Origin of the sequence: Pseudarthrobacter chlorophenolicus, assembly GCF_000962805.1 — a bacterium.
In the GTDB taxonomy this organism is placed as follows: domain Bacteria; phylum Actinomycetota; class Actinomycetes; order Actinomycetales; family Micrococcaceae; genus Arthrobacter; species Arthrobacter chlorophenolicus_A.
Genome location: NZ_JZTW01000020.1, coordinates 1 through 80,828 on the forward strand (window position 1 = coordinate 1; position 80,828 = coordinate 80,828).

Here is an 80,828-nt window from a genome sequence, read left to right on the forward strand (position 1 = left end):
GTTGGCTGTGTGTGGTAACCACCAACCTAAGAGGTCTTCACCTATTCACGATGTAACCAACGTCCTGACCCAGTACACCTAGGCGTCCAGGCAGGCGGGGCCCAGGAGGACTTTCAGGTCACCGAACAGCGAGGGGCTCGGGTTGACCCGCAGGTGCACGGGCAGGCCCATGACCTCGGTACGGGTGTCGCCCTGAAGATGCAGCCGGACCTCGGAATTTCCCCGGTGGGTACGGAGCACATCGCCGAGTTCAGTCACCACGGCCTCGGTGGCCTTGTGCGTCTGCATGGTGATGACCAGGGGGCCGTTCAAGCCTTCACTGAGGTCCGGGACGGACAGTTCCATGCAGTTCAGGGTGATTGCGCCGTCGTCGCGTTTCTGGAGGCGGCCCTTCACCACCACGATCAGGTCCTCGGCGAGCACGGACGCGATGGGTCCGTAGACCTGGCCGAAGAACATGACCTCGATGGAACCGCCCAGGTCCTCCACCTCGGCGCGTGCGTAGGCGTTGCCGCTGGCCTTGGCGATCCTGCGGCTGAGCGAGGTGATCATGCCCGCAATGGTGAGGATGGCGCCGTCCTGCGGCCCGTCTTCGCCCAGGATGGTGGTGATGCTCATTTCCGCGTGCTGGCTCAGGACCCCTTCCAGGCCCTGGAGCGGGTGGTCCGAGACGTACAGCCCCAGCATGTCGCGCTCGAACGAGAGCTTGTCCTTCTTCTCCCACTCCGGCAGGTCCGGGATCTCGATGCTCAACGACGCTTCGGACTCGGCCTCCTCGAAGCCTGCGAAGAGGTCGAACTGGCCGATCGCTTCGTTGCGCTTGAGCGTGATGACGGAGTCGATGGCTTCTTCGTGGATCATCGCAAGTGCGCGGCGGTGGTGGCCCAGGGAGTCGAAGGCGCCGGACTTGATCAGCGACTCGATGGTCCGCTTGTTGCAGACCACCGCCGGCACCTTCATCAGGTAGTCCTTGAAGGACGTGAAGGCGCCCTCACTCTCGCGCGCGGCAACCATGGCCTCCACCGCGTTGACGCCGACGTTGCGGATGGCGCCCATGCCGAAGCGGATATCCTGCCCCACAGGGGTGAAGTTCAGGGCGGACTCGTTGACGTCCGGCGGCAGGACGGTGATCCCCATCCTGCGGCACTCGTTGAGGTAGATGGCCGACTTGTCCTTGTCGTCACCCACCGACGTCAGGAGGGCAGCCATGTACTCGGGTGCGTAGTGCGCCTTCAGGTAAGCGGTCCAGTACGAAATAACGCCGTAGGCGGCCGAGTGCGCTTTGTTGAACGCGTAGTCGGAGAACGGGAGCAGGATGTCCCAGAGGGTCTTCACGGCGGCCATGGAGTAGCCGTTGTCCTGCATGCCCTGGGAGAAACCGGCGAACTGCTTGTCCAGTTCGGATTTCTTCTTCTTGCCCATGGCACGGCGGAGGATGTCTGCCTGTCCCAGCGAGTAGCCGGCCAGCTTCTGCGCCACGGCCATGACCTGCTCCTGGTACACGATCAGGCCGTAGGTGCCACCGAGGATCTCCTTGAGGGGTTCCTCAAGTTCCGGGTGGATGGGGATGACTTCCTGGATGCCGTTCTTGCGCAGCGCGTAGTCGGTGTGGGCGTTGGCACCCATGGGACCCGGCCGGTACAGCGCAAGGACAGCGGAAATGTCTTCGAAGTTGTCAGGCTTCATCAGCTTGAGCAGGGACCGCATGGGTCCGCCGTCGAGCTGGAAAACGCCCAGGGTGTCGCCGCGGGCCAGGAGCTCGTAGGACGGCGCGTCGTCGAGTTCCAGGTTTTCGAGGTCCAGGTCGATGCCGCGGTTCATCTTGATGTTCTCGAGGGCGTCGGAGATGATCGTCAGGTTCCGCAGCCCCAGGAAGTCCATCTTGATCAGGCCCAGGCCCTCGGACGTGGGGTAGTCGAACTGGGTGATCACCTGGCCGTCCTGGAAGCGGCGCATGATGGGGATGACGTCGATGATCGGGTCCGAGGACATGATGACGCCGGCGGCGTGCACACCCCATTGGCGTTTCAGGCCCTCGATGCCCAGGGCCGTCTCGAAGACCTTGGCGGCCTCCGGATCCGTGCTGACAAGCTGCCGGAAGTCCCCTGCTTCGCTGTACCGCTTGGATTCCGGGTTCTGGATGTCCGCCAGCGGAATGTCCTTGGCCATGACGGCCGGGGGCAGGGCCTTGGTGAGCTGCTCCCCCATGCTGAACGGGTAGCCCAGCACGCGCGAGGAGTCCTTGAGCGCCTGCTTGGTCTTGATGGTGCCGTAGGTCACGATCATTGCCACGCGCTCGTCGCCGTACTTGCGCGTCACGTAGTCGATGACCTCGGAGCGGCGCCGGTCATCGAAGTCGACGTCGAAGTCAGGCATGGAAACGCGGTCCGGGTTGAGGAAGCGTTCGAAGATCAGGCCGTGCCGCAGCGGATCGAGGTCCGTAATCCGCATGGCGTACGCCACCATGGAACCGGCACCGGAGCCACGGCCCGGGCCCACGCGGATGCCGTTATTCTTGGCCCAGTTAATGAAGTCGGCCACCACCAGGAAGTAGCCGGGGAAGCCCATCGAGGTGATGACGCCCAGCTCGTAGTCCGCCTGCTTGCGGACCTCATCCGGAATGCCCTTGGGGTACCGGTACTGCAGGCCCTTGTCCACCTCCTTGACCAGCCAGGAGGTTTCGTCCTCACCCGGCGGACAGGGGAACCGCGGCATGAAGTTGGCGTTCGTGTTGAACGACACTTCGCAGCGCTCGGCGATGAGGAGGGTGTTGTCGCACGCTTCGGGGTGGTCGCGGAAGAGCTCGCGCATTTCCTGCGGGGACTTCAGGTAGTAGCCGCTGCCGGAGAACGCGAACCGGGAGCCGCCGTTGTCGTAGGTGGGCTCCAGCAGGGTCGAGCCGGACTGGATGGCCAGCAGCGCCTCGTGCGCCTTGGCGTCATGCTCATGGGTGTAGTGGAGGTCGTTTGTGGCTACCAGCGGCAGGTTCAGTTCCTTGGCCAGGCGCAGCAGGTCGCCGGTGACGCGGCGTTCGATATCCAGGCCGTGGTCCATCAGCTCGCAGAAGTAGTTCTCGGCACCGAAAATGTCCCGGAACTCCGCCGCGGCTTCCACTGCTTCGCGGTACTGGCCCAGGCGCAGGCGGGTCTGTACCTCGCCGGAGGGGCAGCCGGTGGTGGCGATCAGGCCTTCGGAGTAGGTGTTGAGCAGTTCCCGGTCGAGCCGCGGCCATTTTCCGAAGACGGAATCCAGGGATGCGATGGAGGATGCGCGGAACAGGTTCCGCATGCCAACGTTGTTGTAGCTGAGCAGCGTCATGTGGGTATACGAACCGCCGCCGGAGATATCGTCCTTGCGCTGGTTCTCCTCACCCCACCGGACACGGGTCTTATCCCCGCGCGCGGTTCCGGGCGTCACATAGGCTTCGACGCCGATGATGGGCTTGATGCCCTTGGCCTGGGCTTTTTGCCAAAAGTCGAAGGCACCGAACAGGTAGCCGTGGTCCGTCGTGGCCAGCGCAGGCATGCCCAGCCGTTCGGTTTCGTCGAACAGCTCCCCCAACCGGGCGGCTCCATCCAGCATGGAATATTCGGTGTGGGTGTGCAGGTGGACAAACGAATCATTGCTGGAAGTCACCGCACTATTCTATGCGCTGGCCGGTTACAGCCCTGCCAAGACGATGCCGCTCACGCCTGTCCCGAGGCGAGCACGTCGAGGGCGAAGGCAAGGTCCTGGGGATAATCGCTGGTCACACGCACCCGCTCACCCGTCACGGGGTGGTCGAAGCCGAGTTCCCGGGCATGGAGCCACTGCCGGGTGAGCCCCAGGGTCGCAGCCAGGCGCGGATCGGCGCCGTACGTGAGGTCGCCCGCGCAGGGGTGGCGGAGTGCGGAGAAATGGACGCGGATCTGGTGCGTGCGGCCGGTCTCGAGGTGCACTTCCACGAGGGAAGCCTTGCCAAAGGCTTCCAGTACCTCATAGTGGGTCACGGATGGCCGGCCCTCTTCCGTCACGGCAAAGCGCCAGTCGTGCCCCGGGTGGCGGCCAATGGGTGCATCAATGGTGCCGGTCAGCGGATCCGGCAGGCCCTGCACTACGGCGTGGTACACCTTGTCCACCGTGCGTTCCTTAAACGCCCGCTTGAGGGCTGTGTAGGCCCGCTCGGACTTGGCCACCACCATCACGCCTGACGTCCCGACGTCGAGCCGGTGGACAATCCCGGCCCGTTCCGGCGAACCGGATGTGGAGATGCGGTAGCCGGCACCGGCGAGCCCACCCACCACGGTGGGCCCCACCCAGCCGGGAGAAGGGTGCGCGGCGACCCCCACCGGTTTATCGACGACGACGAAATCATCGTCGTCCAGCAGGATCTTCAGGCCTTCCACAATTTCCTCCACGACTTCCAGCGGATCACGCCGCTCCGGAATGGTGACCTCCAGCGTGTCGCCGGCCGCCAGTTTCGCTGACTTGCCAAGGGCTTTACCCCGGCTGAGCACATGTCCTTCCGCGATCAGGGCTGCAGCGGCAGAGCGCGAAATCCCCATCATGGCTGCGAGGCCAGCATCCGCGCGGGTGCCACCGTATTCTTCCGTGACGATGATCTGCTCAGGCATCGGCGTCCGTGCCTTTCCGCTCGCCATGTACCCGGCTTCCATCCAGGGAAATGCCGCGAAGGGTCAGGATGCAGATGATGGCTACGGCGGAGACCACCGCGGAATCGGCAATGTTGAAGATGGCAAAGTTGGGCAGCTGGATGAAGTCCACCACGTGGCCCATGCCGAAGGAGGGTTCCCGGAAGAGCCGGTCCGTCAGGTTCCCCAATGCCCCGCCCAACAGGAGGCCCAGCGCAAGGGCCCACCAAACAGACCCCAGTTTCCGGACCTGGAAGAGGATGGCGATGGCGACGGCGGCCATGATGATGGAAAACACCCAGGTGACGTTCTCGCCAATGGAGAAGGCTGCGCCGGAATTTCGGATGAAATACCAGTGCAGGAGGGGAGGCAGGACCGGGATGCGTTCGCCCTCCACCATGGAGGACGTCACCCACATTTTGGTCAGCTGGTCGAAGACGTAGGCAAATACTGCGAATCCGGCGAAGAAGGACAGCAGCACCCCGCGTCGTGGGCGGGGTGACGGCGGGACAGGGCGTGCAGCGCCGGCGGCAAGTTCGTCAGTCATGGTGCTTTCATTCGTAAAACCTGGGTCAATGCCAAAAGCCGGTGGCCGAGGAATCCTCAGCCACCGGCTTTCAGAATACGTGCTGTACGTGTTAGTTGGCTTCGCTGACTTCCGGCGTGGCCACGGAGCCGCGGGCATCCAGATCACGCAGCTGGCCTTCGATGTAGGCCTTCAGGCGTGAGCGGTAGTCGCGCTCGAAGCCACGAAGCTGCTCCACCTTGCGTTCCAGGACGGAGCGCTGCTGCTCCAGTGCACCGAGGATCTTGCGGGACTTTTCCTGGGCATCGTTGACGAGGCTGCTGGCTTCGATCTGCGCCTCGGCGATGATCTTGTCCTTCTGCGACTGGCCGTCTGCGACGTGGCGGTCGTGCATCTGCTGCGCCATGGCCAGCAGGCCCGCAGCGGATTCAGCGGAGGGCGTGGACGTGGACGCCGCTGCGGGAGCAGGGGCTGCGGCGACGGGGGCGGCCTGCTGGACGTCCTTCTTCTTCGCTTCGGCGGCCTTGGCCTCAGCCTCGGCCTTTTCGCGGGCTTCGTCCTTGTCAGCCTTGACGGGCGCGGGAACCTTTTCCACCACAGGGGCGGCAGCGGCAGTTGCCGGAACGCTGGATCCAGCCTCGGCGAGCTTCTTGCGGAGCTCGTCGTTCTCCTGGTTCAGGCGGCGAAGTTCAACGACGATCTCGTCCAGGAAGTCATCAACTTCGTCCTGGTCGTAGCCCTCGCGGAACTTGGTCGGCTGAAAGCGCTTGTTGACAACGTCTTCTGGCGTCAAAGCCATCTGGTCACCTCACTGGTCTGGTTAGTCAGTAGGCCTTCCGGCCGTCAAAACTACGGTACCTAAATTTGGTCTGCTATCTCTAATTCAACACTGCAGTGTCAAACTCGAGTTTCCCTGCTTCACACTATCCGGTCCCGGTGGCACGGTCCTGCGTTGCATGGGTTTAAATCTCTGAATCAGGCGAAGCTTCTGGTGATTCCCATCGCAATGCTGACCGCGATGAAGAGGATCAGGAATCCGAGGTCCAGCGAGATGCCGCCCAGGCGCAGCGGCGGGATCAACCGGCGCAGCACTTTCAGGGGCGGGTCCGTGATGGAGTACACGGCGTGCGCCACCACCAGGGCGATGCCGCGCGGCCGCCATTCCCGGGCGAACATCTGCACCCAGTCGAATACCAGGCGGATGATCAGGGCAACAAAAAACAGCAGGAGCGCGAGGTAGACAAGTCCGAAAACAATTCCCATGCCTTAACTCATATCTCCATGTTCAAAAAGCCGATGCCGCGGTGGCGCCGATGTGTTGTGTCTATTTCAGCACAGATGCCAGACAGGTGTCCCTGCCTGGCATCCGTTCAACGTTTGCGGGTCAGCTCTGGTTGAAGAAGCTGGCCTGGGTGTCGCTGGCCTTCTTGTCGTCACCGATGACCTCAACGTAGGACGGCGACAGGAGGAACACCTTGTTGGTGACCCGTTCGATGCTGCCCCGGAGGCCGAAGACCAGCCCGGCGGAGAAGTCCACCAACCGCTTGGCGTCCGACTCGCCCATGTCGGTGACATTCATGATCACCGGAATGCCGTCCCGGAAGCTCTCACCGATGAGCTTGGCATCGTTGTAGGAGCGCGGGTGGATGGTGGTGATCTGGCGGAGGCCTGAGGTCTCTTCGCGGCTGGAGGCCGCACGCTTGATGGGGGTCACAGGGGCGCGGTATTCCTCTTCGGGGGTGTAGGACGTTTCACGGCTGACCTCGCGGACGGGTGCAGGTGCACGGCGTTCCTCGCGGTCTGCTTCCATTGTTTCGTCCTCCTCCTTACGTGTGTTCAATTGCTCGGACTCGTAATGCTCATCGCCGTCGGCGAGCCCAAGATAGATCATTGTCTTGCGCAGAGCGCCGGCCATGGTCGACTCCTAATCGTGTCCCGTAAGCGGGCCGCCCAATGACTTGACAGCACTGGAGTCCCCCGCCCATCACTTCCAACAGTCCCGACGCTACCCCACGGCCGGACGCGATCCGAGAATATCGGAACCGATCCGCAGGTGTGTCGCCCCAAATTTGATCGCTGCTTCAAGGTCCTGGCTCATACCGGCCGAAATGCCGGATGCCGCGGGGTGGGCCTGCACCAGCAGTTCCGAGACCCGGGCGAGCTTTTCAAAGGCCGGTTCGGGCGCGGCACCGAGCGGAGCCACCGCCATGACACCTGCCAGGCGCAAGCCTTCCGAGGCGGCGATCCGGTCGGCAAGCGCCGGAACGTCGGCGGGCAATGCGCCGCCCCGGTGCGCTCCGGCGTCTTCCTCAAGACTGACCTGGATGTAGCAGTCCAGTGGGTCCCGGCCCGTGGCCTCCTGTTCGTTGAGCACCGCTTTGGCCAGCGCATCAACAAGCTGGGGCCGGTCCACCGAATGGACGGCAGCCGCATAGCGCACCACTGACTTGGCCTTTTTGGTCTGCAACTGGCCGACGAAGTGCCAGGCCAGGCCAGCCCCAGCCAGCTCGGCCGCCTTGGCCGCGGCCTCCTGGTCCCGGTTCTCGCCGACGTCCGTCACGCCCAGCGCGGCCAGGCGGCGGACGTCATCCGCCGGATGGAACTTGGTAACCACGATCAGCCTGGGCGGTTGCCCCTCGCGCCCCGCCGACTCGACGGCCTTGGCGATGCGCTCCCGTACCGCGTCCAGCCGCCGGGAGAGTTCGCGGAAGCGGGGATCAGCGGCAGCTGCGGAGTCAGTCATGGCACCACACCAACCCTGCAAAGCGGCCGGTGTGGCGGTCACGGCGGTAGGAATACTGGGACGGCGTCTCAAGGGTGCAGGGACCGCTGTATTCGACAGTCACGCCGGCGTTTTCGAGCTGGCTCCGCGCACCGGCCGGCAAGTCGAGGCCGGGAGTGCCCCAGGACGTTGTGCTCCGGGCTGCCGGCACCGCGGCAACTACCTCGTCCTGCATGGCCCCGGGGACTTCGTAGCAGCGCCCGCAGACTGAGGGTCCAAGCCAGGCCCGGATGCCGGTGGCCCCTAACGAGGCCATGCGCTCAACGGCTGCGGGGATGACTCCGTGCTCAACGCCGGGACGGCCTGCGTGGGCCACTGCAAGAACGGGGCCCTCAGCTGACACACCCGCCAGGATCACGGGGATGCAGTCCGCCACCATGACGGCCAGCGGAGTGCCGCGTGACACCATCGCGTCCGCCTCAGGCGCGGGACTGGCGGCATCCACCAGAGCTACGTCCGTTCCGTGGACCTGGTTCATGAACCGGAGGCTGCCGGCACTGACGCCAATCTCCTCTTCGAGCCGTGAACGGCGTTGCCGGACCGCTTCGGGATCGTCTCCGACGTGGAGCGCCAGATTGCCGGCGTCGCTGGTCGTAAAAGCGGCCGACACCCCCGGAAGGATGCCGGCCCGCCAGTGGAACAAGCCGCTGCCTACTTCAGGAAGTCGGGGACATCCAGGTCGTCCTGGTGGTTGCCGGTAAGGTCCGGCTCCACTACGGACGGCAGGTCCACGTCAAAACCGGAATCTGCGGGTACCGCAGTGGGGCGCTGCTGGCCCCAGTTGCTCAGGCCGGCCGCACCGACTCCTGCGTGGACCGGCTGGACGTTGGGCTGGTGGCTGCCACCCTGGTGGTTACCGGCGGCCGGCGCCTGCGACGGCGCAGGTGCTGCGGGCCGCTGCGGCGCAGCCTGTGCCTGCGGCTGTGACTGGTCCATGGACGGCGAAGTTGCCTTGACGTCGTCGAAGCCCGCAGCAATGACGGTGACCCTCGCCTCGTCGCCGAGGGCATCGTCGATCACGGCACCGAAGATGATGTTCGCTTCCGGGTGGGCAACTTCCTGGACCAGGCGCGCGGCCTCGTTGATCTCGAACAGGCCGAGGTCCGAGCCGCCCTGGATGGACAGCAGCACACCGTGGGCGCCGTCGATGGAAGCCTCCAGCAGCGGCGAGGCGATGGCAAGCTCGGCCGCCTTGACGGCGCGGTCTTCGCCCCGCGCGGAGCCGATGCCCATGAGCGCGGAGCCGGCGCCCTGCATGACCGACTTGACGTCGGCGAAGTCGAGGTTGATCAGGCCGGGTGTGGTGATGAGGTCAGTGATGCCCTGGACGCCGGACAGCAGCACCTGGTCGGCTGAGCGGAAGGCGTCGAGGACCGAGACGTTGCGGTCGCTGATGGAAAGAAGGCGATCGTTGGGGATCACAATCAGGGTGTCCACTTCGTCGCGCAGGGCGTCGATGCCGGATTCGGCGGAGCCAGCGCGGCGGCGGCCTTCAAACGTGAAGGGACGGGTAACGACACCGATGGTCAGGGCGCCAAGGGAGCGCGCAATGCGGGCGACGACGGGAGCGCCGCCGGTGCCGGTTCCGCCGCCTTCGCCAGCGGTCACGAAGACCATGTCGGCTCCGCGCAGCACTTCCTCGATTTCGTCGGCGTGGTCCTCGGCAGCCTGCTTGCCCACCTCCGGGTTGGCGCCGGCTCCAAGGCCGCGGGTCAGTTCCCGGCCTACATCGAGCTTGACGTCGGCGTCGCTCATCAGCAGTGCCTGGGCGTCGGTGTTGATGGCGATGAATTCAACACCTCGGAGGCCGACCTCGATCATGCGGTTGACTGCGTTCACGCCACCGCCGCCGATGCCGACGACTTTGATGACGGCCAAGTAATTCTGCGGAGCTGCCACGTTACGTGTCCCTTGTTCGTGTCTTATTGCGAAAACTGATGGTGAGCTTGAAGCCTGCAACCTTAACCTTCGAGTTGAAGGTTATAGTTATGTCAAGTAACTCATGTCTGTGACGGTATTTCCTCTGGTTCCCACATTCAATAACCGGGTCCGCGTGTCGGATTAATACCGGGAAGAAAGCCGCTCACCGTGTCACCGGATGCCGCGGAACACTGACGTCGTAGACCTGCACGGGGTTCTTCGGATCAGCCGGAACCTTCAGCAGCGCGGCAAGGACCTTGGCTTTGAGTTCCTTCTCGGAGGCGTTGCCCCACACGATGGTCTGGCCGTCCACCAGTTTGAGCTCCACCGCATCAACGGACTTAGCGGAGGCGTTCGACAACTTCGCCAGGACATCCGCGGGCAGAGCGCCCAGCACAGCAGCGGTGGCTTTGAAAAGGTCCTGTCCAATGGCACCGGCGCCGCCGTCGATCAGGGGCAGGGACACCGAGGCCGGGTCCGCGGTGGTGGCCAACTGCACGCCGTCCACGTCCACCAACTGGTACTGCTCCCCCTGTTTGACCAGGGCCACGGGCACACGCTCGTGCACGGTGACAGCCAGTCCGGAGGGCGGCCTGGCCTCGGCCGACACGGACTTGACCTGGACCAGCGGCTCCAGGAGCCGGCTGACGTCGTCGTCACCGATCTGCGGCAAGGGCTTCCCCTGCAGGGGTTCCAGCGCCGCCTGAACCTGGGCAGGCGTCAGCAGCGACGTGCCGGACACAGAAATGGTGCGCAGGGCAAGCACCGGTGAGTACACGGCACCGGCCAAAAGGGCAGCCACCAGTGCACACACGGTGCACAAAACCACAAGCAACCTCCGCCTGCGCCGCTTTCCCCTGGGTTCCGGGAAGGCGACGACGTTGGCGGCCGGGCCGGAATCAGATGCGGCCGATTTCCTGCCGCCTGCCCCGCCCGGGCGGGCGGCAGGTTTTTCTGTCCCCTGCACCGGTACGCTCCGCGACGCCGAGATCACCTCGTCCGCATCCGGGGAGCCTGCGGCATCCGCCTGGCCCCGCCCGCCGGGCGCCGTGCCTTTACGGCCCGTCGGAGTGTAAGTGGGACGGCGCGTGCTAGCCACGCAAAGCCTCCACGATCCGCGGGCCGTACCCGGTCACGTCGCCGGCGCCGGCGGTCAGCACGATGTCACCGTCCGCGGCAGCGTCCGCCACGGCAGCCACAGCCTCTTCCCCACTCACCAGGCGTCCCCGGCCCGCCATATGGTCGGCAATGAGCTTGCTGGTGACGCCGGGGATGGGATCCTCGCGGGCAGGGTAGATGTCCAGGACCAGTGCGGTATCCGCCAGGTCCAAAGCTGCAGCGAACTCCCGGGCAAATTCCCGGGTACGGGAGAACAGGTGCGGCTGGAACAGCACATGCACCTTGTGCTCCCCCGCAACCGAGCGCGCGGCGGTCAGCGCAGCGCGCACCTCGGTGGGATGGTGTGCGTAGTCATCGAACACGCGCACGCCACGGGCTTCGCCCTTTAATTCGAACCGGCGGGACGCGCCGGAGAAGGAGGCAAGTGCTGACGCGGCGGCGCCGGGCGCAACCCCGAGTTCAAGCGCGACGGCGAACGCGGCCGCCGCGTTCAGCGCATTGTGCCGGCCGGGTACCTGCAGCGCGAGGTCGAACCGCCCCTCCGCGGTGGACACCGAGACATTGCCGGGGCCGTCGTCGTGAAGCGTCAGGTCCGCGTCGCCGGCGGTGCCGTACAGCAGGACGCGGGTGTTCCCCGCTTGGCGGGTGCGGTCGGCCAGCGCGCGGGCGCCGGGGTCGTCAGCACAGGCCACAAGGAGTCCGTCGGCGGGCAGCAGGGCAGCGAACTTGTCGAACGATTCATACACCGCTTCGGCTGTGCCGTAGTGGTCCAGGTGGTCGGCTTCGACGTTGGTCACGACGGCGATCCGGGGCCGGTAGTTCAGGAACGAACCATCCGATTCGTCGGCTTCCGCCACAAAGATTCCTGACGTGCCGTGCGCGGCATTAACCCCCAGGGAAGGGACGTTGGCGCCGATGGCAAACGAAGGGTCCAGTCCTGCGCCTTGGAGCAAAACCGTCACCATGGACGTGGTGGTGGACTTGCCGTGGGTACCCGCGATGGTCACCACAGTGTCCTCACCCATAGTGGCCGCCAGCGCTTCGGACCGGTGCAGCACTGGCAGCCCGGCTTGCCGGGCCGCGGCCAGCTCGGGGTTGTCGGCCCTGATCGCCGACCCCGCAACGACGGTCTGGGCATCGCCCAGGTTGCCGGCGCCGTAACCGACGGCAATCCTGGCACCCTTTGCTGCAAGGTCGCGCATGACGGGAAGGTCCTTGGCATCGGATCCGCTGACGGGGACGCCGCGCGCCACCATGATCCTGGCCACGGCGGACATGCCGACTCCGCCCACCCCGATGAAGTGGACCCGGCCAAGGGATGCCAGGGAACCCCGGGCTTCGCTGCCGGAAAGGTTCTGGTTGCTCATGCGGACACCGCTTCCAGGATGAGGGCAGCCATCCGCCGGTCGGCATCACGTACACCCAGCCGGTAGGAGTTGGCTTCCATCGTGGCCAGCCGCGCCTTGTCGGTGACCAGCGGGACGAGTTCCTTGGCCAGCCATTCGTCGGTAAAGTCGCGGTCCTGGACCAGCAGGGCGCCGCCGGCGGCCACGAGGCCTGCTGCATTCAGTGCCTGTTCCCCGTTCCCGATCGGCAACGGCACCAGGACAGCGGGCACGCCCACAGCGGCCACCTCGCAGACGGTGGCCGCGCCGGAGCGGGCAAGCAGCACGTCTGCCGCAGCGTAGACGAGTTCCATCCCGTCCACGTACTCCACTTGGCGGTAGCCCGGTGCGGCCAGCGGCTGGCCGGTCCCGTCCAGGACCGACTTGCCGCGCCCGGTGATGTGCAGGGTTTGGATCCCCGCGGCAGCCAGCTGCCCCAACGACGCAGCAATGGTGCGGTTGATGCTCTGGGCACCGGAGGATCCGCCGGTGACGATGAGGGTGGGCTGCCGGGGATCAAGGCCGAGGGCCTCCCGGGCGGCTGCCCGCGCAGCGTTCCGGTCCAGGCCCGAAATTTCCGTCCGCATGGGCATCCCGACGTGGACGGCGTGCCGCAGCGGTGTCCCTTCGAAAGCGACAGCCACCCGCGAAGTCATCCGCGCACCCACCCTGTTTGCGAGCCCGGGGCGGGCGTTCGCCTCGTGGATGACGATGGGAATCCGGCGCTTCCGGGCCGCGAGGTACATCGGCGTGCACACGTACCCGCCCACACCTACCAGCACATCGGCATCAGCCCGCTCCAGGATTTCTCCGGCCTGGCGGACTGCCCCGGCGAGCCTGGCGGGAAGACGCAGCAGGTCGGCCGACGGTTTGCGCGGGAACGGAACCCGGTCGATCGTCGCCAGTTCAACCCCTGCTGCCGGCACGAGGCGGGTTTCCATCCCGGACAGCGTGCCGACGGCGAGGATGGCGGCGTCCGGCGAGGCGTTCTTCACCGCCGCGGCGATGGCAAGGAGGGGACTGATATGGCCGGCTGTGCCGCCGCCGGCCAGGACGATGGAAGGGTTCTTCGGGTTCATGTGGGATCAGGCACGCTTTCTTGCAGTCTTCTTGTTCCGGGGGGCTTTCTCCCGCCCCGTGGCCTTGAACTTCAGCATCCGCTTGGGACGGATGGCAGGCGCCATCTGTTCCCTGGCCAGGGAAAGCACCACGCCAATGGCGCAGAGGGACATCAGCAGCGCGGAGCCGCCATAGGAGATGAAGGGCAGGGGGACGCCAATCACGGGCATAAGGCCGGTCACCACGGACATGTTCACGGTGGCCTGGCCCAGCAGCCACACCATGATGGTGCCCGCCAGGACGCGGTGGAAGGTGTCTTCCTGGGCCACCACAACGCGGTAGATGGCCGCACCGAGGATTGCGAAAAGGATGAGTACGACGACGGTGCCCACCAGGCCCAGTTCCTCGCCAATGATGGCGAAGATGAAGTCGTTGTGGGCTTCGGGGATCCAGCTGTACTTTTGCCGGCTTTGTCCCAGGCCCACACCGAACCAACCGCCCGAAGCCAGCCCGTAGAGCCCGTTGGTGGCCTGGTAGTTGGCGTCGATGCCGTCAGCGCAGGATTCACCCGTCCACCAGGACGTGATGCGGCACATGCGGTTGGAGCTGGTGATGGCCATGACTGCCGCACCGGCGGCACCCAGGAGCCCGGCGATGCCGAAGAAGTAGAGGGGTACTCCTGCAAAGAACAGCGCGGCAGCGGCAATCATCATGATGATCATGGCCGTACCGAGGTCGTTGCCGATCAGGACCAGCCCGATAACGATCACCGCTACCGGGATGGCCGGGACGAAGACATGCTGCCAGCGCCGCAGCAGCTTGCCCTTCATCGCCAGTACGGTGGCCATCCAGAGTGCCAGGGCGAGCTTCGACGCCTCGGAGGGCTGGAAGGTAATGCCGCCGAGGTCGATCCAGTTCTTGTTGCCGTTGACTTCGGCACCCACCACCTGCACCAGGGCCAGCAGGACCATGGCTGCGATGATTGCGGGCCAGGCGAGGCGCTTGAGCCACACCACGTTGATCCGCGACAGGACGAACATGGTGAAGATGCCGATACCCGCGAACATGCCCTGCTTCAGGGCATCTCCATAGGGCGATTTTCCGGCGGCAATGGATTCCACGCTGGAGGCGGACAGGACCATCATGATCCCGATGGCCGTCAGTGCCAGGGTTGAACCGAGGATGAGGTAGTACGTGGAACCGTTCCGGGACGTTCCGTTGCCCTCAAGGACTGACCAGAACCTGCGGTAGCCCTTCCTGAGCCGGACCATCACCGGCGCCGGACGCTGCGCCTTCGTGGCGGTGGAGCCGGCGCCGGCCGGACGGCCTGGCCGCCCGGCAGGTTGCCGGCGCGTTGGCGTGCTGACCATTCTTACTCCTCGCCGGTCTTGGCCTGCCCTTCCACCAGCCCACGGACAGCTTCGATGAATGCGTTGCCGCGGTGTGCGTAGGAAGAGAACTGATCCATGGAGGCAGCTGCCGGAGCCATCAGCACAGTATCGCCGGATCCGGCCAGCTGGGCTGCTGTCGCAACGGCCAGGTCCATGACCTGTTCCCCGGTAAAGGAGGAACGGGTACCGGTGGCGCCTTCCGCTGCAGCAGTCTGCACCCCTTCAGTGTCACCCGGCACCGCCGCGATCACGCGGACATCCGGCGCGTGTCGCTGGAGGGCGCCGGCAAGCTCGGAGGAGTCGGTACCGATCAGCACCACGGCCTTGAGCCGGTGGGCCTGCTCGCGGACCAGGTCGTCGTAGGTGACTCCCTTTGAGAGTCCGCCGGCAATCCAGACGACGTTCGTGAAGGCCGCCAGTGAAGCTGCGGCGGCGTGGGGGTTGGTGGCCTTGGAATCGTTGACCCACAGAACGCCTTCGTGGCGGGCTACCGGCTGGATGCGGTGGTCACCGGGAACGTAGTCCCGGATCCCCTGCCGGACAGCTGCGGCGTCGACCCCATAGGCACGGACCAGGCCCGCGGCGGCAAGCGCGTTGGCCACCATATGCCGGGGCGCGATCGGACCGAGGTCGGCCATGGCCGCGAGTTCCGCGGCGCTGTCCCGCCGCTCTTCGATGAAGGCACGGTCCACCAGGAGTCCCTCCACTACTCCGAGCATGCTGACTGAAGGAGTGACGGTGGTGAAACCGATGGCGCGGCACCCTTCCACGACGTCGGCGTTCTCCACCATGCGTTCGGTTTCGAACTGCTCGGCGTTGTAGATGCAGGCTTTCTGGGTCTGTTCGTAGACCTTTGCCTTGTCCGCCAGGTAGGAGTCGTAGGAGCCGTGCCAGTCCACGTGGTCCTCGGCAACGTTGAGGCATACGCTGGCCAGCGGCGACAGGGATTCCGCCCAATGCAGCTGGAAGCTGGAGAGTTCCACGGCGAAGACGTCATACTCGACGGGTTCCCGGATGGCGTCAAGGATGGGCTTGCCGACGTTGCCCACAGCGATGGCCTTCAGCCCTGCGGCCCGCAGCATTGATTCGGTAAGGCCCACGGTGGTCGTCTTGCCGTTGGTGCCGGTAATGGCCAGCCAGTCCGCCGTCTTGCGTCCCTCCCGCTGGCGTACCCGCCAGGCGAGTTCGACGTCGCCCCAGACCGGGATGTGTGCGCGGGCTGCCGCGGCCAGCAGGGCCTGGTCCGGACGCCAGCCCGGCGACGTGACGATCAGTTCCGGCAGTTCGCCGTCGATCCGCGGAATGCGGGTCACAGCTTCTTCACCGAGAAGGACATCGGCGGCACCGACGATTTTCAGGGTGTCGGCCGAGGCCGTGGCGGTGTCGCTGGTGGCGGCGTCGACCACCACCACCCGGGCGCCCAGTTCGATCAGCGTGTCCGCTGCGGCAAAGCCGGATACACCAATGCCGGTAACAGCCACGCGCAGCCCGGACCAGTCAGAGTCCCAGGTAACGAGGTTTTCCAAGCGGGGGGAAACGGTCACAGCAGCACAACCCATTCAGCGTAGAAGATACCCAGCCCGACGGCGACGAAGAGGCCGCCAAGGATCCAGAACCTGACCACCACCGTGACTTCGGCCCAGCCCTTGAGTTCGAAGTGGTGCTGCAGGGGAGCCATCTTGAAGACCCGCTTGCCGCCGGTGGCCTTGAAGTAGCCAACCTGGATAATGACGGAGAGGGTGATCAGGACGAAGAGGCCGCCGATGATGCCCAGCAGGAGTTCGGTGCGCGAGAGGATCGCAAACCCGGCGATGGCACCACCGATCGCCAGGGAACCTGTGTCGCCCATAAAGATCTTGGCCGGCGAAGTATTCCACCAGAGGAATCCCACCAGCGCTGCGCTCATGATGGCCGCGAGCAGGGCGAGGTCCAGGGGGTCGCGTACGGAGTAGCAGCCGCTGCCGGCTTCCCGCGGCGAACCGCAGGCCTGGTTGCTCTGCCAGATTCCCATCAGGGTGTAGGCCCCGAAGACCATCACGGAGGCGCCCGCGGCCAGCCCGTCCAGGCCGTCGGTGAGGTTGACGCCGTTGGTGGCGGCGGTGACGATCAGGTTGGACCAGACCACGAAGAGGATGGCCCCGAGGACGGTACCGCCGAAGGCAAGGTCCAGCCACGGCAGGTCACGGACCAGCGAAATCTTGGTGGACGCGGGTGCAAGCCCGGATTCGTCCGGAAAGTTCAGGGCGAGGACGGCGAAGATGACGCCGACGGCGGCCTGCAGGATCAGCTTGGCCTTGGCATTCAGGCCCAGGCTCCGCTGCCGCGAGATCTTGATGAAGTCATCGAGGAACCCGACAAGGCCCATGCCCACCATGAGGAACAGCAGGATCAGGGCTGAGGCGGACGGCCCCGGTGAATCCGGGTTCATGAGGAACATGATGAGGTGCGTGAGCCCATAGCTCAGCAGCACGGCGGCCACCACCACAGTGCCGCCCATGGTGGGCGTCCCGCGCTTGGTGTGGTGGGACGTGGGTCCGTCATCGCGGATGAACTGGCCGTAGCCTCGGCGGACCAGCAGCCTGATGAACAGAGGCGTACCGACGAGGGCGCAGAGCAGGGCCAGCCCGGCGCCGATCAAAAGTGCAATCACAGCTGTGTGCTCCTTTCATCGGCGTTCAGGGGGGTTTGTGGGGGTAATGCTATCCGATCGCCCAGATGGCGCAGGCCCACGCTGTTGGAGGACTTGAAGAGGACCAGGTCGCCCGGCTCGAGTTCGGCGTTAAGGAGTTCGTAGGCCTCGTCAGGGGTTTCGGCGAACAGGCATTCGTCACCCCAGGAGCCTTCCTGGACAGCTGAGACGTACAGGGCCCGCGCTTCCCGGCCCACCACAACCAGCCTGGAGATGTTGAGCCGGACCACTTGCGTCCCCACAGCGGTGTGCTCCCGGATGGAGTCGTCCCCGAGTTCAAGCATCGCGCCAAGGACCGCCCAGGTCCGCCTGCCGCGCCCAAGATCGGCGAGCGTGCGCAAAGCTGCCCGCATGGATTCCGGATTGGCATTGTAGGCATCGTTGATCACCGTGACGCCGTCCGCGCGTTCAGTGCGTTCCATCCGCCAGCGGCTTGCCGCGCTTTGGCTGCTCAGGCCGGCGGCGATGTCCGCACCGGACATCCCGGCTGCGAAGGCCGCAGCCGCCGCAGCGAGCAGGTTGCCGGTGTGGTGGGCCCCGATGAGCTTACTGGCCACGTGGTGCGGGCCGTCGCCGCCGGGCAGCTGAAGGTCGAATTCCGGGTTGCCTTGTTCGTTGGTATCGGCGCCGAGGGCCTCCACCGCGGCTCCCCCGCGTCCTTCGGCGCTGAAGCCGAGCACGGTGGCCGTGGTGCGGCTGCGCATGGCGGCCACCCTGTCGTCGTCGAGGTTGATGATCGCGGTCCCGCCGTCGGAGAGGCCTTCAACCATCTCCCCCTTGGCGAGGGCGATGTTGGCTACTCCCCCGAATTCGCCGGCGTGGGCGGTGCCCACCGCGAGAACCACTCCGATGTCCGGCTTCACCATGTCGGCGAGGTACCGGATGTGGCCGATTCCGGTGGCGCCCATTTCGATCACGAGATAGCGGGTGCCTTCGTCCGCCTGAAAGACGGTCAGGGGGACGCCCACCTCGCCGTTGTAGGAGCCTTTCGGTGCCACCGTTGCGCCCTGTGAGCCGAACAGCCCGGCCAGGAGGTCCTTGGTGGTGGTTTTGCCGGCTGAGCCCGTGATGCCGACGACGGTGAGCTCCTGGCCTGCTGCGGCGCGGGCGGCACGGATCCGCCGGACGGCCTCCGCGGCCAGGGCCCCCATGGCGAGGACGGCGTCATCCACCAGTACCGCTGGGTAGGAACTGCCGTCGGGCCGGGCAGCCGGGCGTTCTACGATTGCCAGGACGGCACCGGAGTCGAAGGCTGCGCCGATGAAATCATGCCCGTCAGCGTGTTCTCCGGGCTTGGCAACGTACAGCGAACCGGGTGTGGCTTCGCGGGAGTCCGTCACTACCGATGTAGGCGTGATTCCTGGATCGGCGTCCAGGCGCCCCTTGGTGATGTCGGCGATTTCGGCCGCAGTAAAAGCAATCATCTCGGTCTAGGACTCTATCCGGTCGTCTTGGAGAACGTTGAATCCCCTGGCTGTCAAGGCGCTGCGCAATTCCACGCGGTCGTCGAGGGCAAGATTGACGCCTTTGACTTCCTGCCAGACCTCGTGGCCACGGCCGGCCACGAGGATGCTGTCCAGCGGGCCTGCGAGCTCCACTGCGCGTCGGATGGCCTCATCCCGGGGGAACACCTCAAGGATCTCGCAGGGCAGCGATTCGCTGTTCCGGGCCTCTTCTGCACCCACCAGGACGTCGGCGCGGATGGCGGCTGCGTCCTCGTCGTGGGGATCGTCGTCAGTGATGATGACCGTATCCGCCAGCCGGGCAGCCACGGCGCCCATGGCAGGGCGTTTGCCCTGGTCGCGTTGGCCGGTGGCACCGAAAACGACGATCAGCCGGGAGTCCGGAGACGGCGGGCGGACGGCTTCGAGGGCACGGGCCAGGGCATCGGTGTTGTGGGCGAAATCGACGACGGCGGCGGGCTGCTCGGCCACGAGTTGCATGCGTCCCGGCACTGCGACGGTAAACGGGTCGGCAATGTCCAGGGCTTCCTGAAGCACTGCGTGGTCCACACCCCCGGCGAGGACCATGATCGCCGCCAGGGCCGCGTTGGCGACGTTGAAGCTGCCGGGCAGTCCGGTGTGCAGGCGCAGTTCTGCGCCGTCGGGACCCTTGAGCGTGAACGCCGTACCGAGTCCACGGGGTGCGGTGGAGGCCACAGTCCAGTCCGCGGCCGCCTGCCCGTCCGTGCTGAGGGTGGTGACCGGGATACCGGCGGTGCCGGCAAGGCGGCGGCCCCACTCGTCGTCGACCGTCACTACCGCCCTGCGGGCGCGGGCGGGCGTAAAAAGGTCGGCTTTGGTGGCGAAGTAGTCATCCATGGTGCCGTGCAGGTCCAGGTGGTCCTGCGTCAGGTTGGTGAAGCCGGCCACGTCAAACAGCACGCCGTCCACGCGCTGGTACGAGATGGCGTGTGAGGACACCTCCATGGCTGCCGCCCCCAGTCCCCGTTCGCGCATGAGCGCAAGCAGCCCGTGCACTTCGGTGGACTCCGGTGTGGTCAGCAGGCTTGGAATGGGCTCCGTGCCGGCAAGGATCTCAATGGTGCCGATCAGTCCGGACCGGGTGCCGAGGGCGCGCAGCAATGAGTTGATGAAGTACGTGGTGGTGGTCTTGCCGTTGGTGCCGGTTACGCCAAACAGCGTGAAATCATCCTCGGCGCCATCGGTGCTGCCGTAGATGGCTGCGGACAGCGGGCCCACCACGTTGCGGGGCTTGTCCACCACGAGGACCGGAACCGGGGTGTCATTTCCCAGCGCCAGCAGGCGTGCACCGGCATCGTCTGTCAGGACAGCAACCGCACCGGCGCCCACGGCCTGCGCCACGAAATCAGCACCGTGGCGGGAAGCCCCTGGGAGGGCGACGTAGAGGTCTCCGGCTTCGACGGACCGGGAGTTCAGGGTGATTCCCGTTACCGTAACCTCGGCTGCATGCCCTGGAACCGCGACACCTACGGCGGCGCCAATGCTCTCCAACCGGACCGGTTCGACGGCGGTGGGCCGGAACCTGGCTTTGCTGGCAGGCGCGGCCGGAACGGCGCTGCTGTGGGACGGCGTGAACTCTGACAAGGAATCTCCGATGGTGCTAGTGGACCGTGCCCGGCGGTGGCCGCAGCGGGCGTTGCTGCAGCGCGGTGGCGCCGGGATGCTACTTGGCGAACTGGGGCAGCCTGGCCGGTTCGCCGGTGGAAGGCTGGACGTTGTAGGTCCGCAGTGCCTGGCTCATGACCGACCGGAAGACCGGCCCGTTGGTAATCCCGTAGATGCTGCCCTTGGGCCGCTGGAGTACCACCTCAACAATAAACCGCGGATCATCCATCGGCGCCATGCCCACCATGGAGGCGGTGTAGCCGCAGAAGCCGGACTTGCCGTCGTCGCAGGGCGATTCCGAGGTACCTGTTTTGGCCCCCACCCGGTAGCCGTCAATCGAGGCGTCCTTGATCTGGCCTTCGGTGACGGCGCTTTCCAGGATGTCCTGGACCTGCTGGGCGGTGCTGTCCGACACAACCTGGGTGGGGGGTGCTGCCGGCACCTTTTCCTCTGTTCCGTCTGCGGAAACATACGAGTCGATCAGGCGCGGCTGGAGCATCACCCCGTTGTTGGCCACTGACTGGAACGCACGGACGGTCTGGAGCGTGGACTGTGACACGCCCTGCCCGAAGAGGACGGTGAATTCCTGCCGGCCATCCCACTGGTCCGCGGGGGTGAGGATTCCGGAGGCGGTGGCGGGGAGCCCGATGTCCGGAGCCTGGCCGATGCCAAACTTCTGCAACCAGTCGTAGCGCTGTTCCTTGCTCAGGGCCTGCCCGGCCATCACGGTGCCCGTGTTCATGGAGTAGCCCAGGATGCCTGCAAGGGTGCGCTTCTCGGTTCCGTGCGAGAAAGAATCCGTGAAAGTCTGGCCATTGACCGTGTAGGAGGGCGGCAGCGTGTATTCGCTGAGCGGGTTGGCTTTGCCTTCCTCGATCAGGGCCGCCGCGGTCAGCATCTTCTCCACAGAACCCGGCTCGTAGGCCGCGGTAACAGCCCTGACACCGCGGTCCTTGGCGGCCACCAGGCCCGGGTTATTCGGGTCCGGGGAGTTGGTGTCCGCCATGGCCACCAGGTTGCCGGTCTTGACGTCCATGACGATGATGACGCCCCATTCGGCGCTGAGCTTGTCCGCCTGGCTTTGGATGGCCTGCTGCGCGAAGTACTGGAGGTCGGAGTTAATGGTGAGCTTGACGCTCTTGCCGTCCTGCGGTGCCGTCAGCTCGTCCACGCCCACCGGAATCCGGAGACCGTCCGCCCCGATTTCGAACAGGCGCTTGCCATCCGCCCCTTTGAGGAGATCGTCCTGGGTCTGTTCGATGCCGGCTTGTCCGCTGCCGCCCTCCTGCAGAAAGCCGATGATGCCGCCCGCCACTGAGCCGTTGGGGTAGACGCGCTTGCTGACGCCTTCGGTGACGATGCCGGGCACCTGGAGTTTGGAAATGCGGTCCTCGACGTCCGGCTTCACGTCCTTGGCCACGATGTAGTAGCGCGACTCGCCGGTGACAGCTTTGACGATGGCATCCTTGTCCATGCCCAGGACCGCCGCCAGCTCGGTGAGGCCCTGGTCCCGGCTGACCTCGACGAGCTTTTCCTTGCCGTCGACGTTATCCAGGCGCCGGTAGGACTCAGTCTTGGTATTGAGCTGCTGGTCCACTACCACGTTGTAGCGGATCACACTGTTGGCCAGCACCGTACCGTTGGCGTCCAGGATGCTGCCGCGCTCTGCGGGCAGGACTGTTTCGGTCATCCGCTTGTTGAGGGCCGCTTCAGCCATGCCGCCGACGTCCAGGCCCTGGACCAGGAACAGCTTTCCCCCAACCACCAGCAGGAGGGAGAGCATGATGCCCAGGCCCAGGCGCAACCGCCTGGTGGGGTTGGGCGCTTTGCCGTTCACTGCCTTACCGGTCCTCTGCGCCACTGATCTTCCTTGCTGTTCGTCCCTCGTGCCTGCCAGTCCCGCTCTTACTGTCCGGGCACCTTCTGCTGCGGTGCAGGAACTGTGCCGCCGTTCAGCTCGGCCGCGGAGGCCTGGCGGGCCGGTGCTGCCGCTGCAGGCGCCTCAGCGGCAGGAGCTGCTGCGGCGGGCGGGGTTTCTGCTGCCGGTTTGCGGCTTGCCAGGGGTTCACCCGTTGAAGCCGGCGGCACGACGATCAGCTGCCCGGGGACTGCCGGGGCAGGAATGACAGCACCTTCCGTGGCACCCTTCACTGCCGGCGTGGCCTTGCCGGTGACGGACAGCGTGGAGAGGTCGATCTGGCCCTTGACGGTTGAGGCCACCATCCCCAGGTCCTTGGCCTTGGCAGCAAGGTTCTGCGGGGCCTCGAAGTTCTGTACCTGCTGGGTGAGGTCCTGGTTCTGCTTGGTCAGCGTGCTCTGCTTGGCGCGCAGTTCCACCAGCTGGTACTGCGCAGTGGATACCGAGATATTCAGGACCAGGACTGCCACCAGGGCAACAGCGAGCATAGCGAAGCAGAGGACGACGAAAGGGGCACGCCGCTTGCGGGGCATGCTGCGCACTACGGACAGCGGGGTACGGCTCTTCCGTTCCTCGCGCTGCGCCGGATTGCCGGGAGCGGCGGGAAAGTTCTTGACGGCAGCGGTGCTCATGCAGCTCTCCTGGCTCTGATTCGTTCCGCCGCGCGAAGCCTGGCTGAGGCGGCACGGGGGTTCTCGGCGATTTCGACGGCGGTGGGCACCTCGGTGCCCTTGGTCAGGATTTTGAGTTCGGGTTTATGTTCTTCCAGTTCCACCGGAAAGCCCAGCGGCGCGGAGGACTTGGAGCGGCCCTGGAGAACTCCCTTGACGATCTTGTCCTCCAGGGAGTGGTAAGACATGACCACGATTCGTCCGCCCATGGCCAGCGCATCCACAGCGGCTGGGACGGCGCGCTCCAGGACGTCAAGCTCCTCGTTGACTTCAATCCGCAATGCCTGGAAGGTCCGCTTCGCCGGATGTCCTCCGGACTTGGCTGCTCCGGCGGGGACGACGGACCGGATCTGTTCCACCAACTCTCCGGTGGTAGTGAATGGCTTCACGCCACGGGCCGCGACGATCCGGTTCGCGATGCGGCCCGCGAACTTCTCCTCGCCCCACTTCCGGATGATCCGGACCAGCTCTTCCTCGCTGTAGGTGTTAACGACGTCAGCAGCAGTCTGGCCACGGCTTGTGTCCATCCGCATGTCCAGCGGAGCGTCGAAGGAGTAGGCAAAGCCGCGCTCCCGCTCGTCAAGCTGGAGCGACGAAACGCCGAGGTCCATCAGGATGCCGGAGATTTCGGTGACGCCGAGGTCCGCGAGAACTTCGGGGATTTCGTCGTAAACAGCGTGGACCAGATCCGTCCGTGCGCTGAACGGTGCGAGCCGTTCCCCCGCAAGGGCGAGTGCTTCCTCGTCACGGTCAATGCCGATCAGGTGAAGGTCCGGGAAACGCTGGAGCATGGCTTCGGAGTGCCCGCCCATCCCCAGCGTGGCGTCGATGACGATCGGGGCCTTGCCCTGCTGCCGCGCGGCATCAAAGCCGGGGGCCAACAAATTGATGCACCGGTCCCGCAGGACCGGCACATGGCGTTCGGACGTTGGCTTCGGTTGTTCGTTCATGCCTCGTCCCTTCTCGCCGTCGTGGTAGCTGCTTCCGCTTCCGGGATCAGATCCCCATCCGTACCTACCGTCCCGCCCGCCTGGCTCCGGGGAAGTGAGTCAGGTTGGCTGGCCGATCGGCCGGCTGGAGATCTCATCCAGGAAACTTCCTGCGTGAAACTCCTGCTTACCGCTCCGGGATTCAGAGAATGCCCGGAATGGGATCGTCCGTTTCAGAGAAGGCTGTTTCCTTCTCCGCGAGGTATTCATTCCAAGCCTGGGCGTCCCAGATCTCGGCGCGGGAGCCTGCGCCGATGACGGCCAGTTCCCTTCCGAGCCCTGCGTACTCCCGGAGCGCGGGAGGAATAGTCACGCGCCCCTGCTTGTCAGGTACCTCGTCAGAGGCCCCAGAGAGAAAGACACGGATGTAGTCACGTGCCTGCTTGGAGGAGATTGGCGCCTCCCGCATCTGCTCGTGGACCCGTGCAAATTCCTTCTCGCTGAAGACGTAGATGCAACGTTCCTGGCCCCTTGTGAGCACCAGGCCGCTTGCCAGTTCCTCACGAAACTTGGCGGGGAGAATGATCCGTCCCTTTTCGTCCAGGCGCGGCGAGTGAGTGCCCAGAAACACTGGCCCACCGCCTGTCCGATATCAGGAAATGCACATCCCCTATGTTGCAACCACCCTCTTATGCCCTCCACATTACTCCACTTTCCCCCACAGTCAACGCAAAATCGGGCGTGGTGAGCCCCTAAATTGGGATACCCGCCGCGGAATGGCGCTATTTTCAGCGGGTGGTGGGAAGTGGAGCGGATTTCCAGCGCGCGACGGAAATCCGGCGGGAGCCGTCGCGTGAGATGCGGTCAAACGCCGTTAAACAGGAAAAGACCCGCGTCAGCGGGTCTTTCTGCTGTTCCTTCCCCTGCCGGGGAGCTAAATGGAGGCTCCGAGTGGGACCCCGATTACCGGAAAGCCCTAGGGCTCACCGCGCCGGCGCTCATCCCAGCGCTCCTCGAGATTGCTCATGAAGGAACTCCGTGGCTTGCCTGGTTTGCCGGCACTGCCCTTGGCGCCATTCTTGGCTGCCGCGGAACTGCGCATCGTGGCAAAGTACACGCCGCCGCCCATGACAATAAACCCGAGGACGCCAACGAAGATGCTTTGCAGCGTCACGCCAACCAATAGCAGGAACACTCCTGCCAGGGCACCAAGGACACCGATCACCACATGCCTGGTTGACCACGAACGCCCGGGGTCCGACCCCATGGAGTTCGCAAACTTCGGGTCGTCCTCGTGAAGCTGCTTCTCCAACTGCTCAAGCAGCTTCTGTTCGTGCTCCGACAGCGGCATCACGACCTCCTTCGTAGGCCAACGTCCGGGCTGGTCCCAGAGATTACTCCTGCACCCTTAACGGCTGGTGCGCCCATTAGGTTCCCGTCTTCCCGCCTGGGCAGGAGGTTGAACCGGGCGCACAGCCGCCGGAGCGGAAGCATGTCCAAAACGGTCCGGCAGTAGTCCAATCACTCAAAAACTATGTATCTCTAAGGATAGTTTGTTGTGGTCCGTTCTGAAAGACGGCGATTTCTTTCGAGGCACGGGGACAGCCGCCTTTTGGTCCGTTTCTAACCCGCCTTTAACTGGCACCGCTCCCGGGCTCCATAAGACGGGCCGGAAGAACCGATTTGGAACCGAATTTTCGGGTGACCTCGTCCAGGACCTGCTCAGCGGCGCGCCAGTTCTCATCCCGCCGGTCGATGGTGAGCTGCACTGATGTTGTTGCTGTGTCCTCAAGCTGCTCGGCACGCACTCCCACCAGCCGGACCGGCATGGCCCGGTGCCCCACCGACTCCAGCAACTGGACCGCCACCGCATAGATCAGCTGTGCACTGTCAACGGGAGCCTGCAGCGTGCGGCTGCGGGTGATGGTGGAAAAGTCTGCGAAACGCAGTTTCAAGGCCACAGTCCTTGCCACCATGCCGGAGCTTCGCAGGCGTCCGGCCGTGCGGTGGGACAACCGAAGGAGTTCCCGGTGGAGGAGGGCGTCATCGGATGTGTCGACCGCGAAAGTCTCCTCCGCTCCGATGCTCTTTTCCAGCCGCACGGGCGTAACCGGCCTGGGGTCGATGCCCCAGGAGAGCCGGTGTACGTGCTCACCACCGGCGCCGAGCAACCGCCGGAGGGTGGAGACGGGAGTGGCAGCCACATCCGCCACCGTCCGGATTCCCATCCGTGCCAGGACTTCAGCTGTCTTTGCTCCCACGCCCCACAGCGCACCCACGGGCAGGCTGTGCAAGTAGGGCACGGTTTGTTCGGGGCCAATAAGCAGCAGGCCGTCCGGTTTGCAGCGGGTGGAGGCGATCTTTGCCACGAACTTCGATTCGGCGATGCCCACAGATGCCGTAATGCCAAGCTCGGCGGCAACCCGGCGCCGAATGAGTTCACCAATGCCCCTGGGAGGGCCAAGCCTGCGGATCGCTCCGGTGACGTCAAGGAAGGCTTCATCCACGCTGAGTGGCTCCACCAGTTCAGTCACCGATTCGAAGATTGCCATCAGCTGGGCCGAGACTTCGTAGTACAGCTTGTGCCGCGGTTCGATGATGACGGCCTGCGGGCACATCCGGGCGGCGACGGCCATGGGCATGGCTGATTTGACGCCGAAAGCACGTGCCTCATAGGAGCCGGACAAGACCACTGAGCGCTCCCCCGGAAAGCCGACGATCACTGGCTTGCCGCGAAGTTCGGGGCGTGTCCGCAGTTCGACTGAGACGAAGAAAGCGTCCATGTCCACGTGCATGATGCACTTCCGCCTGCCGCCCGGAAGGCGTGCTGCGGCTGGCTGGTTTCTTGCGTCGGGCCCCACGGCTGCAATCCTATCCGTAGGTACTGACTAAACTGGAGGCTGAATCCGGCATCAACACCAGGAGGAAAGTCCCTGTGACGGTCATTGGAAACTTCAAACCGGCCGGCCTGGCCGTTCTTGCCGCAGGTGCGGCACTGGCCCTGGCAGCCTGCAGCCCGGCCCCGTCACCGGCCCAGCCGTCACCGTCCTCCCCCGCCACTGCGCCGGCCACTGCGCAGGCAACCACTACTGCGTCGGCCAGCCCCAGCGCCTCCCCCAGCACTTCGGCCACCGTGGGGGCGCTTGTTGAAGGCTTCCCGCAGCAACTCCTCCCCCTGATGCCGAACGCGACGGTTGTCTCCAGCAGCTTTGACAAGTCGTCTGCGCCCGCAACCGCCGCGCTGGTGGCGACGGTCGCCGGTCCCACGTCCGCCGTCGTCGACTTCTACACGAAGGCGCTGGAAGCGCAGGGCTTCAAGGCGGTACCCGGGGACTCCGTGGGTGCGGTGGCCTCCAAGGACTTTGTCCGAGGCGACAGTGAGACGGTCAACCTGTCGGTAGTTGAGGCATCCGGAGTGGCTACCTTCACCATTGGCGCCAACGTGGCTGCTGAGTCCGCCAAGTGACCGGCGCCGAGCAGCTAAGGAACGAACAGGCCGACTTTGTGGCCTCGGTGGCCGGGGAATTGACCGGTTTCCTCACCTCCCGCCAAGGGATCATGTCCGGCATCTCGCCCGACATCGACCCCATCATGGGTTCAATATCGAATCTCGTCACCGGCGGAAAGCGGCTGCGCGCCCTGATGTGCTACTGGGGCTGGCGCGGGGCGGGCGGAGACGCCGGCGCCGCTGAGGTGGTGACGGCAGGTGCCGCGCTCGAACTCTTCCAGGCCGCCGCCCTGATCCATGACGACATCATCGACCGCTCGGATACCCGCCGGGGCGGACCCAGCGTCCACCGCAGGTTCAGCCAACTCCACGAGGCCCAGGGCTGGGCCCTGGACAGCGGGCGGTTCGGGCAGGCAGCAGCCATCCTCGCCGGCGACCTGTGCCTTTCCTTCAGCGAAGAGGCATTTACGGATATCGGAGAACGGGCGGCGTCGGGCAGCCGGGCACGGCTGATCTTTAATCTCATGCGGGCCGAAGTCATGGCGGGGCAGTACCTGGACATCCTGGAAGAGGTGGCCGGGCCGGTCCGCGACCGCGCAGGCGCCGTCAGCCGGGCCCAGTCGATCATCAGGTTCAAGAGCGCCAAGTACTCCACGGAGCACCCCCTGGCGCTGGGCGGTGCCCTGGCCGGTGCCACGAACGACCTGCTGCGGGGGTATTCAGCGTTCGCCCTCCCGCTGGGCGAGGCCTTCCAGCTCCGCGATGACGTCCTCGGCGTTTTCGGCGACCCCCTCACCACGGGGAAACCGGCCGGAGATGACTTGCGCGAAGGCAAGCGCACCGTGCTCGTGGCATTGGCCTTGGACCAGGCATCTCCGGCCGAGTCCGCTTTCATCGACTCCAGGCTGGGGAGCCCGGAGCTGGACGACGGGGACGTCCAGGAGATCCGCCGCATCATCGAAGAATCGGGGGCGCTCCAGGCCACTGAGGTGCTGATTGGGGAGTACGGCAACGCGGCCTACGAGGCCCTGGAGGCGCTGCAGCTGGATGAACTGCCAAAGACCGCGCTCAGGAGGCTGGCCGAAGCTACCGTCAGCCGGGCCTCCTGAGGACAGCAGTTACCAGGCCAGGGTCTGGGCCCTGCGCCGGATCTCGGTCTTCCGTCCCTCACGCAGGGCGTCAATCGGCCGGCCGCGGAGTGACTCATCCGGGGTGAACAACCACGCGATCAGGTCTTCGTCGGAGTAGCCGGCGTCGGCCAGGACCACAATGGTGCCTTTAAGGCTCTCCACTACCTGGCCGTCCTGGAGGAATTCAGCAGGGACTGAGCGGATATTCCGTTCGCCCACACGCGCGGCCACGAGGGCGCGCTCATCAATCAGGCCATGGACCCTGGTAATGGAAACATTCAGTAATTGGGCGACATCGGGGAGGGGCAACCATTCGCCCACGAGGTTTTCTACGTTACTCACGGAATCAAGGTTGCCACGGTGCGTGTCCCGGCGCCTAGTCGCTTCACCCACCCAATACTCCTGACCTGCGGACACTCCGAAATTCTTCCTTACGGCAAAAGTGCGAATTCTTGTGCTAACTGCGAATTCATGAGAGATTCTCACTGTTCACTCTAGTAACAAACATCACTCGAGTAACAGTAGTATCAAGCATTAACGCGGCACCCCGTCCGCTCCCCGCAGTTGAGAAGAGGATTCCTTACATGACGATGTCCCGCTCGCCGAAGCAACCCCCCAGGCCGAGCTTGCCGATGATTGCTGCGACGACGGCGGCACTGCCGGCGGTTGTCCTGTCGTCCCTGGCCCTCGCACAGCCGGCCACCGCCCAACAGCCGGCCAAACCGCTCCCCGCGACCCTGGCCGCAGCTATTAATGCGCAGGCAGCCGCCAAGGCTTCTGCCACGATCGTTCCGGCCTCATCTGTTTCCACCACTATTCCGGCGGCCTTCAGGCCCGCGCAGAATTCCGCGCCTGCCGAATATACAGTCGCCCGCGGCGACACCATCAGCGCCATCGCAGGAAAATTCAACCTGAACACCGGGGAAGTGCTCAGGCTGAACAATCTGCAGGCGAACACCATCATTTACCCGGGTCAGAAGATCAAGCTGTCCGGCAGTCCTGCCCCGGCAGCCCCGGCCCCCGCCGCACCGGCCGCTGCCCCGGCTCCTGCCGCTGGCGCAACCTACACCGTGAAGCCAGGGGACACGCTGGGCGCTATCGCCGCCCGGCACAACGTCAGCCTGGGAGATGTCTTCAGCTGGAACAACCTCAACATGAGGTCCATCATCTATCCGGGCCAAAAGATCAAGGTGGGCGCCGGCTCGCAGGCACCTGCGGCCGCAACGGCACCGGCGGCCTCACTCGCCAACACGTCAGCCCCGCAGGCACCGGCGGCCGGCTCCTACACCGTAAAGGTGGGCGACACCCTGTCAGCCATCGCATCGCGCCATGGGGTGAAGCTGCCCGAGCTCCTGTCCGCAAACGGGCTGAACCTCGGCTCCATCATCTACCCGGGCAATAAACTGAAAGTCCCCGGCTCCGGCTCGCAACCTGCTGCTGCGCAGCCGTCAGCGCCCGCCGCTCCGCTGGTACCGAGTTCCTTCCTCGGGTTCACCTATCCGCCGGCGGTGGTGAGCTCCGCCAACGAGAACAAGGCACTGCTGAATGCTTCCCCGGTCCCCTCCCGGGCCGAGATGCAGAACATCGTGGCGGACACCGCCCGCCGCATGGGTGTTGAGCCTTCACTGGCTCTGGCGTTCGCCTACCAGGAGTCCGGTTTCAACCAGCGCGCGGTCTCCCCCGCCAACGCCATCGGGACCATGCAGGTCATTCCCAGCTCCGGCCAGTGGGCCTCGGACCTGGTGGGCCGCAAACTGAACCTGCTTGATCCGTACGACAACGCCACGGCAGGTGTTGCCATCATCCGCCAGCTCCTTGCTACCAGCAAGGATCGGGACACGGCCATCGCAGGCTACTACCAGGGCCAGTATTCGGTCAGCAAGTACGGGATGTACGACGACACCAAAGCCTACGTGGCGGCCATCAAGGCACACCAGAAGAACTTCGGCTAAAGCCTTGGCCGGCCCGTATGACGGTGCCGGCAACTGCTGATGGAACGGGTTCGGGCCGGTTGAAGGCCCGGACCCGTTCCATTGCAACTAGGATCGGAGGGTGCAGGAAAACGTGTCTGACCCCCTTGTAGGAACGCTGGTGGATAACCGCTACGCCATCAGGTCCAAGCTGGCGCGGGGCGGCATGTCCACTGTGTACCTTGCCGAGGACCAGCGGCTGGAACGTGACGTAGCCCTGAAAGTGCTGCATCCCCACTTCTCCGCCGACGAAAGCTTTTTGGGCAGGCTGGGCCGTGAAGCCAAGGCCGCCGCGAAGCTGTCCCATCCCCACGTGGTGGGTGTCCTCGACCAGGGCAATGACGGCCACACGACGTACCTGGTCATGGAGTACATCAAGGGACACACCCTGCGGGACGTCATGACTGACAAGGGCGCACTGCCGCCACGATTGGCGCTGGCCCTGATAGATCCGGTGGTGGAAGGCCTGGCGGCTGCGCACGCCGCCGGTTTCATCCACCGGGACGTCAAACCCGAGAACGTCCTGATCGCCGACGACGGCCGGATCAAGGTGGGCGACTTTGGCCTTGCCCGGGCCGTGACGACGTCCACCAGCAGCGGAGCGCTGATTGGAACGGTTGCCTACCTCTCCCCCGAGTTGGTGCTGGGCCGGCCCGCAGATGCCCGCAGTGACGTGTACTCCGTTGGCATCATGCTTTATGAAATGCTGACCGGTAAACAGCCCTTTGGCGGCGACGTACCCATCCAGGTGGCCTACCAGCACGTCAACAGCACGGTGGGTCCCCCATCCGTGCTCGTTCCGGGCCTCGCAGCTGAAGTGGATGAACTGGTGCAGTGGTGCACTGCGAACGATCCCGAGAACCGCCCGGTTGACGGTAGCGCACTGCTGCAGGAACTGCGCCACATCCGCACCAACCTGACAGATGCCGAACTCGACCTGCAGCCACCGGCAGCACTGGGAGCCCCACTTCACGGCCTGCCCGGGCCCACGGGGCGGCCGGGCGCAGCTGATTCCGCCAGCGGGCCCAGCCACACCGAGTTCATCCCGCACATCAGCAACCAAACATCCGTCATGCCCGCCGGCCGTCCGGTGCAGCCTCCCTACCAGCCCGCAGGCCACGCCACGGCCGCCCGCAACCCGACGGCGGCACCCCGCACCGGCCACACCCTCACCCCACCGGGCGAGGACGACAGTCCCGCCTGGGCCCCGGCTCCCCCCGCACTGAGCAAGCGAGCCCAGCGCAAGGCAGACAAAGACGAGGAGAAGGAACGGGCACGGGCTGCCGCAACACCGGCCCGGAGCCTGCGTGAGGGCAGCCCCCGGCGGAGGGGTATTCTGTGGATTATCGTCCTGGTCATTGCTGCGCTGCTTGCCACTGGAGCGGGCTGGTTCTTCGGGATGGGTCCGGGCGCGGCGGCAGCCATCCCGGCGGTGGCCAACAGGACCGTAGCGGAGGCCCAGCAACTGCTGAGCGATGCAGGATTCCGTTCGACCACCAGCGACGTCTTCGATGATGCCGTCCCCAGCGGCCGGGTAGTAGGAAGCGACCCACAGGCAGGGGCGGAGATCCGCAAGTTCCAGCCGGTTTCGCTGCTCGTATCGAAGGGCCCACAGCTTTTCCCCCTGCCGCAACTGACGGCCGGCTCCCTCGACGAGGCCAAAAGCGCCCTCAACGCCGCTGGGATGGCGCTCGGCAAAGTAACCGAACAGTTTGATGAAGGGGCGCCGGCAGGGACTGTGCTCTCCCAGGATCCCGCCGCGGGCACTCCTGCCCGCCGGGGCACCGCTGTGGCCATGGTTGTCTCGAAGGGACCCGAGCCCATTGCCGTTCCCTCGGTGGTGGGGAAGGCTGAAAACCAGGCCGTTGACGCCATCGAGGCCGCAGGCCTGAAGGCGGAGGTCGCCAAGGACGAGGTCTTCGACCGGAAGGTCCCTGAAGGGGCCGTCGTCAGTCAAAGTCCTGCCAACGGAACGCTGACCCGCGGCGGAACGGTAACCCTGACCATTTCGAAGGGGCCCCGGATGGTGGAGGTCCCAAGCTTCATCGGCAAGCAGGCCGGGGATGCCGAACAAGCACTGCGGAAGCTCGGATTCGAAGTCCGGCTCAACAAGGTCCTTGGCGGATTCTTCGGCACCGTCAGGGATCAGGATCCCGTGGACACGGAAGTTCCCGAAGGGTCCGTCATCACCCTGACAGTGGTGTAGAACGCCTCGGAAGTGCAAGAGGCGCGGCCCGGATGACCCGGGCCGCGCCTTCTGGCACGGTCTTTTGAAGCTGCCGTCAGTTCTTGGCGAGTGCCCCGGCCACCAGGAAGGCCATTTCGAGTGACTGCATGTGGTTCAGGCGGGGATCGCAGACGGACTCGTAACGGTCCAGGAACGCGTCCTGGTCGATCGGGTCCGCACCGCCCAGGCACTCCGCAACGTCGTCGCCGGTCATCTCGGCGTGCAGGCCGCCCGGTACGGTGCCCAGGGCGTGGTGCACCTCGAAGAAGCCGCGCACCTCGTCGATGACGTCGTCGAAATTGCGGGTCTTGTAACCGTTCGGTGAGGTGACGGTGTTGCCGTGCATGGGGTCGGTGACCCACAGGACCTGGGCGCCGGATGCCGTGACCTTTTCGACGACGGCGGGCAGCTTTTCACGGATGTTGCCGGCTCCCATGCGGGTGATGAAGGTCAGGCGGCCCGGTTCGCGTTCCGGGTCCAGCTTGTCGATGAGCCGCAGGGCGTCATCGCCGGTGGTGGACGGTCCAAGTTTCACACCGATGGGGTTGCGCACGCGCGACAGGAAGTCGACGTGGGCGTGGTCGAGCTCGCGGGTCCGCTCCCCGATCCACAGGAAGTGTGCCGACGTGTCGTAGGGGAAGCCCGTCCGCGAGTCGATCCGGGTCAGAGCGCGTTCGTAGTCAAGCAGCAGGGCTTCGTGGCTGGCGAAGAACTCCACGCGCTTGAGGGCCTCGAAGTCCGCGCCGCAGGAATCCATGAACTTGATGGCGCGGTCGATGTCCCTCGCCAGGGATTCGTAGCGGGCGTGCGCGGGGTTCTCGGTGAAGCCCTTGTTCCACTGGTGGACGGACCGGAGGTCGGCAAAACCACCCTGTGTGAAGGCGCGGATGAGGTTCAGGGTGGACGCGGAAGTGTGGTAGGCCCGCAGCATCCGGGACGCGTCGTGGCCCCGGGACTCGGGGGTGAATTCGTATCCGTTGACGATGTCACCCCGGTAAGCCGGAAGAGTCACGCCGTCCCGGGTTTCGTCATTGGAGGAACGGGGCTTGGCGAACTGCCCTGCCATCCGGCCCATCTTGATCACAGGCATGGCCGCGCCGTAGGTCAGTACCACCGCCATCTGGAGGATGGTCTTCACCCGGGCGCTGATCTTGTCCGCAGTGGCGGCCTCAAAGGTCTCCGCGCAGTCGCCGCCCTGAAGGAGGAATGCCTTGCCCTGCGCTGCTGCGGCCAGGCGCTCCCGGAGCACGTCCACTTCGCCGGCGAACACCAGCGGCGGCAGCACCGAAAGCTCCTTCACGGAGGCATCGAACACCTCCCTGTCCTGCCAGCTGGGCTGCTGGGAAATGGGCAGCTCGCGCCAGTCGTCAAGTCCGGGATAGGTGGCGGCGCCGCTCTGGGAGTTGCCGGACAGCGGAAAGGCGGGGTTTGCAGATAGCTGAGTCACCATCTAAGACTATCGTCCGCGCAGGTCGGCTGGACACCGTGCCGTCACGGTTCCCGGCCCTTGCGTCACAACGGACGGACGGCACCGGGCGGCCATCAGCCAGGCACACGATCAGCGTGCCACGGGCTCCCCGCCGGAGTCGTCTCCGCGGGCTGGCGGCGAGGCCAGGGGCTCCGCTGAGGCGGCAGCCTCGCCGGGCTTGCCGGCGAGGCGCAGCTTAACCACGGCAGCGTATTCGTCCACGTATTCCTGCCCGGACAGCCGCTGCAGTTCCAGCATGATGCGGTCCGCCACAATCCGCTGGGTGCCACGGTCCTCGGCCTGGACCTCGTAGCTGCTGAAGTCAAGCGGTTCACCGAAGATCATGCCGATCCGCCGGATGTTGGGGAGCCGCTTTCCGATGGGTTGCACCTTGTCCGTGCCGATCATCGCTACGGGAATGACAGGGACCCCGGCCTGGAGGGCCAGCCTGGCGACACCCACCTTGCCCCGGTACAGCTTGGAATCGGGACTCCTGGTTCCTTCCGGGTAAATCCCCAAGAGCCCACCGTGGGTCAGTACGTCCATGCCGGCGCTGAGGGAGGCGGCAGAGGCTGCGCCGCCGGACCTGTCCATGGGCAACTGGTTGGTGAGCCGAAAGAAGAGCGCTGTCAGGCGGCCCTTGATTCCGGTGCCGGTGAAGTATTCGGACTTGGCCAGGAAAACCACCGGGCGGCGGACCATTAATGGCATGAAGATCGAGTCGGAAAAGGACAGGTGGTTCGAAGCGATAATCGCGGCGCCCTCGGCCGGAATGTTGTCCAGGCCCTTCACCCAGGGGCGGAAAAGAAGCTTCAGAACAGGACCGAGGAAGATCCTCTTCATGACCCAATAAAACACGCGGTGAACCTCTCGGAAGGTCGGCCCCAGGCTCCGCTCCGGGCCTGTCTCAGCAGTTCAGATGCAACCCTACTCTAGTGAGATTTATCCGGAACAGTGACACGATGTAGGCATGACTGAAAGCAGCACGCCGCCCCGCCCCGCCGCCTACAGTTATCCCGGCCATGGTCCCAATGCGGACATCGGCATCGCCATTTGCCACGGCTTCACGGGCAGCCCGCTCAGCGTACTGCCGTGGGCGGAGCATCTCGCCGCCCAGGGCTACGCGGTGACCGTGCCCTTGCTGCCTGGCCACGGAACGGACTGGCGGCAACTTGCGCAGACGGGGTGGCGCGACTGGTTCGGCAGTTTCGAGGCCGCCTACCTCGATCTGTCCGCCAGGACATCCACCTGTTTCGTGGCCGGCCTGTCCATGGGCGGCGCAGTGGCCCTGCTGACCGCCGCCAGGCACAAGACCGCCGGCGTGAGCATCGTCAACCCCGGCCTGAGCTTCTATGACCGGCGCGTCCGGGTCATCGGGCTGCTGAAGTACTTCCAGCGCACCACCATCCCCATTCCGGAAGAACACTCGACGGCGCCGGCCACGGAGGACGGCGACTACTCGCGGACACCCCTGGCAGCCGTGCACGAACTCAAGAAGCTGTTCAACGCAACGCTCCGGGAGCTGCCCGCGGTCACTGCACCGGTGCAGGTCTTCAAATCCGTGACCGATGAGGTGGTACCGCCCACCTCCCTGGAACTGCTGAGGGCACGGCTGCGTGACAGGGTGTCGGAGGTGGTTGAACTTGCGGGCAGCGGCCACGTGGCTACGCTGGACGTGGACGCGCCGGAAATCTTCGCCCGATCCAGCGAGTTCTTCCGCGACCATTCCCGCCAATCCAGCCCCTCGGAGACCCCATGACTGCCGGCCCGGACCACAGTCCCTTCAGCAGTGCCACCAGCGGCACCGGGCCGCGCGCCGGTGTCGTGCTCTCGCATGGGTTCACGGGCAGCCCGCACAGCCTGCGCGGCTGGGCGCAGGCGCTTGCAGGGGCCGGCTTCGCGGTCCGGATGCCGCTCCTGCCCGGCCATGGCACCAGCTGGCAGGAACTGTCCCGCACGCGGTGGCAACAATGGCACGGCGCCCTGGATGATGCGTTCCTGGAACTCGATGCCGAATGCGAGCACGTTTTTGCTGCCGGGCTAAGCATGGGCGGCGCCCTTGCGCTGCGGGTCGCCGCCACGCGGCCGGTAGCCGGCGTGGTCCTGGTGAACCCCGGGCTGGTGATTGATGACCCGCGCGCTCCGTTGGCGGGCATCCTGAAGCTGGTCATGAAAAGCACCCCCGCCATCGCCAACGACATCCTGAAGGCTGGTATCGATGAAGGTGCCTATCCACGCACGCCCGTCGCCGCAGCCCACGAACTGAACAAGATGTTCAAGGACACCGCCCGACTGCTTCCCCGAATAACGGCACCGGTGCAGGTCTACCGGTCCACCGTGGACCACGTGGTGTCGGATACGAGTATTTCCGTCCTGCGCCGCGGCCTGACTCATGCGCCGCTGGAGCTGGTCCGGCTGGAGAACAGCTACCACGTGGCCACCATGGACAATGACGCCGAACAGATATTCCAGGGTTCGGTGGATTTCATCCGGGGCGTGCTTGCTGCGTTGGCGCCCGGCGCAGCGGCCCCAGTACCCGGGTCCGGGGAGGCCGGAAATGAACAGGCCTGATTCCGGATCCGCGGACCAGGGCGCCAACCAGGACGACGCCGTCTGGCTCGACCTGGTGGCACGGCTGGAGTCGGACACTCCGCCGCCGGAACGCAACGTGCCGGATACTGTTGCCAGACCGGCCCCGCCGGCCACCTTCCGCGACTTTGATCCCCTCAACTTGTCCGGCGCCGCACCCGTGGAACGTTCGGCCGCCGAGCGCAAGGACAGCCAACGCGGAGAGCCCGGCGATGACGGTACGCCGGAGGCTCCACCGGCCGGCCCGCGCGACTATGGCGTTGAGGACGAGGGAGACGACTTCGTGCCGGAAGAGCCACCCAGCCTTTCGGGGACAGACCCCCTGACCATGCTGGCCTGGCTGGCCGCGGTGGGCGGGCCCATTGCGCTGCTGCTGTCCACGATGTTCTGGCGGTCGGCGCCCGTGCTGGCCATATGGGGCATCGTCGCTGCATTCGTTGCCGGCACGGTGTACCTCATCATGAAGCTTCCGCAGGAGAAGGACGAGGACGACGACGGCGCCCGGGTCTGAGCGGTCAGCTGCGGACCCGGCTGCTGACGCGGGAGAGGTCGGCGGCACCGATCAGGCCGGCGTTGGGTCCAAGGTGGGCCAACTGGATACCGGCGGCCGGCCGGAACCCACGGCCAGTCAGGTTCCTGGCGAATGCCTTCCTGGCGGGCTCCACCAGGAGATCGCCTGCTGAACACAGCCCTCCGCCGATAACGAAGAGTCCCGGATCGAGGGCGGCGGCCAGGTTGGCAAGCCCCAGGCCGAGCCACTCCCCCACCTCTTCGATCAGTTCGCGCGATGCTGTATCTCCGGCGAGGGCGAGTTCGGTGACGATGGCACCGGTAATGGTCTCAGCACGGCCACCGACGGCAGCCAGCAGGTCCTGGGCCACGGGCGAATTGCTGCTGGCAAGGATCCTCGCTTCGCGGCCGAGGGCGTTGCCGGAGGCATACTGCTCCCAGCAGCCACGGTTGCCGCATTCGCAGCGGTGGCCTCCGGGCATGATGACCTGGTGGCCAAACTCGCCGGCCACGCCGAAGCGGCCACGTTCCACCCTGCCGTCCATCACCATGGCCCCACCGATTCCGGTGCCGAGGGTGATGCATACGAGGCGGCTTTCCCCTTGGCCGGCGCCGAACCGCCACTCGGCCCACGCGGCGGCATCGGCGTCGTTGGCCAGCAGTACCGGACGCCGAAGGAGCTGCTGGAGGTTTGCGCGCAGGGGCTCGTTCCGCCAGGCGAGGTGGGGGCTGAAAAGGACGGTGCCGCCGTCGAGGTCCATCCAGCCGGCGGCGCCGATGCCCACCGAACGGATCCGCCGCCCGTTGCCGAGCTCTTCGACCAGCTCCACGATGACCCGTTCCACAGCCCGGGGATCAGTCCCTGGCGTGCTGCGGCGGGCTTCGCTGAGGATCCGGCCTTCCTCGTCCACAACACCTGCCGCCACCTTGGTGCCGCCGATGTCGATGCCAATCGCCAGTCCCCGGCGTCCCAGGCGTGCCCGCCCCCGGGATCCTTTTCCCTGCCCTAAGGCGGCGCGGTACGGGGCGGACCGCCGCTTCCACGGCGCGGATCGACGGAGGTGGCCGGCCTGGTCGCCGGAGGGCGGTGCGTACATAGTCCCCAATTCTAGGCTTGCGGCCGGACCGCCCAAGCCGGGGCGCGCTGGTTCCGGCTCCGTCCGTGCGGCATTGACGGCTAAGTTACTGGCCAGTAACTTTAGATACAGCACTGTCCTGCGGCGGCATACTAGGCTTGTGGCATGCCCCCTGCGCGGGACGACGGATATCAAAGGAGCTATAGTGCGCCAGTTCAGTGTTCCGCCCCTTGTTGTTGTTCCACCGGAGACCAACATCACAGACCTGCTGCTGCGGCAGGCCACAAAGGCCAGCAACCCGGCACTGTTTTCCCGCCTTGACGCATCCGGCTCCTGGCAGAATGTGTCCGCCACCGAATTCCTGGCCGACGTCAGTGCCCTGGCGAAGGGCTTGATGGCCAGTGGCGTGGGCGCCGGCGACCGGGTGGGAATCATGTCCCGGACCCGCTACGAATGGTCCCTGGTGGACTTCGCCATTTGGTTTGCCGGTGCCATCTCGGTCCCGATCTATGAAACCTCGTCCCCGTCACAGGTGGCCTGGAACCTTGGGGACTCCGGGGCCGTTGCCGCGTTCGGTGAATCCGCGCACCACGAAAACATCATCCTGCAGGCCGTCAACGCCGAAGGCCTCACCGATCTGAAGCACGTCTGGCAGCTGGAAGGCGCCGGCCTGGATGCCCTCCGCGAGGCCGGGCGTGGCGTCAGCGACGACGAACTCGAGACGCGGCGGAGTGCTGCCGGCCTCGCCGATACCGCCACCATCATCTACACGTCCGGCACCACCGGGCGGCCCAAGGGTTGCGAACTGACGCACGGGAACTTCGTGGAGCTCTCGGACAACGCCCTGGCCATCATCGGCGAAATCGTGCACGAGGACGCCAAGACCATCATGTTCCTTCCGCTGGCCCACGTCTTCGCACGGTTCATTTCCGTCCTGGCCATGGCTGCCGGGACCACGGTGGCGCACACGCCGGACATCAAGAACCTGCTCGCGGACCTGCAGAGCTACGAGCCCACCTTCATCCTGGCCGTGCCGCGGGTCTTCGAGAAGGTCTACAACTCGGCCATGACCAAGGCGGAGGACGGCGGCAAGGGTGCCATCTTCCACCGGGCCGCCGATACCGCTATCGCGTACTCGAAAGCACGCCAGGAAGGCCGCATCGGGTTGGGCCTCAAGCTCCGCCATGCACTCTTCGACAAGCTGGTGTACGGCAAGCTGCGCGCTGCGATGGGCGGTCACGTGGCCCACGCCGTGTCCGGCGGCGGCCCGCTCGGCGAACGCCTGGGCCACTTCTTCCAGGGCATCGGCCTGCAGGTACTCGAAGGGTACGGCCTCACCGAAACCACGGCCCCCATCTCGGTCAACACACCGTCGCGGATCAAGATCGGGTCCGTGGGCAAGCCGCTGCCCGGCAACGCCGTGAAGATCGCCGAGGACGGCGAAATCCTCACCCAGGGCGTCTGCGTGATGCGCGGCTACTACAAGCGCGACGACCTTACCGAGGACACGTTCGACGACGGCTGGTTCCGTACCGGGGACATCGGCAGGCTCGACGAGGACGGGTTTGTCTGGATCACCGGCCGCAAGAAGGAGATCATCGTGACGGCCGGCGGCAAGAACGTGATCCCCGCCCTCCTGGAGGACCAGATCCGGGCCGACGCCTTGGTCTCGCAGGTCCTCGTGGTGGGTGACAACCGCCCGTTCATCGGCGCCCTGGTCACCCTGGACCAGGAGGCGCTGCCGGGCTGGCTCCAACGGCACGGACTCCCGGCGGGCACGTCACTGGAGGAGGCAGCGGAGAACCCTGTGGTCAAGGCAGCTGTGCAGGACCTGATCACTGCTGCCAACGGGTCTGTGTCCCAGGCGGAGGCCATCAAGTCATTCCGGATCGTCCCGGCGGATTTCACGGAGGCGTCCGGGCACCTGACACCGTCCATGAAGGTAAAGCGGGCACAGGTGATGAAAGATTTCGAGACCGTTATCGAGGAGATGTACTCGGCACCCCGCTCCTGATGCAAGCACTGCTGCACAGTTGAACAAAAAGGTCCTCCCGGCTGCTGCCGGGAGGACCTTTTCATTGCCTTGCCTGATGGACGGGGCTACTGCTCCACAACCAGGAGCAGGTCTCCGCCCTGCACCTGCTCCACCGCGGAGATGGCGAGCCTGCCCACCTTGCCGCCCACCGGCGTCGTAATGGATGCTTCCATCTTCATCGCCTCGATGGTGGCCACGGTATCACCGGCATTCACGGTGTCACCGGCCTTCACCGTGATCGTGACCGCGCCTGCGAACGGTGCGGCAACGTGGCCGGGCTGGGCCGGGTCCGCCTTCTCCGCTGCCTTGACGTTGCTGACCACCGAACGGTCCCGCACCATGACCGGCCGGGACTGGCCGTTCAGGGTGCACATGACGGTGCGCATGCCCTTTTCGTCAGGTTCGGAGACAGCTTCCAGGGAAGCAATCAGCCGGACACCGCGTTCGAGTTCGATCTCGTGCTCGGCCCCCCGCTGGAAACCGTAGAGGTAGTCGCGGGTGTCGAGGACGGAGATGTTGCCGTACGTCTCAACGCTCTTCAGGTAATCCTTGGTGGGTCCGTCGAAGAGCAGCCGGTTCAGGGTGTGCTGGCGGGTCTTGGAATCGGACTTGAGCGCGGCGCTGTCCTCGGCGCTGAGCTCGACGTCGCGGACCTTGATGCTGCGTCCCTGGAGTGCCTTGGTGCGGAACGGCTCCGGCCACCCTCCGGGAGGGTCGCCGAGTTCGCCGGACAGGAATCCGATCACGGAATCGGGGATGTCATAGTTTTGCGGGTTCTCATTGAAGTCCGCAGGATCGGCGTTGAGGCCCACCAGGTGCAGGGCGAGGTCGCCCACCACCTTTGACGATGGGGTGACCTTGACCAGGTGCCCCAGGATCCGGTCGGCCGCCGTGTACATGTCTTCGATGGCTTCGAACCGCTCGCCCAGGCCCAGCGCAATGGCCTGTTGGCGGAGGTTGGAAAGCTGGCCACCGGGAATCTCATGCTTGTATACCCGGCCGGTGGGGCCCGGCAGGCCCGATTCGAAGGGTGCGTAGACCCGGCGGATGGCTTCCCAGTATGGTTCCAGGGAGCTGACGGCGTCCAGGCTGAGGCCGGTATCGCGGGGCGTGTGCGCCAGCGCCGCCACCAGGGCCGATGCCGACACCTGGCTGGTGGTGCCGGCCAGGGAGGCCGACGCTACGTCCACGGCATCCACGCCGGCGTCCACGGCCGCGAGCAGGGTTGCCAGCTGGCCGCCCGCCGTGTCGTGGGTGTGCAGGTGGACGGGAAGGTCGAAGCGTTCCCGCAGCGCGGCCACCAGCTTGGCAGCTGCAGCGGGCCGCAGCAGGCCGGCCATGTCCTTGATCGCCAGGATGTGGGCGCCGGCGTCGACGATTTTCTGGGCGAGTTCAAGGTAGTAGTCCAGCGTGTAGAGCTTCTCCGCCGGGTCCAGCAGGTCGCCGGTGTAGCACAGTGCCACTTCGGCGACTGCTGTGCCCGTGGCGCGGACCGCCCGGATGGCGGGGGCCATCTGGTTGACGTCGTTCAGGGCGTCGAAGATCCGGAAGATGTCGATGCCGGTGGCTGCTGCCTCATTGACGAAGGCTTCGGTGACTTCCTCGGGGTACGGGGTGTAACCGACGGTGTTGCGGCCGCGGAGGAGCATCTGGATACAAACATTCGGCAAGGCCTCGCGAAGTGCTGCGAGGCGTTCCCACGGATCTTCGCCAAGGAAACGGAGCGCGACGTCATAGGTTGCCCCGCCCCAGGCTTCGACGGACAGCAGTTCCGGCATCAGGGCGCTGACTGCCGGGCCGGCAGCAACGAGGTCACGGGTGCGGACCCGGGTGGCAAGCAGCGACTGGTGGGCATCGCGGAAAGTGGTGTCCGTGACTGCAACAGCGGTTTGCCCGCGCAGCGCCTTGGCAAAGCCTTCCGGCCCGAGCTCACGCAGTTTCTGGCGGGAGCCCGGCACTGCCTGCTGGCCCTTGACCGACGGCAGCTTCTCCGCCGGGTCCGAGTGGACTGTCAGTTCGCCGTTGGGCTTGTTGACCGTGACGTCGGCCAGCCACGTCAGCAGCTTGGTGCCACGGTCAGCCGACACCCGCGCCTTCAGCAGCTGGGGGCGCTGGTCGATGAAGTTGGTGGCGACGTCGCCGGCGATGAAGTCGGGGTCGTCCAACACGGCCTGGAGGAAGGGGATGTTGGTGGACACGCCGCGGATGCGGAACTCGGCAAGGGACCGGCGGGCTCGGGCCACGGCGGCGGGGTAGTCCCGGCCGCGGCAGGTGAGCTTGACCAGCATGGAGTCGAAGTGCGGGCTGATCTCGGCGCCGGAGTACACCGTTCCGCCGTCAAGCCTCACGCCGGCACCGCCCGCGGAGCGGTAGCCGGTGATCTTTCCGACGTCGGGCCGGAAGCCGTTGGACGGGTCCTCGGTGGTGATGCGGCTCTGCAGGGCAGCACCCTTGAGGTGGACGGTCTCCTGGGAGAGCCCCAGGTCGGCAAGTGTCTCGCCGGAGGCAATGCGCATCTGGGCCTGGACGAGGTCCACGTCCGTGACTTCCTCGGTGACCGTGTGCTCCACCTGGATGCGCGGATTCATCTCAATGAAGACGTGCTGGCCGGCCCGCTCGCCTTCGGTGTCCACCAGGAACTCGACGGTGCCCGCGTTGACGTAGTTCAGCGCCTGCGCGAACTTAACGGCGTCGCGGTACAGGGCCTGGCGGATGTTTTCGTCCAGGTTCGGCGCCGGGGCGATCTCGATGACCTTCTGGTGCCGCCGCTGGATGGAACAGTCCCGCTCGAAAAGGTGCATGACGTTGCCCTCGGCGTCAGCGAGGATCTGCACCTCGATGTGGCGGGGGCGCAGGACGGCCTGCTCCAGGAACATGGTGGGGTCGCCGAAGGCGGCGTCCGCTTCACGCATGGCCGATTTCAGGGCCTCGGGAAGTGCTTCACGGGTGTCCACCCGCCGCATGCCACGGCCGCCACCGCCGGCCACTGCCTTCGCAAAGATGGGGAAGCCGATCTCATCGGCGGCGGCAAGCAGTTCGTCCAGGTCCTTGGACGGCTCACTGGACTTCAGCACCGGCACGCCTGCCTCGCGGGCCGCCTTCAGTGCGGCCACCTTGTTTCCGGCAAGTTCAAGGACTTCGGCCGGCGGACCCACGAACGTGATGCCCGCTTCCTTGGCCGCGCGGGCCAGGTCCGGGTTTTCTGAGAGGAAGCCGTACCCGGGGTAAATGGCGTCAGCGCCGGACTCCTTGGCCACCCGCACAACCTCGGCGACGTCCAGGTATGCCCGGACGGGATGCCCTTCCTCGCCAATCAGGTAAGCCTCGTCCGCTTTCTGCCGGTGGATCGAGTTTCGGTCCTCATGGGGAAAAACGGCAACGGTCTTTGCGCCCAGCTCGTAGCCGGCGCGGAAGGCCCTGATCGCGATTTCGCCGCGGTTGGCCACCAGAACTTTGGAAAACATACTTCTCCTGCATCATTGCGGGTGGATCGGTGAGTGGTCACAGTGTCTAGGACCCACAAGGACAAACACAAATCTTTGTGTCAGCCATCACAGATTTCCCCGTCATGTCCTGATCGGTTTGTGCCGGGCCGTCCTGATCAGCCCCGGCTGCACCGCCAGTGCCATGCCGAGCGCCCATAAAGCAGGATTCACCGCGGCATCCACATATGATGAGTAGGGCGGCAGGACCGTCCGGCTTCGGTTCCGCCGGAGCAAACATTACCCCCAACACGGCATCCGGCGTTAGGTTTTGGTTTCTCAAGTGCAAGTAGTCAGCATCAGCAGCCTTAAGGGTGGAGTCGGCAAGACTTCCGTCACCACAGGATTGGCGTCTGCGGCGCTGGCCGCGGGAATCAAGACGCTTGTGGTGGACCTCGATCCCCATGCCGACGCCACCACGGCCCTGGGCGTGCAGCCCGGCGAGCAGCTTGATATCGGACGGATGCTCAAGAGCCCCCGCCGCGCAAAGCTCGCCGAGAACGTGGTGCGGAGCAATTGGAGCGCCCGCGCCCACTCAAACGGTTCCGGCCCCGCTGTCCTGGATGTCGCCGTTGGCTCCGCCTACACGGGGATCTACGACCGCCCGGACCTTGGGCGCCGCGACCTTCGCCGGCTCACTGCGGTCCTGGCCGGTGCCGGGAACTACCAGCTGGTGCTGATCGACTGCCCGCCGTCACTCAACGGCCTAACCCGGATGGCGTGGTCCGCCAGCGACAAGGTGGCACTTGTGGCCGAACCCGGGCTCTTCTCGGTGGCGGGCACGGAACGCACCATGCGCGCCATCCAGCTCTTCAAGCAGGAGTTCGCCCCCAACCTTTCTCCGGCAGGCATCGTCGCCAACCGGGTGCGGACCGGCTCGTCCGAGCACACCTACCGGCTGGCCGAGATGGAGTCGATGTTTGGCGAGCTGCTGCTCAGCCCACGGATCCCGGAGCAGGCCAACTGGCAACAGATCCAGGGCGCAGCGCACCCGGTGCACCACTGGCCGGGCGACTCCGCCAAATCCGCTGCCGCCCTGTTCGATGAGCTGCTGGCCAACCTGATGGCTGCGGGCAGCGGCCTGCGCAACCGGGCACGCTAGGGACAAACCTTAACGAAAAGGGGCCGCACTCCTCCGGGAGGAGTGCGGCCCCTTTTCGTTGGCTTGGAGGTCAGCTGATCTTGCGCGCGGCCCGCCGTTTGCTGAGCTCGTCGTCAGGGAACGTCTGTTCGGCGGCGTGCTCGCTTGGCAGGGACGCCAGGCTGCCCTCCACCTCGCGCCATACGCGGCCCACTGCGATGCCGAAGACGCCCTGGCCGCCTTGGACGAGGTCAATGACTTCGTCGGCGGAGGTGCATTCGTAAACGCTGGCGCCGTCGCTCATCAGGGTGATCTGGGCGAGATCCTCCACGCCCCGTTCACGCAGGTGCTCCACGGCGGTACGGATCTGCTGGAGGGAAACTCCGGTGTCAAGGAGACGCTTGACCACCTTGAGGACAAGGATGTCCCGGAAACCGTAGAGGCGCTGCGAACCGGATCCAGCCGCGCCGCGTACGGCCGGCTCCACCAGTCCGGTCCGGGCCCAGTAGTCGAGCTGCCGGTAAGTGATGCCTGCCGCCTTGCACGCAGTGGGGCCGCGGTAGCCGGCGTCCTCGTCCAGGACAGGGAGGTCTTCGGTAAAGAGGAGGCCCTGGGCACCGCTTACGGGTACGGCGGCACCGGCCGTGGGCTGCTTCAGCCCGCCTGCTTCACCTTTAGGACTCACCTGGATCCTCCTTGTCGTACGCTCCCGGGAACAACTGCAGCAGCGTGGGCATGAAGACCATGCATGTAATTCTCGCGGGGCGCACTTTCCAGTGTGACTTGCGCGGCTGCCGTAAGCAATGGGAACTTGATACTTCGACGTTAGGCCCGGAGGGTCGCCAGGTCAAAGACCTTGGGGCTTTGAAGTGGCGTGTCGAAACTTTCAGCCTCAACTTTAACCTTAACGTGATCTAGCCGTCGAAATCTTCCGGCTCCACGTCATCGAGGAATTCACGGAACCTGCGTAGCTCGCGCTCCTCGTCCACCGTGGGGTTCGGCTCCGTATCCTCGCCTTCGTCGTGTTCGGTGATGCGGACTCCGGCTTCGTCCATCACCGAATCCGCGCACCAGATACGGCATTTCGCACGCAGGGCAATGGCGAGGGCGTCGGAAGCCCGCGAACTGACGGTGGTGCCGTTCTCGAACTGCAGCTGCCCGTAGAAGATGTTGTCCTCCACTGCAACAATGTTCACGCTGACCACCGAGTGGCCCAGCGATTCCACGACATCGACGAGGAGGTCGTGCGTCATGGGCCGTGGCGGAACCACGCCCTGCTGGGCAAGGGCAATGGCACTGGCCTCCGGCGTGCCGATCCAGATGGGGACATGACGTTCCCCATGCATTTCGCGGAGCAGCACCAGTGGCTGGTTGGACGGCAGTTCGATCCGAACGCCAACAATCTCGACTTCAATCATCAGATGTCCATGCGTGAGATGTGGTCCTGCACCAACGCGCGGTGCAGGGTGAGGCAGAGGTCGCTGATTTCGCGGGCTGCCTCAGCTGCACGCGCCTGGGATGCGGAGTCCTTGCGGGACGCCAGGGGTGCCACCGCGCGTTCCACGAGGCCGAACTCCCGTTCCGCCGCCGCCTGGAAGGGACGGAGGTGCCGTGGTTCAAGTCCATGGCCCTCGAGTTGGACGCAGGCGCGCGCAACCTGGAGGGCATGGTCGTCGAACCGGCCGTTGGTGTGGCTGATGAGGCCGAAGTCCAGGAGGGACTTCAGGAGCGGGACGCTGGCGCCGGATTCCGTCCGCAGCTGTTCTTCGGTGAGCTTGCGGCCATGGTTCTGAAGTTCCGCAGCAAGTTCGTCGGAAACGATCCGCGGTGAAACTACGACGCCGGGCGGCAGGTTCTCCGGGCGCTCTCCCCTGTCGATGGCATCAAGGTAGTCCTTGATGACCTTCAGGGGGAGGTACTGGTCCCGCTGCAGAGCAAGGACGAACCGGAGACGTTCGACGTCGCCGTCGGAATACTGCCGGTAACCGGCCGGAGTCCGCCGCGGATTGATGAGGCCCTTTTCCTCAAGGAAGCGGATCTTCGACGCCGTCATGCCCGGGAAGTCGGCACTGAGCTGGGCGAGTACCTCGCCAATGTTCAGGACCTGGGGGCCCCGGCGTTCGGGTTGTGCCATTGCCACAGGCAGCGGTCCCCGGATCAGCCGCGGCCTGCAGCTGTGGCAGGGCTCAGGTAGAAGGTAAGGCGGAACTTGCCAATCTGGACTTCGCTGCCCGATTTGAGCTCCACGGCGTCCACGCGGTCGTGGTTGACGTACGTGCCGTTCAGGCTGTTCCGGTCCACCACTTCAAAACTGCGTGCCGTCCGCCGGAATTCGACGTGGCGCCGGGACACTGTGACATCGTCGAGGAAAATATCAGCGTCAGGGTGCCGGCCCGCGGTCGTAACGTCCGAGTCAAGCAGGAAGCGCGCGCCGGCGTTCGGTCCGCTGTGGGCGACGAGGAGCGCCGAGCCAGCCGGCAGTGCCTCCACGGAGTTGCGCTCCTCCAGGGACAGCTTGGGGGCGATGGTGGGCTCATCCCGGATGGGCGTGAGATGGATCGAGGTGGTCTCCGACGCCTTAGCCGCACCCGTGCCGTATTCCCCATCGGCAGGGTTCTGTGTGTGGCCAGCCATGGATTCCTCCTCTTCCCGCTGCTGCCCGTCAGGGCTGCAGCCAACGTTTGCCCGCCGGACCTTCCCGGCAGGTCCGGTTCCGGCTCCGCATCCGGCCGTTGACGTGCGAAGACGTCCGAGCCTGCGAGGCGGGCCGGACCGGATTTACCGGTTAGCTTTAGCCTACCTGCTGTTCGTACTCGGATGCACTGAGCAACGAGTCAACGGCGTCTGCTTCGGCGAGTTTGACCTCGATCAGCCAGCCGTCACCGTACGGATCCGTGTTGATGAGAGCGGAATCGGAGTCCAGCGACTCGTTGCGGGCAACAATTTCGCCCGAAACCGGCGCGTAGATGTCGCTGACGCTCTTGGTGGATTCGACTTCGCCCACCACTTCGTTGGCCGTAACCTTTGTACCCACTTCGGGCATCTGCGCGTACACAACATCCCCAAGGGCGTCCTGGGCGAAGTCGGTGATGCCCACGCGGACCACGCCATCAGCGTTGGGGGCAGTGACCCACTCGTGCTCGGCGGTGTAGGACAGGTCTTCGGGAATGTTGCTCATTGGGGGCCTTTCGTAGGGCTGGACACCAAGGTCAGGGGACGCGGAAACGAACCGCCGCTGAAAGTATAGGCATATCTGCCGGGGCGTTCGCGGGGCTGTCTGCGAAGATGGGACGCATGAGCGCGCTTCGTTGTGCCGGACTGTGCGGAGAGGGCGGGTAACCATGCCGGAGCTTCCCGAGGTGGCCGGCCTGGCCACCTTCCTGGACGAACAGCTGCGTGGCACCGTCCTGACCAAACTGCAGGTTGTCTCCTTCGCGGTGCTCAAGACGGCGGATCCACCGTTCAACGCGATGGAGGGCCGCACCGTGGCCGGAGTCCGCCGCTTCGGAAAGTTCATCAGCATCGACACCGATGGCATGTCCCTGGTGTTCCACCTGGCCCGCGCCGGCTGGCTCCGCTTCACGGACTCCCCCGCGGACAGCCAGTTGAAAATGGGCAAAGGACTGATTGCCGTCCGCTGTGCTTTCTCCGGCCCGGACGGGCCACGCGGGTTCGACCTGACCGAGGCCGGCACCAAGAAGAGCCTGGCGGTGTACGTAGTGCGGGATCCGCAGGACGTGCCCGGGATCGCCACGCTCGGGCCGGACCCGTTTACGGAGGCGTTCGACGCCGGCATGCTGGGTGAGATCCTCGGGGCCAGTTCCCAGCAGATCAAGGGCCTCCTGCGCAGCCAGAGCGTTATCGCCGGCATCGGGAACGCCTACAGCGATGAAATCCTGCATGCGGCCCGCATTTCGCCGTTTGCCACCGCCAAATCCCTGGACCGGGAAACAGTCCAGGTGCTGTATGAGGCCATCCACAGCGTCCTGGGCGAAGCGCTGGCCGAAGCCCAGGGCAAGCCCCCGAAAGATTTGAAAGACGTCAAGCGCAGCCATATGCGCGTCCACGCGCGCACGGGGTTGCCGTGCCCGGTCTGCGGGGACACTGTGCGGGAGGTGTCGTTCGCCGACACCGCTCTCCAGTACTGCCCCACCTGCCAGACCAAGGGCAAAATCCTGGCGGACCGCCGTACATCCAAATTCCTGAAGTAGGACTTCGGCCGCCCCATTTCCTGCCCGGGCCTACCCTATTTGCGTTCATCGCCTTCACACGCAGATACCGGCTTAGTATCCTTGATGCCACGTCCACCGGATGAACACAACGGGACGGACGCGAACTGGTTGCATGAGGGTCCAGACACGGGCGCTCATTTCCCGCACAAAGTGCCCTTCCGGGCCAACTCAATGTGTTCAGTCATCACTGAAGCGCCCCCTCAACCGTGAACCGGGGGAAACGGGTTCACGTGCTGGGCCGGCGCCCGCACCCTCAAGCCCAGGCTTCCATGCCCACGCGACAGGCTTGAGTGACAACCGCAGACAGGCGAGTCGACGACGACGTGGACCGCGCCAGTATAACGGCCCGTGCCTGCCCGTTCTGCCTGCTTGCCTGCTCCTGCGGGGTATCGATCCATTCGATTACCTGAGGAAAATGCAATGAAGAGAACAGCGCGTTTCTTGAGCTCGACTGTCCTGGTGGCAGGACTCACGCTCGGCGGCTCGGCAACTGCAGCTTTTGCAAGCAGCAACGACAAGGTGAGCGACCACAACACGTCCTATTCCAGGACGTACGACAAGGACCGGCACGATCGCAGCGACCGTGACCGCGACCACCGCGATCACCGGTTCCTCTTCATCTGTTTCGACCGCCGCGGCAACCACTGGTTTGAGTGGGGCGACAGGTATGACAACAGAAGGAACTGCTACGTGATCCGCGTGCGGTACTGACGCCACCACGCGGAACGGCTGCCCGCGGGTTCCAAGCAAACCCGCGGGTGTTAAAGCACAAGGGCCGCTTTCCGGAGATATTCCGGAAAGCGGCCCTTCGTGGTCGGGCTGACAGGATTTGAACCTGCGACCCCTTGACCCCCAGTCAAGTGCGCTACCAAGCTGCGCTACAGCCCGCTGGTTCTGCCGTTCTCCGCTGCAGGTCATCCCGGATTCCTCCGAAGATTTCCATCAGCAGTCCGGCCGAACCACCTAGAAGAGCTTACACGATCGAAAGGGGTGCGGATGACACTTTCCGGGATTCTGGCCCGGACGTGTCGGAGGCAACACCCGCTTAGCGCTTTTTGCCGCGCTTTTCGCGGACGCGCATGCTGACTTCAATGGGCGTGCCCTCAAAGCCGAAGGTTTCCCGAAGCCGGCGGGTGATGAACCGGCGGTACCCGGGATCGAGGAACCCGGTGGTGAAGAGCACGAACTTCGGCGGCCGGCTGGAGGCCTGGGTACCGAAGAGGATGCGCGGCTGCTTTCCGCCCCTGACGGGGTGCGGGTGGGCGGCCACCAGCTCGCCGAGGAAGGCATTCAGACGGCCGGTGGGGATGCGCCGGTCCCAGTTTTCCAGGGCAAGGTCCAGTGCGGGGACCAGGCGGTCCTTGTGCCAACCGGTCTTGGCCGAGATATTCACGCGCGGGGCCCATTCAACGTGGGCCAGGTCCTGTTCGATTTCGCGTTCCAGGTAGCGGCGGCGTTCGTCGTCGAGCAGGTCCCATTTGTTGAAGGCCAGCACCAGGGCGCGGCCTGACTCGATGGCCAGCTGAAGGATCCGGACGTCCTGCTCGCTAAGGACCTCGTCCACGGCGAGGAGCACGACGGCGACCTCCGCCTTCTCAAGGGCAGCCTGGGTCCGCAGCGAGGCGTAGTAGTCAGCGCCCTGCGCCATGTGTTGGCGGCGGCGGATACCTGCAGTGTCCACAAAGCGCCAGGTGCGGTCTCCGAGTTCGATGAACTCGTCCACGGGGTCCCGGGTGGTGCCGGCGGTGTTGTCCACCACCACGCGTTCGGTTCCTGCCAGCTTATTCAACAGCGAGGACTTGCCCACGTTGGGGCGGCCGATCAGCGCGATGCGGCGGGGACCGCCCGAACGCTCCACGCCCTCAACGGTGGAGAACTCGGGCAGCACATCCATGACGTGGTCCAGGAGGTCAGCCACGCCGCGGCCGTGCAGGGCGGAGACCGGGTACGGCTCGCCGAAACCCAGGCCCCACAATGCGGCGCTGTCGGCTTCCTGCGCGAAGTCGTCCACCTTGTTGGCCACCATGATGACCGGCTTCTTGCTGCGGCGGAGCATCTTCATGACGCCCTCATCCGTGGCGGTGGCACCGACGGCGGAATCGACCACGAAGAGGACGGCGTCGGCGAGTTCCACGGCCATCTCGGCCTGCTCGGCAACGCGGGCGTGGATGCCACGGGCGTCGTGCTCCCACCCGCCGGTGTCCACCAGGGTGAAGTTGCGGCCGTTCCAGTTCGCCGAATACATGACGCGGTCCCGGGTGACACCCGGGGTGTCCTCCACCACTGCTTCGCGGCGGCCGAGGATGCGGTTCACCAGGGTGGACTTGCCCACGTTGGGCCGGCCGATGATGGCCAGGACAGGATCGAGCTTGACGGGACCGTCCATGTCCTCGTCGCCGTATTCGCCGCTCAGCAGGGCGGCATCTTCCTCATCCAGCTCGTAGTCTTCCAGGCCTGCCCGGAGGGAGGCAGCGCGGAGTTCGGCTTCGTCGTCGCCGATCGCCGCAAGCCGCTCGGCCACCTGGTCGGTGCCCGAAGGCGTGTACTCGTACTCGGCCGAGCCGGAATGCCCGGATGTTTGCGTGGTGTCGCTCATTGCACTGTCCTTAGTGGTCATCTGCCGGCGTCCCGGCTACTGCTGTTAAGTCTTGGGGAGCATCAGCGAACGGCAACGGCTGCCCACTGAGCTGAATGGCGTCGCGGACGTGCCCGGCCAGCGCTGCGCGGATTTCCTGCGCCGCCCTGTCCATTGAAGCACGGCCTGTTTCCCCTGCCTTGCGGCTCAGGGTGAGTGCGGGACCGAAGGCCACATGGAACCGGCGGCCCGGCCGGGGCACGGAGTCGAGGTGCTCCGCGCCAACACGCGTGCCCAGGATGGCCACCGGCACCACGGGCGCCCCGGAGTTGAGCGCAAGCCAGGCAACGCCACCGCTGATACCCGCGGCGTCCCCGCTCCCCCGCGTCCCTTCGGGCAGGATCCCGACGCAACGCCCGGCGTCGAGCACGTCCTTGCACCGTTGCAGCGCGGCGCGGTCGCCGCGCCGGTCCACGGGCAACTGCCCGGAAGCGGTAAGGACGCGGCCAAGGAATCCCTTGAACATCTCCTGCTTTACCAGGATGTGCATGGGCCGCGGGGCAGCCCCGAACATGACCGGCCCGTCCAGGTAGCTGATGTGGTTGCCGGCAAAGATTACCGGCCCGCCGGTGGGGACGTTGTCCCTGCCGGTCACGGTGGTGCGGTAGACGAGGTGGTCAAGGATCCAGCCGACAGGCCGGCTCCAGGCCATGGTCCAGCCCGCGGGTGTCCCGGCGGCGCCCTCAGTCACGGTTGAGGACCTTGGTGACAATCACCAGTGCGGCGTCCACGGTCTGCTCAAAGTCAAGGTCTGAGGAGTCCAGGGTCACTACGCCGGAGGCAGCCTGGGTGAAGTTCACCACCGCTGAGTCCTTCGCGTCGCGGTGTGTGACCTGGGCTGCCAGTTCCTCGGCGTTCTGCGTCCCGCCGAGCTGGAGGCCGCGCCGGCGCAGCCGTGCTTCCTCGCTGGCGGTCAGCAGCATGCGCACCTCGGCACCGGGGGCGACGACGGTGGTGATGTCCCGGCCCTCCACCACCATGCGGCGGTGGTGCTTTTCGATCAGGTCGCGCTGGCGGCGGATCAGTTCTGTCCGCGCACCCAGGGTGGTGGCCACCGCGCTGACGGCGGAGGAAATCGCGGGCTCGCGAATGGCGTCGGTGACGTCAACGCCGTCCACCCTGACGTATTCCTCGTTGGGGCTGGTGCTGACTTCCAGCACCAGGTCCCGCGAGGCCTGTTCCACGGCTGCGGCGTCCTCCAGGTCAATGCCGGTGGTGACGCAGTGCCAGGTAAGGGCCCGGTACATCGCTCCGGTGTCCAGGTAGGCAATCCGCAGCCTCCGGGCCACTTCCTTGCTGACGCTGGATTTGCCGGAGCCGGAGGGCCCGTCGATGGCAACAACGAGAGGCCGGCCGATGCGCAGGGCGCGCACGGATTCGAGGAGTTCTTGTGTCATTACTGAAGTACCCGCCATCCGCGGTCGTTGAGGGCTTCGATCAGGTGGTCATGCTTATTGGGCAGCACGGATATTTCCACCATACCGACGTTCTGTCCGGAGGAATGGTCAAGCCGCAGGTCTTCCAGGTTCACGCCGATCTCACCGATCTCGGTGAGCAGCTGCGCAATCTGGCCGGGCCGGTCATCCACCAGCACGGTCAGCCAGGAATACGCCTGCGGCGGGCCGCCATGCTTGCCGGGGATCCGGGCCTGGCCGGCATTGCCCTCGCTCATCAGCTGGGCAAGGTCCAGCCTCGCCCCCGGCGCGGTGGGGTTCTCCAGCGTTCCGATCAGGCGGTTCAGGTCTTCCCTGACGCCGTAGAGGATGTCCACTACCTTGCCGGCGTTGCCACCCAGAATCTGCACCCACAGGGTGGGATCGCTGGCGGCGATCCGGGTGACGTCACGCAGCCCGTTCCCTGCGAGGGACAGCGCATGCAGCGGTGTTCCCTGCAGCCGGCTGGCCAACAAGGAGGACATCACCTGGGGCAGGTGCGAAACAAGTGCTACGGCTTCGTCGTGCTCGTCAGGGGTGAACTGCGAGACGACCGCGCCCAGGTCGGTCGCCAGTGAACGCGCAACCTGCAGGGCTGCCGGGGAAGTTTCCTCCGAGGGGCACACCACCCACGGCATGGACGTGAACAACTCGCCGCGGGCCGCAACCGGCCCGGACTTTTCGCGCCCGGCCATCGGGTGCGTCCCCACATAGCGGGCGAGGTCGGTGCCGCTGCTCCGAAGGCTCGACAGGATGCCTGCCTTAACACTGGCGATGTCCACCACCACGGCGTCCGGGTAATCGGACAGCGCGGTGGTGACTACCCCGGCCGTGACGTCCGGCGGAGCCGCCACCACTACAAGCTGCGGTGCTGCACCGCCCAGCTCCGCGAGGGGCCGGCCAGCACCGATGTCAACAGCCACCGCCTGGTTGGTGGGCGAAGGGTCGGACAGGAAGACAGGCACGCCGCGGCCCCTCAAGCCCAGGCCGATGCTCGTCCCCAGCAATCCGGTGCCGATCACGACGACGGGCCCGTCCAGGTGCCCGCGGCCGTGGCTCTTGAACGCGGACATGGCTCAGAGTCCTACGGACGCCAGCAGATGGCCGACTTCCTGCTTGCCAAGATTGCGGATGCTGCCCTGGCGCTGGTCGCCCAAACCAATGGGTCCCACCTTGACGCGGACCAGCCGCTGCACAGGGAAGCCAACGACATCGAACATGCGGCGGACAATGCGGTTCTTGCCCGAGTGCAGCACCACTTCGATCAGGACGTGCCCGGGAGTGGAGTCCACCAGGCGGAAGGAGTCCACGGCTGCAAGCCCGTCTTCGAGTTCCACACCGGCCTTCAGCTGCGCGCCGATTCCCTGCGGGAACGGGCCGCGCACCTGGACCAGGTAGGTTTTGGGGACTTCGTAGGAAGGGTGGGTGAGGCGGTTGGCCAGTTCGCCGTCGTTCGTCAGGAGCAGCAGCCCCTCCGTGGCGACGTCGAGGCGGCCCACATGGAACAGCCGCTCGCCGGTGTTCTTGTTGCTCTTGAGGAAATCGCTGATGCACGGCCGGCCATCGGGATCCTCCATGGTGGAGACCACGCCCTTGGGCTTGTTGAACACCATGTAGACGAGGTTTTCGTCCAGCTGAATGCGCAGCCCGTCCACGTGGATGACGGCGGTGGTGGGGTCGATGCGGACACCCAGCTCAGTCACTACCTGGCCGTCCACCTCAACCCGGCCTTCGGCGATCATCTCTTCGCAGACGCGCCTGGATGCGACTCCAGCAGAGGCCATGACTTTTTGCAGGCGTACGCCGTCGGCGTCGTGCAGCTCCGACTGTGGCACGTCCGTGCGGGGGCGCTTCTTGCGTCCCGGCTTCCGGACCGGCCCGAGGTTCTGCCCGAAGCGTTCGCTGCCGAAGGCGCGGGAGGCCGCAGCGCCGGGCGCACCAGTGCGGGGCTTGGGCTTCAGGGCGCCCGGGGTACCCGGGGCTTTCTTGGCGCCCGGTTTGCGGGCTGCCGGCTTCCGGGAAGAAGGCTTGCTGGACCGCTCCGACGCGCCGCCCGGCTGGGAACCGGCCAGATCCGGGTCGATGAACCGTTCTTCGCGCGGTTTCGGGGCGCGGTGCGGCCGGTCGCTGCCGAAGCCCTGGCCCCGCTGGCCGCCGCCGGTGGAACCTCCGCCGAATCCTCCGCCGGCGGCCCCCCTGCGGGGGCTGTTGCCCTGCTGCTTGTTCCGGTCCGCGCCGCCGCGTCCGGAGCTGTTACGTGGTGAACCCTGGCGTCCCGCCTGTGTCATGACCCGTCCTCTGCTGTTTTGGCCGGCAAAAGCTGTCCACGGACAACCCTAGCCAGCCGGGCAGAATTTATCTGCCCTGGTGGATATTCATATGCGGGCCGGAGTTTCCGGACCTACATTCTGTCGGCGTCGTAGAACTCCGCGATGCCTTCCAGCCCCGGAAGGTGCGGGGAAAGCTCGGGAAGCCCGGCCACAGAGCTGATTCCCATCCGTTCAAGGAAGTAGGAGGTGGTCCGGTAAAGGATGGCCCCGGACTCGGGGTCTGTCCCCGCGTCCTCGATCAGCCCGCGCTGGGCAAGTGTCCGTACGACAGAGTCAACATTGACCCCGCGAATTGCAGACACCCGAGCCCGGGAAACGGGCTGCCTGTAAGCGATGACCGCCAGCGTTTCCAATGCCGCCTGTGTGAGCCTGGCAGTCTGCCCCTCGAGCACATACTTGCCGACGATGTCGGCGAAGTCGGGGCGGGAGTAGATCCGCCAGCCACCGGCGATGTTCCGCAATTCAAAACCCCGGGGGCTGGAGCCAAAGCCAGCTGAACTGGCCTGCTCCTCATCCGGGGCTTTAACAGTATACCCGTTGTAATCCGCCTGAAGATCCGCCAACAACTTTCGGACCTCCCCCAGCGTCAGTTCCAGACCGGCCGCCAGTTCATCTTCGGTGGCCGGCTGGTCGACCACCATGAGCACTGCTTCAAGCGCGGCCTTGGCGCCACCGGGCAGGTGGCGGAGCCATGATTGGGCATCGTTGCGGCCCTCGGGGCTGTCAGCGCTGTTCACGGTTGCTCCTCATATTCTTCGCTCAGGTTCTCCGCCGACCATTCGCGCTCCCCTGCCGTCCAGTGGATGGCCAGGTCCGCCAGCGGTGACAGCTGGTCGAAGGCCACTGCCCTGTCCCGGTACAGCTCCAGGAGAGCCAGGAACCGTGCCACCACCACCAGCGTCGAGTCGGCGTCTGCGGTCAGTGCCCTGAAGGTCAGTGGGGATTCCTGCTGCAGGCGGATCCCCAGGATCTCCGCCTGTTCCTTCACGCTGACAGTGCCGCCGTGCAGGTGCCCCAGGCCAACCTCGGTTGGCTTCGGCGCCTTGGGCCGGAGGGCCGCGGCGGCGAGGGCGGCGAACTGCTCCGGGGTGTGTTTCCACACAAGTTCCGGAAGCATCGAGGCGAAGTGCTCCTCGAGGGCCACCTGGCGGGGAAACCGGCGGCCCTCATCGTGGAGGGTACCGCCCAGGAGCCCCGCCACCTGCTTGAAGGCCTTGTACTGCAGCAGGCGGGCAAACAGGAGGTCCCTGGCTTCCAGGAGGGCGATGTCTTCGTCGCTCTCCACCTCACCGGCGGGCAGCAGCCGGGCTGCTTTCAGGTCCAGCAGTGTGGCTGCAATGACCAGGAACTCACTGGCCTCGTCGAGTGCCCAGTCCTCGCCAAGTTCCTGGAGCTTGCGGATGTATTTGATGAACTCATCGGTGACTGTTGCGATGGCAACTTCGGTGATGTCGAGCTGGTGCTTGGCGATCAGTCCGAGAAGGAGGTCGAGCGGGCCGGTGAAGTTGGCCAGCCGCACCTCGAAGCCGGGCTTGGTTTCAGCCACGGCGTGGCTAGGGTGCGCCGCCGCGCGAAATGAGCTCCTTGGCGAGGCGGCGGTAGGCGTCCGCTCCCACGTGGGTGCCGGCGTAACTGGTGATCGGCTCAGCGGCCACCGTGGCATCCGCGAACTTGATGGAACGCTTGATGACCGTTTCGAATACCTTGTCCCCGAAAGCCTCCACCAGGCGGGTGATGACTTCCCGGCTGTGCAGGGTGCGGGCGTCGTACATAGTGGCCAGGACGCCATCGACCTGAAGGCGCGGGTTGAGCCGGTCCTGGACTTTGTCAATGGTCTCGACCAGCAGCGCCACCGCGCGCAGGGCGAAGAATTCGCAGATCAGCGGAATGATGACGCCGTGGGCGGCGGTGAGGGCATTGACGGTCAGCAGGCCCAGGGACGGCTGGCAGTCGATGAGGACGACGTCGTAATCGTCTTCAACCTTCTTCAGTGCACGGTCAAGAACCTGTTCGCGGGCTACCTCGTTGACCAGCTGAACTTCGGCGGCGGAGAGGTCGATGTTGGCAGGCAGCAGGTCGACGTTTTCCACGCCGGTGTGGTGGATGGCTTCACGGATGTCCACTTTGCGGTCCATCAGGACGTTGTAGACCGTGAGGTCCAGTTCGTGGGGGTTGACGCCCAGGCCGGCCGACAGCGCACCCTGGGGGTCGAAGTCCACCAGCAAGACGCGCCGCCCGTATTCGGCGAGAGCCGCCGCCAGGTTGATGGTGGACGTGGTCTTCCCGACTCCGCCCTTTTGGTTGACCATGGCGATGACGCGCGCGGGGCCGTGGGAGGGCAGCGGCGCGGGTTCGGGGAACTCACGCAATGGGCGACCCGTAGGGCCCATCACCGCGTTGTCGAGGTCGAATTCCGTGCCTTCCAGAGTTGCCGCACCCTGTTCGCTGCTCACGTATCTGTCCACACTTTCGATGACGGTGACTTGCTTGCCGCTGGATCCCCAGCGCCGTTCCTTCCCTCCAAGGCTACAGCCGCCGACACGGCATTCCGGGCAACTTGACTTTCTTCGAATGTTGAGCCTTGACCCTCTAGTTGAGGTCGAAGGTTGAGGATCCTGATACGCGAAACGGCCCCCGGAGCGTGCTCCGGGGGCCGTTTGGCTGAAATGCGGGTTAGGCGCTGGCGGCAGCCTTGGCGCCTTCTTCCTTCGGCGCCAGCTCGCCGTGCCCGGCGATCATGGTCTGCTCGTCGAAGGGCAGTTCGCCGGAGAGGACCCGGCTGACCTGTCCGCCGTCGATTTCCTTGACCCAGGTACCAATCAGGACGGTGGCAACAGCGTTGCCGGTGAAGTTGGTCAGGGCGCGGGCCTCGGACATGAAGCGGTCGATGCCGACGATCATGCCAACGCCGCCCAGGAGTTCGGGCTTGTGGGCCTGCAGGCCTGCAGCGAGCGTTGCCAGGCCGGCACCGGTGACGCCTGCGGCACCCTTGGACGCGATGATCATGAAGATCAGCAGGGAGATCTGGGCGCCCAGGTCCAGCGGGGTTCCCATGGCGTTGGCCACGAACAGGGAGGCCATGGTCAGGTAGATGGCCGTGCCGTCGAGGTTGAAGGAGTAGCCAGTAGGAACGGTGACGCCGACAACCGGCTTGGAGACACCCAGGTGCTCCATCTTGGCGATCAGTCGGGGCAGTGCTGCTTCGGACGAGGACGTGGAGAAGATCAGCAGGTATTCGCGGCCCAGGTACTTCATCAGCTTGAAGATGTTGACGCCGGAGACCACCTGGAGGATGCCGCCGAGGATGACCACGATGAAGACTGCGCAGGTGATGTAGAACGCGATCATCAGGGTGAACATGCTGACGATTGCCTGGAAGCCGGTGGCGCCGACCACTGCTGCGATGGCACCGAAGGCGCCGACGGGAGCCAGCCACATGATCATGATCAGGATCCGGAAGACGAGCGCCTGTCCGTGGCCGATGGCCTTCAGGATGGGAGCTCCGGAGGGTCCCATCTTCTGCAGTGCGAAGCCGACCAGGATCGCTGCGAGCAGGGTGGGCAGTACGGGGATGTCGCCCGGGATGATGCCGAGCAGGAAGTCCACGGTGCTGTCAGTGGCGGCCTTCTTGTTGGGATCGTACGGCGTAAGCTTGAGTCCCTCGCCGGGGTGGATCAGGTTGCCCACCACCAGGCCGATGGCCAGGGCGAACGTGGACATGACCACGAAGTAGCCCAGCGCCAGGCCGCCGACCTTGCCCACCGTTGCGGCTTTTGCGATGGAGCCGATGCCCAGCACGATGGTGCAGAAGATCACCGGGGCGATCATCATCTTGATGAGCTTGATGAACCCGTCGCCGAGGGGCTTGAGGGATTTGCCGACCTCAGGGAACAGCAGGCCCACCAGGGCGCCCAGGATGACGGCGGCGATAACGGCGATGTAGAGGTAATGCGACTTGTCGAGGCCTTTGCGCCGCGGCGCCGCGGTGTCCAGGGACTCTCCCCGTTGAGAAGCCATGATGTGTCTCCTTTGGATAATCTGATAGACGCTGCGGCACAGTCACTGGGCTCACACGTCCTGCGGTGTGATATCCATCATTGGCCACACCGTGATCCAGCTCACCGTTGCGTTCATATTGGTCGCGGTCCAGGTGCTGGGTGACCCAGCCAGGCGCCAGGAGACGGAGGGAAAGGTACTGATGATCCACCGCTGGAGTATCGCCCGCCGGCTCTTCGTGGCGAACCTGTTGATTGTGGTGTCCTTCATCGCCGTGGTGGGAACGGCGGCCTACGTGGACGCCCGGGACCGGACATACAGCGAAGCCGGCCTGCGGATGACCGGCATCGCCACCTCGATCGCGTCCAACCCGCTGGTGCTGCAGGCCGCCGGGACCCGGGACCCGTCGTCGATGCTGCAGCCCTATGCCCTCGACGTCATGGAGGAAGCCCACGTCGATTTCATCACCATCATGGCCCCGGACCGGACCCGCTGGACCCACCCCCGGAACGAGGAGCTGGGCAAGCCGTACATCGGGTCCATCGACGCGGCGCTGCGGGGCGAGACCTTCACCGAGGTCACCTCCGGCACGCTGGGACCCTCCGTGCGCACCATCGTTCCGGTGAAGGACGACGCCGGTACGGTCCGTGCGCTGGTAGCCGCCGGGGTCACGGTGGGCACCGTCGACGTCGCCTTCGCGGCGCGCCTTCCGGCCCTTGCCGCCATCGGACTCGCATTGCTGGTGGGCGGCTCGCTGGCCTCATGGCTCCTGGGCAGGTACCTCCGGCGCGTCACGCGCGGCTGGGGGCCCGAGCAGCTCTCCCAGCTGTTCGCCTACTACGAATCCGTGCTTCACTCTGTCCGCGAGGGCCTGATCCTGATCGATACCCGGGGACGGGTGGTGATGTACAACGACCAGGCCGCAGAGCTGCTCGGCCTTGCCCAGACCGGCAGCAGCGACCCCACCCGGCCGCCATCACTGTCCGACCTTCCGCTCGACGAGGGACTCCGCGGCCTTTTCGAATCCGGACGCCCGGCCAGTGACGAGATTGTCCTCACCGGGTCCCGGGTCCTGGTAGTGAACCAGGGCCCTGCCAAGGGGCCGGAGGCATTCGGCCCCCGGGGCAGGACGCCCGTATACGGTACGGTGGCCACCCTCCGGGACCGGACGGAGATTGAGGCGCTGGGCAATGAGCTGGAAACCATGCGCACCCTTTCCGATGCCCTGAGGGCACAAACCCACGAACATGCCAACCGGCTGCACACCATGGTGTCGCTGCTGGAGCTGGGACGGACCCAGGAGGCACTGGATTTCGCCACGAAGGACCTGGAGTTGAGCCAGCAACTCACCGATGACATGGTCAGCTCGGTGGACGAACCGGTCCTTGGCGCGCTGGTGATGGGGAAGGCGGCTGAAGCGCATGAGCGCGGAGTGCACCTGGAAGTCACCGCCCTCGGTTCGGGCACGTCGGCAGGGATCGCAGTGCAGGACCTGGTCACGGTCCTCGGAAACCTGCTGGACAACGCCATCGATGCCGCGGCCGACGCTCCCCCGCCGCGCCGGGTTGAGCTGACGGTAGAGTCTGACGAGGAAGGGCTGGATATCGCAGTCCATGACTCAGGAGCCGGCATTGACCCGGTATCTGCGGAGAACATGTTCCGGCATGGTTTCAGCACCAAACCCGCCGGCCCCGGCGGGCGTGGCATAGGCCTGGCCTTGGTCCGCCAGGCAGTGCAGCGCCTGGGCGGCTCGCTGGTCATCAACGGGCGCCGGGGTGCCAAGTTCGAGGTGTTCCTGCCCGCGGCGGTGGTGCCGGACCCGGCCGCGCCCGGAAATCCACCGGGCGCCCGGAAGAGAAACACCGGAGCGGCTGCCGGGACAGACGCTGCCGGAAAGGGAGCATAAAGCGTGACAAACATTCGCGTCCTCGTCGTGGAGGACGAAGCCATCGCCTCGGCCGCCCACGCGGCCTACGTTGGACGGCTGCCGGGGTTTGAGCTGGCGGGCACGGCGCCCGACGGGCAATCGGCGCTGCGGCTGCTGGGAGATTTCGCGGCCTCCGGCAGCCCCGTGGAACTCGTCCTGCTGGATATGAACCTCCCGGACCTGCACGGGCTGGACATTGCCCGCCGCATGCGGGCGGCCGGCCTGCTCGCGGACATCATCGCCATCACCGCCGTCCGGGAGCTCGCCGTCGTGCGCAGCGCCGTAGCCATCGGCGTGGTGCAGTACCTCATTAAGCCGTTCACTTTCGCCACGTTCTCGGACAAGCTCGAGAGTTACCGCCAGTTCCGCCAGCAACTGGCGGACGGCACGGGTGCGGCAGGAAAGGCCGGCGCCTCCCAGAGTGAAGTGGACCAGGCTTTCGCGAGCCTGCGGGCGCCGTCCGAGCTTCCCCTCCCCAAAGGGCTGTCCACTTCCACTCTGGAATCCGTCAAGGACTTCCTCAAGGCACAGCGGAATGCAGTGTCCGCCACCGAGGTCATGGATGCGCTGGGGATGTCCCGCGTCACGGCGCGCCGGTACCTTGAGTACCTGGCCGATGCCGGAACTGTGCAGCGGACGGCCAGGTACGGGACGCCGGGCCGTCCGGAGAACGAGTACCGCTGGAGCGGGCGCTGAGAAGGTCCCGGTCAGTGCTGCAGTGGTCCTGGTCCCGGGATTTCAGGCCGCAGTGTTCCGATGAGCTGTTCGATAACCCCAACGTCTTCGATCGTGGAGGGAACGGTGTATTCCACACCGTCGGCAATCTGCCGCATCGTCTTGCGGAGGATCTTCCCTGACCGCGTCTTGGGCAGCGCATCCACCACCGTGACGTGCTTGAAGTCCGCGACGGCACCGATGTCGCGCCGGACCATCGCCACCAGCTCGGCAGCCAACACGTCGTCCTGGATGTCGACGCCGGACTTGAGGACGACGTAGCCGCTGGGACGCTGTCCTTTGAGCGGATCAGCAAGGCCGATGACCGCGCATTCGGCCACCGCGGGGTGCTGGCCGATCACCTGCTCCATCGCTCCGGTGGAGAGGCGGTGGCCGGCGACGTTGATGATGTCATCGGTCCGCCCCATGACGAAGACGTACCCGTCACTGTCCCGGTAGCCGGAGTCTCCGGTGGCGTAACAGCCTTCGAAGGCCTGCAGGTAGGACGAGACGAACCGTTCGTCGTTTCCCCAGAGGGTGGTCAGCGTCCCGGGCGGCAGCGGCAGTCCCAGCACGATGTTCCCTTCAACCTCCGGCTCCACTTCCTCTCCCAGTCCATCAACGATGGCCAGCCTGAAGCCGGGCATGGGGACGCTGGGAGAACCTGCCTTGATGGGCAGTTCCTCCAGTCCGCGCGGATTGGCGCAGATGGCCCATCCTGTTTCCGTTTGCCACCAGTGGTCCACCACCGGGATTCCCAGTGACCGGGAAGCCCAATGGAAGGTATCGGTGTCCAGCCGCTCCCCCGCCGTGAACAGGGTACGCAGGCTAGAGATGTCGTAGTCCCGCAGCAGTGCCGCTTCAGGGTCCGCCTTCCTGATGGCGCGCAATGCCGTGGGAGCGGTGAAGAGGACGCTGACCCGGTGGTCGCTGACCACCCGCCAGAAGGCGCCGGCGTCAGGGGTTCCCACGGGTTTTCCCTCATACAGCACACTGGTGGCCCCTGCCAGCAGCGGACCGTAAACGATGTAGGAGTGCCCCACTACCCATCCAACGTCCGACGCGGTCCACATGACGTCGCCCGGGCCGGCACCGTAGATGTTCCTGAGCGTCCAGTCCAGCGCGACGGCATGCCCGCCGTTGTCGCGCACTACGCCTTTGGGCGTCCCGGTGGTGCCCGAGGTGTACAGGATGTAGAGCGGGTCGGTGGCGGCCACATCGACGGGAGAGGCAGGCTCGGCGCCGGCCATCTCCGCATCCCAATCCAGCCATCCGTAGTCAGCCGCCCGGGCCGCGAAGCCGTCCCTGGCCTTGGCAATGATGGGGAGGCCGGGCAGGTCCGCCAAGGTAAGCGCCTCCGCAACAGCGGGAAGGTACTCGATCCGGCGGGACGGCTCAAGGCCGCCGGAGGCCGTTACCACCACGGCCGGCTTGGCGTCGCGTATCCGGGCAGCAAGTTCCTTGGGAGCGAATCCGCCGAAGACCACTGAATGCACAGCGCCGAGCCGCGCCGACGCGAGCATGGCGATGACTGCTTCGGGAATCATCGGCATGTAGATCACTACGCGATCGCCCTTGCCGACGCCCCGGTTCCGCAGGACGCCGGCAAAGTCCGCCACGAGCCCGGTCAGTTCCGCATAGGTGAAACGGCGTTGGGTGCCGAGCATTGCCGAATCGTAGATCAGGGCGTCCTGGTTCCCCCTGCCTGCCTCCACGTGGCGGTCCAGCGCGTTGTAGGAGGTGTTCAGGACGCCGTCGGGGAACCAGCCGTACAGCGGTGCCCGGCTTGCGTCCAGTGCTTGGAGGGGCGGCGTGGACCACTCCAGCCTCGACGCGGCTCCAAGCCAAAATGCGGCCGGGTCGGCAAGGCTCTGATCGTACGATTCCCGATAGCTGTCAACCATGAAAGTGCATCCCGTCCACGACGTTGTGTTGCGGCAATGCTAGCCAAGGTCCAGCCTCCTAACAAGGGTTATGTATACAGAACTAGACTTTTTGAGCCAGGAGGATCGAATCTGCTGGATATTTTTTGTGTTCTGTATACACTGAAGGGGTTCAGTTACCGAAGGAGTTACCGATGCGCGCCAGCGACAGGGCCTATGCCGCCCTCCGGGACGACATCACCGAATGGCGGCTGCTTCCCGGTACGGTCCTGGGCGAAGTCGAGCAGTCCGAACGCCTTGGCGTCTCGCGCACACCGCTTCGGGAGGCGCTGGGCCGGCTTACCGCGGAAGGGCTGACGACGACGGCGGGCGGCCGCGGCGTCGTCGTCACCGACGTTTCGCTCGACGACATCGACGAACTCTTCGAACTCCGAGAGACGCTCGAATGCAAGGCCGCTGCGTTGGCTGCAGAACGTGGGGATGCTGCCGTCTTCCTCGAACTGCAGAAGGAACTGCTTGAGGCGCCGGCGCTCATTGACGGCAGCGACCCCGGACGGCACGCGTATTACGGCCTGGCCGGCCGCCTCGACGCCGCCATCGATGAGGCGGTGGCCAACGCCTACCTCATCCAGGCCATGCGGGCTCTCCGGGTGCATCTGGTCCGTGTCCGCAGGCTCGCTGCCGACGACGCTGAACGGCTCACCGCCGCGGCGGCTGAACATGCTGCCATCGCGGAAGCCATTGCTTCCCGCAACCCCAGACTGGCTGAAGCAGCCACTACCCTCCATCTCCACCGCAGCCTGACACACGTCAAAAATACGCACACACCTCATCACAGGGAGAACCATGGTTAAGCAACACCACGTCCGCGTCTACAAGAGCGAAGAGAACCTGGCCCGGGAAGAGCAGCTGGCCCACAAGATCGCCGCCGTGGCCGCGGATCCCGTGGCGGTGGTGCCGGAGGTGACCGAGATGGTCATCAACCGCATCATCGATAACGCTTCAGTGGCCATCGCATCGCTGAACCGGGCGCCGATTGTCGCCGCCCGCGCGCAGGCACTCACCCATGCGCCAAGCTCCGGGGGCAAGGGTGCCAAGGTGTTTGGCATCGGCGAGCGCGTCTCCCCCGAGTGGGCTGCCTGGGCCAACGGCGTGGCCGTCCGCGAACTCGATTACCACGACACGTTCCTGGCCGCGGACTACTCCCACCCCGGTGACAACATCCCGCCCATCCTGGCCGTCGCGCAGCACACGGGTTCCAGCGGCGCCGACCTGATCAGGGGCATCGCCGCCGGCTACGAGATCCAGGTGAACCTGGTGAAGGCAATCTGCCTGCACAAGCACAAGATCGACCATGTGGCCCACCTCGGCCCCTCGGCAGCGGCGGGCATCGGCACGCTGCTGGGCCTCGACATCGAGACGATTTTCCAGTCCGTGGGCCAGGCGCTGCACACCACCACCGCCACCCGCCAGTCGCGCAAGGGTGAGATTTCCACGTGGAAAGCCCATGCGCCCGCGTTCGCCGGGAAGATGGCAGTTGAGGCGGCCGACCGTGCCATGCGCGGACAGACCTCCCCGGTGCCGATCTACGAAGGCGAAGACGGCGTGATCGCCTGGATGCTGGACGGCCCGGACGCCTCCTACGAGGTTCCCCTCCCCACCCCGGGAGAAGCCAAGCGCGCCATCCTGGATACGTACACCAAGGAGCACTCGGCTGAGTACCAGGCCCAGGCATGGATCGACCTGGCCCGCAAGCTGCACCGCGAACACCCCGGGGTCACCGATCCCGCCAACGTGGCGTCGGTCCTGATCAGGACCAGCCACCACACGCACTACGTGATCGGTTCCGGCGCCAACGACCCCCAGAAGTACAGCCCCACCGCCAGCCGGGAAACCCTGGACCACTCCATCCCGTACATTTTCACCGTGGCACTCCAGGACGGTTCCTGGCACCACGTGGACTCTTACGCCCCCGAGCGCGCGGCCCGCCAGGACACTGTTGAACTGTGGCAGAAGGTGACCACTGAGGAAGACCCGGAGTGGACCCGCCGCTACCACTCCCTGGACATCAGTGAGAAAGCCTTTGGCGGGTCTGTGGAGATCACCCTCGCTGACGGCACGGTGGTCACCGACCAGATTGCCGTGGCGGACGCCCACCCGCTGGGTGCACGGCCGTTCGCCCGGGAGCAGTACGTCAACAAGTTCCGCACCCTCGCGGCCGGGCTCGTGGAGGAGGCCGAGATCGAAAGGTTCCTCGCCGCCGTCGAACGCCTCCCGGAACTGGCCCCGGGCGAACTGGACCAGCTGAACATCACTGCCGCCCCCGGCGTCATCGACCTCGGCGCGGCACCGAAGGGACTGTTCTGATGCTGTATTCGAAGACCACCCCGGAACAGAAGCGGACCGCACTGCGCGGGATGCTCGCCTCCGGCACCATCCAGCAGTTCCCGGGAGCGTTCAACCCCCTGTCGGCACGGCTGATTGAGGAGAAGGGCTTCGCGGGGGTTTACATCTCCGGCGCCGTCCTTGCCAACGACCTTGGCCTGCCGGACATCGGGCTGACCACCCTCACCGAAGTGGCCACCCGCGCCGGGCAAATCGCCCGCATGACCGACCTGCCCGCCATCGTGGACGCTGACACCGGCTTTGGCGAACCCATGAACGTTGCCCGCAGCATCCAGGAACTCGAGAACGCCGGCCTGGCGGGCTGCCACATCGAAGACCAGTTCAACCCCAAACGGTGCGGCCACCTGGACGGCAAGAACGTTGTGGACCTGGACACGGCCGCCAAGCGCATCCGGGCCGCCGCCGACGCCCGGCGCGACCCCAACTTCCTCATCATGGCCCGCACCGATATCCGTGCCGTGGAAGGACTCGAAGCCGCCCAGGACCGCGCCCGGGCACTGGTGGACGCCGGTGCGGACGCCATCTTCCCGGAGGCCATGAAGGATCTGTCAGAGTTCCAGGCCATCCGGGACGCCGTGGATGTGCCGATCCTTGCCAACATGACAGAGTTCGGGAAGAGCGACCTGTTCACGGTGGACCAGCTGCAGTCTGTAGGCGTGAACATGGTGATTTACCCGGTAACCCTGCTGCGCATTGCCATGGGAGCTGCAGAGCGTACGCTGGAAACGATCAAGGCAACAGGATCACAGGAAGCACAGGTGGAGAACATGCTCACCCGTGCGCGTCTCTATGACCTCGTGGACTACGAGGCGTACAACCGCTTCGATACCGGCGTTTTCAACTTCCAGATTCCCGGCGTCCGGTAGGACAAGGGATCCCCGCAAGAACGAAGGAGTTCAACATGGCTGATGAAGATATCAAAAAGGGCCTCGCCGGCGTCGTGGTGGACTACACCGCCGTCTCCAAGGTCAACCCGGACACGAACTCCCTGCTGTACCGCGGCTACCCCGTCCAGGAACTGGCCGCCAGATGCAGCTTCGAGGAAGTGGCCTACCTGCTGTGGAACGGTGAGCTGCCTGCCGAAGGGGAGCTGGCGGAGTTCACGGCGAGGGAGCGCGCCGGGAGGGCGCTTGACCCGGTGGTCAAGCAGGTCATCGACGCCTTACCGGCAACGTCCCACCCGATGGATGTCTGCAGGACTGCGGCTTCCGTGATGGGTGCCCGACACCCGCAGGCAGAGGACTCCTCACGCGAGGCCAACATGGCCAAAGCCGTGGACCTGTTCGCTGCCATGCCGGCCGTAGTGGCCTACGACCAGCGCCGCCGCCACGGCCAGGACCTGATGGAACCGCGTGAGGACCTGGGCTATTCGGCCAATTTCCTATGGATGACCTTCGGCGAGGAACAGGTGCCCGAGGTGGTGGAGGCCTTCAACGTCTCGATGATTCTCTACGCTGAGCACTCCTTCAATGCCTCAACCTTCACAGCACGCGTCATCACCTCCACGCTGTCCGACCTGCATTCGGCGGTTACAGGAGCCATTGGAGCCCTGAAGGGTCCGCTGCACGGCGGGGCGAACGAGGCCGTGATGCACACCTTCGACGAAATCGGCATCCGGCAGGAAGAGTCCCTCGAGGAAGCGGCAGCCCGGGCGAAGGCCTGGATGGAGGACGCCCTGGCGAACAAGAAGAAGGTCATGGGCTTCGGCCACCGCGTCTACAAGCACGGCGATTCCCGCGTGCCCACCATGAAGGCCGCCCTGGACAAGATGATTGCCCACTACGGCCGCCCTGAGCTGCTGGGTCTGTACAACGGCTTGGAAACGGCGATGGACGAGGCCAAGGCCATCAAGCCGAACCTCGACTACCCGGCCGGGCCCACCTACCACCTGATGGGCTTCGACACCCCCACGTTCACTCCCCTGTTCGTGGCCAGCCGCATCACCGGCTGGACCGCGCACATCATGGAACAGCTGGACTCCAACTCGCTGATCCGCCCGCTGAGTGAGTACATCGGTCCGGAAGAGCGGCACCTGCCCTAGCGTTTGGACAGGAAGTACGACGGCGGTGCGGCACCCGGGTGCCGCACCGCCGTCGGGCGTTAAGGCCTGGGGAGGATTGTCAGGGCCTGCAGCCTAGGGAAGGACGCTGCGGGACGAGGCGACGGATTCGTTGTCGGCGTCCATGGTGACCACGACATTGACCGTGCCGCCTTCGAGCACCACGGGCAGCCAGTGGTCAGCGTCCTGCCACATCCGGTCCACCGGCAGGGCATCCACCCGGAACCACTCGGGCAGGATCTCGTCGCTGGGCTGCGGGTCACCGGTCCACGTGCGGGCCGTGAAAAGAGTAGTCTTCATGTCCCACTCCGGCCTGGCGGGAAAGACGAAGTGCACGGCTCCCGCATCCGCCAGGTCCCCCTGCTGCAACACCACCCCCGTTTCCTCCAGGACTTCCCGGATAACGGCCTGGACGCTGGTCTCCCCCGCCTCCACGTGCCCGCCGATGCCCACGATCTTGCCCCTGCCGAAACCGGTCTGCTTCAGGCCCAGGAGCACTTGTGGGCCGTCGGCACCGTCGCGGAGCAGGAAGCAGAGGGTCACATCGGCTGCAGTCATTTTCCCAGCCTAGCGGGGCCCTCCGTGCGGGCAGCCCGCGGCACGTGGACTGAGGCCGCATGGCCGCCAGCGCGTTGCTACAGTGAGGCCCATGAGCATGGCCGGAGAGGAACTCCCCGCCCCCAAACCCAAGTCCGCTGCCACCGGACAAACTGGGTGGCACCCGCCGGCATGGCTGGTCAGGAATCCGCTGCACGCCGGCTGGATCTGGACCGGTTCCTGGGCGGCGCTGATCGTCGCCGACGAGTTCCTGGATTTTGCCGGCTGGGCCTGGTACGCCTTCGTAGGAATGGCAGCCCTGCCCACCCTCGGCTGCACGGTAGCCCTCCTGCACGCCACCCCGCGACGCTACCTGCGGCCGGCGAAGGAGTCCGTGCTCTCGCACTTTTTCGTCCGGTTCCTGGCCCTGACGGCCGCCTTCCTCGTCTGGGGCATTTCCGTGGTGGCCAGCGCTTCGGTGTCCACCACCGTCCAGGCGCTGGCCGGGGACTCGGAACGCGCTGTCACGTCACTGGGCCTGAACCTCCTGGTCGCCGCTGTCCCCCTGGTGGTCTCCGTGCTGTGGATGGCGCTGATTGTCCGCTGCGCCTGGTTCCTGCGCAGGCTCCGCGGCTGGCACCAGGTGCCGTCCAGGGATTCCCGGCTGCCGAAGAAGTTCCTGCGCGCTTCTCCCGACCTCCGGCGCGTGGTGGTGGGGCTCGCTCATCCGGGCCTGCTCCTGGTGGCCGGACTCGGCACCTCCATCCTGGCCCTGCTGCTCGGCGCCGGGGAGCTCACCATCGACCTGGACTAGCCGGCGTGCCCGGATGCCTGCCGGGCAGGATCAGCCCAGGGCCCTGGGGTGCGCGGCTGCGTAAACCTCGCGGAGAGTATCGGCCGTCACCAGCGTGTACACCTGGGTGGTGGTCACCGAGGCGTGGCCCAGGAGTTCCTGGACAACCCGCACATCCGCGCCGCCCTCGAGGAGGTGGGTGGCGAAGGAGTGCCTCAGCGTGTGCGGGGAAACGTCGCGGGTGATGTTGGCCTTTTCTGCGGCCACCTTCAGGATGGTCCAGGCGCTCTGGCGGCTGATCCTGCCGCCGCGGGCGTTGAGGAACAGCGCCGGCGTCCCCTTGCCCTTGGCGGCCAGCAGCGGCCGACCGCGCACAAGGTACGCCTCCAGTGCCCTGGCACCATACGACCCCAGGGGCACCAACCGCTCCTTGGAGCCCTTCCCGAAAAGCCGGACGATGGCCGGTCCCTGTTCGGTGCCGTCGCCTGCCAGCGAAATGTCGTCAACGTCCAGCCCCACGGCTTCGCTGATCCTGGCTCCCGTTGAGTAGAGGAATTCCAGCAGTGCCCGGTCCCGCAGGCCGGTGGCAGTATTGGTTCCTGCCGCTTCCAGGATCCTGGTGACCTCGTCCACGCTGATGGCTTTGGGCAGCCGCTTGCCCGCCATTGGCGGATGGACTTCGCTGGCCGGGTCCGTCGCGGTAAGCCCTTCCAGGGCCCAGAACTTATGCAGGCCCCGGACGGCCACCACGGTCCTGGCGGCAGACCGCACCCCGAGGGCTGAACCGCCGTCGGATCCGTCCGAGAGGGCGCGCAGGAAACCCGTCACGTGGTGCCTGGTGATGTCCCCGGGTTGCTGGCAGCCGGCACCGGCCAGGTACCGGGAATAACGGGCGAGGTCCCTGCGGTAGGCGGCCAGGGTGTTGGCCGCCAGCCCACGTTCAACACCCATGTGCTGCAGGTAATCGGTAACGCCACGGTCAATCCTCGTGGGTGCGGCGGCGGCCGTCCGGGGTTCTGGTGCTTTGGGCTCCGGTGCTTCGGGCTCCGGTGCTTCGGCCACCGTGGTTTCCGCCGGCGGCGCCATCCCGGCGGACGGACCCGGACCCATCAGCGCTGGCTGGGGTGGGCGGGCCAGGGTGCGTCGGCGGGGCGGAGCCCGGCGTACCCGTCGGCCCGGGCGGCCGCTGCCGCGAGGATCCCGACGACGGCCGACGGGTTGTGCAGCCGGCCCGCCAGGACGGACGCGACGGCCTCGTCCAGGCTGATCCAGTGGAATTCGATCTCGGCTTCCTCGTCCGTCCGCTCGTGCCGCTCGGCGTGAGGTACTTCGGTGAGGTCCCGGGCAAGGTAGATGCGGATGGCCTCGCTGGAGGATCCGGGCGAGTTGAAGACATCTGCCAGGACGTTCCACGTTCCTGCGGCCAGGTCCGCTTCCTCGGCGAGTTCGCGGGCAGCGCCCACTACAAAGTCTTCGCCCTCAACGTCCAGCAGGCCCGCAGGGACCTCCCAGAGGTCCATTCCCACGGGGTGCCGGTACTGCTTGAGCAGCAGGATTTCGCCCTGGGCGTTCATGGGCAGGACGGCCACGGCACCGGGGTGGTCGATGTAGTCGCGGGTGAGGGCGTCGCCGGTGTCCTGGAGCTGGAAGGTGTCGCTGACGACGTCCCAGATCCGGCCCTCGTAAACCTTCTCGGTACGCAAAAGACGGCGTGGGCTCGGTGCATCCGAAACCTGCCTGGCTGCAGGGGTGGTTTCAGGTGTACCGGGCATCACGCCGTCCTTTGTTCTGTTGGCTCTACTTAGCCGCTACCGTACCGGACTCCGGAGCACCGGCGGTTACGGCTGCTGCCGTGTCGGCGATACCGCCCTGGTGGTCCAGGGCGGCCCTGACCAGTCCGGCGAACAGCGGGTGCGGACGGGTGGGGCGTGAACTCAGTTCCGGGTGCGCCTGGGTGGCCACGTAGTACGGGTGGACCTCGGCCGGAAGTTCGACGAACTCCACGAGCTTGCCGTCCGGTGAGGTACCGGAGAAGACAAGTCCCTCGGCGGCGATCTGGTCGCGGTATTTGTTGTTGACCTCGTAGCGGTGGCGGTGGCGTTCGCTGACGGTGGTCTTGCCGTAGGTTCCGGCAATGACCGAGCCTTCGTCGAGCTTGGCTTCATACAGGCCCAGGCGCATGGTGCCGCCCAGGTCTCCGCCGCCCTCGACGAACTCCAGCTGCTCTTCCATGGTGGCGATGACCGGGTACTTGGAGTCCGGCTCAAACTCGCTGGAGGATGCGCCTTCCAGGCCGACGACGTTGCGGGCGTACTCGATGACCATGCACTGCAGGCCGAGGCACAGGCCGAGTACCGGGAGCTTGGTTTCGCGGGCGAACTTCAGGGCGCCCAGCTTGCCTTCGAGGCCGCGGATGCCGAAGCCACCCGGGACGCAGATGGCGTCGACGCCGTCGAGCGCCTTGACCGCGCCTTCACGGGTTTCACATTCATCCGAGGGGACCCAGCGGATCTTGACCTTGGTTTCGTTGGCAAAGCCGCCGGCGCGCAGGGCTTCGGTGACCGACAGGTAGGCGTCCGGCAGGTCGATGTACTTGCCCACCAGGGCGATCTCGACGTGGTGCCGCGGGTTGTGCACGGCTTCCAGCAGACGGTCCCAGCTGGTCCAGTCGACGTCCTTGAACGGCAGGTCCAAGGCACGGACGATGTAGGAGTCCAGGCCCTGGGTGTGCAGGGTCTTGGGGATGTCGTAGATGCTGGGCGCATCCGGGCAGCCAATGACGGCTTCCAGGTCAACGTCGCACATGCGGCCGATCTTGGCGCGCATGGCTTCGGGAATCTCGCGGTCTGAGCGGATCACGATGGCTTCGGGCTGGATGCCGATGGAACGCAGCGCCGCTACCGAGTGCTGGGTGGGCTTGGTCTTCAGTTCCTGGGACGGTCCGATGTACGGGACCAGGGACACGTGGACGAAGAAGACGTTGCCGCGGCCCACGTCCTGGCGGACCTGGCGGGCCGATTCGAGGAACGGCTGGGATTCGATGTCGCCAACGGTGCCGCCGATTTCGGTGATGATGACGTCCGGAGCGTTTTTGCCTTCGGCAGGGAGGCGCATCCGGCGCTTGATTTCATCGGTGATGTGCGGGATGACCTGGACGGTATCGCCGAGGTACTCGCCGCGGCGCTCCTTGGCGATAACCGTGGAGTACACCTGTCCGGTGGTGACGTTCGCTGAGCCCTCGAGGTTTTCGTCGAGGAAACGCTCGTAGTGCCCGATGTCCAGGTCCGTCTCGGCGCCGTCGTCGGTGACGAAGACTTCGCCGTGCTGGAAGGGGTTCATCGTGCCCGGATCCACGTTCAGGTAGGGATCGAGCTTCTGCATTGTCACAGACAGGCCGCGCGCCCGCAGCAGGTGGCCGAGGCTCGAAGCCGTCAGCCCCTTACCAAGCGAGGACGCCACACCACCGGTAACGAAGATGTGCTTGGTCGTCTTGGATGAGCCCGGGAACCGGGAATTTACACGGGAATTTGATCGCTGCACCACGGAATTCGAGCCTATCATCAATTGAGCCTTCCACGGATCGTCCGGACTGTTCCCCAAATGCTCCAGTGTGCAGTCCAGCGCACCTCCCGGGCAAGGGCCCGGGGCCCTCGCCCGGCCTCAAAGCCTGCAGGCGCGAAAGTCCCCTCAGCCGCGCTGCGGCAGGAGTTTGGCGTCGTCAAGCAGCTCCTGGGCGTGCGCCCGGGCTGACTCGGAGTCCTCCTGGCCGGCCAGCATCCGGGCCAGTTCCCGGACCCGTTCCGTCCCGTCGAGGAGGCGCACATCACTGGACGTGAACCCGGTGGCGGTGCCGCCGTCGGCCCCCCGGACTGAGGTCTTGGTCACGGTGATGTGCTGGTCCGCGAAGGCCGCCACCTGCGGCAGGTGCGTTACCACCAGCACCTGGACGTGGCGGGCCAGCATGGCGAGGCGGCGGCCGATCTCGACGGCGGCGCGTCCGCCCACCCCGGCGTCCACCTCGTCGAAGACGAACGTGGGAACGGGGTCCACGGCGGCGAGCACCACCTCGATGGCCAGCATCACGCGCGAGAGCTCGCCTCCCGATGCGCCCTTGCCCAGCGGCCGGGCCGGGGCACCGGAATGCGGCTGCAGCAGGAACGCGATGTCGTCGGCTCCGTGCGGTCCCAGCTGCCCCGTCGGCTCAAGGTTGATCACCAGCGTGGCATCCGCCATGGCCAGTGCCTTGAGCTCGGCGCTGACCCGGGCTGAGAGGTCCTTGGCGGCCTTGGCACGGACCTTGCTGATGGCGGCCGCCTGCTTGGTGAGGTCGGCCTCCGCGCGCGCCACTTCGGCGTCCAGGGACTCAATCCGCGAGGAGTCATCCTGCAGTTCGTCGTGGCGCGCCCGGGCGTTCTCCGCCCATTCGAGCACTTCGTCGATGGTGGGCGCGTACTTCCGCACCAGCTTCGCCAGGGCACCGCGCCGGTCCTCGATTTCGGCAAGCCGCTCAGGGCCTTCCGTGTCGAGTCCCGCCTGGTAGCTGGCCAAGTCCGTGGCGATGTCGTTGAGCAGGAAGCCCACTTCCGCCAGCCGGGCCGCGGCCGAGCCGAGCTCGGCGTCGTGTTCCGCCACCTGTTCGAGCGTGCGCTTGGCCGCGTCCACCAGGGTGGTGGCATCGCCCGCTTCGCCGAAGTCCTCCGCGATCAGGGCCTGGTACGCGGTGCTGGCCGCGATCCGCAGCTCCTCGACGTTGGCCAGTTTCACGGCCTCGGCCTTCAGCTGCCCGTCCTCCCCCGGCTGCGGATCCACTTCGTCGATCTCTGCCAGGGCAGTCTGCAGGGACTCGGCTTCGCGGAGCCTGTCCCGGGCGGCACTGCGCAGGCTGTCCAGCTCTGCCTGGCTGGCCTTCCAGTGGCTGTAAAGCTCCTGATAGGCGCTCAGCGGCCCGGCCAGCGTTTCCCCGGCAAACTTGTCCAGCGCACCACGCTGGGCTGCAGCTCCCTTGAGCCGGATCTGGTCGGTCTGCCCGTGGACCACCACCAGGGTCTCGCCGATCTCGGCCAGGACACCCACAGGGGCCGCGCGGCCGCCCAGGAATGCGCGGCTGCGTCCATCGGCACCGAGGCGGCGTGCCAGGATCAGTTCCGCGCCGCCGTCGAACTCTTCAGTTTCGGCGCCCGCCTCAAGCGCGCGGGCCACGGCGGGGTGCCCGGCGTCGAGCTTCAGGACAGCTTCAGCGGTGGCACTCTTGGCGCCGCTGCGGACAGCGCCCGCATCCGAGCGCGCGCCGAGCAGCAGGCCGACGGCGGTAACCACCATGGTCTTGCCGGCACCGGTTTCGCCGGTCACCACGCTGAGGCCGGGGCCCAGCGGCAGGGTTGCGTCGGTAATGACGCCCAGATCGCGGATTCTCAGTTCTTCAAGCATGCTTTCACTCCGCAGTCGACGGATCAGGTCCGGCTTCGGGACGGCCGGCCTGCGGCTCTTGGTTGTGCGGCACCTGCAACGGCTGCATGGGCCGGGGCGTGCGGACCACGGGAATGGGCCCCGTATGGACCGCACTGGACTTGGGCACCGGCCCGCGCCAACCGTGGATGGGAAGCTCGAACTTGCGGACCAGCCGCGCCGAGAAGGGCGTCTGGTGCGTACGGGCCAGCCGAACGGGGGTCGCCGACTTGGTGACTTCCACCCGGGCGCCCGGCGGAAGGTCCACGGACCGGCGGCCATCGCACCACAGGACGCCCTGGGCCTCCGTGCGCCCCAGGACCTCGACGGCGAGCTTTGACCGGGGCGAAACCACCAGGGGCTTGGCGAACAGGGCGTGGGCGCTGATGGGGACGATGACCAGCGCCTCCACCTCCGGCCAGACCACCGGACCGCCGGCAGAGAACGCATAGGCGGTAGACCCCGTGGGGGTGGCCATCACGATGCCGTCCGAACCGAAGGAGGTCAGCGGGCGTTCGTCCACTTCCGTGACCACCTCAAGCATCCGTTCCCGGTTGGCTTTCTCGATGGCGGCCTCATTCAGTGCCCAGGTGTGCCAGATCTTCTGGCCCCGGACCCATACCTGGACATCGATGGTCATCCGCTCTTCCACGGTGTAGTCGCGGCTCGCGATCCATTCCACCGTCTGCGCCAGGTCGGCACGCTCACTCTCGGCCAGGAAGCCCACATGGCCGAGGTTGACCCCCAGCAGCGGGACGTCCACTTCGCGGACCAGCTCGGCTGCGCGCAGGATGGTGCCGTCACCGCCGAGGACCATCACCAGTTCCACGTCCGGCAGGCTCACATGGTCGTGGAGGACTTCGACGGGCTGGGCAAGGTGCCCGAAGAACCGCTCCATGTCGTCCAGTTCGGACTCCTGCATGACGGGCACAATGCCCGATGCATGCAGGAGCGCACAGGCCTCCCAGGCGGCCTTCAGCGATTCCTCGCGGCCGGTATGGGCAAGGACCAGTACACGCCTGCTCATCAGGTTCCGCTCTCTAGTGTTTCGGCCAGATTTGTCCGAGCAAGGCGGCTGCTGCCGCCTCCCGCTCTTCGATCTTAGGCAAGTCTTGGGTGATCCTGCGTCTTATCCACAGGAAGTATTCGACGTTTCCGTCCTGGCCGGGCAGCGGACTCACCGCCAGCCCGTGCAGGTCCAGCCCGGCGTTGAGCGCTGCCATGGCCACCTTGTGCACCGCGAGCCGCCGTTCCCGTTCCGAGGTGACCACGCCGGTCCTGCCCAGGCGGTCCTTGCCGATCTCGAACTGGGGTTTGACCATGAGTACCAGGTCGCCGCCCGGTTCCGTGCAACCGGCCAAGGCCTGCACCACCAGGGTGAGGGAGATGAAGGAGAGGTCCGCGACGGTCAGCGCGGCCGGGCCGCCGATGTCCTCCGGCAGCATGTACCTGACGTTCATGCCTTCGTGGACAGCGACGCGTGGATCGTCGCGCAGGTGCGGCACCAGTTGGCCATGCCCGACGTCGACAGCCACCACATGTGCCGCGCCCCGCCGGAGCAGGACGTCGGTGAAGCCGCCGGTGGACGCACCGGCGTCCAGGCACCGCTTTCCCTGGGCTGTCACGCCCGGGAAGGCGTCGAGGGCGCCAGCCAGTTTATGGCCGGCACGGCTGGCGTACGTGTCCCGGTCGTCGTGTTCGACGGCGAGATCCCTGGCTTCATCAACCTGCAGTGACGCTTTGGCGAGGACTTTGCCGTCGGAGCTGACCTTGCCTTCGGCGATGAGGGCGGCGGCGTGCGTCCGGGACCTGGCAAGGCCCCGGGCCACCAGGGCCTGGTCGAGGCGTACCGGCATCAGGCCCCGCCGTCCACTGGGCCGGACGCCCGGCTTCCACGGTCCTGGGGCTTGGCGTTCAGGGCGTCCAGCAACTCATCATGAAGCCTGGCGTAGGCCTCTTCATGTTCTTCAACGGGAGTGTCGGGCAGGGTTTCCAACACCGTCAGGGCTCGGGCCACCACGGCGTCCGGGATCGCAGCGGCGTCCAGCCCGGGCCAGTCCCGCGACGGCTGGGCTGATGATTCTTCGGGTCGGGTCAGCTCAGTCATCCGTTCAGTCTAGTGACCGAGCCAGGCCAGCTTGGGGGCCTGAGCCTGTGGTGCGTCCGGCGTCGCGGCCCACCATGCCGCGCAGGCGGCCCGCCATGCGTCAAGGCTGTCCTTGCTGCCAATGACGCCCACGGCACCGTTGGCGACGCGTGCCGTAGCGTCCCCGCAGGTGTACGTGCCGTCGTCGTGCGTCACGTCGGGGTAAGGACTGTACAGCTCGGACAGGGCGCTGATGATGTAATCCGGGCGCTCGGCGGCACGGGCAGCCAGGATCGTTTCCAGGGTGTCGACGCCGGTCAGCACGGCGACCGTGGCAAAGCCGGCATTGTTGCCGCCCAGGATATCTGTGTCCAGCCGGTCGCCCACCACCAGCGGGCGTTCTGCGCCGAGCCGCTTGGCAGCTGAATGGAACAGGGGGGCCTCCGGCTTGCCCGCCACGAGCGGTGTCCGGCCGGTGGCAGCAGTCACCGCGGCCACCAGCGTTCCGTTCCCGGGCGCTATCCCACGTGCCTGCGGGATGGACATGTCCGTGTTCGTAGCCACCCACAGGGCCCCTGCGGACACTACATAGGCAGCTTCGGCCAGGTCCTTCCAGCCAATGCCGGGGTTGAAACCCTGGACCACGGCTACAGGTTCCTCTTCCTGGGCGAAAACCGGGGTGAGGCCCACCAATTCGATTTCGCGGGCCAGTGCGGGACTTCCGGTGATGAGGACTTTCGAGCCCGGTGCCAGGCGCGAAGCCAGCAGGTCAGCGGCCGCCTGTGAGGAGCTGACTACCTGCTCATCCTCTGCGGGCGCCCCGAGTTCCCGCAGGTGGGCTGCCACCTCGGCCGGGGAACGCGAAGCGTTGTTCGTGACGTAACCAAGACCCACGCCCACGCCGGCCAGCTGCTGCAGCGACTCCACGGCACCCGGAATTGCATGCGGGCCGGCATATACCACCCCGTCCAGGTCGGACAGGAGGGCATCAAAGCGGGAAATCAGGGCAATGGCAGTCATTCGGTTCAGTCTTCCCGGCGGTCCTGGTTGGCTGCAGCGTCGTCGCCGGGCTCTTCATTGCCGGCTACTTCGTTGCTGCTGTCTTCGATGTCGGTGGCTTCGCCGTTGGTGTCCAGTTCGTCAGGCTCCACCGAATCCTCGTCCGACTCTGCGTCGTCAGAGGCGAAGTAATCAGCATCCTGGTCGTCGACGTTCTGGTCCACGGCGTCCTGCGCGTCGGCACCTCCTACCGTGCCGTCGTCGGAAGCGGAACCTTCCCGGCCGCCGGCAGCTGCCGAAGCTGATTCGGAGGCCTTGATGGCATGCTCGCGAAGGCGGCGGCGCTCGGCCTCTTCACGGGCTTCTTCTTCTTCATCCCAGCCGAGGTCGATAATGTCAGGCTCTTCATCGACGCCCTGTCCCAGCGCGTTCTCTGCGACGACGGCCTGCTTGTTCCACTTGTCTGCTTCGGCGTCGCGTCCCACGGCGGAGAGCGCGCCGGCGTAGGCGCGGAACAGCCGGGGGCTGTAGGAGAAGGCACGGTTGATGTCCAGCTGCGGAATTTCCAGTTCAGCGACGGCAGCATCGAGTTGGTCCAGATCGGTCCTCGCTCCCGCGGCCACGATAGCAAGTTCCACCTTGCCGGGAGCGTCCAGGTCCTGCGCTTCCTCGGAACGGGCAACATCCAGCGCCCGGTCCGGGCGTCCCAGGCCACGCTCACAGTCGGCCATGACAGGCAGGTGGACGTTGGATCCGCTGATACGCCGGTAGGTGCGGAACTCACGCAGTGCTTCGCCGTAGTGGCCCGCCGCATAGGCAGTCAGGCCGACGGCTTCGCGGACGGCTCCGAGGCGGCCGCCTCGGCGGCTCGCTGCCAAGGCGTGCTGGAAGGCCAGTTCCGGCTCGTCGTCAATAAGGCGGCCGGCCATCACCAGGTGGCGGGCAACCCACTCGGCGCTCTTGGGCTCGAGGGTCTTGATCTGGTGCTGCGTGGCGCGGTCCAGCTCCTTGCCCGTAACGTCCTCATCGATCTCGGGTGAGCGTTCGCGGTCGGGACGGTTGGAGCTGCGGATATCGGCAGCGTTGTGCGTGCGGGCGGGACGCTCTTCCTGGCGGTCCCGGCCGAAGCCACGGCCGGAATCGCCACGGCCTGCTCCGCGATCGGCTCCGCCGCGGGCGGGGCCACGGTCAGAACCGCGGTCAAAGCTGCGGAAGTCCCGGTCCTGGCGGTCGCCGAAGGGCCTGCGGTTCTCGCCACCGCCGAATCCACGGCGGTCCTGATCACCGTCACGACGCGGACGGTCACCAAACGGCTTCCGATCCCGATCACCATACGAACGGTTCTCACGGTCACCGTAAGGCTTCCGTTCACCTCCGCCGCCAAAGCTACGGCGGTCCTGATCACCGTCACGACGCGGACGGTCACCAAACGGCTTACGATCCCGATCACCGAAAGACTTCCGCTCACCGCCACCGCCAAAGCTACGGCGGTCCTGATCACCGTCACGACGCGGACGGTCACCAAACGGCTTACGATCCCGATCACCATACGAACGGTTCTCACGGTCACCGTAAGGCTTCCGCTCACCGTTGCCGGAAGAGCGATCGTTGCTGTCGCGGTTGCCGCGACCTCGGAAGCCACGGGGGTCGCCGCCCGAGTTGTTGTTTCCCCGGAATGCTCCGCGGTCGTTGCCGCGGTTTCCTCCGCCGTGTTCGGCCATGATGGATTCCTCCTGTTGTGAGCCGACCACTGGCGCAACTGCAGCCGCTCGTATACGTGCTTCGTTATTACGCAACCCGAAACAGAGCGCTTCCAGGTCCGTACATCTCCATCAATTCTAGGGGAGCCCGCAGAATCGGCGGTCCAGAGTTGCCCTCTGCGGCCGCATCGTGTGAATCTTCACACCGGCCCGCATACCCATCGGCCGCAATCCCTGCAACGCGCGCTCGGTTGTGTGGGTTGTTGGGGTGTGTTGCTCTATCAGTTTTGGTTCCTAACAGGGGGTGTTAGGTGCGTTATGTGATGGGGCATCTGTGGGGCGGGGGTTGGTGTGTTAAATGTGGGAGGCCCCAACCATTGCTGGTTGGGGCCTCGACCGAATGTTTGTCCGGCGGTGTCCTACTCTCCCACACCCTCCCGGGTGCAGTACCATCGGCGCTGTGGGTCTTAGCTTCCGGGTTCGGAATGGGACCGGGCGTTTCCCCCACGCTATGACCGCCGTAACCCT

General features: G+C 65.7%; 71 protein-coding genes, 1 tRNA gene and 1 rRNA gene. 18 read left to right on the forward strand and 55 right to left on the reverse strand.

Annotated elements, in window-relative coordinates; translation table 11 throughout:
• Positions 1-78: 78 nt before the first annotated feature.
• The 23 genes from dnaE to dinB form a co-directional block, all read right to left on the reverse strand.
• Entirely contained in the window at positions 79-3,636 is a 3,558-nt protein-coding gene (dnaE, locus tag UC32_RS17080; RefSeq protein ID WP_045732393.1) for a DNA polymerase III subunit alpha, read from the reverse strand.
• 50 nt (positions 3,637-3,686) lie between these two features.
• Positions 3,687-4,613 (reverse strand): RluA family pseudouridine synthase, encoded by a 927-nt coding sequence (locus UC32_RS17085; RefSeq protein ID WP_045732394.1) that lies wholly within the window; start codon positions 4,611-4,613, stop codon positions 3,687-3,689.
• Positions 4,606-5,178, reverse strand: coding sequence for a signal peptidase II (gene lspA / locus UC32_RS17090; protein WP_045732395.1), 573 nt, complete (start codon positions 5,176-5,178; stop codon positions 4,606-4,608). Before lspA ends, UC32_RS17085 begins: the two co-directional genes overlap by 8 nt.
• A 91-nt stretch (positions 5,179-5,269) precedes the next feature.
• Positions 5,270-5,956, reverse strand: a complete 687-nt coding sequence (locus UC32_RS17095; RefSeq protein WP_045732396.1) for a DivIVA domain-containing protein — start codon at positions 5,954-5,956, stop codon at positions 5,270-5,272.
• A 176-nt stretch (positions 5,957-6,132) separates the two neighbouring features.
• On the reverse strand, positions 6,133-6,420 hold the full coding sequence (locus tag UC32_RS17100; RefSeq protein WP_015936786.1) for a YggT family protein: 288 nt from the start codon (positions 6,418-6,420) through the stop codon (positions 6,133-6,135).
• A gap of 121 nt (positions 6,421-6,541) precedes the next feature.
• Positions 6,542-7,072, reverse strand: coding sequence for a cell division protein SepF (locus tag UC32_RS17105; RefSeq protein WP_045732397.1), 531 nt, complete (start codon positions 7,070-7,072; stop codon positions 6,542-6,544).
• 90 nt (positions 7,073-7,162) lie between these two features.
• On the reverse strand, positions 7,163-7,900 hold the full coding sequence (locus UC32_RS17110; protein WP_045732398.1) for a YggS family pyridoxal phosphate-dependent enzyme: 738 nt from the start codon (positions 7,898-7,900) through the stop codon (positions 7,163-7,165).
• On the reverse strand, positions 7,893-8,582 hold the full coding sequence (locus tag UC32_RS17115) for a polyphenol oxidase family protein (RefSeq protein ID WP_045732399.1): 690 nt from the start codon (positions 8,580-8,582) through the stop codon (positions 7,893-7,895). Before UC32_RS17115 ends, UC32_RS17110 begins: the two co-directional genes overlap by 8 nt.
• 8 nt (positions 8,583-8,590) lie before the next feature.
• Positions 8,591-9,838 carry a cell division protein FtsZ gene (gene ftsZ / locus UC32_RS17120; protein ID WP_045732400.1) on the reverse strand — a complete coding sequence of 416 codons (1,248 nt, stop codon included), beginning with the start codon at positions 9,836-9,838 and terminating at the stop codon, positions 8,591-8,593.
• Positions 9,839-10,022: 184 nt separating this feature from the next.
• On the reverse strand, positions 10,023-10,958 hold the full coding sequence (locus tag UC32_RS17125) for a cell division protein FtsQ/DivIB (protein WP_045732401.1): 936 nt from the start codon (positions 10,956-10,958) through the stop codon (positions 10,023-10,025).
• Positions 10,951-12,345 (reverse strand): UDP-N-acetylmuramate--L-alanine ligase, encoded by a 1,395-nt coding sequence (gene murC, locus UC32_RS17130; protein WP_045732402.1) that lies wholly within the window; start codon positions 12,343-12,345, stop codon positions 10,951-10,953. Before murC ends, UC32_RS17125 begins: the two co-directional genes overlap by 8 nt.
• Positions 12,342-13,442: an undecaprenyldiphospho-muramoylpentapeptide beta-N-acetylglucosaminyltransferase gene (gene murG, locus UC32_RS17135; protein WP_045732403.1), complete on the reverse strand. Its 1,101-nt coding sequence runs from the start codon at positions 13,440-13,442 to the stop codon at positions 12,342-12,344. Before murG ends, murC begins: the two co-directional genes overlap by 4 nt.
• Positions 13,443-13,448: 6 nt before the next feature.
• On the reverse strand, positions 13,449-14,792 hold the full coding sequence (ftsW, locus tag UC32_RS17140) for a putative lipid II flippase FtsW (protein WP_045732404.1): 1,344 nt from the start codon (positions 14,790-14,792) through the stop codon (positions 13,449-13,451).
• A 2-nt stretch (positions 14,793-14,794) separates the two neighbouring features.
• The gene (gene murD / locus UC32_RS17145; RefSeq protein ID WP_045732405.1) at positions 14,795-16,372 is read right to left on the reverse strand and encodes a UDP-N-acetylmuramoyl-L-alanine--D-glutamate ligase; all 1,578 of its coding nucleotides are present in this window, start codon (positions 16,370-16,372) and stop codon (positions 14,795-14,797) included.
• Positions 16,354-17,463 carry a phospho-N-acetylmuramoyl-pentapeptide-transferase gene (mraY, locus tag UC32_RS17150; protein ID WP_015936776.1) on the reverse strand — a complete coding sequence of 370 codons (1,110 nt, stop codon included), beginning with the start codon at positions 17,461-17,463 and terminating at the stop codon, positions 16,354-16,356. The genes murD and mraY overlap by 19 nt, the downstream gene beginning before the upstream one ends.
• On the reverse strand, positions 17,460-18,926 hold the full coding sequence (locus tag UC32_RS17155) for a UDP-N-acetylmuramoyl-tripeptide--D-alanyl-D-alanine ligase (protein WP_045732406.1): 1,467 nt from the start codon (positions 18,924-18,926) through the stop codon (positions 17,460-17,462). Before UC32_RS17155 ends, mraY begins: the two co-directional genes overlap by 4 nt.
• A 6-nt stretch (positions 18,927-18,932) precedes the next feature.
• Positions 18,933-20,570: a UDP-N-acetylmuramoyl-L-alanyl-D-glutamate--2,6-diaminopimelate ligase gene (locus UC32_RS17160; RefSeq protein ID WP_045732407.1), complete on the reverse strand. Its 1,638-nt coding sequence runs from the start codon at positions 20,568-20,570 to the stop codon at positions 18,933-18,935.
• A gap of 79 nt (positions 20,571-20,649) precedes the next feature.
• Positions 20,650-22,452 (reverse strand): peptidoglycan D,D-transpeptidase FtsI family protein, encoded by a 1,803-nt coding sequence (locus tag UC32_RS17165; protein ID WP_045732408.1) that lies wholly within the window; start codon positions 22,450-22,452, stop codon positions 20,650-20,652.
• A 44-nt stretch (positions 22,453-22,496) separates the two neighbouring features.
• Complete coding sequence (locus UC32_RS17170) at positions 22,497-23,141, reverse strand: hypothetical protein (protein ID WP_045732409.1); 645 nt, start codon at positions 23,139-23,141, stop codon at positions 22,497-22,499.
• Positions 23,138-24,130: a 16S rRNA (cytosine(1402)-N(4))-methyltransferase RsmH gene (gene rsmH / locus UC32_RS17175; protein ID WP_045732410.1), complete on the reverse strand. Its 993-nt coding sequence runs from the start codon at positions 24,128-24,130 to the stop codon at positions 23,138-23,140. The genes UC32_RS17170 and rsmH overlap by 4 nt, the downstream gene beginning before the upstream one ends.
• A gap of 181 nt (positions 24,131-24,311) precedes the next feature.
• Positions 24,312-24,740 (reverse strand): division/cell wall cluster transcriptional repressor MraZ, encoded by a 429-nt coding sequence (gene mraZ / locus UC32_RS17180; protein ID WP_009358613.1) that lies wholly within the window; start codon positions 24,738-24,740, stop codon positions 24,312-24,314.
• A 345-nt stretch (positions 24,741-25,085) separates the two neighbouring features.
• A complete protein-coding gene (locus UC32_RS17185; protein WP_045732411.1) occupies positions 25,086-25,460 on the reverse strand; it encodes a DUF3040 domain-containing protein in 375 nt (124 codons plus the stop codon).
• Positions 25,461-25,743: 283 nt separating this feature from the next.
• On the reverse strand, positions 25,744-26,904 hold the full coding sequence (gene dinB / locus UC32_RS17190) for a DNA polymerase IV (protein WP_152642655.1): 1,161 nt from the start codon (positions 26,902-26,904) through the stop codon (positions 25,744-25,746).
• Positions 26,905-27,044: 140 nt separating this feature from the next.
• Here dinB and UC32_RS17195 point away from each other — a divergent pair, with 140 nt between their 5' ends.
• Together UC32_RS17195 and UC32_RS17200 are read left to right on the forward strand one after the other, a co-directional pair.
• A complete protein-coding gene (locus tag UC32_RS17195) occupies positions 27,045-27,575 on the forward strand; it encodes a hypothetical protein (protein WP_045732413.1) in 531 nt (176 codons plus the stop codon).
• The gene (locus UC32_RS17200; protein ID WP_045732414.1) at positions 27,572-28,666 is read left to right on the forward strand and encodes a polyprenyl synthetase family protein; all 1,095 of its coding nucleotides are present in this window, start codon (positions 27,572-27,574) and stop codon (positions 28,664-28,666) included. Before UC32_RS17195 ends, UC32_RS17200 begins: the two co-directional genes overlap by 4 nt.
• Positions 28,667-28,675: 9 nt before the next feature.
• On the opposite strand, the gene UC32_RS17205 is transcribed toward UC32_RS17200, so the two are convergent.
• The gene (locus UC32_RS17205; RefSeq protein ID WP_045732415.1) at positions 28,676-29,029 is read right to left on the reverse strand and encodes an Rv2175c family DNA-binding protein; all 354 of its coding nucleotides are present in this window, start codon (positions 29,027-29,029) and stop codon (positions 28,676-28,678) included.
• Positions 29,030-29,271: 242 nt separating this feature from the next.
• Between UC32_RS17205 and UC32_RS17210 the strand changes: the two genes are divergently transcribed.
• Together UC32_RS17210 and UC32_RS17215 are read left to right on the forward strand one after the other, a co-directional pair.
• Positions 29,272-30,639, forward strand: a complete 1,368-nt coding sequence (locus UC32_RS17210) for a LysM peptidoglycan-binding domain-containing protein (protein WP_045732416.1) — start codon at positions 29,272-29,274, stop codon at positions 30,637-30,639.
• A gap of 100 nt (positions 30,640-30,739) precedes the next feature.
• Positions 30,740-32,863: a Stk1 family PASTA domain-containing Ser/Thr kinase gene (locus tag UC32_RS17215; protein WP_045732417.1), complete on the forward strand. Its 2,124-nt coding sequence runs from the start codon at positions 30,740-30,742 to the stop codon at positions 32,861-32,863.
• Between the two features lie 76 nt (positions 32,864-32,939).
• On the opposite strand, the gene UC32_RS17220 is transcribed toward UC32_RS17215, so the two are convergent.
• A complete protein-coding gene (locus tag UC32_RS17220) occupies positions 32,940-34,334 on the reverse strand; it encodes a class II 3-deoxy-7-phosphoheptulonate synthase (RefSeq protein ID WP_015936763.1) in 1,395 nt (464 codons plus the stop codon).
• 108 nt (positions 34,335-34,442) lie between these two features.
• Entirely contained in the window at positions 34,443-35,210 is a 768-nt protein-coding gene (locus UC32_RS17225) for a lysophospholipid acyltransferase family protein (RefSeq protein WP_045732418.1), read from the reverse strand.
• A gap of 112 nt (positions 35,211-35,322) precedes the next feature.
• On the opposite strand from UC32_RS17225, the gene UC32_RS17230 reads away from it, so the two are divergent.
• From UC32_RS17230 to UC32_RS17240, 3 genes are read left to right on the forward strand one after another with little or no spacing between them, the layout of a single operon-like run.
• Positions 35,323-36,111 carry an alpha/beta hydrolase gene (locus UC32_RS17230; protein ID WP_045732419.1) on the forward strand — a complete coding sequence of 263 codons (789 nt, stop codon included), beginning with the start codon at positions 35,323-35,325 and terminating at the stop codon, positions 36,109-36,111.
• Positions 36,108-36,923 (forward strand): alpha/beta hydrolase, encoded by an 816-nt coding sequence (locus UC32_RS17235; protein ID WP_045732420.1) that lies wholly within the window; start codon positions 36,108-36,110, stop codon positions 36,921-36,923. The genes UC32_RS17230 and UC32_RS17235 overlap by 4 nt, the downstream gene beginning before the upstream one ends.
• The gene (locus UC32_RS17240) at positions 36,910-37,452 is read left to right on the forward strand and encodes a hypothetical protein (protein ID WP_045732421.1); all 543 of its coding nucleotides are present in this window, start codon (positions 36,910-36,912) and stop codon (positions 37,450-37,452) included. The genes UC32_RS17235 and UC32_RS17240 overlap by 14 nt, the downstream gene beginning before the upstream one ends.
• Positions 37,453-37,456: 4 nt before the next feature.
• Here UC32_RS17240 and UC32_RS17245 read toward each other — a convergent pair whose 3' ends face one another.
• Positions 37,457-38,548: an ROK family glucokinase gene (locus UC32_RS17245; RefSeq protein ID WP_045732422.1), complete on the reverse strand. Its 1,092-nt coding sequence runs from the start codon at positions 38,546-38,548 to the stop codon at positions 37,457-37,459.
• A 184-nt stretch (positions 38,549-38,732) separates the two neighbouring features.
• On the opposite strand from UC32_RS17245, the gene UC32_RS17250 reads away from it, so the two are divergent.
• Positions 38,733-40,541, forward strand: coding sequence for an AMP-dependent synthetase/ligase (locus tag UC32_RS17250; protein ID WP_045732423.1), 1,809 nt, complete (start codon positions 38,733-38,735; stop codon positions 40,539-40,541).
• Between the two features lie 86 nt (positions 40,542-40,627).
• Here UC32_RS17250 and UC32_RS17255 read toward each other — a convergent pair whose 3' ends face one another.
• Positions 40,628-44,026: a pyruvate carboxylase gene (locus tag UC32_RS17255; RefSeq protein ID WP_045732424.1), complete on the reverse strand. Its 3,399-nt coding sequence runs from the start codon at positions 44,024-44,026 to the stop codon at positions 40,628-40,630.
• 301 nt (positions 44,027-44,327) lie between these two features.
• Between UC32_RS17255 and UC32_RS17260 the strand changes: the two genes are divergently transcribed.
• Positions 44,328-45,146 (forward strand): ParA family protein, encoded by an 819-nt coding sequence (locus UC32_RS17260; RefSeq protein ID WP_045732425.1) that lies wholly within the window; start codon positions 44,328-44,330, stop codon positions 45,144-45,146.
• A gap of 70 nt (positions 45,147-45,216) precedes the next feature.
• Here UC32_RS17260 and UC32_RS17265 read toward each other — a convergent pair whose 3' ends face one another.
• The 5 genes from UC32_RS17265 to gcvH all read right to left on the reverse strand — a co-directional run bounded on the left by UC32_RS17265 (position 45,217) and on the right by gcvH (position 48,303).
• Entirely contained in the window at positions 45,217-45,810 is a 594-nt protein-coding gene (locus tag UC32_RS17265) for a MerR family transcriptional regulator (RefSeq protein ID WP_045732426.1), read from the reverse strand.
• Positions 45,811-46,039: 229 nt separating this feature from the next.
• Entirely contained in the window at positions 46,040-46,543 is a 504-nt protein-coding gene (locus UC32_RS17275; protein WP_015936753.1) for a bifunctional nuclease family protein, read from the reverse strand.
• Positions 46,543-47,259, reverse strand: coding sequence for a transcriptional regulator FtsR (gene ftsR / locus UC32_RS17280; RefSeq protein WP_045732428.1), 717 nt, complete (start codon positions 47,257-47,259; stop codon positions 46,543-46,545). Before ftsR ends, UC32_RS17275 begins: the two co-directional genes overlap by 1 nt.
• 23 nt (positions 47,260-47,282) lie before the next feature.
• Positions 47,283-47,759 carry an FHA domain-containing protein gene (locus UC32_RS17285; RefSeq protein WP_015936751.1) on the reverse strand — a complete coding sequence of 159 codons (477 nt, stop codon included), beginning with the start codon at positions 47,757-47,759 and terminating at the stop codon, positions 47,283-47,285.
• Between the two features lie 157 nt (positions 47,760-47,916).
• Positions 47,917-48,303 (reverse strand): glycine cleavage system protein GcvH, encoded by a 387-nt coding sequence (gcvH, locus tag UC32_RS17290; protein ID WP_015936750.1) that lies wholly within the window; start codon positions 48,301-48,303, stop codon positions 47,917-47,919.
• A 163-nt stretch (positions 48,304-48,466) separates the two neighbouring features.
• Here gcvH and UC32_RS17295 point away from each other — a divergent pair, with 163 nt between their 5' ends.
• Both UC32_RS17295 and UC32_RS17300 read left to right on the forward strand, forming a co-directional pair.
• Positions 48,467-49,336 (forward strand): Fpg/Nei family DNA glycosylase, encoded by an 870-nt coding sequence (locus tag UC32_RS17295; protein ID WP_045732429.1) that lies wholly within the window; start codon positions 48,467-48,469, stop codon positions 49,334-49,336.
• A gap of 441 nt (positions 49,337-49,777) precedes the next feature.
• Positions 49,778-50,068: a hypothetical protein gene (locus UC32_RS17300; RefSeq protein WP_045732430.1), complete on the forward strand. Its 291-nt coding sequence runs from the start codon at positions 49,778-49,780 to the stop codon at positions 50,066-50,068.
• Positions 50,069-50,168: 100 nt separating this feature from the next.
• Here the strand turns inward: UC32_RS17300 and UC32_RS17305 are convergent.
• From UC32_RS17305 to UC32_RS17350, 10 genes are all read right to left on the reverse strand, one after another.
• Positions 50,169-50,245, reverse strand: a tRNA-Pro gene (locus UC32_RS17305).
• 157 nt (positions 50,246-50,402) lie between these two features.
• Entirely contained in the window at positions 50,403-51,953 is a 1,551-nt protein-coding gene (gene der, locus UC32_RS17310) for a ribosome biogenesis GTPase Der (protein WP_045732431.1), read from the reverse strand.
• A gap of 10 nt (positions 51,954-51,963) precedes the next feature.
• Positions 51,964-52,644 (reverse strand): lysophospholipid acyltransferase family protein, encoded by a 681-nt coding sequence (locus tag UC32_RS17315; RefSeq protein ID WP_045732454.1) that lies wholly within the window; start codon positions 52,642-52,644, stop codon positions 51,964-51,966.
• A gap of 31 nt (positions 52,645-52,675) precedes the next feature.
• Positions 52,676-53,389 carry a (d)CMP kinase gene (cmk, locus tag UC32_RS17320; RefSeq protein WP_015936745.1) on the reverse strand — a complete coding sequence of 238 codons (714 nt, stop codon included), beginning with the start codon at positions 53,387-53,389 and terminating at the stop codon, positions 52,676-52,678.
• A complete protein-coding gene (locus UC32_RS17325; RefSeq protein ID WP_045732432.1) occupies positions 53,389-54,498 on the reverse strand; it encodes a prephenate dehydrogenase in 1,110 nt (369 codons plus the stop codon). The genes cmk and UC32_RS17325 overlap by 1 nt, the downstream gene beginning before the upstream one ends.
• Before the next feature lie 3 nt (positions 54,499-54,501).
• The gene (locus UC32_RS17330) at positions 54,502-55,713 is read right to left on the reverse strand and encodes a pseudouridine synthase (RefSeq protein WP_045732433.1); all 1,212 of its coding nucleotides are present in this window, start codon (positions 55,711-55,713) and stop codon (positions 54,502-54,504) included.
• Between the two features lie 113 nt (positions 55,714-55,826).
• Complete coding sequence (gene scpB / locus UC32_RS17335) at positions 55,827-56,492, reverse strand: SMC-Scp complex subunit ScpB (protein ID WP_045732434.1); 666 nt, start codon at positions 56,490-56,492, stop codon at positions 55,827-55,829.
• On the reverse strand, positions 56,489-57,301 hold the full coding sequence (locus UC32_RS17340; RefSeq protein ID WP_045732435.1) for a segregation and condensation protein A: 813 nt from the start codon (positions 57,299-57,301) through the stop codon (positions 56,489-56,491). Before UC32_RS17340 ends, scpB begins: the two co-directional genes overlap by 4 nt.
• Before the next feature lie 7 nt (positions 57,302-57,308).
• Positions 57,309-58,208, reverse strand: coding sequence for a ParA family protein (locus UC32_RS17345; protein WP_045732436.1), 900 nt, complete (start codon positions 58,206-58,208; stop codon positions 57,309-57,311).
• A 220-nt stretch (positions 58,209-58,428) separates the two neighbouring features.
• Positions 58,429-59,772 carry a cation:dicarboxylate symporter family transporter gene (locus UC32_RS17350; protein WP_045732437.1) on the reverse strand — a complete coding sequence of 448 codons (1,344 nt, stop codon included), beginning with the start codon at positions 59,770-59,772 and terminating at the stop codon, positions 58,429-58,431.
• A 181-nt stretch (positions 59,773-59,953) separates the two neighbouring features.
• On the opposite strand from UC32_RS17350, the gene UC32_RS17355 reads away from it, so the two are divergent.
• The gene (locus UC32_RS17355; protein ID WP_082072202.1) at positions 59,954-61,657 is read left to right on the forward strand and encodes a sensor histidine kinase; all 1,704 of its coding nucleotides are present in this window, start codon (positions 59,954-59,956) and stop codon (positions 61,655-61,657) included.
• 3 nt (positions 61,658-61,660) lie between these two features.
• The gene (locus tag UC32_RS17360) at positions 61,661-62,374 is read left to right on the forward strand and encodes a response regulator (RefSeq protein WP_045732438.1); all 714 of its coding nucleotides are present in this window, start codon (positions 61,661-61,663) and stop codon (positions 62,372-62,374) included.
• An 11-nt stretch (positions 62,375-62,385) separates the two neighbouring features.
• On the opposite strand, the gene UC32_RS17365 is transcribed toward UC32_RS17360, so the two are convergent.
• Entirely contained in the window at positions 62,386-64,296 is a 1,911-nt protein-coding gene (locus UC32_RS17365; protein ID WP_045732439.1) for an AMP-binding protein, read from the reverse strand.
• Positions 64,297-64,469: 173 nt separating this feature from the next.
• Between UC32_RS17365 and UC32_RS17370 the strand changes: the two genes are divergently transcribed.
• The 4 genes from UC32_RS17370 to UC32_RS17385 are packed head-to-tail and all read left to right on the forward strand — an operon-like array spanning position 64,470 to position 68,722.
• Complete coding sequence (locus UC32_RS17370) at positions 64,470-65,129, forward strand: GntR family transcriptional regulator (RefSeq protein ID WP_045732440.1); 660 nt, start codon at positions 64,470-64,472, stop codon at positions 65,127-65,129.
• Positions 65,122-66,642, forward strand: coding sequence for an MmgE/PrpD family protein (locus UC32_RS17375; RefSeq protein WP_045732441.1), 1,521 nt, complete (start codon positions 65,122-65,124; stop codon positions 66,640-66,642). Before UC32_RS17370 ends, UC32_RS17375 begins: the two co-directional genes overlap by 8 nt.
• Positions 66,642-67,547, forward strand: a complete 906-nt coding sequence (gene prpB / locus UC32_RS17380; protein ID WP_045732442.1) for a methylisocitrate lyase — start codon at positions 66,642-66,644, stop codon at positions 67,545-67,547. The genes UC32_RS17375 and prpB overlap by 1 nt, the downstream gene beginning before the upstream one ends.
• 35 nt (positions 67,548-67,582) lie before the next feature.
• On the forward strand, positions 67,583-68,722 hold the full coding sequence (locus UC32_RS17385) for a bifunctional 2-methylcitrate synthase/citrate synthase (protein ID WP_045732443.1): 1,140 nt from the start codon (positions 67,583-67,585) through the stop codon (positions 68,720-68,722).
• Between the two features lie 93 nt (positions 68,723-68,815).
• Here the strand turns inward: UC32_RS17385 and UC32_RS17390 are convergent, their stop codons facing one another.
• Positions 68,816-69,298 (reverse strand): 8-oxo-dGTP diphosphatase, encoded by a 483-nt coding sequence (locus tag UC32_RS17390; protein WP_045732444.1) that lies wholly within the window; start codon positions 69,296-69,298, stop codon positions 68,816-68,818.
• Between the two features lie 91 nt (positions 69,299-69,389).
• Here UC32_RS17390 and UC32_RS17395 point away from each other — a divergent pair, with 91 nt between their 5' ends.
• A complete protein-coding gene (locus tag UC32_RS17395; RefSeq protein WP_045732445.1) occupies positions 69,390-70,091 on the forward strand; it encodes a hypothetical protein in 702 nt (233 codons plus the stop codon).
• 30 nt (positions 70,092-70,121) lie between these two features.
• On the opposite strand, the gene xerD is transcribed toward UC32_RS17395, so the two are convergent.
• The 10 genes from xerD to rrf form a co-directional block, all read right to left on the reverse strand.
• The gene (xerD, locus tag UC32_RS17400; RefSeq protein WP_082072200.1) at positions 70,122-71,180 is read right to left on the reverse strand and encodes a site-specific tyrosine recombinase XerD; all 1,059 of its coding nucleotides are present in this window, start codon (positions 71,178-71,180) and stop codon (positions 70,122-70,124) included.
• Positions 71,180-71,842 (reverse strand): NUDIX domain-containing protein, encoded by a 663-nt coding sequence (locus UC32_RS17405; protein ID WP_045732446.1) that lies wholly within the window; start codon positions 71,840-71,842, stop codon positions 71,180-71,182. Before UC32_RS17405 ends, xerD begins: the two co-directional genes overlap by 1 nt.
• 25 nt (positions 71,843-71,867) lie before the next feature.
• Positions 71,868-73,631 carry a CTP synthase gene (locus UC32_RS17410; protein ID WP_045732447.1) on the reverse strand — a complete coding sequence of 588 codons (1,764 nt, stop codon included), beginning with the start codon at positions 73,629-73,631 and terminating at the stop codon, positions 71,868-71,870.
• Positions 73,632-73,757: 126 nt separating this feature from the next.
• Positions 73,758-75,497 carry a DNA repair protein RecN gene (gene recN / locus UC32_RS17415; RefSeq protein ID WP_045732448.1) on the reverse strand — a complete coding sequence of 580 codons (1,740 nt, stop codon included), beginning with the start codon at positions 75,495-75,497 and terminating at the stop codon, positions 73,758-73,760.
• A 4-nt stretch (positions 75,498-75,501) separates the two neighbouring features.
• Positions 75,502-76,542 (reverse strand): NAD kinase, encoded by a 1,041-nt coding sequence (locus UC32_RS17420; RefSeq protein ID WP_045732449.1) that lies wholly within the window; start codon positions 76,540-76,542, stop codon positions 75,502-75,504.
• Positions 76,543-76,555: 13 nt separating this feature from the next.
• Entirely contained in the window at positions 76,556-77,371 is an 816-nt protein-coding gene (locus tag UC32_RS17425) for a TlyA family RNA methyltransferase (RefSeq protein WP_045732450.1), read from the reverse strand.
• A complete protein-coding gene (locus UC32_RS17430) occupies positions 77,371-77,622 on the reverse strand; it encodes a hypothetical protein (RefSeq protein WP_045732451.1) in 252 nt (83 codons plus the stop codon). Before UC32_RS17430 ends, UC32_RS17425 begins: the two co-directional genes overlap by 1 nt.
• 9 nt (positions 77,623-77,631) lie before the next feature.
• Complete coding sequence (locus UC32_RS17435) at positions 77,632-78,621, reverse strand: HAD-IIA family hydrolase (RefSeq protein ID WP_045732452.1); 990 nt, start codon at positions 78,619-78,621, stop codon at positions 77,632-77,634.
• A 5-nt stretch (positions 78,622-78,626) separates the two neighbouring features.
• On the reverse strand, positions 78,627-80,321 hold the full coding sequence (locus tag UC32_RS17440) for a hypothetical protein (protein WP_045732453.1): 1,695 nt from the start codon (positions 80,319-80,321) through the stop codon (positions 78,627-78,629).
• A 385-nt stretch (positions 80,322-80,706) separates the two neighbouring features.
• Positions 80,707-80,823: ribosomal RNA gene (rrf, locus tag UC32_RS17445) — 5S ribosomal RNA — on the reverse strand.
• Positions 80,824-80,828 lie beyond the last annotated feature (5 nt).

Excerpts from the sequence above, each read along its gene's own strand:
- UC32_RS17085 (WP_045732394.1), bottom strand. The coding sequence starts at position 4,613 with ATGCCTGAGCAGATCATCGTCACGGAAGAATACGGTGGCACCCGCGCG.
- lspA (WP_045732395.1), bottom strand. The coding sequence starts at position 5,178 with ATGACTGACGAACTTGCCGCCGGCGCTGCACGCCCTGTCCCGCCGTCA.
- UC32_RS17095 (WP_045732396.1), bottom strand. The coding sequence starts at position 5,956 with ATGGCTTTGACGCCAGAAGACGTTGTCAACAAGCGCTTTCAGCCGACC.
- UC32_RS17100 (WP_015936786.1), bottom strand. The coding sequence starts at position 6,420 with ATGGGAATTGTTTTCGGACTTGTCTACCTCGCGCTCCTGCTGTTTTTT.
- UC32_RS17105 (WP_045732397.1), bottom strand. The coding sequence starts at position 7,072 with ATGGCCGGCGCTCTGCGCAAGACAATGATCTATCTTGGGCTCGCCGAC.
- UC32_RS17110 (WP_045732398.1), bottom strand. The coding sequence starts at position 7,900 with ATGACTGACTCCGCAGCTGCCGCTGATCCCCGCTTCCGCGAACTCTCC.
- murC (WP_045732402.1), bottom strand. The coding sequence starts at position 12,345 with ATGAGCAACCAGAACCTTTCCGGCAGCGAAGCCCGGGGTTCCCTGGCA.
- murG (WP_045732403.1), bottom strand. The coding sequence starts at position 13,442 with ATGAACCCGAAGAACCCTTCCATCGTCCTGGCCGGCGGCGGCACAGCC.
- ftsW (WP_045732404.1), bottom strand. The coding sequence starts at position 14,792 with ATGGTCAGCACGCCAACGCGCCGGCAACCTGCCGGGCGGCCAGGCCGT.
- murD (WP_045732405.1), bottom strand. The coding sequence starts at position 16,372 with ATGGGTTGTGCTGCTGTGACCGTTTCCCCCCGCTTGGAAAACCTCGTT.
- UC32_RS17155 (WP_045732406.1), bottom strand. The coding sequence starts at position 18,926 with ATGATTGCTTTTACTGCGGCCGAAATCGCCGACATCACCAAGGGGCGC.
- UC32_RS17170 (WP_045732409.1), bottom strand. The coding sequence starts at position 23,141 with ATGAGCACCGCTGCCGTCAAGAACTTTCCCGCCGCTCCCGGCAATCCG.
- rsmH (WP_045732410.1), bottom strand. The coding sequence starts at position 24,130 with ATGAACGAACAACCGAAGCCAACGTCCGAACGCCATGTGCCGGTCCTG.
- UC32_RS17185 (WP_045732411.1), bottom strand. The coding sequence starts at position 25,460 with ATGCCGCTGTCGGAGCACGAACAGAAGCTGCTTGAGCAGTTGGAGAAG.
- dinB (WP_152642655.1), bottom strand. The coding sequence starts at position 26,904 with ATGCACGTGGACATGGACGCTTTCTTCGTCTCAGTCGAACTGCGGACA.
- UC32_RS17210 (WP_045732416.1), top strand. The coding sequence starts at position 29,272 with ATGACGATGTCCCGCTCGCCGAAGCAACCCCCCAGGCCGAGCTTGCCG.
- UC32_RS17220 (WP_015936763.1), bottom strand. The coding sequence starts at position 34,334 with ATGGTGACTCAGCTATCTGCAAACCCCGCCTTTCCGCTGTCCGGCAAC.
- UC32_RS17230 (WP_045732419.1), top strand. The coding sequence starts at position 35,323 with ATGACTGAAAGCAGCACGCCGCCCCGCCCCGCCGCCTACAGTTATCCC.
- UC32_RS17235 (WP_045732420.1), top strand. The coding sequence starts at position 36,108 with ATGACTGCCGGCCCGGACCACAGTCCCTTCAGCAGTGCCACCAGCGGC.
- UC32_RS17240 (WP_045732421.1), top strand. The coding sequence starts at position 36,910 with ATGAACAGGCCTGATTCCGGATCCGCGGACCAGGGCGCCAACCAGGAC.
- UC32_RS17245 (WP_045732422.1), bottom strand. The coding sequence starts at position 38,548 with ATGTACGCACCGCCCTCCGGCGACCAGGCCGGCCACCTCCGTCGATCC.
- UC32_RS17255 (WP_045732424.1), bottom strand. The coding sequence starts at position 44,026 with ATGTTTTCCAAAGTTCTGGTGGCCAACCGCGGCGAAATCGCGATCAGG.
- UC32_RS17275 (WP_015936753.1), bottom strand. The coding sequence starts at position 46,543 with ATGATTGAAGTCGAGATTGTTGGCGTTCGGATCGAACTGCCGTCCAAC.
- ftsR (WP_045732428.1), bottom strand. The coding sequence starts at position 47,259 with ATGGCACAACCCGAACGCCGGGGCCCCCAGGTCCTGAACATTGGCGAG.
- UC32_RS17285 (WP_015936751.1), bottom strand. The coding sequence starts at position 47,759 with ATGGCTGGCCACACACAGAACCCTGCCGATGGGGAATACGGCACGGGT.
- gcvH (WP_015936750.1), bottom strand. The coding sequence starts at position 48,303 with ATGAGCAACATTCCCGAAGACCTGTCCTACACCGCCGAGCACGAGTGG.
- UC32_RS17295 (WP_045732429.1), top strand. The coding sequence starts at position 48,467 with ATGCCGGAGCTTCCCGAGGTGGCCGGCCTGGCCACCTTCCTGGACGAA.
- UC32_RS17300 (WP_045732430.1), top strand. The coding sequence starts at position 49,778 with ATGAAGAGAACAGCGCGTTTCTTGAGCTCGACTGTCCTGGTGGCAGGA.
- der (WP_045732431.1), bottom strand. The coding sequence starts at position 51,953 with ATGAGCGACACCACGCAAACATCCGGGCATTCCGGCTCGGCCGAGTAC.
- UC32_RS17315 (WP_045732454.1), bottom strand. The coding sequence starts at position 52,644 with ATGGCCTGGAGCCGGCCTGTCGGCTGGATCCTTGACCACCTCGTCTAC.
- cmk (WP_015936745.1), bottom strand. The coding sequence starts at position 53,389 with ATGACACAAGAACTCCTCGAATCCGTGCGCGCCCTGCGCATCGGCCGG.
- UC32_RS17325 (WP_045732432.1), bottom strand. The coding sequence starts at position 54,498 with ATGTCCGCGTTCAAGAGCCACGGCCGCGGGCACCTGGACGGGCCCGTC.
- UC32_RS17330 (WP_045732433.1), bottom strand. The coding sequence starts at position 55,713 with ATGACACAGGCGGGACGCCAGGGTTCACCACGTAACAGCTCCGGACGC.
- UC32_RS17350 (WP_045732437.1), bottom strand. The coding sequence starts at position 59,772 with ATGGCTTCTCAACGGGGAGAGTCCCTGGACACCGCGGCGCCGCGGCGC.
- UC32_RS17355 (WP_082072202.1), top strand. The coding sequence starts at position 59,954 with ATGATCCACCGCTGGAGTATCGCCCGCCGGCTCTTCGTGGCGAACCTG.
- UC32_RS17365 (WP_045732439.1), bottom strand. The coding sequence starts at position 64,296 with ATGGTTGACAGCTATCGGGAATCGTACGATCAGAGCCTTGCCGACCCG.
- UC32_RS17370 (WP_045732440.1), top strand. The coding sequence starts at position 64,470 with ATGCGCGCCAGCGACAGGGCCTATGCCGCCCTCCGGGACGACATCACC.
- UC32_RS17375 (WP_045732441.1), top strand. The coding sequence starts at position 65,122 with ATGGTTAAGCAACACCACGTCCGCGTCTACAAGAGCGAAGAGAACCTG.
- prpB (WP_045732442.1), top strand. The coding sequence starts at position 66,642 with ATGCTGTATTCGAAGACCACCCCGGAACAGAAGCGGACCGCACTGCGC.
- UC32_RS17385 (WP_045732443.1), top strand. The coding sequence starts at position 67,583 with ATGGCTGATGAAGATATCAAAAAGGGCCTCGCCGGCGTCGTGGTGGAC.
- UC32_RS17390 (WP_045732444.1), bottom strand. The coding sequence starts at position 69,298 with ATGACTGCAGCCGATGTGACCCTCTGCTTCCTGCTCCGCGACGGTGCC.
- UC32_RS17395 (WP_045732445.1), top strand. The coding sequence starts at position 69,390 with ATGAGCATGGCCGGAGAGGAACTCCCCGCCCCCAAACCCAAGTCCGCT.
- xerD (WP_082072200.1), bottom strand. The coding sequence starts at position 71,180 with ATGGGTCCGGGTCCGTCCGCCGGGATGGCGCCGCCGGCGGAAACCACG.
- UC32_RS17405 (WP_045732446.1), bottom strand. The coding sequence starts at position 71,842 with ATGCCCGGTACACCTGAAACCACCCCTGCAGCCAGGCAGGTTTCGGAT.
- UC32_RS17410 (WP_045732447.1), bottom strand. The coding sequence starts at position 73,631 with ATGATAGGCTCGAATTCCGTGGTGCAGCGATCAAATTCCCGTGTAAAT.
- recN (WP_045732448.1), bottom strand. The coding sequence starts at position 75,497 with ATGCTTGAAGAACTGAGAATCCGCGATCTGGGCGTCATTACCGACGCA.
- UC32_RS17420 (WP_045732449.1), bottom strand. The coding sequence starts at position 76,542 with ATGAGCAGGCGTGTACTGGTCCTTGCCCATACCGGCCGCGAGGAATCG.
- UC32_RS17425 (WP_045732450.1), bottom strand. The coding sequence starts at position 77,371 with ATGCCGGTACGCCTCGACCAGGCCCTGGTGGCCCGGGGCCTTGCCAGG.
- UC32_RS17430 (WP_045732451.1), bottom strand. The coding sequence starts at position 77,622 with ATGACTGAGCTGACCCGACCCGAAGAATCATCAGCCCAGCCGTCGCGG.
- UC32_RS17435 (WP_045732452.1), bottom strand. The coding sequence starts at position 78,621 with ATGACTGCCATTGCCCTGATTTCCCGCTTTGATGCCCTCCTGTCCGAC.
- UC32_RS17440 (WP_045732453.1), bottom strand. The coding sequence starts at position 80,321 with ATGGCCGAACACGGCGGAGGAAACCGCGGCAACGACCGCGGAGCATTC.